Genomic DNA, 112,651 nt, shown 5'->3' on the forward strand with positions numbered 1-112,651 from the left:
TCTACGGCCACGGCCTCACGGAATCGCTGACCAAGGCGAGGCAATCGCGCCGCGGCGCCACCGTCTTCGCCTATCACGTCGCCGACCCCGAGCGTTACGGCGTCGTCGATTTCGACGCGCAGGGCCGCGCGCTATCGCTCGAGGAAAAGCCGAAAGCGCCCAAATCCAACTGGGCGGTCACGGGGCTTTATTTCTACGACGATCGCGCGCCGCAATATGCTGCGGAACTGAAGCCTTCGCCGCGCGGCGAATTGGAGATCACCGACCTCAACAACATCTATCTGCAGCGCGGCGAGCTGAATGTGGAGCGGCTGGGCCGCGGCTTCGCTTGGCTCGACACGGGCACGCCGGCCTCGCTGCTGGAGGCGGCGGAATATGTGCGCGCGATCGAGCTGCGGCAGGGCCAGCGCATCGCCTGCCTCGAGGAGATCGCCTTCCGCCAAGGCTGGATCGACGCCGAGGCGCTAAGCGCCGCCGCGCAGAAATTCGCCAAAAGCCAGTATGGCGCCTATCTGACGCAAGTGGCGCGCGAGGGCTGAGGCGCGCTCACGCCATATGGTTGCGCACGAAGGCGATGAGTCCGACGACCACGCCATAAAGGGTGAGCGAAATGGCGAGCAGCAGGCCCGTATAGAGCCAACGCCGCGGATAGCGCGCGTCCTCCGGCAGAGCGGGCGATTCGATCTGATGGAGATAGAGCAGCTTGCGGTCGCTGAACAGGCGCGCGCCGTCGAGCGAGGCCGTCGCGATCTCATAGCTCGTCTCGGCGATCTTATGCTCGAGGTCGAGATTGGCGAAGGTCGTCATCTTGCCGGAGAGCGTCTTGCTCGCCAGCGCGTCGAGCCCCTGCGCTTCCCGCGTGGTGATCTCCGCCTTCAGGCTGGCGACCTGCTTCTCCAGCGATTCGATCTGTCGCTTCAGATGACGTATTTGCGGCGCGCTCTCGTCGACGTAGCGCGACTGGGTGAGATATTCCTGCTGATATTTCAACAGCTCGATCTGGACGGCGGAAAGCACCTCGCTCTGCGATTTGCTCGTCTGGCGAACGTCGATCAGCCCTTCCGTATTGCGCGCGCGCTCCAAATTCACGCGCGCGACCTTCAGCCGCTCGGCGGCGCGCTCGACATCCTGCTCGGAGGCCCGCACAGTGTCCTGCCGCATCCGCTCATTGAGATCATTGACCAGAGTCTCGCAGTCGGCGATCACCTTGTCGGCGATCGTCTTGGCGTCGGCCGGCGAGAAGGCGCGGACCGTCAGCGTGACGATTCCCGAGGGGAAGGTGATCGTCGCTGTGGCCATCTTCTTCCAGTATTCGGTGAAATTCTCGATCGGTTTCGACTTTTTGAAGCGCGCCCACCAATCGACGCGATCCGAGCCATAGAGCTCGCGCAGATTCACCTGGCGCTCGAGCTGCTCGACCAGCGTCCGGCTCTCGATATATTCGATGATGATCATCGAATCTTGAAAGATCATCATCTGCGGCAGGCCGGTCACGGAGCCGAGCCCGTCGAGCTTGGGAATGGCCGCGCTGCTCACGGTGAATTTCGCCTCGGCGACATATTGGTCCGAGGCGAGCAGCCCGTAGTAGAGCCCGCCGACGACATTGGGGATCGCCACCATGGCGATGGCGAGGACGAGAAAGGCGATGCGCATCGCCTTTGCGCCGCGCCGCTCGGCGAAGCTGGATTTCTGATAGGCGCCGCGCGCCCGCGCCGAGAAGCGCGCGCGCCGCGCGGCTTCGGCCAGAAAGCGCTGAACGGCCTCGGCGCGCTCCAGCGCATTGACCGTGCGAAAATCGGGAGACTTCGGAGGTTCGTCCATCCTCGCCTCTATCGGTTCATTCGATTGTACATCTCGATCGCCTTGGCGACCGTGTCGAACATGAAGAGGCGGCCGTCGACGAGCACGCCGCCGCGGTCGCAATAATCAGCCACGGCCTGCATCGAATGCGAGACGAAGATGACGCTCGAATTCTTGCGCCGCTGATCGAACGCCTCCTGGCATCGCTTCTGAAAGCTCATGTCGCCGACGCCGGTGATCTCGTCGATGAGATAGACGTCGAAGTCGATGGACATGGACATGCCGAAGGCAAGACGCGCGCCCATGCCGGACGAATAGGTCTTCACCGGCGCGTCGAAATAATCGCCGAGCTCGGAGAACTCCTCGACGAACATCGCCGCCTTGCGCGGATCGGCGCCGTAGATTCGTGCCACGAAATGCACATTCTCGCGGCCGGTCATCGCCGGATGGAAGCCGCCGCCGAAGCCGAGCGGCCAGGAGACCCGCACCGTGCGCCGCACCCTGCCGGAATTCGGCAGCTCGGTGCCCGCTATGACCTTGAGGGTCGTCGTCTTTCCGGCTCCGTTGACGCCGAGCAGACCATAGGAATAGCTCGTGTCGAAAACCATCGACACATGATCCAATATGACCTTCGAGTGTCGCTCGGTCTTATAGAATTTGAAGACGTCTAAGAGTTGGATCATCTTCTCTTCGAGCAGGCTTCGCCAGGGAACCGCCATTGACGCGAACCGCGCCCTTATAGCCCAGCGCGAGCGCCGCGTCCACGCGGGCGCGATGGCCTAATTTCGCCACTTTTCCGCCACGGCCGCATCATGCGCGACAGGCGCCGAGCTATGGCCAAGGCGCCGCGGCTCGACTATATGACGCGAGCGCGGAGCCTCAGGTCCGCGACTCATATTCGGGAAAGCACGGTCTTGTTGCTGAGAATTCCTTCTGTGCGTCGATCCGGCCTTCGCCGACTCGGCTGGGAGAGCTGGCAGGCCACGGATGCGGACCCGCTCTTCGTCTTCGTCACGGGCTTTTTGCGCGCCGCCTATATCATTCTCGAGGTCGCCGACGCCGATCAGACGCTCGACCCGCGCATCTATATCGATTTCGGCAAGGGCTTCGAGCCGGATGACGAGATCGAGCTCAAGCACACGCGCGACGGCCTCTATGTGATCGCGCTGCGGAGCTTCGGCCGCGTGCATCATGTGCGTTTCGATCCCTCTTCCTACCCTTCGCGGTTTCGTTTTCGCGCCTTCATCGCCTATGACGAGAAATCCGTGCGCGCCTTCGTCGGCGGCAGGCTGCGCGCGGCGGCGCGCGGCGAGCGCGCGGCTCCGCTGTGCGAGACCATAGCACGGCCCGGCGCGCCGGAGCTTTCCGGCGTCGGCGCGCGCGTCGCCAAGGTGCGCGGCGCGACTCCGCATTTCGAGCAGGTGATCGCCATGGCCAACGCCCACTACGCCGGCGCGCCGGCCTGGACGGGCGAGCGGCCGGCGTTCTCCTTTGTAACGCCGGTCTATGACGCGCCGGCGCTCTATCTCGACCAATTGCTCGATTCCTTTCGGATACAAAGGGCCGGCGCCTATGAGCTGATCCTCTCCGACGACGGCTCGACGTCGCGCGAGACGATCGACTGGCTCGAGCGTCATCGCGACACGCCGCATGTGACGATTCTGCGCGCGGCGCAGAATGGCGGGATCGCCGTCGCCACCAATAGCGGCCTCGCCGCGGCGCGCGGCGATTGGGTCGGCTTCATCGATCACGACGACGCGCTCGCGCCTTACGCCGTCGATGCGCTGCTGGAGACGATCGAGCGCACGCCCGGCGCGCAATTCGTCTTCACCGACGAGATCGTCGCCGACGCCAAGCTGCAGCCCAAGCATTACTCGCTGAAGCCGGCCTTCGACCCCGTGCTGCTCTCCGGCGTCAATTACGTCAATCATCTCTCGCTCTATCGTCGTGAGCGGCTGCAGGCGCTGGGCGGCCTGCGCCGCGGCTACGAAGGCTCGCAGGATTATGATCTGCTGCTGCGCTACACGCGCGGCCTCGCGACGGAGGAGATCGTCCATCTCCCCTACCCCGCCTATCTCTGGCGCCGCGACGGCAAGAGCTATTCGGTGAGCTTTCTCGATCGCGCCACGACGAGCGCGCGCCGCTCGCTGGCGGAAAGCTACGCCGTCGACGGCGCGCCGGCGACAGTGGAGCCGGCGCGCAACGCCGATCTGCATCGCGTGCGCTTTTCGCCGAAGGACGACGCCTGGCCGCTCGTCTCCATCATCGTGCCGAGCCGCGATTCCTTCGCGCTCGTCTCCCGCCTCTTCGACGATCTCATTTTGCGGACCGATTATCCGCGCATGGAGATACGCGTCGTCGACAATGGCACGAAGGACGAGCGCGTTCTCGCTCTCTATGAGCAGAAGAAGGCGGCCTATCCTTTCGTCTCGATCGATATCGTCGAGGAGACATTCAACTTCTCGCGGCAGGTCAATCGCGGCCTCAGGGCGGCGCGCGGCGATTGCGCGCTGCTGCTCAACAACGACATAGAGGTCATGGACGCCGGCTGGCTGAAGGAGATGGTCTCCTGCCTCGCCTATCCCTCCACGGGAATTGTCGGCGCGCGTCTGCTCTATCCCAATGGAACATTGCAGCATGCGGGCGTCGTCATGGGCCTCGGCTCTGTGGCGGGACATTGGTTCTGCGGCATGCCCGGCGATTATCCAGGCCCCATGGGCCGGCTCGACGTCCGCCAATCCATGGCGGCGGTGACGGGAGCCTGCATGCTCATCACGCGCGCCTGCCTCGAGGCCGTCGGCGGGCTGGACGAAGAAAATTTCGCCATCGCCTACAACGACACGGATTATTGCATGCGCGCCGGCCGCGCCGGATTTCGCGTCGTATGGACGCCTTTCGCAACGCTCACTCATCATGAATCGGCGAGCCGCGGCAGCGACGAGACGGACGCCAATATCGCGCGCTTTCGCCGCGAGCAGGACACGCTGCGCAAAAAATACGACCTCGTCGGTTATGTAGATCCCGCATTCAACCCCTGGTACAGTCGCGACAATGCGGCGCCGCGATTGCGGCTGCTGAACAGCCTGCCGCCGGGCCGTCATTTCCGCGTGTAGCGCCCGCCGATTGCCAAAAGCGTCGCGACAGCGTAATCCGTCGCGCCGCGTCGCGGGCGCCCACGGGCGCGCTCGGCGCGAATGGAATTGTAGAAAAATTCAGTCGTGTTTTCGATGGGGATTCGAAAGCATTTCTGCTCGTCGCCGAGGGATGATCATATCGATGCTGAGGAAGCTGCGAGACATGCTGCCGAAACGAGGACCCTCGCGTCCTCCGGCGGAGGTTTTCGACTCCTATGTGTCGAGCGTTCCCCGCCTGCAGAACGCCGTCGATTTGATCGGCGGATGGAGCTGCGCTTTTCCGCCCGCATGCGGCGTCTCCGCCGGTCGGATCGAAGCCTTCGACGATGCGCGCATTCGGTGGGCGATCGATTGCTTCGGCTCGCTCGAGGGCCGCAATGTGCTCGAGCTTTCGCCGGGCGAGGCGGGCCACAGCTTCCTTCTCGAATCCGCAGGCGCCAATGTCGAGGCGATCGAGCCGAGCCGAGCCGCCTTCATCCGCTGCCTCGTCGCCAAGGAGGTGATGCGCCTCTCGCGAACGCGCTTGTGGCTCGGCGATATGGAGGCGTTTCTGCGCGAGACGGACAAGCGCTATGATCTCGTCGTCGCCGATGATGCGCTGAGCCGTTTCGCCGATCCGCTCGCGGCCATTGCGCTTCTCGCGCGCCGCGCCGACGCGCTGTATATTCACACCCAAGTCGCGCAGCGTGGAGCGGCGTCTTTGCTCCGCCGCGACGATCTGATCGCCGCATTGCATGAAGCCGGTTTTACGAACATACGAGAGGCGGAGAGCGGCCACTCCTCCGGGCTTTCGATTTTTGCGCGCAAGTGACACGCAGCGCTCGCGCGCGCCATAGGAGCACGGCCGATGTTCTTCTCGCGCAAGCGTCAAAGAGAATTCTCCGGCTATGTCGATCTCGCGAGCGGCGGCCGCGTCTCCGGCTGGGTCTATGACCGATTGCGGCCGCGCGATCGATTCGATGTCGAGGTCTGCTCCGCCGGCGCCGTGATCGGCGTCGCGCGCGCCGATCGGCCGCGCGAGGATTTGGCGCGCGCCGGCTTCGGCGACGGAGTCTATGGCTTCGATTTCGATCTGCCGGATGGCGATTATCCCGAGGAGACCCTGGCAGCCCGCGTGCGCGGCGAGGAGTTCTGGCTGCTGGAGAACGCCAGCCGGCGCAGCCTTTCGACGGAGCTGCTCAATTCCACGCGGCGCGGCCTGCCGCGGCTGGAGCCGACCCTGTCGCTGCGGCCGGTCGACGAGCGCGACATAGAGATCGCCGCCGAGCTGCAGAGCGCCTGGGCGCGTCATGCCGGCGGCCGCGGCGCGCGGCGCCTGGGCGGCGGCGGCGCCATGTGGACCGATATCGTCTCTCATCGCCATCAACCGCTGCTCGCGCTTCTCGACGGCGACGACCCGCGCGCGCTGGCGCAATGTCTCGTCGATGTGCAGAAATCCGCCGCCGCCACCGGGCTCGAGCAGGGCGTGCAGGCCTATCGGGATTTTCTCGCCGCCTCGCCGGAGGGCCGCCGAGCCGCGGTCGCGCCTTTTCACGATATGCTGGCCTCGCTGGCGCAATATATCGGCGTCGCGCGGGTGGAATGCGCCGAGCAGGATTATGTCGGCGAGACGCTGGTCGCCTCCTCGCGCGCGCTGGTCGCCGAGATCGAGGCGGCGCTCGGCTTTCCCATCGCGCCGCCCGCCGTCTTCGACGGGCTCTATGGACTCGCCTTGGACGGAAATGTCCTGCACGGGCGCGATATTCAGGCGCTCTATCTCGCTTTGCGCACAATAGAGGCGAGCGGCGTCGCGCGCCCACGCATTTGCGAGATCGGCGGCGGCTTCGGCAAGGCGGCGCGCTATGCGCTGCTGGCCGGCGCGCGCCATTACACCATCGTCGATCTGCCGACCGTCGCCGCCATGCAATTCTTCGCGCTGCGGCGCGGCCTGCCGGAGGCGAGCGTGCAGTTCCGCCATCCTCACGAGCCGTCCCGCGGCGAGGGCGTCGATCTCGTCCTCGCGCCGGAGATCGATGACGAAGCGCTCATCGAGAGCGACGTTATCGTCAATTGCGATTCCTTTCCCGAGATGGGCGACGCCGTCTGCCGCAGCTATTTCGCCCGCATCGGCCGCTGGGCGCCGCTGCTGCTGAGCGTCAATCAGGAGGCCAATCGCGTGGTCGGCTCCTCCGGCCGGCAATCTGTGGTGGGCGCGCTGCTGCCCGATTACGGCTTTGCCCGCCGCTATCGCTTCCGCAGCTGGATCCGGCGCGGCTATGCGGAGGAGCTGTGGGCGGCGCCGGAGCGCCGCGCCGAGGCATGACGCCGCAGGGGCGCGCCGTCTCGCCGCTCAAATGCAAAAATCATCCGTATTGTCAAAAACATAGATATTTCTGAAACCTTTCCAGGCCTAGGCTCGTCGCTGGTTCGACCGACCCGAGGCATGAGGCCCGCCGGAAACTCCGAGCGCGTCGGCGACTGTCCCCATTCTCACCGCGGAGCGAATGCGCCTGCCGGGCGACGGCGCGTATCTCGATCTCCGCCTCGAAGGACCCGTGCGCGATGCGATTCGACGATTTCAAGCTCACCACCAAAAACCTGCTGCCGCTCGCGCTGACCGGTCTGCTGTTTCTCGGCGTGACGGCGCTCGGCGTCTACCGCATCCAGGACCTCGGCCACCGTTACCAATATCTGACGGATCATTCGGACGCCGCCCTGGTGCGCCTGCTGCGGACCAATCGCACCGCGGTGGAGGTGGGCTACGCCGTTCATTCGATGATCGCCTATGAATCCGACACGGAATTGTTCAAGCTCGCCGAGAAGAATTTCGAGACCGCCAGCGAGCGCGTCAATGCGCTTCTCGATGCGGCGGCGAAGCTCGATCCGGCCCGCGCCCCGGCGATCAAGACCTTCCGTGAGCGAATCGACAAGATAATCGAGGACGCCGAGCCCGCCGTTCGCATCGCAAGGGACGTTCCGGGCCTCGAGGTCGGCTCGCGCCTGCAGCCGCGCGAGCTCGACGCGCTCGCCAAATGCCTGGCGATTCTGCGCAATGTCGACATGCAGCTGGAAAAGCTCACCGAGGATATGAAGAAATTCAACGACTCGGTGCTCGAGGACAATCAGCATGTCGGCGACGAGCTGCGCCGCCAGACCGAGCAGACGATCTGGACCATGGTCATCGTCGGCGTTCTCGCGCTGCTCGCCGGCGGCTCCGCCACTTTCTATGTCTCCAGCCGCAAGATCGGCGCGCCCATCGCGCGGCTCACCGGGCAGATGAGCGCTATCGCCGGCGGCAATCTCGACATCGTCGTGGAAGGCGTCACGCGGCGAGACGAGGTGGGCGCGATGGCGCAGGCGCTCGACACGTTCAAGCGCAACGCCCATGAGCTGCAGGCCGCGGAGGCCCGCACGGCCGAGGAGAAGCGGCGCAGCGAGCGAGCCGACGCCGAGCGCCGCGCCGAGGCGGCCATCGCCGAGAGGGAGCGCGAGGCGGCGCTGAAGGCGATCGGCAGAGGCCTCGAGAAGCTCGCCGCCAAGGATCTCGTCTATCGCCTCTCGGAGGATATGCCCGCCGCCTATCGCGGCCTGCAGAGCGATTTCAACGCGGCGATCGGCCAGCTGGAGGCGGCGCTGGGCGTGGTGGCGGGCGGCGCGGAGGCGATCGGCTCCGGCGTCGATCAGATCGCCGTCGCCGCCGACGATCTCGCCCGTCGCACCGAGCAGCAGGCCGCCAGCCTCGAGGAGACCGCCGCCGCGCTGGAGGAGATCACCACCACGGTGAAAAAGAGCGCCGAGGGAGCGGTCAGCGCGAGCGACATCGTCGGCTCCACCAAGACCGAGGCGGAGAAGAGCGGCGCGATCGTCCGCCGCGCGGTCGACGCTATGGGGCGGATCGAGAAATCCTCTCAGGAGATCGGCCAGATCATCGGCGTCATCGACGAAATCGCCTTCCAGACCAATCTTCTGGCGCTCAACGCCGGCGTCGAGGCGGCGCGCGCGGGCGAAGCCGGCAAGGGCTTCGCCGTTGTCGCTTCGGAAGTGCGCGCTCTGGCGCAGCGCTCCGCCGAGGCCGCGCGCGAGATCAAGAGCCTCATCTCCACCTCGACGGTCGAGGTGGAGCAGGGCGTCGAGCTGGTCGGCGCGACCGGCCGCGCGCTGGAGAAGATCGTCACCCAGGTGGCGGAGATCGATCGCGTCGTGGCCGACATCGCCGCCGGCGCGCGCGAGCAGGCCACCGGCCTCGCCGAGGTCAACGCCGCCGTCACCCAGATGGATCAGAACACGCAGAAGAACGCCGCGATGGTGGAGGAGACCACCGCCGCCAGCCACAGCCTGCGCAAGGAGACCGAAGGGCTCACGCGCTCGGTGGCGAGCTTCCGGCTCGGCGAGCGGCCGCAGGCGCGGCGCCCGGCGCCGAGAGCGGTCTTCGCCGGCGGCGGCGCCGCCCTCCGCAAGCCTCAGCCCGTTCCGGCGCAGGAGGATTGGACGGAATTCTGAGCGCCGCGGCGCCCGTCTCCAAAAAGGCCGCCGGAAGCTCCCGGCGGCCTTTTCCATTTTCGAGCGCCCGCGCTGCGCCAGAAGTAGCAAAGACATAGATATTTCAGAAAGCTTTTGATGCTTTAGCTCGACAGTATTCTCACGGGCCTCCGACTTGGAAAGCGCCCCATGCGTCGTCGATTACAAGGAAGCTTCTCGATGCGGTTCGACAATTTGAAGCTCACCACCAAGAGCCTTCTTCCCCTCGCTTTGACCTGCCTGCTCTTCATCGGCGCCACGGCGCTGGGGGTTCACCGCATGAGCGAGCTGGGGCGACGCTACGAAGATCTGACCGAGCATTCCTACGCCGCCGTTGTGAAGATGCTGCGCTCCAATCGCGCCATCACAGAATTCGGCCTCTCCGTCCATCAGATGATCGCCTATGACGCCGACACGCCGATCTCGCGCGCCGCCGCGCAGGAGGCCGCCTCCGTCGGCGCCCGCGTCGAAACGCTGCTCACCGAGGCGATGCGGCTCGACCCGGCCCATGCGGCGCAGATCGAGAGCTATCGGGATCGCTTCGCCAAGGTCTTCGAGCGAGCGAAGCCCGCGATCGTGATCGCTGAGCAGCTGCCGGCGCTCGAGCTCGGCGCGCGGCTGAAGCCGCAGGAGCTGGAGCAGCTCGCCAAATGCGTGTCGCTGCTGCGCGGCGCCGATGAGGAAATCCGCGCCATCGTCGATGAGATGCGCTCCATCTATAGAGCCGCTGAGGCGGAGGACAAGCGCATCGGCGAGGAGCTGCGTCGTCAGACGGAGCAGACGATCTGGACGATGATCGGCGTCGGCGCCCTCGCGGTTCTCATCGGCTGCGCGGCGACGCTCTATATTTCCGGCCGCAAGATCGGCGCGCCGATCACCCGCCTCACCGGCCAGATGGGCGATATCGCCAAGGGCGATCTCGGCGCCGTCGTGGAGGGCGTCGAGCGCGGCGACGAGGTCGGCGCCATGGCGCGGGCGCTCGACACGTTCAAGCGCAATGCGCAGGAGCTGCGCGCCGCCGAGAGCCGCGCCGCCGAGGAGCGTCGTCGCGGCGAGGAGGCCGAGGCGCGGCGCAAGGCCGAGCAGGCCGTGATCGAAAGAGAGCGCGAGGCGGCGCTGCAAGCGATCGGCGAGGGTCTCGAGAAGCTCGCCTCCAAAAATCTCGTCTATCGGCTCTCCGACTCCATGCCCGAGGCCTATCGCCGGCTGCAGAATGATTTCAACGCGGCCATGAGCCAGCTGCAGGCGGCGCTCGGCCTCGTCGCTGGCGGCGCGAAAGCCATTGACGCCGGCTCCGGCCAGATCGCCGTCGCCGCCGACGATCTCGCGCGCCGCACAGAGCAGCAGGCCGCCAGCCTGGAAGAGACCGCCGCCGCGCTGGAAGAGATCACCACCACGGTGAAGAAGAGCGCCGAAGGCGCCGTTCACGCCAGCAATATCGTCGGCGCCACCAAGATGGAGGCCGAGAAGAGCGGCGCGATCGTCCGCCGCGCGGTGGACGCCATGGGCCGCATCGAGCGCTCCTCGCAGCAGATCGGCCAGATCATCGGCGTGATCGACGAGATCGCCTTCCAGACCAATCTGCTGGCGCTCAACGCCGGCGTCGAGGCGGCGCGCGCCGGCGAGGCCGGCAAGGGCTTTGCGGTGGTGGCCTCGGAAGTGCGCGCCCTGGCGCAGCGCTCCGCCGAGGCGGCCAAGGAGATCAAGGGCCTCATCTCCACCTCCACGGTGGAGGTGGACCAGGGCGTCGAACTGGTCGGCGCGACCGGCAAGGCGCTCGACACCATCGTCTCCCAGGTGGCGGAGATCGACAAGGTGGTCGCCGATATCGCCGCCGGCGCACGCGAGCAGGCGACGGGGCTCGGCGAGATCAACACCGCCGTCAATCAGATGGACCAGAACACGCAGAAGAACGCCGCAATGGTGGAAGAGACCACCGCCGCCAGCCACAGCCTGCGCAAGGAGACGGAGGCGCTGACGCGCTCTGTCGCGAGCTTCGCGCTCGGCGACGAGCACGGCTCCCACGCTCATGCGCCGCGGGCTGCGCTGAAGACCGTCTCCGCCGGACGCGGCGGCGGCGCGGCGCGCAAGCCGCAGCCGGCTCAGGACGATTGGGAGGAGTTCTGATCGCTCGCGACGAGCGGTCCGATCTCGTCGAGGCAGGCGGTGAGCAGGCGCTGGATCATCGGCCCGCTGTCGTCATCGGCGAGCAGCGGCTCGACCCGCAGCACCTCCCGCATGATGGAGAAGCCGATGAGGCAGGAGACGAACAGCGCCGCGCGCTGCTGCGCCGCCCGCCCATCGAGCTTATCGGCGAGCGGACCGATGAAGTCCCGATAACAGCAGGCGCGAATGAGATCGCGCGCCAGCGGGCTCGTCAGCGAGCGAATGAAGATTTGCAGCCCTTCATGCTGCTGCGATTCGAGCGCGAAGCTCGCGAACACCGCACCGAGCCGGCTGCGATCCGTCGATAGGAGAGCCGCCGGGCAGGCCTCGACGACGGCGGCGGCGAAGAGCTGCTCCTTGGAGCCGAAGGAGCGATGCACCAGAGCGACGTCGACGCCGACATCCGCGGCTATGTCGCGCAGCCTCACCTCCTCGAAGGACGCGCGTGCGAAACGGGTGATCGCCGCGGCGAGAATGCGCCGCCGCGTCGCCTCCCCCGAACGCTTTTCCGATTTTTCCGGCCGCATCGAGAATCCTTCTCCCGATATGTATTCATAGTCGATCCCGCGCGACGCGCCGTCAATCGGCATTCCGGCGGCCAGCCGATTTCGTGTCAAAATTTCGCGGCATTTTACCTATTAGGGAAATGTGAACCTTTCCCAGGCCAAGGTTACGGTAGTCCTCCGCATGGCGAAGCCTCCGGCGGGGCTCGGCCGGACCAGAAATCCGACGCGCTCGACCGGGATCTCGCCGCACAAATCAACTGCGGTTGACAAATCGGGCCGACTCGACGAATTTCGGCCCATGGTCACGTTCTAGCCGAGGCGGCGGCTGGGCGTCCTTTTTTCGTGCTCTTCGGAGGTTCACATGCATATCAAAACCAGCCTTTCGGCTCTCGCGGTCGCCGCCGCTCTCTCCGTCGGCGCCGCGCACGCCGCCGACCTGCCCTATCGCAAGGACGCGCCGGCCTTCGCGCCGCCGCCGCCGGTCTTCTCCTGGACGGGCGCCTATGTCGGCCTCAATGTCGGCGGCGGCTTCAAGGCGGACAACAGCTTCGGACGCGCCGGCGACGTCAGCGGCGTCGTGGGCGGCGGCCAGATCGGCTACAACTACCAGATCTCGCCGCTCTTCGTGGTCGGCCTCGAGACCGACTTCCAGGGCACGAGCCTGCGCTCCAACGTCGGCGGCGCCAGCCTGCCGTGGTTCGGCACTGTGCGCGGCCGCGCCGGCTTCGCCCTGCTCGACTCGAAGCTCTTCGTCTATGGCACGGGCGGCTTCGCCTATGGCGAGCTGAACACGCGCTTCGGCAGCGACACCCGCACCGGCTGGACCGCCGGCGGCGGCGTGGAATACGCCTTCCTGCCGAACTGGTCGGCCAAGGTCGAGTATCTCTACACCGACCTCACCAACAATGGCGGCTTCGCCTTCGGCCCGCAGCGCGCGAAGTTCCACACGGTCCGCGCCGGCGTCAACTACCACTTCAACCTGTTCTAGTCGGAACGCCGCATGGCCTCTCCCAGGGGCCATGCGGACGTTAGACCAAGCAGGCGCAAAAACAAAAAAGGCGAAGCGACCATCGGTCCGCTTCGCCTTTTTCTTTTGGAAGATTCGGTTGCGCCGGAGACCGGCTCCCGGCCGCCGCAGCGGCCGGGGAATTCTCGAGACGCGATCAGCCCTTGGCGGCCGCCGCCACTTCCGCGGCGAAATCGCTGGTCTCTTTCTCTATGCCCTCGCCGAGCGCATAGCGGGCGAAGCCCTTGATCGTGATGGGCGCGCCGGCCTTGCCCTCATGCTCCTTGAGCGTCTGGGTGATGGTCTTGCCGCCGTGATCCGGGTGGTTCGAGACCTGATCGAGCAGCAAGACCTCCTTGTAATAGGTCTTGAGGCCCGAATCGATGATCTTCTCCAGCACATTGGCCGGCTTGCCGGCGTTCTTCTCGGCGAGCAGCGCCTTCTCGCGCTCCACCGTCGCCGGATCGAGGCCGGAGGCGTCGAGCGCCAGCGGATTGGCCGAGGCGACATGCATGGCGATCTGGCGCGCGAGAGTCGACAGGACTTCCTTGTCGCCCTTGGACTCGAGCGCCACGATCACCGCGATCTTGCCGAGGCCGTCGGCGATCTGCGTGTGGACGTAGCGATTGACCGCGCCCTCCACCTTCAGCGGCGCGACGCGGCGCAGCGTCAGATTCTCGCCGATGGTGGCGATGCCGGTGGTGATCGCCTCCGAGACGACGCCGCCGCCCGGGTAAGGCTTGCCGGCGAGCTCCTCGGCGCTGGTCGCGCCGGTCTCCAGAGCGACGCGGGCGATATTGTTGACGAGCTTCTGGAAGTCGTCATTGCGGGCGACGAAGTCGGTCTCGGAATTCACCTCGACGACGACGCCGACGCCATCCTCGACGATCGCGGCGACGAGGCCCTCGGCGGCCACACGGCCGGACTTTTTGGCGGCCTTGGAGAGGCCCTTCTTGCGCAGCCAGTCGACGGCCGCCTCGATATCGCCATTGGTCTCGTTGAGGGCGGCCTTGCAATCCATCATGCCGGCGCCCGTGCTCTCGCGCAGTTCCTTGACGAGAGCGGCGGTGATCTGGGCCATGGGGTTAGACACCTCTAGCTAGAGCTAACGCCGGCCCCTTTGGGAGCCGGCGCGATAATCTGTCGTGAATGTGACGCTAGAGCGTCATCCGATCCAATCGGGATCGGATGACGCTCTCATTTCTCTATTTGGGAGCGAATTCTGATCGATCGAACGATTCCGTTCGATCGGAAAGCGCTCTGGCGCGAAATCAGGCCGAGGCCAGCGAGCGCGCCTGATCGACCCAGCCGTCGCGGGCGATGCGGCCGTTGAGCTTGAGGTCCTGATCGAGCTTCTCGACATCCGCGGGCGTCAGCGCCGCGATCTGCCAATAATGGAAGATGCCGCCGTCATTGAGCTTCTTGACCAGCTGCGGACCGACGCCATGCAGCTTGGCGAGATCATCCGGCGCGCCGCGCGGAGCGGAGAGCAGCTCGAAGGGCTCGAGCGCGATCTCGACCTCGGCGGCCGCCGCATCGGCGACGACCTCATCGGCCGAGCGCAGATCGGCATGAACGCGGCCGAGCGCCGGCTCCGCCGTCGGCTGCTCCAAGGCGCCGACATCGAGGCCCGAGAGGCCCTGGCTGCGCGAGATCCCGTCGATGGCGGCGCGGGCGATGAGATCGCAATAGAGCGCGATGGCCCTTCCGGCGTCGTCGTTGCCCGGGATCGGGAAGGTGATGCCGTCCGGGTCGCAATTGGTGTCGAGGATCGCCACCACCGGAATCTTCAGGCGGTTGGCCTCCTTGATCGCCAGCTGCTCCTTATTGGTGTCGATCACGAAGATGAGATCGGGCGTGCCGCCCATGTCCTTGATGCCGCCCAGCGCCTTCTCGAGCTTGTCGCGCTCGCGGGTGAGCAGCAGACGCTCTTTCTTGGTGACGCCCGCGGCGCCGGCGCCCAGCTGCTCGTCGAGCTTGCGCAGGCGCTGGATGGAGCCGGAAATGGTCTTCCAATTGGTGAGCGTGCCGCCCAGCCAACGGGAGTTGATGAAATATTGCGCGCTGCGCTTGGCGGCGTCGGCGATCTGATCCTGCGCCTGACGCTTGGTGCCGACGAAGAGCACGCGGCCGCCGCGCGCCACAGTGTCGGAAACGACCTTCAGCGCCTGATGCAGCAGCGGCACCGTCTGGGCGAGGTCGATGATGTGGATGTTGTTGCGGGCGCCGAAGATATAGGGAGCCATCTTCGGGTTCCAGCGATGCGACTGGTGGCCGAAATGAGCGCCGGACTCGAGCAGGCCGCGCATGGTGAAATCAGGAATCGCCATTGTCATCTTCTCCGGTTCTAGCCTCGGCGAAAGCAGGATGAGCCGGAGAACCGGCCACCGGAACGGCGCCTTGAAGCAGGAGCCGTGAGACTTTCGCCTGTGGGATGGCGCGGCTTATAGGCGAGAACGACGGTGGGGGCAAGCGGGGTCGGGAGGCGGAAAAGCTTTCTCAACGCGCTCCGGCCCTTCACTTGAATGCAGCTCTCGCGTGCTCAAGCAGCCTCCGCAAGTGGTCAATCTGTCCCAGATCGAGAGAGTGTCCAAAGAACCGCTCAAACCACGCTGACTGAGCTTCCATAAACTGAAGCTTCGTCTCATAGTCACTTAAATTATGCATATCGAAAAACGTCATGAAGATTCCGGCCGCACCAACCAACACTTTTGCCATCTCCGAGATAGTCGCATCAATCGCGCGATCAGCAAAGTAAGGCCCGCATTGCGCGTCTCCACCGGCGTTTGGCCGCAGCAATTCGAACCCCTGGAACGAGGCGTGCGCGCCCAGGTTGCACAAAAGCTGATAATGCTCCATGCGCTTTCTCGTGGTGAATCCATCGCGGTCATCGAGCGTTGTGCGAACTTTAAAAGCACTAAATCGTTTGTTTCTTTCACTCTCGGAGCAGCTCCGCCATTCAGATATCAACGTCTTTTCTAACCGAAAATAATCGAGAAGAAATGTTATTTCTAAAATGTCACGTAATTGCATAACTGCGTTTTGATAGTATCCAGACATCGAATTTTGAACGGCGCCGGCACAACTATTAAAGAGACGAATGCCCAGAAGCTTGATGGTAAGCTGATCCTTGTCCGTGCGCGGACATGCATGCACAAAATAATGAATGAGATTCATCGAGTCTGCTACCATATTGAAGTGGCGAAGAAGCAGCTCAGATGCTTGAATGGCCGCTTTGCTCCTGGACCGGATAAACTCCTCGCCGCCGTGCAAGTAATCGATGTTTTCTGGAAACTTCATAAGCCACTCTTACATTTCGAACAAACTGTGGCATGATACTCGGAATATGGGGTGTCCCAACAGCCCTCATCCGCCCCTCGCTGACGCGAGGGCCACCTTCTCCCGCTTGCGGGAGAAGGAGTCACGCCCCGAGATTCGGCTGAATGCCGGATGGGCTTTCCACCCCCTCTATGCTCTCTGCGTCCAATTCTATCGACCTCACCGCCGCATTCTGCTAATCACCGCCCCGCCGTCGCTTCCCCCTTTTCACGAGGCCGCTTTGCCGCTCTTCGCCGCCCTCTGCCTGGACAAGCCGAACCATGTCGAGCTTCGGCTCGCCACCCGCGAGGCGCATCTCGCCTTTCTCGCCGCCCATGCCGCGCAGGTGAAGCTCGGCGGACCGTTTCTCGATGCGGCCGAGAAGCCCGTCGGCTCGCTGCTGATCGTCGAGGCGGCGGATGCGGCGGCGGCGCAGGCTCTGCTCGCCGAGGACCCTTATGCGAAGGCGGGGCTGTTCGCGAGCGTCGAGGTCAAGCCTTGGAAGCGCGTGGTGGGGGCCGAGCTCTGATGGCGCATTGGCTGTTCAAGAGCGAGCCCAAGACCTGGTCCTGGGACCAGCAGGTCGCCGCCGGCGCGAAGGGCACCTTCTGGAACGGCGTGCGCAACCATCTCGCCAAGAAGCAGCTGATGGCCATGCAGATCGGCGAGCGCGGCTTCTTCTACCATTCCAATGAGGACAAGGCCGTCGTCGGCGTGGTGGAGGTCATCAAGACCTATTATCCCGACCATACGGACGAGAGCGGCAAATTCGGCATGGTCGATATAAAGGCCGTCGCGCCTTTCGCGCGGCCGGTGACGCTCGCCGAGATCAAGGCCGATCCGCGCCTTGCCGAAATGGTGCTGGTCAATAATTCGCGGCTGTCGGTGCAGCCCGTCTCCGAGGAGGAGTGGAAGATCATTCTCTCGCTCGGCGGCGTGGACGCGCTCTAGGCCGAGCGGGCCGGCGTCGGAAGGGAGCGGGTTCGAAACAGCCTATTTCCACAGCCGCGCGGCGCAGGCGCGCGCGCTTGCTCAATTTTCGTGCGAAGCTTCGCTAGAAGCGACTCTCGCCTTTTCAGACGGGAAAAAGCGCGCTAGCAGTTTATTTCCAGGCACGCCCATAGGAGAAAAGATGGCGCGCAAGAAAATCGCCCTGATCGGCGCCGGCCATATCGGCGGGACGCTGGCCCATCTCATCGGCCTCAAGGAGCTCGGCGACGTCGTATTGTTCGACATCGCGAGCGGCGTGCCTCAGGGCAAGGCGCTCGACCTCTCCCAATCGGCGCCTGTCGAGGGATTCGACGCGCGCATCGCCGGCGCGGACGATTATTCCGCCATCGCCGGCGCGGATGTCGTCATCGTGACGGCGGGCGTGCCACGCCAGCCGGGCATGAGCCGCGACGATCTGCTCACCATCAATCTCGGCGTCGTCTCCAAGGTCGGCGCCGGCATCAAGGCTTATGCGCCGAACGCTTTCGTCATCTGCATCACTAATCCGCTCGACGTCATGGTCTGGGCGCTGCAGAAGGCGAGCGGCCTGCCGACCAATAAGGTCGTCGGCATGGCGGGCGTGCTCGATTCGGCCCGCTTCCGATTCTTTCTGGCCGAGGAGCTGAACGTCTCGGTGGAGGATGTGAGCGCCTTCGTGCTCGGCGGCCATGGCGACGACATGGTTCCCTCCGTGCGCTACTCGACCGTCGCCGGCGTTCCCCTGCCCGATCTCGTCGCCATGGGCTGGACGACTCAGGCGAAGATCGACGCCATCGTCGACCGCACGCGCAAGGGCGGCGGCGAGATCGTCGGCCTGCTGAAGACCGGCTCCGCCTATTACGCGCCGGCCTCCGCGGCCATCGCCATGGCGGAGAGCTATCTGAAGGACAAGCGCCGCGTGCTGCCCTGCGCCGCTTATCTCGACGGGCAATATGGCGTCAGCGGGCTCTATGTCGGCGTGCCGGTGGTCATCGGCGCCAATGGCGTGGAGCGCGTCGTCGAGATCGCGCTCGACGCCGCCGAGCGGCAGATGTTCGACAAATCCGTCGGCTCGGTGAAGACGCTGATCGCCGCCAGCAAGGCGCTCGACCCCGCCTTCGCCTGAGCGCGCGGAGCCCCGTTTCCGCCCCCGGCGAGGGGCGCGTTGTCGCGACGAAGGTCGCAATCAGGATCGGTGAGAAATGAACATCCACGAATATCAGGCCAAGGCCATCCTGCGTGAGTTCGGCGCCCCGGTCGCCGAAGGCGCTCCGGCGCTCGCCGCCGGCGAGGCGCGCCAGGCCGCGAGCGGCCTGCCCGGCCCCGTCTATGTCGTCAAGGCGCAGATCCACGCCGGCGGCCGCGGCAAGGGCAAGTTCAAGGAGGCTTCGGCCGGCGAGAAGGGCGGCGTGCGCCTCGCCCGCTCGCTCGACGAGGTCGAGACCTTCGCCAAGGAGATGCTCGGCTCGACGCTGGTCACGGTGCAGACGGGCGAGGCCGGCAAGCAGGTCAACCGCCTCTATATCGAGGACGGCGCCGATATCGACAAAGAATTCTATCTCTCCCTGCTGATCGACCGCGCCACCTCGCGCGTCTCCTTCGTCGTCTCCACCGAGGGCGGCACGGATATCGAGGCCGTCGCCCATGCGACGCCCGAGAAGATCGTCACCTTCTCCGTCGATCCGGCGACCGGCGTTCTGCCGCATCACGGCCGCCGCGTCGCCGACGCGCTCGACCTCACCGGCCCGCTGGTGAAGGAGGCGGTCTCGCTCACCGAGCGCCTGTTCTCGGCCTTCGTCGCCAAGGATATGGAGCTGCTCGAGATCAATCCGCTGATCGTCACCAAGGACGGGAAGCTGCGCTGCCTCGACGCGAAGATCTCCTTCGACGACAATGCTCTCTACCGTCATCCCGACGTAGTCGCGCTGCGCGACAAGACCGAGGAGGACGAGAAGGAGATCGAGGCTTCCAAATATGAGCTCGCCTATATCGCGCTCGACGGCACGATCGGCTGCATGGTGAACGGCGCCGGCCTCGCGATGGCGACGATGGACATCATCAAGCTCTATGGCGAGAACCCCGCCAACTTCCTCGACGTCGGCGGCGGCGCCACCAAGGAGAAGGTGACGGCCGCCTTCAAGATCATCACCGCCGATCCCAAGGTGAAGGGCATTCTCGTCAACATCTTCGGCGGTATCATGCGCTGCGACGTCATCGCCGAGGGCGTCATCGCCGCGGTGAAGGAAGTCGGCCTCGCCGTGCCGCTGGTGGTGCGCCTCGAGGGCACCAATGTCGATCTCGGCAAGGAAATTATTTCCAGCTCGGGCCTCGATGTGATCCCTGCCGACGATCTCGACGACGCGGCGCAGAAGATCGTCGCCGCCGTGCGCGGACGAAGCTGACGCGACGCTTTCGCGACAAAAGACGGCTGCCCCCGTTGGGATATTTCGCACTTGCGGGGGCGGCTCAAAACAGCCATCTTCCCGCATGATGGTGGCGCTCGGCGGCCTATTTCCGGGCGCGCCGGCGCCGCGCAGCTGCGGCCGATTGCGGGAAACAGCACGTGAACAGATTCTTCTCGTCCGATGCGCCGAGACGGCGCCGCGTTCGCTCTTTCTCGACCCGCGCGGCCTATGCCGCCGCGGCGTTCTGCGCTCTTTCGCTCGGGGTCGACGACTTCTCCGGCGCGGGGCTCTTCGTCGGCGAGGGCTCGGCTCACGCCCGCGAATCGACGCTCTCCATCGCCACGCCCTTCGAGGTCGGCGAGAGCGCGTCCGGCAATTATCTCGCCGCCATTGTCGCCGGGGCGGAACGCGACACGCTCGCGGCCTCGACATTTTTCCGCGAGGCGCTGCGCAGCGATCCGCGCAATCGCGAGCTGACCGAGCGCGCCTTCGTCGCCGCTCTCGCCAATGGCAATATGCAGGAGGCTTTCGCCCTCGCCGCGCATGTCGCCGCCTTCGACAAGAACAACGGCCTCGCCAATCTGACGCTGGGCGTCGAGGCGATAAAGGCCAAGAAATTCGCCAAGGCCCGCGCCGTGCTCGCCAAGGGCGGGCTCGACCGCAAGCATGACGTTACCTCGACGCTGCTCACCGCCTGGGCCTATGCCGGCGCCGGCGAGACCCGCCAAGCGCTGGCGACGGCCGACAAGCTCAAGGAAGACGCCTTCGCCGTCTTCCGCGACTATCATGCGGCGCTGATCGTCGATTCGGCCAAGAACGGCGACAAGGCCGAGGCGACAAAGCGCTTCAAGGCCGCCTATGGCTCCGAGCGCAACACGCTGCGCCTCGTCGACGCCTATGCGCGCTTTCTCGTCTCGCATGGCAGCCGCGAGGAGGCGCGCCGCGTCTATCGCGCCTTCGACGATCTCGCCCCGCGTCATCCCATCGTCACCGCGGCGATCGGCGACATCGATTCGGGCAAGCCGCTCGCCCCCTTCGTTCGCGACGCCGACGCCGGCGCGGCCGAGGTGCTCTATGGGCTCGGCGCGATCGGCGGTCGTCAGGGCGACGAGCTCGCCTCGCTGATCTATCTGCGCCTCTCGCTCTTCCTCGCGCCGGACAATGCGCTGGCGACGATCACGCTCGCCGACATTTACGAGCGCATGAAGCAGGAGGAGATCGCCATCGATCTCTATGACAGCGTGCCCAAGGACAGCCCGCTGCGCGTCAACGCCGATGTGCAGGCGGCGCTGCTGCTGGAGACGCTGGGCAAGACCAAAGAAGCCACCGACCACCTGCAGGCGGTGATCGTCGAGCATCCCAAGGATCAGGAGGCGCTGACCGCGCTCGGCAATATTCAGCGCTCGCGCAAGCTGTTCGCCGATTCGGTCACCACCTACACCAAGGTGCTGGACCTGCAGCCGCAGACCGACAAGAGCCAGTGGCTGCTCTATTATTATCGCGGCATCGCCAATGAGCGCCGCAAAAACTGGCCGATCGCCGAAGCCGATCTCAAAAAGGCGCTGGAGCTCTATCCCGACCAGCCGCTGGTCCTGAACTACCTCGGCTATTCCTGGGTGGATCAGGGCGTCAATCTCGACGAGGCGTTCAAAATGCTGCGCCGCGCCGTCGATCTGCGCGCCCGCGACGGCTATGTCGTCGACAGTCTCGGCTGGGCCTATTACCGGCTCGGCCGCTATGACGAGGCGGTGCGCGAGCTCGAGAAGGCGGTCGATCTCAAGCCCTCCGATCCGGTCATCAACGACCATCTCGGCGACGCCTATTGGCGCGTCAATCGCAAGCTCGAGGCGCGCTTCCAATGGAATCACGCGCGCGACATGAGCCCCGATCCCGATGATCTGCCGAAGATCCTCGAGAAGATCGACAAGGGCCTCTCCGACCCGTCGCCCATCGCCAGCGATCAGACCAAGAAGAAGAACGGCGGCTGAGGGGGCGGGCTCATCGCTCCCCCTGAGCGCATTTCTCTGATGACGAAGATTTCAGCGCCGCCCTTCTCGACGAAGGAGCGGCGCAGCTCTTTTTCGAGGACGCCGGGTCTATAAGCGGACGCCCCGGCTCTTCAGCTCGGCCTTGAACTCCTCATCGACCTCACGGCCGATTTTCGCACCCCATTGCTCTCCCCGCTCCCGCATTTCGCGTTTGAACTCCTCGCGGAGGGAGAAGAATTTGATTCCAGCCGGCGAGCGCGCGAAATCATCGCGCGCCGCGACGTCGCGCGGACCGGTGGCGAAGCTTCGCAGCTCGCGCAGCTCCGTCGACGACAGCTTCGGGGCCAAGGCCGTGGCCATGAGGCTCATGAATTCGTCGATCCGCGCCGACGCTTTGACTTTCAGCCGCGGCATGATCTCGGAAATCTCTTTGGCGTGCTGCGGATAATGTGCCGTGAGCCCGCGCCCCACGGCGTCGACGAGCTGCGGCAAAATCGCCGCCATCTGGTCGCTCAAATGAAGCGCGTCGATGACTTGCCGCGCGACGCGGACGTCCTCCAGCGACGCATCCGCGCGAACCGCGGTCGCGCTGCAGAGGAGATTGGCCAAAAGGGCCGCCACAGCCAGGGATTTTCGCATATGCCGCTCCGAAAAGGATATTGCGCGCTCGGCGAAGAGCGCTCGCTCAATGGCCACATCCTATTCGAGGCTCCGACCGAGCGAATGTCCATAGCCCGCTCGGCGAATCGCTCAGCCGCGGCGGACGCGGCGCCCGATCATTCCGCCACCTTCGGCAGCTCATGATAGGCGAATTGCGCCGGCGCCGTCGGCTGCGGCGTCTCGACCAGCACGTCGCCGAGCTTGCGGCGGAACCACATGGCGTAGAGCGCCGGCAGGAACAGCACGGTCAAAAATGTCGCGACGAAGAGGCCGCCCATTATGGTGAGCGCCATCGGCCCCCAGAACAGCGAGCGCGTCAGCGGAATCATGCCGAGAATGGCGGCCATCGCGGTCAGCGCCACCGGCCGCGCGCGGCGCACCGTGGCGCCGATGATGGCCTCGCGATAATTGGCGCCCTTCTCGAGGTCCTGACGCACCTGATCGACCAATATGATCGAATTGCGCATGTCCATGCCCGAGAGCGCGATGAGCCCCAGCAGCGCGACGAAGCCGAAAGGCGCGCCCGCCAGATTGAGCGCCAGCGAGGAGCCGATGAGGCCGAGCGGCGCGCTCATCATCACGAGGCCGAGCCGCGTGAAATCCTGCAGCTGGAACATCACGATCACCAGCATGACGAGAATCATGACCGGGGCGACGGCGGCGATGGAGGAATTGGCCTTGGCGGATTCCTCGATCGCGCCGCCGATCTCGAGCCGATAGCCCGGCGGCAGATGCTCGCGGATCTCGGCGAGGCGCGGCCAGATGCGATTGGTGACGTCCGGCGCCTGAACGCCGTCCTTCACATCGGCGCGCACGGTGACGAGCATATTGCGATTGCGCCGCCAGATGATCGGCTCCTCATGCTCATAGACGATCTTGGCGATCTGCGAGACCGGCACGGGCGCGCCGGCGCGCGTCAAGATCACGATATCGTCCAGCCGCCCGAGATCGCCGCGCTCGCCGGGCGTGGCGCGGGCGACGACGTCCACGCGGTCTATGCCGTCGCGCAGGCTGGTGATCGTCACGCCGGAGACCATCATCTGCAGCCGGTTCGCCACCTCTTGCGGCGTGAGGCCCATGACGCGCGCGCGGTCCTGATCGATGACGAGCCGCACCGCCGGCGTCTGCTCGTTCCATTGCAGATGCGGCTCGACGACGGCCTTGTCCTCGCGCATGACATCGCGCACGCGATAGGCGATGGCGCGCACCTCCGCCGGATCGCGGCCGATGACGCGAAACTGCACCGGAAAGCCGACCGGCGGGCCGAAGTTGAAGCGATCGACGCGGGCGCGGGCCTGCGAGACGGCGCCATCCTCCAGCGCCTTGGACAGGCGGGCCTTCAGCCGCTCGCGCGCCTCGAGATCCTTGGCGACGATGACGATCTCCGCATAGGCCTCATTGGGCAGCGCCGGGCTGAGGCCGAGCCAGAAGCGCGGCGGACCATGGCCGATATAGCTCGTGTAATGGACGGCGTCCTCGTCGCCCTTCAGCAGCTTCTCGGCCTCGTCCACCGCCGCGGCCGTCGCGAATATGGACGAGCCCTCCGGCATGCGCAGCTGGAAGAACAGCTCGGGCCGCTCGGAAATGGGGAAGAACTGCTTCTGCACATGGCCGAAGCCGAGGACGGCCGCGATGAAAATCCCGCCCGTGGCGCTAACGACGAGCAGGCGATTGTCGACCGCCCAGGTGATGAGCCGGCGCAGGCCGAGATAGAAGGGCGTCGAATAGATCGCCTCGGGATCGTGATGGGCGTGGCTCGAAAAATCGGGCAGCAGCTTCACGCCGAGATAGGGCGTGAACAGCACGGCGACGAACCAGGAGGCGACGAGCGCCACGGCCAGCACGAAGAACAGCGAGCCCGTATATTCTCCGGTCGAGGAGGCGGCGAAGCCGACCGGCATGAAGCCCGCCACCGTCACCAGAGTGCCGGTGAGCATGGGAAAGGCCGTGGACGTCCAGGCGAAGGTGGCGGCGCTGATGCGATCCTCGCCCTGCTCCATCTTCACCGTCATCATCTCGACGGCGATGATGGCGTCGTCGACCAGCAGGCCGAGCGCGATGATGAGCGCGCCGAGCGAGATGCGCTGAAGATCGACGCCGAAGGCGTTCATGAAGACGAAGACGACGGCGAGCACCAGCGGCGCCGACAGAGCGACGATGATTCCAGTCCGAAAGCCGAGCGAGACGAAGCTCACGAAAAGGACGATGACCAGCGCCTCGACGAAGGAGCGCGTGAACTCGCCGACCGCATGAGAGACGACCGTCGGCTGATCGGCGATCTGCGTGATCTCTATGCCGACCGGCGTCTCCGCGCGAACCTCGGCCATCGTGGCCTCGAGATTCTTGCCGAGGGTGAGCACATTGCCGCCCTTGGCCATCACCGCGCCGACGACGATGGTCGGCTCGCCCTTGTAGCGCGCCAGAAAGTTCGGCGGGTCCTCATACCCGGACACGACATCGGCGACGTCGCCGAGGCGAAACACATGGCCGCTCGCCTCCACCGGAGTGGCGGCGATGGCCTCGGCGCCCTTCAGCGCGCCGGTGACGCGCAAGGGCACGCGATTGGCCGGCGTCTCGAAGACGCCGGAGGCGTTCACCGCATTCTGCTTGGCGAGCGATTCGAACAGCGCTTGCGGCGTGACGCCGAGATTGGCCAGCTTGGCCTGGCTGAACTCGACGAAGATCTTGCGATCCTGCTCGCCATAGACATTCACCTTCACAATGTCCGGCGTCTCCAGCAGGCGCTGGCGGAACATCTCCACCACGCGGTCGAGCTGGTGATAATCGGCGCCCTCGCCATGCACGGCGTAGAGCACGGCGTCGACGTCGCCGAACTCGTCATTGACGTCCGGGCCGATGACGCCCTGCGGAAGCTCCGGCTGAATGTCGTGGAGCTTCTTGCGCAATTGATAGAAGAGGCTCGGCACTTGCGCGGGCGGCGTCGTGTCCTTGAACGTCACCTGCATGGCGAGGAAGCTCGGCTTCACATAGGTCTCGATCTTCTCGAGATAGGGAAGCTCCTGCAGCTTCTTCTCCAGGCGATCGGCGACCTGATCGCGCATCTCGAGCGCGGTGACGCCCGGCCAGATCGCGGTGAGATTGGCGACCTTGATGGTGAAGGACGGGTCCTCGGCGCGGCCGAGGCGAAAATAGGAGAACGCCCCGGCGATGGCCACAGCGAGGATCAGCGCGAGGGTGAGCGTCTGCCGCTTGACCGCCCAGAGCGAGAGATTGAAGCCCATCGCCCCGCGCCTCACAGAGTCTCGGCGTCGACCGGACGCACGCGCTGGCCGGGATCGAGCTTATGGGCGCCGAGCACGACCACGCGGTCGCCCTCGGCGACGCCGGCGGCGATGAGCGCCGTCTTGGCCTCGTAGCGCAGCACGGAGACGGGCGCGAGCGTGAGCTTGCCGCCCTCCTCCACCTTCCACACGCTGGGGCCGGAGCCTTGATCGAACAGAGCCGCCAGCGGCAGAGCCGCGGCGACGCCCTGATCCTTGCCGGCGAGCGTCAGCGTCGCGCTCATGCCGAGCCCCACCTTCTCATCGGCGCCGAGGATCGAATAGCGCGCCGAGAAGGTGCGGGTGGCGGCGTCGGCGGAGGCGCCGAGCTCGCGCAGGCTGGCGCGATAGATCTTGGCCGGATCGGACCAGAGAAAGAGGCTCGCCTCCCCGGCTCCGGCGAGGGAGGCGAAGGCCTCCGGCAGAGCGACGACGGCCTCGAGCGCGCCGGCGCGGGCGACGCGCACCGCCGCCTGCCCCGCCGCGACCACCTGCCCCGGCTCGATGAAGGTCGCCGTCACCGCCCCGTCCGAATCGGCGCGCAGCGAGGCGTAATCCAACGCATTCTTGGCGAGCTCCACGGCCCTCGACGCGCGCTGCTGGCGGCCGCGCGCCTCCTCGGCCTGGGCTTTCTGGCGATCGAGCGCCGCCTGCGCGGTCCAGCCGTCCTTGCGCAAGGTCTGCGCGCGGCGCTCGTCGGCGGCGGCCTGCTCCAGCGCCATGCGCGCGGCGGAGAGCTCCGCCTCGGCCTGCTCCTTCTGCAGCCGCAGATCGGCCTCGTCCAGCACGGCCAGAAGATCGCCGGCCTTGACGGATTGCCCATTCTCGACGAGGCGGCGCACCACCTTGCCGGCGACGCGGAAGGATTGGTCGGTCTCGACGCGCGGACGGATGGCGGCGACGAATTGGCGCGTCGGCGCGCGCGGCGCGTAATGAACGGGCGCGACGAGCACGACCCGCGCCGGGCCTTCGGCCTTGCGGGCGGAGTTGTCACAGGCGGAAAGCAGGAGGAGCACGGTTAACGCCGCCGCGGACCGCAACAATCGACTCTTCTGCATTGCGGCGTTTCTCCGCCAAAAACGCTATTCCTATCGGTCGAATCGCACGCTTCGTGATGAAAATCAAATATCGGCCGCGCCGCGCGCAAAGGAGCTATCCGCCTTTGGCTCCGAAGCTTTTCGAAAGCGCAAAAGAAACAAGATAGAAACATTGGAGCTAGAGCGACAGCATCTCGGCGAGCCGTGTCGCAATGCGCTCGAGCGGCCCCTCCACCTCTATGCTGAGCCCGATTTGGGACTGGATCGCGACAGCGGCGATGAAGAAGACGATGATCGCCGGCGCGCCGATCGAGACCCGCGCCGGGGCGGCGGCAAGGAACAGGCCGAATGACGCCAAGCCTATGAAAAATCCGGCGAAAGCCTCCGGCTCCGTGTGCGCGCCCTGCTCCACTCTGACGATGGCGACGAGCACGGCCGCGGTCAGGCAGAGGGCGGCGGCGAAAATTCCGGCGCGCCTCTCGCGAACGCGCATGAAAATTGCGGAGAGCGGCAGGAAGAAGGCCGCCGCCAGCGCGGCGTGGCCGCTGGGGCTGTGCAGCGCCGGCGGGCCGAAGGCCATGGAGAAGATTTTGGCGACGGTCGCCATGACGCCGCACAGCGCTATGGCGCCGAGGAAAGCGACGGCCGCGCGGCGGTCGCCAGCGGCCCAGAGCGCCGCGGCGAGCCCGCCGCTCGCCGGAAGGACGAAGCCGGCGTCGCCGAGGGTGGCGACGATTCGCAGAAGGGGTTCGATCGAGTGGGGAAGCACGCGTCGGCCTGTTGGCAATCGGAGTTCGGAAAAAGGCGCAGGCTCGTCCGCGGCCGAGCTTCGCTTCGCGAATCGCCCCGCGGAGAATAAGCGAAAGCGAGCCGGAACGGCAGAGCCGCGACGGGAGGGTGAGAAAAGGCCGGCCCCGACGGCGCTTGCCGCCATGGGAGCCTTCATTCTATATGCCCGGCGCGCTCTATATGCAGATCGCACTTGCGCCGATGCAGGCCGATTACAATCTGAAGTGACGATGAACAGCCGGTGCGCGGCGGGCTGAAAATGCGAGCCGCCGAAGGATCGGCGACATACGGGCCGCTTCGGGACCCGATTTCGAAAGAACGAAAGGAACGGCGATATGGCTAAAATCATCGGCATCGACCTCGGCACGACCAATTCCTGCGTGGCCGTCATGGAAGGGTCGAGCCCCAAGGTCATCGAGAACGCGGAAGGCGCGCGCACCACGCCGTCCATCGTCGCTTTCACCGAGGACGGAGAGCGTCTCGTCGGCCAGCCCGCCAAGCGTCAGGCGGTGACCAATCCCGAGCGCACCTTCTTCGCCATCAAGCGCCTCATCGGCCGCTCCTTCGACGATCCGATGACCAAGAAGGACATCGGCCTCGTCCCCTATAAGATCGTCAAGGCCCCCAATGGCGACGCCTGGGTGCAGTCGGACGGCAAGCAATATTCGCCCTCGCAGATTTCCGCCTTCATTCTGCAGAAGATGAAGGAGACGGCCGAGGCCTATCTCGGCCAGACCGTCACTCAGGCGGTCATCACCGTTCCCGCTTACTTCAACGACGCCCAGCGCCAGGCCACCAAGGACGCCGGCAAGATCGCCGGCCTCGAGGTGCTGCGCATCATCAACGAGCCGACGGCCGCCGCGCTCGCCTACGGCCTCGACAAGAAGGGCGCCGGCACGATCGCGGTCTATGACCTCGGCGGCGGCACCTTCGACGTGTCCATCCTCGAGATCGGCGACGGCGTGTTCGAGGTGAAGTCCACGAATGGCGACACCTTCCTGGGCGGCGAGGATTTCGACAGCCGCCTCGTCGAATATCTCGCCGGCGAGTTCAAGAAGGAGCAGGGCATCGACCTCACCAAGGACAAGCTCGCTCTGCAGCGCCTGAAGGAAGCCGCCGAGAAGGCGAAGATCGAGCTCTCCTCGGCGACGCAGACCGAGATCAACCTGCCCTACATCACCGCCGACTCCTCTGGCCCGAAGCATCTGACCCTGAAGCTGACGCGCGCGAAATTCGAGGCGCTGGTCGACGATCTCATCCAGCGCACCATCGAGCCCTGCCGCAAGGCGCTGAAGGACGCCGGCCTCTCGGCGGCCGAGATCGGCGAAGTGGTGCTCGTCGGCGGCATGACCCGCATGCCGAAGGTCCAGGAGGTGGTGAAGCAGTTCTTCGGCAAGGAGCCGCACAAGGGCGTCAACCCGGACGAGGTCGTCGCCATCGGCGCGGCGGTGCAGGCCGGCGTTCTGCAGGGCGATGTGAAGGACGTTCTGCTGCTCGACGTGACGCCTCTGTCGCTCGGCATCGAGACGCTGGGCGGCGTGTTCACGCGCCTCATCGACCGCAACACCACCATCCCGACCAAGAAGAGCCAAGTGTTCTCCACGGCCGAGGACAATCAGACCGCCGTCACCATTCGCGTCTTCCAGGGCGAGCGCGAGATGGCGCAGGACAATAAGCTGCTCGGCCAGTTCGATCTCGTCGGCATTCCGCCGGCGCCGCGCGGCATGCCGCAAATCGAGGTGACTTTCGACATCGACGCCAACGGCATCGTCAATGTGACGGCGAAGGACAAGGCCACCAATAAGGAGCAGCAGATCCGCATCCAGGCCTCCGGCGGCCTGTCGGACGCCGACATCGACAAGATGGTCAAGGACGCCGAGGCGCACGCCACCGAGGACAAGGCGCGTCGTGAGCTCGTCGACACCAAGAACCATGGCGAGGCCGCCGTGCATTCGGCCGAGAAGTCATTGGCCGAGTTCGGCGACAAGGTGTCGTCCGCCGACAAGAGCGCGATCGAGGCCGCCATTGCGGCGCTGAAAACCGCGCTCGAGGGCGAGGACGCCGAGGCGATCAAGGCCAAGAGCAATGAGCTGACCCAGGCTTCGATGAAGCTCGGCGAGGCGATGTACAAGGCCCAGCAGGCCGAAGGCGCCGCCCCGGCGGGCGAGACCCATGCGCAGGACGATGTCATCGACGCAGACTTCAAGGAAGTCGGCGGCGACGAGAAGAAGAAGTAAGGCCGCAGAAAAGGGCGCTCCCTTCTCCCGCTCGCGGGAGAAGGGGGCCCTCGCGTCGGCGAGGGTCGGATGAGGGTCCGCGTCGAGAGGCGGCTGATGGCGGGTCCGCCCTACGATAAAAGCGCCTCGTGGGACGTAGGATCATGAAACCCTCGATCGCGCTCGAGATGCATCGCGATGCGATTCGCGCGGCGGTCCTCCGCTGCCGAGCGACGAATCCGCGCGTTTTCGGCTCGGCGCTGCGCGGGGATGATCAAGAAAATAGCGATGTCGATATTCTCGTCGACGCGCTGCCTGGAGCGACCCTGTTCGATCTCGGCGGATTGCAGGTCGAGCTCGAAGAATTGCTCGGCGTCAAGGTGGACCTCGTCACGCCATCGGAGCTGCCTCGCCAATTTCGCGAGCGCGTTCTGGCCGAAGCCCGGCCCATATGAAAACCTACGGCCCCCGCGTGCTCCTCGAGCAAATGCTCGAGGCCGCAGCCGCAGCCGATCTTCCGAAGCTGATCGCCGAACTGACGGCGATCCTCGACGACCGCACAATTCCCCTCGACTGATCGCTCCCCGCGCAAGACCGACGCGAAACTTCCCTCCGCCACAATCGTAAGCGCAATTTTAAATTTTTATGGTTAAAACGGCGTCGATCCTTCGCGAAAGGTTGCGATGTCGAGCATTCTCACCAATAGCGCCGCGACGATCGCGCTGCAGGGCGCGCGCGCCACTCAAGCGGCGCTGGCGCAGACCCAGAATCGGGTTGCGACCGGGCTGAAAATCTCCACAGCGGCCGACAATTCCTCCACCTGGAGCATCGCCGAGACGATGAAATCGGACCGCGGCGTCACCAGCGCGATCACCGATTCGCTCGGCGTCGGCTCGCAAATGCTCGCCGTGGCGCTCTCGGGCGTCGAGCGCGTCATCACAGTGATGAACGACATCAAGAACCTGGTCGCCCAGGCCGCGCAGGCGGGCTCCGACACCGGCAAGATCGCCGCCTCGCTGATCGCGTCGAGCGCGCAGATGCGCTCGATCGTCGCCGCCTCCACCTTCGACGGCGTCAATCTGCTCGACGGCTCGCAGACGAATATTCGGTTCACCGCCGGCTATGTCGACGGCAAGGGCGCCGGGTCGAGCCTCACGAATGTCGACTTCACGCCCACCAAGCTCTTCGCTCTGAAGACGCTAACGACGACGAACCGGCTGGGCGCGCAATTCGTCACCACCTATGACACCGGCGTTCTCGCGGCCGACGACAGCAAGATTTTCAATAATTTCACCTGGACGAACGAGACCGACCCGACCGGCGCCGGGCTTTTCATGTCCATGCCGGACGCCGTCGGCTATTCGATCAACACAGGCGGCTCGAGCTACTCGAACTATTTCGGCTTCGCCGACATAGTGGATTCCAATAACGCGCAATATGCGCAAATGCTGGCGAGCGGCCATTATGCGAGCACGCTGACCGCCGCCGATCTCGCCATCGCCAATCTCACCGATTATGCGGCGCGGCTCGGCTCGACGAAATCCATGCTGGACACGCAGCATGATTTCATGCGCTCGCTGGGCGAGGCTCTGGACCAGGGCGTGGGCTCGCTGGTGGACGCCGACGCCAATGAGGAGTCGACGCGGCTGCAGGCCTTGCAGACGCGCCAGCAGCTCGCCGCGAAATCCATGTCCATCGCCAATCAGAACAGCCAGATCATTCTGAAGCTGTTCCAGGCGGCCTGACCGGCCGCGCCGCCGGCGCGCCCCTGCGCGAAAGAGCGGAGCCGGTTCGGAAACACGACTTTGGCGCGTCCGCCAAACCGTGGTAACAAATTTTCCGAGTTCCTATATCGGCTGCGATCCTCGGCTCTCCGCCGGCAGGACGCCTTCCCCAACTCCTATCGACCGACCCCATGTCCAAACGCGACTTCTACGAAATTCTCGGCGTCGCCAAGACCTCGACCGACGTCGAGCTCAAGATCGCCTTTCGCAAGGCCGCGATGCAATATCATCCCGACCGCAATCCCGGCGACGCCGAGGCCGAGGCGCGCTTCAAGGAGGTCAACGAGGCCTATCAATGCCTCTCCGACACGCAGAAGCGCGCCGCCTATGACCGTTTCGGCCATGCCGCCTTCGAGCAAGGCGGCGGCGGCTTCGGCGGCGGCGACGGCTTCGCCGCCTCGATGGCCGATATTTTCGACGATCTCTTCGGCGAGGTGATGGGGCGGCGCGGCGGCGGCCGCGGCTCCGCCCGTGAGCGCGGCTCGGACCTGCGCTACAATATGGAGATCACGCTGGAGGAGGCCTTCCACGGCAAGGCGGCGACGCTGAAGCTGCCGACCTCCGTCTCCTGCGAGGCCTGCGACGGCGCAGGCGCCAAGAAGGGCTCCAAGCCCAAGACCTGCCCCACCTGCGCCGGCCATGGCCGGGTTCGCGCCCAGCAGGGCTTCTTCGCCATAGAGCGCACCTGCCCCACCTGCCAGGGCCGCGGCGAGGTGATCGACAATCCCTGCTCCGCCTGCTCGGGAACCGGCCGCGCCACCATAGAGCGCACGCTCTCCGTCAATGTGCCGCCCGGCGTCGAGGACGGCACGCGCATCCGCCTCGCGGGCGAGGGCGAGGCCGGCCTGCGCGGCGGGCCGTCCGGCGATCTCTATATTTTCCTGTCGGTGAAGCCGCACAGCTTCTTCCAGCGCGACGGCGCCGATCTCTATTGCCGCGTGCCGATCTCCATGGTGCGCGCGGCGCTCGGCGGCAAGATCACCGTCCATACGATCGACGGCGGCGAGACCGAGATCAAAATTCCCGAGGGCGCGCAAACCGGCAAGCAGATCAAGGTGAAAGCCAAGGGCATGCCTTTGCTGCGCGGACGCGAATCGGGCGATCTCTATGTGCAGATCAGCGTCGAGACGCCGCAAAATCTCACCAAGCGCCAACGCGAGCTGCTGACCGAGTTCGAGGAAGAATCGTCCCACCAGACGCATCCCGAGGCCACCGGCTTCTTCGCGAAGATGAAGGAGCTGTTCGGCAAATGAGGCGGGCGCCATTGACCGGGCGTGCGACCTCATACATGGTCGCGCGCGTCTGGAACGATCGAGGGGCTGTCTCAGCGTGTCACTGAATATCGAGCCACTGAAATCCGCTCTCGCCGATAATGCGCGCTTTCTGCGGTCCTGGATGGAAAATCCTCGCGGCGTCGGCGCTGTCTCGCCCTCGGGCCCCATGCTCGCCCGCGCCATGGCGAGCTATGTCGATCTTTCCCGCGAGGGGCCGATCGTCGAGCTCGGACCGGGCACCGGCCCGGTCACGCAGGCGCTGCTGGAGCATGGCGTTCCCGCCTCGCGCCTGCTGCTGGTGGAATATGAGACGGCGTTCTGCGATCTCCTGCGCCAGCGCTTTCCCGGCGTCGAGGTGGTGCAGGGCGACGCCTATTCGCTGAAGCAGACGCTGGCCGGCAAGCTCGCCGGGCCGATCTCCACCATCGTCTCCAGCCTGCCGCTGCTCAACCAGCCCGAATCGGACCGGCTTCGCCTGCTCGACCAGGGCTTCGAGATGATGGCGCCCGGCGGCATCATCATTCAGTTCACCTATGGCCTGTTCTCGCCTATGCCGCTGAAGCGCCATCCCAACGGCTCCGCCTTCACGGCCGCGGGCTCGCAGGTGTGGGCGAATATTCCGCCGGCGCGCGTGTGGCGCTACAGCCGCAAGGCCGGCTGACGCGCGCGGCGGCGACGCGAGGAGCCCATGAGTCTGGCGATTCGCAGCGCCGCTCGCGAGGACGAGGCCGCCATTGTCGCGCTGTGGCGCGCTTGCGGCCTCGTGGTCAGCTATAATGATCCGGCCGCGGATTTCCGCTTCGCCAAGGCCGGCCCGAGCTCGGATGTGCTCATCGGCGTGGATGGCGCCGGCCGCGTCATCGGCTCCGTCATGGTCGGCCACGACGGCCATCGCGGCTGGCTCTATTATCTCGCGTCGGATCCAGATTCGCGCGGCGTCGGGGTCGGCCGCGAGATGGTGAAAGCCGCCGAGGACTGGCTACGCCAGCGCGGCGTCGTCAAAGCGCAGCTGCTCGTGCGGGAGACCAATACCGGCGTCGTCTCCTTCTATGAGCGCCTCGGCTATGAGGTCGCGCCGCGCGTGCTGATGAGCAAATGGCTGACGCCGCCGAGCTGACTTGGACGGACGCGACTTGGACGGCCTCGACTTGGAGAGGAGCGCGAGCATGGGCTCGGACGCAGACATTGCGCGCAATCGGCTGATCGTCGCGCTGGACGTCGATGGCGTGGAAGCGGCGCGGACGCTGGTCGCGCGGCTCGGCGATTCGGTCTCCTTCTACAAGATCGGCATGGAGCTGGCCTATAGCGGCGGTCTGCCGCTGGTCGAGGAGCTGAAGGCGAAGGGCAAAAACGTCTTCGTCGATCTGAAGCTCCACGACATCGGTCAGACGGTGGAGCGCGCGACGCGGCAGATCGCGCGGCTCGGCGCGGATTTTCTCACCATTCACGGCTTTCCGCAGACGATGCGCGCCGCCCGCCAGGGCGCGGGCGATGGCGGCCTGCGACTGCTCGCCGTCACGGTGATGACCTCTTATGACGACGCCGATCTCGCCGAGGCCGGCTATTCCATCGGCGTCGCCGAGATGGTGTCGCGCCGGGCGACTCAGGCCAAGGATGCGGGAATCGACGGGCTGATCCTGTCGCCGCAGGAGGTGGCGCCGATTCGCGCGCTCGTCGGGCCTAAAATGGCGCTGGTGACGCCCGGCGTGCGCCCCGCCGGCGCCGCGCTCGGCGATCAAAAGAGGGTGATGACGCCGGGCGAGGCCATCGCCGCCGGGGCGGACCATCTCGTCGTCGGCCGGCCGGTGACGCAGGCGCCCGCCCCACGCGCCGCCGCCGAGCAAATCGTCGCGGAAATCTCGGCCGCGCTCGGCGGCTGAGCGCGCCGCTCACAGCAGCGCCAGCTCCGACAGCTCCCGCTCGACCTGCTCCGGGCTCTCGAAGCGCGTCGCGTGCATTCCGACAGCGCGCGCGCCTTCCACATTGGCCGCCGAATCATCGATGAAAATGCAGGCGGCCGGATCGAGCCCATAGCTCTCGAGCAGCAGCCGATAGATGGCGGCGTCGGGCTTCAGCAGCCCCACCCGACCGGAAACGACGACGCCCGCGAAGCGCTGGAAAAAATCGAAGCGCGGGACCGTCTCCACATATTTCTCATCCGAGAAATTGGTGAGCGCATAGAGCGGCGTCCCACGCGCGGCGAGCCGCTCCAGCAGCGCCACCGTCCCCGCGATCGGCCCGGCGATCATCTCGCTCCAGCGCGCATCATAGGCGCGAATGAGATCGGCGAGATCGGGATAGAGCGCGACGCGCTCGGCCACCGCCTCGGCGAAAGGCCGCCCACGATCCAATTCCAGATTCCAATCCGAGGTGCAGACCTCGCCGAGAAAGCGCTCCATCGCCTGCGAATCGTCGAAGAGCTTGCGATAGAGATAGCGGGGATTCCAATCGACCAGCACATTGCCGACATCGAAGACGACGGTGGTGACGTGGGATTTCACGAACATTCGGGGGCTCCGGGCTCGAGGCGAGCATATAGCCCCGACCTGTGACGACAATTGGAGCGGAACATTTCATTCCGGCGGCGCGCGCGCTATGACGAGGTCCGGTCCATGACCGGGAGCCCGCCTTGCGCATCGCCACTTGGAACGTCAATTCCGTCCGCCAGCGGCTGGAGCCGCTCACCGCCTATCTGCGCGATGTCGCGCCGGACGTGCTGTGCCTGCAAGAGATCAAATGCGAGGACAAGGCCTTCCCGCGCGCCGAGATCGAGGACCTCGGCTATAATGTCGAGACGCATGGGCAGAAGACATTCAACGGCGTCGCCATTCTCTCCAAGACGCCGATAGAGGTGGTGCGCGGCCTGCCGAAATTCGAGCATGATCCGCAGGCGCGCTACATAGAGGCCGTGGTCTCCACCGATCATGGCGCCCTGCGCGTCGCCAGCATCTATCTGCCCAATGGCAATCCGCCGGACACGGAGAAATATGCCTATAAGCTCGCCTTCATGGACTGCCTCATCGCCCATGCGGCGAGCCTTCTGGCGCTGGAGGAGCCGGTGGTTCTGGCCGGCGACTACAATGTCATTCCGGCGGCGGGCGACGTCCACGACCCCAAGGCCTGGGCCGGCGACGCGCTGTTCCTGCCGCAGACGCGCGCCAAATTCCAGGAGCTGCTGAACCTCGGCTATACGGAGGCGCTGCGCGCCTCCACCGACGCCGCCGGGCTCTACACATTCTGGGATTATCAGGCCGGCGCCTGGCAGAAGAACAATGGCATTCGCATCGACCATCTTCTGCTCTCGCCGCAGGCCGCCGATCGCTTGCAGAGCGTGACCATCGACAAGGAATTGCGCGCCGGCGCCAAGCCCTCCGACCATGTGCCGATAAGATGCGAGCTGGAATGACGCCCATCATCACGCGCAACGCATGGAAGCTCACGCCATGACGGACGTCTGGTTCTACCATCTCCAGCGCCTCCCGTTGGAGAGCGCTCTGCCCAAGCTGCTCGAGCTGTCGCTGGCGCGCGACTGGCGCGTCGTGGTGCAGGCGACCAGCGCGCGGCGGCTGGAGGCGCTCGACGATCTGCTCTGGTCCTATGCGGGGGAGAGCTTTCTGCCGCATGGCTCGGCCAAGGACGACGATCCCGAGACGCAGCCGATCTTCCTGACCATCGGCCGCGACAATCCCAATCACGCCCATGTCCGCTTCTTCGTGGAAAATGCGGAGCTTTCCCCCGTGCTCGCCGACCCTGCGAGCGCGCCGGAAGAGCGCGCCATACTCATGTTCGACGGCAATGACGAGGCGGCGGTGCAGGCCGCGCGCGCGCAATGGCGGCAGCTGAAGACGGAAGGCCACACGCTCTCCTACTGGCGCCAGAGCGAGGAAGGCAAATGGGAGAAACAGGCGTGACGGAGGAGTTTTTCGCGCGCCGCGCCGCTGCGCGAGCCCGTCTCGACGAGATCGACCCACACAAGACGGCTGGCGGCGTCGCGGCCGATCCACAGCGCAAGGATTGGTTCGAGGCCGTTTATCGTCTCGCGGAAGGCGACGCCGCCGGCGTGCCCTGGGCGCATCTCGCGCCGCATCCGCTGCTCGCCGACTGGCTCGCGACCCGGCGCCTCGACGGGTTGCGCGCGCTCGATATCGGCTGCGGTCTCGGCGACAACGCCGAGGCGCTCGCCGCCGCCGGCGCGCGCGTGACCGCTTTCGATATCGTGGAGGAGGCCGTCGCCTGGGCGAAGCGCCGCTTTCCGCAGAGCGCCGTCGATTATCGCGCCGCCGATCTCTTCGCCGCGCCGGAGGCATGGCGCGGCGGCTTCGATCTCGTCCATGAATGCTACACGCTGCAAGCCCTGCCCGACACGCTGCTGGATGCGGCGGCGCAGGCGCTCGCCAGCCTGGTCGCGCCGGGCGGAACGCTGCTCGTCATCGCCCGCGCCCGCGACGAGGGCCAGGAGGTGGGCGGCCCGCCCTGGCCGCTGCCGCCGAGCCGCATGGAGGCGCTCGCCGTCGGCGGCTTGCGTTGCGAGACGCTCGAGGATATTCCCGCGACGAACGCCATGGTCCGCCATTGGCGCGCGGCCTTCCGCCGGGACGGCTGACGGGATCGGCGAGCCTGAAGGCTCGCGGTCCAAGAGCGCGCGCCCGGACCGCGAGCCTTCAGGCTCGCTACACGGCGATCGCAGGACGGGAGCAAAATGACCGACGCGCCGCTACTCTCGATCAAAGGCGCGTCCAAGCGCTTCGGCGCGATCGCGGCGCTCGAGGATGTGTCGCTCGAGGTCGGCGCCGGCGAATTCTTCGCTCTGCTCGGCCCCTCCGGCTGCGGCAAGACCACGCTGATGCGCCTCGTCGCCGGCTTCGAGACATTGGACGCCGGCCGCATCGAGATCGGCGGCGCCGATGTGAGCGGCGCGCCGCCGCATCGGCGCCCGGTCAATCTCATGTTCCAATCTTACGCGCTGTTTCCGCATCTCTCGGTGTTCGAGAACATCGCCTTCGGCCTGCGCCGCCAGGGCAAGGGCAAAGCGGAGATCGCCGCCCGCGTCGCCGAGCTCTTGCAGATCGTACGGCTCGAGGGCGTCGAGACGCGCCGACCTGACCTTCTCTCCGGCGGCCAGCGCCAGCGCGTCGCGCTCGCGAGAGCCCTCGCGCCCGGTCCGCGGCTGCTGCTGCTCGACGAGCCTTTGGGCGCGCTCGATCGGCAATTGCGCGAGGAAACGCAATTTCAGATCAAGGAAATCCAACGCAGGCTGAAGACGAGCTTCGTCGTCGTCACACACGATCAGGACGAGGCGCTCGTGATGGCCGATCGCATCGCCGTGATGCGCGCCGGCCGCATAGAGCAGATCGGCGCGCCGACAGAGGTCTATGAGCGCCCCGCGACGCGCTTCGTCGCCGGCTTCATCGGCCAGATGAATTTCCTCGAGGGGCGCATCGAGAATGGCGCCTTCGTCGGCCCCTGCGGCCGCCTGCCGGCGGAAGGCCGCGGCCTCTCGCAAGGCGCGAAAGCCGTGCTCGCCGTGCGGCCGGAGCGTATCGCCATCGCGCAGGCGACAGAGGCGAGCACAGGCTTGGACGGCGAGATCTTGGACGGCGTGGTGGAGGACGTCGCCTTTCGCGGCGAGACGACGCATTTTCGTCTGCGCCTCCCAGGCGGCGAGGCCTTGCGCGTCTCGCGCGGCGCGAACAGCGGCGCGCCATTCAGCGTCGGCGATGCGGCGCGCATCTCCATCGCGCCCGAAGCCGGGCGCATTTTCGCGAGCGAATGATGCCGGAGGGCGGCAAAAGACGCAGGCTCACGCGCGGCGAGATGCTCGTCATCGCCGCGCCCTACGCCTGGATCGCGCTGTTCTTCCTCGCGCCTTTCGCGCTGATCGTCAAAATCTCGCTGTCGCATCCGGCGCAGACGCGACCGCCCTATGAGCCCGTCTTCGACGGCGCGAGCGTCGCCGGCTTTTTCGAGAAGCTCTCGCAGCTCGGCCTCGACGCCTATCGCGGCCTCGCAGAGGATTCGCTCTATCTCGACTCCTATCTCTCCTCGCTGACCATAGCCGGCGCCGCGACGCTGATCTGCCTAGTTATCGCCTATCCTTTCGCGCTCGCCATAGCGCGCGCGCCGCGCGGCTGGCGCACCATTCTCATCGGCTTCGCCGTCGCGCCTTTCTGGACGAGCTTTCTGATCCGCGTCTACGCCTGGATCACGCTGCTGAAAGACGAAGGGATCATCAATCATGCATTGATGGCGCTCGGCCTCATCGACGCGCCGGTCCCGATGTTCGCGACCAGCGGCGCAGTGGTCGTCGGCATCGTCTATTCTTATCTGCCCTTCATGCTGCTGCCGCTCTATGCGGCGATCGAGGGGCAAGACGCGTCGCTGCGCGAAGCCGCCGCCGATCTCGGCGCGACGCCTTTGCAAGTCTTTCTGCATGTCACCCTGCCGCTGTCGCGCCGCGGGATCGTCGCCGGCGCGCTGCTCGTCTTCATTCCCTCGGTCGGCGAATTCGTCATTCCCGATCTGCTCGGCGGCTCCGACACTCTGATGATCGGCCGCACGCTCTGGAATGATTTCTTCGCCAATCGCGATTGGCCGGCGGCCTCCGCCGCGGCGGTGGCGCTGCTGGCTCTGCTGCTCGTTCCCATACTTCTCTATGAGCGCGCGCAATTGCGCGAGGGCGAGCGATGAGCGGCGCGCGTCTTCTGCGCCTCGCCGCGCTCCTTCTCGGCTTCGGCTTTCTCTATGGGCCGATCGCCATATTGGCGACGATGAGCTTCAACGCCTCGCGGCTGGTGACGGTGTGGGGCGGCTTCTCGACCAAATGGTACGCCGCCCTGCTCCATGACGAGCAGATGCTTCGCGCAGCTGAGATCAGCCTCGCCGCCGCGGCGCTCTCGGCGCTGATCGCGACGCTCAACGGATTGCTGGCCGCGCTGGCGCTGGCGCGCTTCGGCGGCTTCCGCTCGCGCACGCTCTTCGCGGGCTCCATCTATGCGCCTCTGGTGATGCCGGAAGTGGTGCTCGGCCTCGGCCTGCTGCTGGTCTTCGTCGCCTTCGGCGTCGAGCGCGGATTCTTCACGCTGGTGCTGGCGCATGCGTCGTTTACGATGTGCTTCGCGACAGTGATGATCCACGCCGCGCTGAAAGGCTGCGACCGCACGCTGGAGGAGGCGGCGATGGATCTCGGCGCGACGCCGGTTCGCGCTTTCGCGCTCGTCACTCTGCCGCTGATCGCGCCCTCTGTCGTCAGCGCCTATCTTCTCGCCTTCATCATCTCGCTCGACGATCTCGTCATCGCGAGCTTCACCACCGGCCCCGGCGCCACCACCTTGCCGATGCGCATCTATTCGCAAGTGCGGCTCGGCGTCTCGCCGGAGGTCAACGCCATTTCGACGCTGCTGCTCGGCTTCGTCGCCATCGCGCTCGGCCTATCCGCGCTGCTCACGCGCGGACGCGCGAAGGGCGGCGGGGCTGGATGAGGCCCCTCACCGCTCCTTCGTCGCGCCCGCCTCCGGCTCCACGCGCGGCAGCAGCGGCGCGGCGGCGCCGGAGCGCTTGATCAGCGCGGCGGCGTCCGGCGCGAAGACGGGATCGTCCCAGGGGCCGGAGAGATCGAAGCCGATCTGCACGCCCTTCTCGCGCGGCTTGCCGGCGGCGTCGGCCTCATTGGCCTGCGCCTTCATCGCGAGGCTGCGCTCGGGGATGCGCGTTAGGCCGGCGAAGGCCAGCGCGAAGCCCGGCCCATGCGCCTGCCCGTCCTCGATATTGGCCGTTCCCTTGACGATCTTGATGGTGGCGCTGGCGCGATCCACCAGCGAATGGCCGGAGCGAATGTCCATCGCGCTCGACAAGGGCCGCTTGTCGATGCGGCGCAGCGCGCGCTCGAGATCTATGCCGCCGACCTCGCCCTCGCTCAGCGTGAGGGTGGCGCGGCCGTCGAGATCGCGCATGATCTGCGCGACGCTGTCGCCGGTGGCGTCGAGCGCGAAATTGGCGTCCAGCGCGCCGCCGAGATCGGGCCGCGCGGCGAGGTCCCAGGCGAGCGCGCCGGCGTCGACGCCGGTCAGCTGCGCATTGCCGTGGAATTCCAGCGCGCCTGCCGCATTGGCGGCGAAAGTGGCGCGGCCCTTCACCGTCCCCTTATAGGCCTGCGCCTCCGCGAGCGCGACCTCGAGCCGGCCCCCGCGCAGCAGCAGCGACAGAGCGGCGTCCTCGAGGTTCAGCCGCAGGATGCGGGCGCGCGTCGCCGAAAGGCGCAGATCGACATCGGCGTCCTGAATATCCGGCAAGGCGAAAGCGTCGCGGCTCCATTGGCCGTCGGCGCCGGAGAGCGCCGGCAGATCGGCGATCATCGGCTTCAGCGACACGAAATTGCTGGCGAGCGTCGCATGGACGATGGGCTTGTCGCCCTCGTGGCGCAGCGCGAATGTGCCCTCGAACTCATTGTCGTCGGCCGAGAGCTTCACATCGGAGAGCTGGAAATCGCGCAGGCCGACGCTGGCCTTGGCGGAGAGCTGCACATTCTCGAACGGGCCGGGCAGCGGCGCGCTCACCTTGGCGAGGCCGAGCGCATGGCGCAGCGAGGGCGAGGAGGCGGTGATCCGCCCCATATAGCGCGGTTTGGCGCCGAGCTGGCCGAAGCCCTCCGCCTCCAGCCGCACGCTGTCCGAATCGAGCCGCACCGTAACCGGCGTCTGCTCGCCGCGCAGCAGCGCGCCGGGCTTCAGCACCCAGAGCATGGCGCGCGGCCGCTCGCCGCCCCAGGAGAAAGCGGCGTCGAGCGTCGCCGGCGAGCCGACGGTGCGCCAGTCGAGCGTCGCGTCGATGTCCTGCAGCGTCTCCTCGCCGCCCGAATATTTGAGCCTCGCCACGCCGGAGACGATGGAGACGCCGCCGAGCCGGGCGCGATCGGCCTTCTCGGCCGCTGGCGTCGAGGGCCGCGCCGCCGCGGCGCGCACGGCGGCGCCGGCCGTGCTCATCGGCTTGCGATCGAGATCGACCTCTATCGACGGGCGGATGAGCTCGATATCGGCGATTTCCAAACGGCCGGCGAGCAGCGGCAGCAGCAGCACATTGCCGTGCAGCCTGTCCGCCTCGATGGTCAGCGCCGCGGTGGGATCGGCGAAGGCGATGCTGTCTATGGTGATGTGCGGGCGCGGCAGCAGCGAGAAGGTCGAGCGGCCCTTGGCGGCGATGAACAGGCCAGAGGAGGCGTTGAGCTGGCCGGAAATCTCCTCGAGCAGCGCATTGGTCGAGAAGGTCCAGGGCGCGAGGGCCGCGCCGAGCGCCACTGCGGCGACGGCGCAAAGAGCGATCAGCCAGCGGCGCGGCAGGCGCGGGAGAGACAGGCGGCGGCTTTGGCCCAAGGGCTTCGATCCTTCGATTTCGCGCATCGGGCCAGTCGAGTGCGACATTCCATCGTCCATGAAAAAAAGCGGGGCGGCCGCGGGCCGCTGGCGACGCAGCGCGCGCCCTCGGCGAAGGCGCGACACGAAACAACATGCCTTAATCGCTCGGCCGCTACGCGAAAAGGCCCGCGCGCCAAAAGCGCGCGAGGCCGGACCATGGCGGCAAAGGGCGGCGAGATCGTGGCGGCGCGCGGCTCTCAGTATTTGCGCAGAAGGCTGACCAGACGCCCCTGGATGCGGACGCGATCCGGCCCGAAAATGCGCGTCTCATAGGCCGGATTGGCGGCCTCCAGCGCTATGGAGGCGCCGCGCTTGCGCAGGCGCTTCAATGTCGCCTCCTCCTCGTCGATGAGGGCGACGACGATATCGCCGGTGTCGGCGCTGTCCTGCTTCTTCACCACGACGACGTCGCCGTCGAGAATGCCGGCCTCGATCATCGAATCGCCGCGCACCTCGAGCGCGAAATGCTCGCCGCCGCCGAGCATATCCGGCGACAGGCTGATGGTGTGGCTGCGATTCTGCAGAGCGGAAATGGGCGTGCCGGCGGCGATGCGGCCCATGACCGGAATCGCCACCTGCTGATCGGACTCAGGCTCGCCGGCGGGGACGGGCCGCACGCGGCCGAGCGCGCCCTCTATGACCGAGGGCGAGAATTTGCCGCCGCGCGCGGCGACGCGGGGCGTCGCCGATTCGGGGAGGCGCAGCACCTCGAGCGCGCGGGCGCGATTGGGCAGGCGGCGAATGAATCCGCGCTCCTCGAGCGCGAGAATGAGCCTGTGAATGCCGGATTTGGAGCGCAGATCGAGCGCGTCCTTCATCTCGTCGAAGGAGGGCGGCACGCCGGTCTCCTTCAGGCGCTCATGGATGAAGCGCAGCAGATCGCTCTGTTTCTTGGTCAGCATGGAAGCCCCCCGGCGCCGCCTGCCCGCGTCGCGCCACGTCCGAACCCGAGCATGATGCCGCGGGTTCATAAACAAATCATGAACGGGAGGATAGGCGTTCTCGGTGCGTTCCGCAAGGGAGCGCTTGAACGGCGAATGTAGCCACGATACCCTGAGGGCGCTTTCGTGCAAAAGGAGTTGTTGCCTTGATTCGTATTTCTGCGCCGTGGATAGTCGAGTCTGTGAAAACAATCGACAATCTTGATAGCCTCCAAGGAATAGAGAACCATTCAAATACCTTACTTGTGCTATTCGCCGCGCAGACAAAGATAATTCAATTGTACAGCCAAAGTTTTTACATGCATCATTTTAAGTCGTCATCGTCTCTTGCGAATCAACTACTTGAATGCATCGAAGAAGTAATCAAGAAAATAATTGATAAAAATGAACTTCCAGACGAATACGCCTCCAATCAAATAATAAATAAGAAAAAAGACTTCATTACCGCATTTATGGCCGACCTCGGTGTTTTGCCAATATACATAGCCACGCCAAAAGAAGGCTACGATATTGATAAACTAATATTCAATGGGAAATGCATTTTTCCAATTTCGATATCACAAAAAGCGCCAGACGCGGAAAAAGATTTAATGGAAGCTGGAAAATCTCTTGCTTTTGAATTGCCTACTGCTTGCGGATTTCACATTTTTCGTGCAACTGAATGCGTTGTGCGCAGATATTGGGATGCAGTATCTAAAGATGAGCCGAGACCATCATTACAAACATTGGGTAATTTTGCAGCAGAGCTAGAGAAACGACAGCTCGGTGACGCAAAAGTGGTAGAAGCACTAAAACAGATGACCAAACTCCATAGAAACCCGCTGATCCACCCGGAGGTAATTTTATCCGTTGAGGAAGCCATCAGCATTATAGGCATCGCAAGGAGCGTCGTGGGCGCCATGCTATCAGCATTACCCGACGTACTCGAAACTACGGGCTCGCCTCCTGGTCTTTCCACTCCGTAATCAGCAGATCGTAAAACATCGAGCGCAAAGCTGGTTCGTCGATCGCCACCTCTACTGCGCCGCCGCCGCCTCCACCCCCAGAATCGGCCGCACATGGCGCGCGAAATCCTCTAGCGAGCGCAAATTCTTCTCCGGGTCGCGGGAGATCGGCTTCAGCAATATCGCCCGCGCGTCGGTCTCCTCGCGATAGGCGGCGATCTTCTCCGCCACCTCGTCGAAATCGCCGATCAGCGAGCGTTGCAGCAGCCCCTCCTCCGTCAGCGAGGCCGGCGCGGCGCCGTCCTGGCGGGCGAAATTGCCGCGCATGCGCTCGGCGAAGCGGGAGAGGAAGGGAACGGCCTCGGCCAGCGCCTGCTCGCGGCGGGGAGCGGCGAAATAGAAGCGCGCCATGGTGAAGCGCGGATCGCCCTCCGGTCCCGCAGCCTCGCGATAGATGCGCAAGGTCTCTTTTATCTGCTCTATGGGGAAAGGCGGGCCGGCCATCACGCCATGGCCATTGCGCGCGGCGTAGCGAATCGCCCCCGGCGTCGTGGTGGCGAGATAGGTGGGGATGGGCTTTTGCAGCGGGCGCGGCGTGAGGCTGAGGCCATTGGCCTCGTAATGCGCGCCGGTGAAAGTCACTTTGTCTTCATAGAGCAGGCGGTTGACGAGGCCGAGCGCCTCCAGAGTCATCTCCCGCGTCGAATCCTTGCCGGCGCCGAAATGGCGATTCTGCAATTCGAACGGCCCGCCGCGCGCCACGCCGAAATCGAACCGCCCCTTGGAGAGAAGGTCGATGGTGGCGACATCCTCCGCCACCTGAATGGGATTGCGGAAGGCGAGCAGCACCGCCGCCGAGCCGAGGCGTATCGTGCTCGTCACGCCGGCGAGATAGGAGAGAAGCGTGAGAATGGAGGGGCAGGCGGCGTCCGGCTCGAAATGATGCTCGGCGACCCAGGCCTCCTCGAAGCCGAGCGCCTCGGCATGGCGCACGAGGCGCGTCTGCGTCTCGAAGCAACGCGCGAAATCCTGCTGCGGGTTTTCGTAAGTGGAGAAGACGCCGAACCGCATGGCGAAGGCCTCGGAATGCGCGCCGCCGTCCTTGCGCGCCTTGGCTATATACGGCAGTTACATATCGTAATACAGGATATGGACGCGCAAGCCCGCCCGCAAGCGCAAAAACATTGGCGTCGCGCGGGAATTTCGGTCGGCCCCTAGAAAGCTCTCGTCCAATCCGGCGGATGGGCGTCATAATAGAGAAATCAAATAAAGCGACGAGAAAAACATATTGATCGATCGTCGGCGCTGTGGCGATTTTCCGATAGAAACAGTTGAAAAAGCCGCAATGCTCGGCATTGTCGAACGTCAGCGGGCGCCGCGAAGGCGGCGTTCGGGGAACCGCTCACGACGCCGCGGAGCGAGCGCAGCTCGATTTTTGGAGGATTTGATGTCGGTAGCAGCCGCAACGCCGTCCCGGCAATTTTTCAGCCGGGAGCGCTCCATCGCAGCGCACGGCTTCAATCGCTGGCTGGTGCCGCCGGCGGCGCTCGCCGTGCATTTGTGCATCGGCATGGCCTATGGATTCAGCGTGTTCTGGCTGCCGCTGTCGCGCGCCATCGGCGGCGCCGAGCCCAAGGCCTGCCCGGCCGACATGGGCTTTTTCGCGAGCATCGTGACGACGAGCTGCGATTGGAAGATCAGCATGCTCGGCTGGACCTTCACTCTGTTCTTCGTCTTCCTCGGCTCCTCGGCGGCCGTCTTCGGCCATTGGCTGGAGACCGCCGGTCCGCGCAAGGCGGGCCTCGCCGCGGCGGTGTGCTGGTGCGGCGGCCTGCTGATCTCGGCGGCCGGCGTCTATCTGCATCAGATTTGGATGCTGTGGCTCGGCTCCGGCGTCATCGGCGGCATCGGCCTCGGGCTCGGCTATATTTCGCCGGTCTCGACGCTCATCAAATGGTTCCCGGACCGGCGCGGCATGGCGACCGGCATGGCGATCATGGGCTTCGGCGGCGGCGCAATGATCGGCGCGCCGCTCGCCGACAGGCTGATGTCCTATTATGCGGCGCCCGGCTCGGTGGGCGTGTGGCAGACCTTCGTCACCATGGCGGCGATCTATTTCGTCTTCATGGTGGGCGGCTCGCTCGGCTATCGCGTGCCGCGCGACGGCTGGAAGCCGGAGGGCTGGGAGCCTTCCGCCACGGCCGGCAACAAAATGGTCACCAATCGCCACGTCCATTTGAACGTCGCCTGGAAGACCCCGCAATTCTGGCTGCTGTGGGCGGTGCTGACGCTCAATGTCAGCGCCGGCATCGGCGTGCTGGGCATGGCCTCGCCCATGCTGCAGGAAGTGTTCGGCGGCAAGCTCATCGGCCTCGACATCGGCTTCTCCAGCCTCGACGCCTCGCAAAAAGCGAAGATCGCGGCCATCGCCGCCGGCTTCACGGGCCTGCTCAGCCTCTGCAACATCGGCGGGCGCCTCGCCTGGGCCACATGGTCCGACAAGCTCGGCCGCAAGACGACCTACGCCATCTTCTTCATCCTCGGCATTATTCTCTATTCGGCCGCGCCTTTCGCCGCGCAGCAGGGCAATGTCGTGCTGTTCGTGGCGTTCTTCTGCGTGATCCTCTCCATGTATGGCGGCGGCTTCGCCACCATTCCCGCCTATCTCGCGGATATTTTCGGCACACATTATGTGGGCGCGATTCACGGCCGCCTGCTCACCGCATGGTCGACGGCCGGCGTGCTCGGCCCGGTGCTCGTCAATTATCTACGCGACTATCAGCTCGACCACGGCGTCGCGCGCGACGCGGTCTATAATCAGACCATGTATATTCTCGCCGGCCTGCTGGTTCTCGGCCTCGTCTGCGATCTCGCCGTGCGGCCCGTCGCCGAGAAGCTGTTCATGACCGACGAGGAGGTCGCCGCGGAGAAGAAGACCAGCGTCGCCGCCGTCGTGCAGGAGGAGAAAGAGCCGCACGCCGATTTCGAGGATTATATCGAGGATGGACAGGCGGCCGAGGCCGCCGCCGCCGAGGCGCGCCGCGCCGCCGCCGCGCAGAATGGCGGCTCGCGCATTCTGCTCTTCGCCGCCTGGGCCGCCGTCGGCATACCGCTCGCCTGGGGCGTGTCGATCACGCTGCAGAAGACCTTCGTCCTCTTCCACTGACGGAGGCCTCATGCGCGCGCGAAATCTCCTCGGCCTCGCGCTGGCGCTTTTCGCCGGCGCGGCGCGGGCCGACGGCCCGCCGCCGGCCGTGCTGCAGAGCGACTTGAAATATGCGCCCGTGCCGATCTTTTCGGGCGTCTCCGCCGCGCCGGTCAGCGGCACGGCGACGCAGCCGGGGGCGCTCTATGCGCTCTCGGTGAAATATGCGGCCGGCGCGAGATCGCTGCCGCATACGCATCCCGACGCGCGCCTGGTGACGGTGATCTCCGGGCGCTTCTACGCGGGCGTCGGCGGGGAATTCGACGAGAAGTCGCTGCGCCTCCTCGGCCCCGGCGATTCCATCGTCGTGCCGGCGGAGACGGTTCATTTCGGCTGGGCGAAGGACGGCGAGGTGCTCTTGCTCGAGACCGGCGTCGGCCCCTCCGGCGCCAGCCTGTGGCCGAAGCCCGCGCCGCAGCGCTGAGCGCGTCTCCACGGTCGATCGCGCCCACATCCTATCCCTCGCCGTTGACCATCGGAGAGCGAGCGATCCACTGAATTGACCCGCCCCGAGACGGCCGTGTCAAAGGTTTTTTCTGCCGCCCCACGGCTTCTCTGGATTGCTTCGCTTCGCTCGCAATGACGGCCTCACAGCGCGTTGCGATAGGCCTTGCGCGAGAAGATCGTCATGAAGATGATCCACACGTCGAGCGGCAGCGACCAATGGTCGATGTAATAGAGATCATGCTCGACGCGCATGCGGATTTTCTCCGGCGAGTCGATCTCGCCGCGCAAGCCGTTCACTTGCGCCCAGCCGGTGATGCCGGGCTTCACATTATGGCGGCGCGCATAGAGGGCGATCTTGCGCTCGAAGATCTGGTCATGCGCCAGCGCATGCGGGCGCGGGCCGACCAGCGACATCTCGCCGCGCAGCACATTGATGAGCTGCGGCAGCTCGTCGATATTGTAGCGGCGAAGGAAGCGGCCGACGCGCGTCACGCGCTTGTCGCCGGCCGTCGCCTGGGTGATGTCGCGGCCGTCCTCCATCGTCGTCATGGAGCGGAATTTGGCGATGCGGAAGGGCTCGCGATTGAAGCCGTGGCGACGCTGGAAGAACAGCGCCGGGCCTTTGCTGTCGAGCTTGATCGCCGCCGCGACCACGAGCAGCAGCGGCGACAGCGCGACGAGGCCGGCGGCCGAGAAGACGATATCGAAGAGCCGCTTGGCGATGATCTCGAGCGAATCGTGCCGGCGGCCGCTCAGATTGAGGCTGGCGATGGAGCCGATCTTGTTGATATGCGCATCGGCGAAACGGTCGAGCACGCGCTCCGGCCCGAGATGAAGCGAGGCCGGCACGCGCAGGAAGGCGGCCACGCAATCGTCGATGACGTCGGTGCGGCTCCAGGGCGCGAGGATGAACACATCGTCCGGCAGCAGCATGCGGGCGGAGGCCTGCGCCAGAGCGAGATCATCCTGCATGGCGTCGGCGCGGTCGCGCAGCGCCACGGCGGCGACGACATTCATGCCGCTCTCCCAGGGCTGATAGCGGCGCATGAACTCGTCTATGTCGCTCTCGAAGCCGACGAGAAACACGCGACGCGCCGAGGCGCCGCCGCGCTCGGCGCTGCGCCGAACCACGCCGACCAGCGCCGCGCGCGCCGAATAGACGGAGAGAAAGCCCGCCGCATAGAAGAGCACGAAGGCGCCGCGCGAGGATTCCTCCGTGGCCTTGGCGAGAAAGCCGAAGGTCAAGGCGCAGACGAAAGCGACGCTCCACAGCACCGCGCCGCGCCAGCCATGGCCTTCCAGAGTCAGATAATTCTTGATCGCATATTCGTGCCGCATGACGTTCGAGAGCACGAAGAGGATCGCCGCGAACATGCACAGCCGCAGATTGGGCAGCGTCGAGCCGTCATAGCCATAGGCGAAATAATGATACAGCGTCTCGCAGGCGATGGCCGTGGCGAGAATGACCGCCACATCGATCAGCGCCGCGATCACCGAGAAGGAGGCGCGCATCAGCGCGGCGTTGGGGCTCGGCATGGCGCGCGACCAGCCGCTGCGCAATGCGGCGCTGTCGGTTCCAGCTTTGACGCGAGCGTCGTCCTTGCGGAGCGACGAAAAGGGAAGATCGGCGATACTCGACACGGCCTCGTCTCCAACCCGATACTGCCGCCGTGCCGTAATGGAGCAATTCCCCCGTTTTGGCCGGCTTTCGAGGCGGAAGCTGCAATCCGCCTGCCCGCAGAGCGGCGAAAAAGCGGAGAATCGGAGGGAGCGACGGGGAGGCGAAAGCGAAGCCCGCACTCAAGTCATTGATAAATAAAATATTTACCATATTCGAGGGCGAAATCGTGCGGCTGCGGCGCCGCGGCGCCGAGAGAAGCCTTCACAATGGCGTCATCCTGCCTATAGACTATGGCCGCGGCTCGGGGGCTGGAGGGCGTCCGAACGATTCGCGGAAAGAGGGCCGAGGTGACCGTTCACTTTCGCCAGTCCAATGTTTCGCCGCAGGCCTGTCCTGCATTGGTTCTCAACGCCGACTATCGGCCGCTGAGCTACTATCCTCTGTCCCTATGGGGGTGGCAGGACGCGATAAAGGCGGTCTTCCTCGACAGGGTCAACATCGTCTCGGAATATGACAAGACGGTCAAAAGTCCGAGTTTCGAAATAAGATTGCCCTCTGTCGTTTCGCTCAAAGCCTATGTAAAGCCGGCCCGCCATCCCGCCTTCACCCGTTTCAACGTCTTTCTTCGCGACCGCTTCACCTGCCAATATTGCGGACAGCAGGACGATCTCACCTTCGATCACGTGATCCCCCGCTCCAAGGGCGGCGCCACCACCTGGGAAAATGTCGTCGCCGCCTGCTCGGCCTGCAATCTGCGCAAGGCCGACCGGCTGCCGCATGAGGCGCATATGCTGCCGGCCCAGCCGCCCTTTCAGCCGAGCGTCGCCGATCTGCATCGCAATGGGCGGCTGTTCCCGCCCAATTATCTCCACGAGAGCTGGCTCGATTATCTCTATTGGGATTCGGTGCTGGAGCCCTGATCGCAATCGAGCCACATGCTGCGTCGCCTTCTCGTCGTCTCTTTCGCCTTCGTGCTCGCCGCCGGCGCGGGCATGATCTTCCTGCCCATCGCCACGCTCAGCGACCCCGCGACGCGCGAGGCCGGCTCGTCCCTGGCCATTGCGGCGCTGTTCTCGGCCGAGCCCGATGATGTCGCGGCGGCCTTCGGCTATCTGCTCTGGGCCATGGGGATCGCGGCCTGCGCGGCGCCGCTCGCCATTGTGGCGCTCGTCGGCGAGATCGCCGGAGCGCGCGCCTACACCTGGTACGCCGGGGCGACGGCCCTGCTCGCCGCCGCCGCGCCGACGATACTCCGCGCCGCGCGCGGGAGCGGCCGCATCGTCGAGGCGAGCCCGGCCGAGGGGCGCTTCACGCTGCTGTTCTTTCTCGCCGGGGCTTTGACGGGGACGATCTATTGGCTGATCGCCATGCGCGGGCGGGACGCGCGCGAGCGAGAAATGCGTGGCCGCGAGCTGCGCGGCCGATAGCCGACCATCGGACGGACCAGTCTTCATGGCGACGATCGATCTGAACGACGCGAAGGCGAGCCTCTCCGATCTTGTCGATCGCGCCATGCGCGGGGAAATCGTGACGATCACGCTCCACGGCGAGGCGGTCGCCGCTCTCGTCTCTATCGAGACGGCCGGGCTTGCCCACGCAGCGATAGAACGCGAACGGCCGAGCCTCGTCGCCTATTTGAAAACCTTCCCGGGTGGCGAATTGGAACGCAACGCGCGGCCGTCGCGAGACGTCGAGCTTTGACGATACATATCCGCCGCCGTCACTCCCCGACGCCTTCCCTCGATCGAGAGCGGGAACATCGCGCGCTCAGCGCGATATCCCGCCCAGCACGCCGCGCAGCACTTCCTTCGCGATCTGCGTGCCGATGGAGCGCGCCGCCGATTGCACGGCCGAGCGCACGGCGAGCTCGCCCGTGGACATGCGCTTGGGATTCTCGCGCTTGAACAATCCCCCGACCACGCCGCCGAGCGTGCCGATGAGGCCGCCGCCGGCGCTGGCCTGCGTCGTCTGCTCCTCCGGCCGAGCGGGGCCGGCGCCGGCGCCGCTCAAATGGCCCTCGGCGCGTTTCTGCAATATTTCGAAGGCGGATTCGCGATCGATCGGCGTGTCGTATTTGCCGCGCAGCGCGCTCTCCGCCAGCACGGCGGCGCGCTCCTCGGCGGTGATCGGCCCGACGCGCGAGGCGGGCGGCGCGATCAGCACGCGATCGACGATCTCCGGCTTGCCCTTGGCGTCGAGCATGGAGACGAGCGCCTCGCCGACGGAGAGCTGCATGATCGCCTCCGCCGTGTCGAAGGCGGGATTTTGGCGGAAGGTCTCCGCCGCCGCGCGCACGGCTTTCTGGTCGCGCGGGGTAAAGGCGCGCAGCGCATGCTGCACGCGATTGCCGAGCTGGCCGAGCACGCTGTCCGGCACATCCAGCGGATTTTGCGTGACGAAATAAACGCCGACGCCCTTGGAGCGGATGAGCCGCACCACTTGCTCGATCGCCGTCAGCAGCGCCTTGGGCGCATCGTCGAAGAGGAGATGCGCCTCGTCGAAGAAGAAGACGAGCTTGGGCTGCGCGAGATCGCCGACCTCCGGCAGCTGCTCGAACAGCTCCGACAAGAGCCACAGCAGGAATGTGGCGTAGAGCCGCGGCGAGCGCATCAGCTTGTCGGCGGAGAGAATATTGATGACGCCGCGGCCGTCGCGATCGACGCGCAGAAAATCGGAAATGTCGAGCGCCGGCTCGCCGAAGAATTTCTCGGCCCCTTGAGTCTCCAGCACCAGCAGCTGGCGCTGAATGGCGCCGACGGTCGCGGGCGCGACATTGCCGTATTTCGTCTTCAAAGAGCCCGCATTGTCGGCGACATAGGTGAGCGCGGCGCGCAGATCCTTGAGGTCCAGCAGCAAGAGTCCCTGCTCGTCGGCGACGCGGAACGTCACATTGAGCACGCCCTCTTGAACATCATTGAGCTCGAGCAGACGTGCGAGCAGCAGCGGCCCCATTTCGGAAATGGTGGCGCGCACCGGATGCCCCTGCTCGCCGAACACGTCCCAGAAGACGACGGGGAAACGGTCCACGGCGTAGGCGAGGCCGATCTCCAGCGAACGATCGACGAAGGCTTGGCGCATCTCGCCCGCCTGCGACAGGCCGGCGAGATCGCCTTTCACATCGGCGAGAAAGACGGCGGTCCCCGCATTGGAGAAGCCCTCGGCGAGCTTTTGCAGCGTCACCGTCTTGCCGCCGCCGGTCGCGCCGGCGATGAGGCCGTGGCGATTGCCGACGGAAAGGGTCAGGTAACTATAAACGCCATCGGCGCTCGCGCCGACGAGGATTTTTCCGGGGCTGGCGTTCGGATCGTCGCTCATGTTCTCGCGCCTGCGCTCATTGGGAGAATCGTTGGGCCGCCATTATATATCCGGCCGTCGTCGGTGCGGGCGTTTTCCTGTCGCGTGCTGCGACGCGGCGCCGCGGCGACGGCCTCGCTCCGCTGCGACGCCTTGCCGTGACGCTCTGCTGTGACGCTCTCCTGTGACGCTTGGCGAACGTCCCTCCGCAGGCTAAGTTCCGCGCATAGAGAGGAGCGTCGAGCCGCCACACATTCGAGATCGCCGCCGCCCGGCGGGGCCGCTCTTTCGAGCCGCCGATGATCGACGCCGCGATCGCCTCGGCCGCGGCGTGAACGAGCAAACGACGCCATATCTTCAGGAAGAAACGCATGTCCAAGAGCTACGCCAAGAGTTCGCAAAAGGGTCGCGCCAAGGGCCGCGACCTTCCCAAGCTGCCTCTCTTCGCCATCGGCGGCGTCTTTCTCGCCGCCTTCGCCGCATTGGTGGCGTTCACCAGCCTCAAGCCGCCGCCGCCGCCCGCCTCCGCCATCGGCGGGCCGTTCCAGCTCGTCGCGCACAATGGCCAGACTGTCACCGAGAAAGACTTTCTCGGCCGGCCCTTCCTGGTCTTCTTCGGCTACACGCATTGCCCGGACATCTGCCACACGACGCTGTTCGAGATTTCCGAAGTGCTGCGCGCGCTGGGGCCGAAGGCCAACGCCGGCGCTCTGTTCGTGACCGTCGATCCCGAGCGCGACACGCCCGCCGTGCTCAAGGACTATCTCTCCAATTTCGATCCGCGAATCGTGGGCGTCTCCGGCGAGCGCGCGCAGCTCGATCCGATGCTGAAGGAATATCGCATCTATTCGAAGAAGGCGGCGGAGAGCGGCGAGGACTATGCGGTCGACCATACGACCGTCGTCTATCTTATGGATAAGAACGGCCGCTTCGTCAGCTCCTTCAATGTGGGACGCAAGCCCGCCGACGCCGCGCGCGATCTCGAGCGCTATATGTGACGGGCGACGCCGAGACGCGAAGACACAGAGACGCAAAAACGACACAGCCGAGATTTTTTTGCGTAGGTCGCGAACTTCCCTGTCGCGACTCGGCGCGAGTTTGCGTTAGCATCGAATCATGCTTCGTCTCCGACGCGACGGCCTCGCGAAAACCGCGGGCTCCACCGCCCTGACACTCACACATGCGGGCGAGACGCTCACCGTCTCGCTGCGCCGCCTGCGCAGCGCGCGACGCTTCACGTTGCGCGTGCGCTTCGCGGCGCGCGACGCCGTTCTCACAATGCCCGCGCGCGCCTCCTTGCGTGAGGCGCGCGAGTTCACCGAGCGTCACGCCGCCTGGATCGCCGCGCGGCTCAATCGTCTGCCGGACACGATTCCCTTTCGCGACGGCGCCGTCGTGCCGCTACGCGGCGTCGACCACCGCATCGCGCATCGCCCCGCCGCGCGCGGAACCGTATGGACGGAGACGCGCTTTGCTCTCGACACGGCGCTCTGCGACGGCTTCGATCTCTGCGTCGCCGGCCGCGAGGAGCATGTGCATCGCCGCATCGTCGATTTTCTGAAACGCGAGGCGCGCCACGATCTCGAGGCGGCGGTGGAGCGCCACACACGCGCGCTCGGCCTGCCGGCGCGCAGCGTCGGATTGCGCGACACGGTGAGCCGCTGGGGCTCCTGCTCGGCGTCGGGCTCGCTGAACTTCTCCTGGCGGCTGATCTTGGCGCCCGCTTTCGTGCTCGACTATCTCGCTGCGCATGAGGTCGCGCATCTCGAATATCTCGATCATTCGGATCGCTTCTGGGCGCTGACCCGGCGCCTCTGCGCGGAGACGGACCGCGCCGAGGGTTGGCTCTCCACGCATGGCGCGCATTTGCATAAATTCGGCGCGACCGAATAGACGCGGCCTTCTCACTTTCCTTTCTATCAAAAGACGCGCGCCCTCCCCGGCGCGCCTATGAAACGACGCGCCGTCATCGGCGCGTCACGCCCGCTTGGTTTGTGAATCGTTAAAATTCTGCTCCCGCCGAATCAGAAGCGTTCCGCAGCGCACAAAAATGCGCTATAAAAGAGACAAAGCTCCTTCTTCGGTAATCGCTCTTCGAGGTGGCGCATGGCCGACGTTATCTTCTACGAGAAACCCGGCTGCGCCGGAAACGCGCGTCAAAAGGCTCTGCTGCTCTCCTCCGGCCATGCGCTGCAGGTGCGCAATCTGCTCGCCGAGCCTTGGAGCGTCTCCAGCCTGCGGCCTTATTTCGGCGAGACGCCGGTGCGCGAGTGGTTCAATCTCGCGGCGCCGCGGGTCAAATCCGGCGAGATCGACATAGAGACCATCACGCCGCAAGCGGCGCTGGTCATGATGATCATCGACCCGATATTGATCCGCAGGCCGCTCATCAAGGTCGGCGGCCGCTGCGAGGCGGGCTTCGATCCCGAGCGGATCGGCGCCTGGATCGGCCTGCAGCCGACCGAGAAGCGGGTGAGCGACACCTGCGTTCGAGCGGAGACGGCGGCGCTGCGCGCCGAGAGCGAGGCCGGAGCCGCGCCCGCCGACTGATCGCGGGAGCGGGGAAGGTCGCAAGGAGGTCCGATGCTTTTCCGGCGCGATGTCGCGGCCTCCGGCTCGCCTTGCGGCGTGTATTTCGAGACTTTGCTCGAGCGCTGCCGCGCGATGCGGCCCATTCGCGTCGGCGTGGTGCATCCTTGCGACGCGGTTTCCGTGCAAGGCGCGCTCGCCGCGCGCGACCAGGGCCTCATCACGCCCGTTCTGGTCGGGCCGCGCGCCAAGATCGCGGCCGCGGCCGCCGCGGCCAATCTCTCGCTCGAGGGCGTCGAGATCGTCGACGCGCCCCATAGCCACGCCGCCGCCGACGCCGCCGTCGAGCTGGTGCGGCGCGGCGAGCTCGAGGCGCTGATGAAAGGCTCGCTCCACACCGACGAGCTGATGGGGGCCGTGGTGCGCGAGGGAACGGGGCTGCGCACAGAGCGTCGCGTCAGCCATGTCTTCGTTCTCGACGTGCCCAATTACTGCAAGCCGCTGCTCGTCACCGACGCCGCGATCAACATCGCCCCCACGCTCGCAGAGAAGCGCGACATCGCCCAAAACGCCATCGATCTCGCGCATGCGCTCGGCATAGAGCGGCCCAAGCTCGCCGTCCTGTCCGCCGTGGAGACGGTGGACGCCAAAATTCCCTCGACGATAGAGGCGGCGGCGCTGTGCAAAATGGCCGATCGCGGCCAGATCAGAGGCGCCGACGTCGATGGGCCGCTCGCCTTCGACAACGCCATCTCGCCGGAGGCGGCGAAGGCGAAAGGCATTGTCTCCAATGTCGCCGGCTATGCCGACATTCTCCTCGTTCCCGATCTCGAGGCCGGCAATATTCTCGCCAAGCAGCTCGTCTATCTCGCCGACGCCGAGGACGCCGGCATCGTGCTCGGCGCGCGCGCGCCGATCGTGCTGACGAGCCGCGCCGATGGCGTGCGCGCCCGCATCGTCTCCTGCGCGCTGGCGCAGCTCTTCGCCCATCGCGTGGTGGAGGCTGCGTGAGCGGCGCTTCTGCGGTCCTATTGGCGCTCAACGCCGGCTCGTCGAGCCTCAAATTCGCGCTCTATGACGCGGCGACGCTCGCGCCTCTTTGCCGCGGCGGCGTCACCGCCATAAAGGAGCAAGACCAGCCCGCCCGCTTTTCCGTCAAAGGCGAGGTCGCGGCGGCGCTCTCCGCAGGCCCCGGCCCCGCGCCGGACATAGATCATGAAGGCGCGGCGCGCTGGCTCATCTCGGCGATCGGCGAGCGGCTGGCGGAGCTTCCCCTCGCCGCCGTGGGGCATAGGGTCGTCCATGGCGGCGCGGAATTCGACCGCCCCGTCCTGGTGACGCCGGACATTTTGCGGCAGCTGGAGGCGCTCTCGCCGCTCGCGCCGAGCCATCAGCCGCATAATCTCGCGCCGATCCGCAGCCTGCTCGACAGCGCGCCGAGCCTGCCGCAGATCGCCTGTTTCGACACGGCCTTTCACCGCACGCAGCCGCGTCTCGCGCAGCTGTTTCCGCTGCCGCGCGAATTCGCCGAGCGCGGCGTGCTGCGCTACGGCTTTCACGGCCTCTCCTATCAGTTCATCGCGGAAGAGCTGCGCCGCCTCGAACGCGCCGAGGGGCGCACGATCGTCGCGCATCTCGGCCATGGCGCCAGCCTCTGCGCCATGCGCGATCTCGAGAGCGTCGCCACCACAATGGGCTTCACGGCGCTCGACGGGCTGATGATGGGCACGCGCAGCGGCGCCATCGACCCCGGCCTGCTGCTGCATCTCGTGATGCAGGAGGGCTTTTCGCCCAAGCAAGTCCATACGCTGCTCTATGAGCGATCCGGCCTGCTCGGCGTCTCCGCGATCAGCGACGATCTGCGCGCGCTCGAGGCGAGCGGCTCGCCCGCGGCGGAAGAGGCGATGGCGCTCTTCGCCTATCGCGCGGCGCGCGAGATCGGCTCGCTGGCCAGCGCGCTGAATGGGCTCGACCGCCTCGTCTTCACGGCCGGCGTCGGCGAGAATTCGCCGTCCATGCGCGCGCGCATCTGCGCCTATCTCGGCTTTCTCGGCCTCGCTCTGGACGATGAAGCGAATGCGGCGAATGCGCAAATCATCAGCGCGCCGTCGAGCCGCATCGAGACGCTCGTGCTTCCCACCAATGAGGAGGCGGTGATCGCCGAGGCCGCGCGCGCGCTGCTCCTCGGTTGAGCGCTGGCGCCGAAACGTCGATAAACGCACAGCAATTCGGCGCCCGCCGCATAATTTGCAGGCGCGTTTTCCGCTCCGCCGATAGGCCGCTTCTCATAAATCGCTGAATTGTCGAGACGTGGCTGGCGGCGCTGGTCTGGCGCCCGGATTGCGTATAATCTCGCGCCGTGGCGTGAGCCTCGGCGCGGCCCAAAGAGGGGCCAAAATCAGCAACGCCGCTGTTCCGATCGAGTCGCGCCCGAAGCGCGATCGTTGGACGGCGGCTTTTTTGTCCGTCGCGCCCCGACGGAGCGCGGCGCCGACGAGGGGCAGACATAAAGATGATGAGAATGAAACGAAGCGCTCCGCCGCGCCCGATCTTCGTGAGCGCGAAGACTTTGGCCATCGCCGCCGCTCTGCTCGGCGTCCGCGTCGGCGAGGCCGCTGGCGCGGACGCGCCCGCAAAGCTCGTCGCCACGCCAGCGCCCGATGTCGCCGCCCCTGCGCCCCTGCCGCCGGCGCCGCTCGGCGTTTTCGGCGCCGATATGCCGGCCGCCGGCAAGCTCGTCGTCTCCATCATTCCGCAATTCGCCAATCTCTCGCATACGCTGAAGGGAACGCGGCAGGTTTCTTCGGAGGAGGTCGTCGCGACGACGCCCTGGTTCGGCCATCCGACATTGAAGCTCCGGCTGGTGCCGCAGAATGTCTCCGTCGCCTCGCAAACGCTGGCGCTCGCCTATGGAATCACCAATTATTTGTCGGTGGTCGTCACCGGCGGCATGATCGAGCGCAATCTCGATATGCTCGCGTTCAAAGGACCGACGAGCCTCGAGCGTCTCGGGATCAGCCATACGGGAACCGACGGCCTCACCGATTTCACCGCCTCGACGATCTATCGCGTCTATGAAGACCCGATTCATCGCATTCAGCTCAATCTCGGCATGAGCTTCCCGACAGGAAGCGATCACAACACATTCCGCCTGCTGCTGCCGGACGGCAGCTACGCCACCAGCCGCGCCTTCTATGCGCTGCAGCCGGGGACCGGCACTTTCGACGTGCTGCCCGGAATCGTCTACGCCGGCCATATCGACAAATGGTCCTGGGGCCTCTCCTATCGCGGCCGCTTTCCGCTGGCCGCCAACCCGGAAGGCTATCTCTATGGCGATCTGCACGAATTCAACGGCTGGGCCGGCTATAGCTGGATAAAGGGCCTCACCACCACCTTCCGCGTCAACGCCACGACGCAGGGCGAGATTCGCGGCCTCGATCCGATGATCCGCGGCAAGGCGCAGGCGGCCAATCCCAATTTCTACGGCGGCCAGCGCGTGGAGCTGTGGGGCGGCGCGACGATCGCCGGCGCCCTCATCGGCCAGGAGGCGCTCACCATCGCGCTGGAGGGCGGCATCCCCGTCTATCAGAGCCTCAACGGCCCGCAGCTCTCCAAGAACTGGCAGGCCGGCATGGCGCTGCGCTGGAAAATCTAGAGCCTGTTCCCGAAAAGCGCGAAGCGGCTTTCGGAAAAGAACTTGCGAACTCAACGCCGAGGAATAGACCGGGCGGGGCGCGGCGCCCCGCCCGCGTTCTCGACATCGCCTGCCGAGCGTGGCACAAACCGCCCCGGAATCTCAAAAAAGCCGTGGCGGGACGATGACGAACATAGCGGAACTGGAGACCGAGACTCTGGCGGCGATCGCGGCAGCGGCCGATGAGGCCGCGCTCGAGGCCGTGCGCGTCGGCGCTCTCGGAAAAAAGGGAAGCATTTCGGCGCTGCTGGCGACGCTCGGCAAAATGTCGCCGGACGACCGCAAGACCGAAGGCGCCAAGATCAATGCGCTGAAGGACAAGGCCCAGGAGGCCATCGCCGCGCGTCGCGACATTCTGCAGCGGCAAGCGCTGGAGAAGCGCCTCTCCGCCGAGACAGTGGATGTGACGCTGCCGGTGCAGGAGAGCGGCCAGGAACTGGGGCGCATTCATCCGATCTCGCAGGTGATGGACGAGCTGACGGCGATCTTCGCCGATATGGGCTTCTCCGTCGCCGAAGGGCCGGACATAGAGAGCGACGATTATAATTTCACCAAGCTGAACTTCCCCGAGGGCCATCCCGCGCGGGAAATGCACGACACTTTCTTCTTTCCGCCGGGCGCCGACGGCAAGCGCAAGCTGCTGCGCACGCATACGAGCCCGGTGCAGGTGCGCACCATGCTCACCAAGGCGCCGCCGATCCGCGTGATCTGCCCCGGCCGCACCTATCGCTGCGACAGCGACCAGACGCATACGCCCATGTTCCATCAGGTCGAGGGGCTCGTCATCGACGAGACGACCCATATGGGCCATTTGAAATGGGTGCTGGAGGAGTTTCTGAAGGCCTTCTTCGAGGTGAAATCCGTGAAGATGCGCTTTCGCCCCTCCTTCTTCCCCTTCACCGAGCCTTCCGCGGAAGTGGATGTGCAATGCCGCCGCAAGGACGGCGACATTCGCTTCGGCGAAGGCGAGGATTGGATGGAGATATTGGGCTGCGGCATGGTGCATCCCAATGTGCTGCGCAATTGCGGGCTGGACCCCGACAAATATCAGGGCTTCGCCTTCGGCGTCGGCATAGATCGTCTCGCCATGCTGAAATACGGCATGTCGGATCTCCGCGCCTTCTTCGAGGCCGATGCGCGCTGGCTGACGCATTATGGCTTCAGGCCGCTGGATTTCCCGACGCTGGCGGGCGGGTTGAGCGGGTGAGGCTTCGAAGCGGAAGCGGTATGGAGAGATGAAGATGATGACCGAGGCCATGCGATATGCGATCGATGATGCGCTGCGTCGCACGCTCGGTCCTGCGCGATTCGATCATGTCGACGTCCGAGAGGATTTCAACCATGCCGATGAGCCGGCGCTGTTCCTCGATATAGTGACGAAGACCGGGCCAGACGATCTGAGCGCCCGGGAGTCGATAGAAACACAAGTGGCGGTCAGCAACGCTCTTCTGGCGCTGGGCGATACGCGCTTCCCCTATCTGAGCTTCAAATTCCCGGGCGACGAATATGCTGTCGACGATATTCGCGCGCGCGATGCGAAATCTTCGGCTTCGCATTGATGATCGATGATCTGCTCGATATCGCGTATGATCTCGCCCAACGCGAGAAGGGTAAGCCGAGACAAGCGTCATTGCGGCGCGCCGCTTCGACTGCCTATTACGCCGTTTTTCACGCGCTCGCCGACCTATGCGCCGACGAGCTCGTCGGATGGAAAAAGCCGTGGAGCATTTTCAGTCCAGTCTATCGGTCGCTGGATCACAACGAAGCCCGCCGCTTGTTCGAGCGAGCGCGGACCTCGAAATCCTATGGCGCCGAAGTCGAAAAAATCGGCTCGTCCTTTTTACGCCTCCAGCAGGCGCGCGAAGAGGCGGACTATGATCCAGAACCTTTCCGTTACGGACGTGACGATACGCTCAAATTGGTCGAGGAAGCGCGGGAGACCGTCGCGGCCATAAAATCTCTCGAGGCGGAAACGAGATTATTGCTCGCCGCCCATCTCGTGACAAAGCGGCGTCGAAACGCCATCGCCGACGCCGGCAGGAACTGACCTCGAATGAAACTCACACTCTCCTGGCTCAAAGACCATCTCGAGACGAGCGCCTCGCTCGAGGAGGTCGTCGAAACTCTGACGCGCATCGGCCTCGAGGTCGAGCATTTGCACGATCCCGCCGCGCAGCTGAAGGACTTCCGCATCGCGCATGTGATCGAGGCGAAGCCGCATCCCAACGCCGATCGCCTGCGCGTCTGCATGGTCGATACGGGCGAAGGCGCGCCGGTGCAGGTGGTCTGCGGCGCGCCCAACGCGCGCACGGGATTGAAGACCGTCTTCTCCGCGCCGGGAACCTATATTCCGGCCAAGAAGATCACGCTCGGCAAGGGCGTCATTCGCGGCGTCGAATCGCTCGGAATGTTGTGCTCGGCCGCCGAGCTGGAGCTCTCCGACGAGCATGACGGCATCATCGAGCTGCCGGAGGATGCGCCCATCGGCGCGGTCTACGCCAAATGGGCCGGGCTCGACGATCCGGTCATAGAGATCAATCTGACGCCCAACCGCTCCGACGCCGCCGGCATTTACGGCATTGCGCGCGATCTCGCCGCTGCTGGGCTCGGAACGCTGAAGACGCCTTCTGTCGAGACTGTCAAAGGCGGTTTCGCCATGCCGCAGCGCGTCGCGCTCGATTTCAACGAGGACGACAAGCATCTCGCGCCGCTCTTCGCGCTGCGTCTCGTGCGCGGCGTCAAGAATGGCCCGAGCCCGGCCTGGCTGCAGGATCGCCTGCGCGCGATCGGCCTGCGTCCGATCAATGCGCTCGTCGACATCACTAATTATCTGACCTTCGACCGCGCGCGTCCGCTGCATGTCTTCGACGCGAAGAAGGTCGTCGGCGATCTCGTGGTGCGCCGCGCCCGCGTCGGCGAGGAGCTGCTCGCGCTCGACGGCAAGACCTATAAGCTCGACGCCGACATGGTCGTCATCGCCGATGACAAAGGCCCCGAATCTCTCGCCGGCGTCATGGGCGGCGAGCATTCCGGCTGCTCCGACGACACGACGGACGTGCTGATCGAGACCGCGCTGTGGGATCCGGCCAATATCGCCCACACCGGCCGCAAGCTCGGCATTTCCACCGACGCGCGCTATCGTTTCGAGCGCGGCGTCGATCCGGCCTTCGCTCTGCCCGGCCTCGAGCTGGCGACGAAGCTGGTGCTGGAATTCTGCGGCGGCGAGGCTTCGGAGGTCGCCATCTGCGGCTCGGCGGAAGCGCCGGCGCGCAAGCTGCGCTTTCCCTGGAGCGAGACGAAGCGGCTCACCGGCCTCGACGTCTCGAAAGAGGAATCGACTGCAATACTCACGCGCCTCGGCTTCACGGTCGAAGCGGCGGGCGAGGAGGCGCTGGTGGGCGTCCCCAGCTGGCGCCCGGACATCGAAGGCAAGGCCGATCTCGTCGAGGAGATCGCCCGCATCGCCGGCTTCGACACCATCGCCGCCGCGCCGCTGCCGCGCAACGCCGGCGTAACCGAGCCGGTTCTCACTCTGCTGCAAAAGCGCCAGCGCGCGGCGCGGCGCGCTCTGGCGGCGCGCGGGCTGGTGGAGGCCGTCACCTGGTCCTTCGTCTCCAAGGAGCAGGCGCAGGCTTTCGGCGGCGGCGGCGACAATCGCCTCGCCCTCGCCAATCCCATCGCCGCCGAGCTTTCCGACATGCGTCCGAGCCTGCTGCCCGGCCTCGTGACCGCCGCCGGCCGCAACGCCGCGCGCGGCTTTCCCGATGTCGCGCTGTTCGAGGTCGGGCAAATCTTCCTCGGCGAGGATGAAAAGGGCCAGAAGATCGCCGCCACGGGCCTGCGCCGCGGCTTCGCTCTGCCCTCCGGCGCCGGCCGCCATTGGTCGGGCAAGGAGCGCGCGGTCGGCGTCTTCGATGTGAAAGCGGACGCGCTCGCGCTGCTGCAAACGCTCGGCGTCGCCACCGGCGGCTTGCAGATCGTCGCCGGCGGCCCCGACTGGCTCCATCCGGGTCGCTCGGGCACGCTGCAATTCGGCCCCAAGGCGGTCATCGGCCATTTCGGCGAATTGCATCCGCGCGTGCTGCAGGCGCTCGACATCGAGGGGCCGATCGCCGCATTCGAGATTATTCTCGACGCGCTTCCGGCGCCCAAGGCGAAGCCCACCAAGGCCAAGCCGAAATTGGAGCTCTCCGACCTCCAGCCCGTCTCGCGCGACTTCGCCTTTCTGCTGGACCGCGCCCAGCCGGCCGGCGATCTCATCCGCGCCGTGCAGGGCGCCGATCGCACGCTCATCGTCGATGTCGCGATTTTCGACATTTACGAAGGGCAAGGCGTGCCGGAGGGCAAGAAATCGGTCGGCGTCGCCGTGCGGCTGCAGCCCCGCGACAAAACGCTCACCGACGCCGATCTCGAGGCGCTCGCCCACAAAATTGTCACAGAGGCGGGCAAGAAAACGGGCGCCCAACTCAGAGGTTGACGATGCTTCGCATGATTCGCTTCGTCTTCATTGCTTGCCTCGCCGGTTCTTGCGTCGCCGCCGGCGCGGCGGCGGCCGAACCGCGCAATATAGGCGATTGCGAGCAGATACAGGCGGCGGACGCCTATAATCGATGCCTCGCCTCCTTCGGCCCGGCGGCCCATGCGCGCAACGCCCATTCCGCGCTCTCCTTCGCCCCGGAGGAGCAGGTCCCGCATAGCGCCAAGCGCTCCGGCGCTTGGAGCGAGCGGGGCCATCGCGGGCGCTTGCGCATGATGTTCACGCCCGGCGGCCGCTGACGCCGCCGCCGGCGCGGGAGGAGCGAGACCAATGGCTCGAGCGCCCTTCCCCGACGGCATAGCGCGACGCGATTTTCTCAATGGTCTGCTGATCGCCGCGGGCGGCGCGCTCTCGCATAGCGCTCCGGCGCTGGCGCTGGCGGGCGACGCCTGCGCGGGGGCGCTCGACATCGATCCGCGCGTGCAGCGCGGCGGCAATCTGCCGGCGACCTTCACCGTCTCCCATTGGCTGCGCGACGGTCGGCTGACATTCGAGAAAGATTTCGTCTCGCTCGCGCCCGGCTGCGACGATCTCTCCGGCGAAATCCCGCTCGTGGACGCGGGCGGAAGCTTCGACGCCATCGTCATCGGCGGCGGCGTTTCTGGCCTTTCCGCGGCGCATCATCTGCTGCGCGAACGCCCGCGGGCGCGCCTGCTGATCCTCGAGGCGGCGCCTGTCCTCGGCGGCAACGCCGGCCGCGACGACGCCCCGCCTCTCCCCGGCCCCGCCTCCACCGCCGGCGCCTATGGAACCGCGCCTTCCGCCGATTGGCTCGCGCAATTCTATCGCGCGATCGACGTCGATTGGCTGGCGCAGAGCGTCCCCGGCCCGGAGAGCAGCTTTTATTTCGACGAATTCGCGCCCGGCCTCGGCGCCGGCGCGCGCGGCTGGAACCTGGACACATTCGAGCGCGGCGCCGCGCATCTCCCCTATGACGCGCGCCTTCGCGAAGACTTCGCCCGCGCTTTCGCGGCGATCCGCGCGCTCGGCGAAAAAGGCCTCGCCGATCCGGCCGATGAGAGCGATCCCGCGCTCGACGATCTGTCGAGCGTCAGCCTCGCGCAGCATCTCGAGGCGACGCTCGGCTGCGACGCGATCGTCTCGCGCTTCTTCACCGCCTACACGCTGAGCGCTTTCGGCGGAACGGCCGAGCAGGTGAACGCTCACAGCGCCATCGCTTTCCTATCGAGCGAGCTGACCCGCGGCTCGGTCTTCACCTATCCGGGCGGAACGTCGGAAATCGCGCGCCGCACGCTGCGCCGGCTGACGCAGAGCGAGACGCCGCCGCGTTTCGAAACCAACGCCACGGCGTTGCGGATCGAGACGACCGCGCGGGGCGCGAACGTCGTCTATTTCCAAAATGACCGCTTTCATCGCATCTTCAGCGAGCGGATCATCCTCGCCGCTCCGGCGCAGAGCGCGCGCCATCTCGTCGCGCATCTTTCCGACGCCGCGCGCAAAGCGGCCTGGGCGCAATTCCATGCGGCGCCGCTCGTCACCGCCAATGTCGCGTTGCGCCGCGCCGCGCCCTTGGCGCAGCTCGGGCTCGGTTACAGTCAGAGCTGGTGGGGCGGCCGGCATTTCGTCAATTACATCGTCGCCGATTGGATGAACGACAAGCGCGGCGATCCCGAGCGGCAAACGATTCTCACCTTCTATGGCGGCTGCGACGCGCCGCTCGACGGCCTCGCCGAAGCGCGCATGAGGCTGATGCACACGCCCTTCTCCGACTACGAGGAGTCGATCCGCAGCGATCTGTCACGGCTGATGCGCGGCGCGGATTTCGATTTCGATCGCGATGTGAGCGCGCTGTTTCTCTATCGCTGGGGGCACAGCATGCTGCGGCCGCCGCCGGGCTTTCTCTTCGGCGCGACGCGCGACGCGAGCGGCAGGCTCGACCGCGCGCAGGCGCCGCGCCGCATCGCCTGCGCGCCGCTGGGGCCGATCGTTTTCGCGGGCCAGCATGTCGACGGCGCCCCCTCTATCGAGAGCGCGATCGGCTCCGGCCGCCGCGCCGCGTTGCAGGCGCTGGAGGATCGCCGATGAAGAGGCTCGCGACAGGCGCGCTCGCCATTGTCTTCACTCTCGCCTATCTCGGGCTCACGGCGCTGGGCGCGGGCGGCGTATCGGCCTTTCTCGAAAAGCCGCCGCTCACGGCGCTGGCGCTCGTCACTCTGGCGCTCGCCGTCGCCGCCGCGTTTTCGCAAGGCCATCTCGGCGCCGGCGTGCGCGAGGATCGCGGCAATCGCTGGGTCATCGCCGCCTTCGGCGTTATCGGCGTGCTCGACGCTTTTCTGCCCGCCTATGCGGATCGCCGCGATATTCTGACGATCGGCGGCGAGACGTTGCGCTGGATCGGCGTCATCCTCTACGCCATCGGCGGCTTATTGCGTCTGTGGCCGGTCTTCGTGCTCGGACGACGCTTCAGCGGCCTCGTCGCCATTCAGCCGGGCCATGAGCTGGTGACGACCGGGCTCTACGCCCATATCCGCAATCCGAGCTACCTCGGCCTTCTCATCGGCCTCGTCGGCTGGGCGCTGGCCTTTCGCTCGCTCATCGGCCTCGCGCTGGCGGCGGCGACGATTCCGCCGCTGGTCGCCCGCATGAAATCTGAGGAGGCGCTGCTCGCCTCGCATTTCGGCGCCGTCTATGACGCCTATCGCGCACGCACGGCGCGGCTCATCCCCAGACTCTACTGAAAACGCCTCACCAGCGCAGCACGGCGCCGCCCCAGGTCATTCCGGCGCCGATCGCCATCATGGCGATCACATCGCCCTTCTTCAGCCGGCCGGCGCGATTGGCCTCGTCCAGCGTGATCGGCATCGACGCGCTCGATGTGTTGCCGAAGCGGGAAATATTCATCCAGCATTTCTCGAGCGGCACGCCGAGCTGCGCCAGCGACGCCTCTATGATGCGGGCGTTGGCCTGATGCGCGATCACATGATCGACGTCCTTGGCCTCGAGGCCGGCCATGGCCAGCGCCTCGGTGACGATCTCCGGCAATAGGCGCAGCGCGACCTTATAGACCTCGCGGCCGCGCATCTTGATCTTATGCGCCTCGCCGGGCGTCGGCCCGTCCTGGCGCGGATCATAGGCGCGCGGAATGCCGAGAATGCTGGTCAATGTTCCATCGGTGCGCAGGCTGGTGGAGAGCAGGCCGCGCCCCTCCTCCTCGCCCGGGCCGAGCACCATGGCCCCGGCGGCGTCGCCGAACAGCACGCAGGTCTCGCGATTGGTCCAATCGACGACGCGGCTCAAAGTCTCCGCCCCGACGACCAGCGCGCGGCGGACCTTGCCGGTCTTGATGAACTGATCGGCGATGGAGAGGGCGTAGAGCGAGCCGGCGCAGGCGGCCGAGACATCGAAGGCGAAAGCGTTCTCCGCGCCGATCTTGGCCTGAAGAAAGGCGGCGCAGGCGGGCGTCTGGGCGTCGCCGGTCACGGTGGCGACGATGATGAGGTCCAGCTCGCGCGGATCGACGCCGGCCAGCTCCAGCGCGTTTTTCGCCGCGGCGGCGGCCATGTCGGAGGTGGATTCGCCCGGCGCGGCGATGCGGCGCTCCTCGATCCCGGTGCGGCTGACGATCCAGGCGCCATTGGTCGCGACCATTTTCTCGAGGTCGGCGTTGGTCAGAACCTTCGCGGGGGCGTAGGATCCGGTTCCGAGAATGACGGTTCTGAGCAACGGCGTGCAGCCTCTTCCTTCTTGCCCGGCGGACGTGCGCCGCCGCGGAAACCTCATGCCTAGCAGGGATCGGCGAGACGCGAACCTTAAAATTCGTTAATCCCCAGGACCAGCTCGAGTTTCGACCAGCTCTAGTTTGGACCAGCTCGAGTTGGCCGAGCTCTCCTTTGCGAGCTCACCTTTCGATCCGCGCCGGGGGCGATTGCCACGGCGCGCGCGTCATGGCAAGCCTTCCGCCCATGCAGAACGTCCCCGCCGACCCGCCCGCGCCCGCCAATGAGGCGCCGCGCGTCTCCTTCGTCTCCCTCGGCTGCCCCAAGGCGCTCGTCGACAGCGAGCGCATCCTCACCCGCCTGCGCGCCGAAGGCTATGAGCTTTCGCGCACCCACGCCGGGGCGGATGTCGTGGTGGTGAACACCTGCGGCTTTCTGGACAGCGCCAAGGCCGAGTCGCTGGAGGCGATCGGCGCGGCGCTGAAGGAGAACGGCAAGGTGGTCGTCACCGGCTGCATGGGGGCCGAGCCGCAGGCGATCGCCGAGCGCTTCCCCGACGTCCTCGCCATCACCGGCCCGCAGGCCTATGAGAGCGTGGTCGAGGCCGTCCACGCCGCCGCCGCGCCGAGCCATGATCCTTTTCTCGATCTCGTGCCCGAGCAGGGCGTCAAGCTCACGCCGCGCCATTACGCCTATCTCAAAATCTCGGAAGGCTGCGACAATAGCTGCTCCTTCTGCATCATTCCGCATTTGCGCGGCTCGCTGGCCTCGCGGCCCGCGGGCGAGGTGCTGCGCGAGGCCGAGCGGCTGGTGAAAGCGGGCGTCAAGGAGCTGCTCGTCATCTCGCAGGACACCAGCGCCTATGGCCGCGACCTGCGCTATTCCGAGAGCCAATGGGGCGACCGCAGCGTGCGCGCGCGCTTCCTCGATCTCGCAAAGGAGCTGGGCTCGCTCGGGGCCTGGGTGCGGCTGCATTATGTCTATCCCTATCCGCATGTGGACGAGGTCGTCGAGCTGATGGCGGAGGGCAAGATTCTGCCCTATCTCGACATTCCCTTTCAGCACGCCGCCCCTTCCGTGCTGAAGGCGATGAAGCGCCCCGCCAATGAGGAGAAGACGCTGGAGCGCATAAAGGCGTGGCGGCGCATCTGCCCCGATCTCGCGCTGCGCTCCACCTTCATCGTCGGCTTCCCCGGCGAGAGCGAGGAGGATTTCGCCTATCTGCTCGATTGGCTGGAGGAGGCGGAGATCGACCGCGCCGGCGCCTTCCGCTACGAGCCCGTGGCCGGCGCGCCCGCCAATGATCTGCCGCTCGACGCCATCGCGCCCGAGGTGAAGGACCAGCGCTGGAAGCGCTTCATGGAGCGCCAGCAGAAGGTCAGCGCCCGCCTGCTGAAGCGCAAGATCGGCAAACGCCTGCAAGTTCTGGTGGACGAGCCCGGCGGCGGCGCCACAGGCCTCGCGCGCGGGCGCAGCAAGGCGGATGCGCCGCAGATCGACGGAACGGTGCACATCTCCTCGCGCCGCCCGCTGCGCGCCGGCGACATTGTGACGGTGAAGATCGACCGCGCCGACGCCTATGATCTTTATGGCGCGGCGGTGTGATAATGTGAGGCGAAGGTAGAAAAATAACGATAGAGGAGCGCCGCCTATGACCGAAGAGCCCCCGAAGGACCGCATTCCGCGTCTGCTGGCCAGCCGTCAGCTGATGTTCTTCACGGCGGTCATCCTCGCTTTGTGGGTGTTCGTCACCTTCTTCTTCCGCAATCCGTATCAGCAGGCGGTCGAGTTCGGCTATTACGACAGTCACCCTTATGACGAAGGCACGATCTGGACCTATGTGCTGATCGTCGTGCCGATGATCGGCCTAGGGGCCGCCCTGCTCTGGTGGCAGCGCCGCAGCGCCGGCAAATAATCTCGCGCTGCGCAGCGCGGTGGAAGACTGCGCGACGCGCGGCGCGTGGAGATAGACGAAAGCCGGCGGCGGCATGTCGGCCAGCAGCGCCGCCGCGCTCTCCGGCAGCCGCGCGCGCGCAAAGCGTTGCGCCGCTTTGGCCGACGCGGCGCGAAAGGTCGCGCCCGGCCGATCGACGATGGCGATCGGCGTCGTCTGCGCGATTTCCTGCCAATCGCGCCAGCGGTGGAACTGCAGCAGATTATCGGCGCCCATGATCCAGACGAAGCGCACGCCCGGACAGCGCCGATGCAAAAAGCGCAGCGTGTCCGCCGTATAGCGCGCGCCGATCTCTTCCTCGAGCCCCGTGACCACTATGCGCGGATCGCGGGCGATTTTCTGCGCCGCGGCGATGCGCTGCGCCAGAGACGGCAGGCCGGCGGTCTCCTTCAGCGGATTGCCGGGCGTCACCAGCCACCAGAGACGATCGAGCGCCAGCCTCTGCAACGCCACTTGCGAGACATGGGCGTGGCCTTCATGCGGCGGATCGAAAGAGCCGCCGAACAGGCCGATGCGCATCCCCGGCGCATGTGGCGGCAGACGGATCATCGCGAAATCTTCGAAAGCTCGCGCTCCTTCTCCCACTCGTGGGAGAAGGTGGCCTCGCGAAGCGAGGTCGGATGAGGGCCCTCGTGGCGTTCTGCATCCCAGCCGGACACGCCCTCACGACTTCGACAATCGCCGGGACCCTCATCCGACCCGGCTTCGCCGGGCCACCTTCTCCCACGAGTGGGAGAAGGAATCGCGCACGAAGATCGCGCGATCATCCCCGCACCTGCCCGGCGCCATGGACGCGATATTTGAACGAGGTGAGCTGCTCGACGCCAACCGGCCCGCGCGCATGCATGCGGCCCGTCGCTATGCCGATCTCGGCGCCGAAACCGAACTCGCCGCCATCGGCGAATTGCGTCGAGGCGTTGTGCAGCACGATCGCCGAATCCACCTCCGCCATGAAGCGCCGGGCGACATCCTCATTCTGCGTGATGATGCAATCCGTGTGATGCGAGCCGTAGGTCTCTATATGCGCGATCGCCGCCTCCAGCCCATCGACGACGCGAACGGCGATGATGGCGTCGAGATATTCGGCGCGCCAATCCTCCTCGCTCGCCGGCAGCACGCGCGCGTCGACATCCTGCGTCGCCGCGTCGCCGCGCACCTCGCAGCCGGCGTCGAGCAGCATTTTTACGAGCGGAGCCAGATGCGCGGCCGCGCAGGCGCGATCGACCAGCAGCGTCTCGGCGGCGCCGCAAATGCCGGTGCGGCGCAGCTTGGCGTTGAGCAATATATGCTTCGCCATGTCGAGATCGGCTTGCGCGTGGACGAAGACATGAACAATGCCCTCGAGATGCGCGAAGACCGGCACGCGCGCCTCATGCTGCACCCGCGCGACGAGGCTTTTTCCGCCACGCGGCACGATGACGTCGATATTGCCGTCCAGCCCGGCGAGCATGGCGCCGACGGCGGCGCGATCGGCGACGGGGACCAGCGAGATCGCCGCCTCCGGCAGGCCGGCGGCGACGAGGCCGGCGACGAGACAGGCGTGGATCGCGCGCGATGAGCGCAGGCTCTCCGAGCCGCCGCGCAAAATGGCGGCGTTGCCGGCCTTGAGGCAGAGGCCGCCGGCGTCGGCGGTGACATTGGGCCGGCTCTCATAAATGACGCCGATGACGCCGAGCGGCGTCGCCACGCGCTCGATGAGCAGGCCATTGGGGCGCTCGAAGGAGGCCAGCAGCCGGCCGACCGGATCGGCGAGCTCGGCGATCTCCTCGAGGCCGCGCGCCATCGCCTCGACGCGCGCGGGATCGAGAGTCAGGCGATCGAGGAAAGAGGCTACGGTTCCGCGCGATTTCGCCTCCGCGACATCCAGCGCATTGGCGGCGAGCAGCTCCGGCGTGCGGCGGCGCAGCTCCGCCGCGGCGGCGCGCAAAGCCGCGTTCTTGGTCTCGGCCGGCGCCAGAGCGACCGCCCGCGACGCCCGTCTCGCGCCGGCGCCGAGCTCGGCCATCAGCGCGCTCAACTCTCGCTCTTCCCTCGCCAATGCTTCCGCCTGCGCCATTTTATCGCCTCTTTCGCCGCTCGCAGCGCTATCACGAATCGGCGCGTCCCCGAAAGGGAGCGCGCGCCGCCATTGGCCGCGAGGCTTGCCTTCGGGCTGGGCCTTTTGTAAGACGCGGGCGCTCGTCGCCACGGCTCGCCTCCTCGAGCCGAATCGCCGGCGCCCGCCCGACGCCGCGTCCAAAACGCAGGCGATGCGACGTTCCCGGGCGCGCGGAGCCGGCCGCTATGAGGTTCTTCGCATGACGAAACGCGCGCTGCTGACGGGCATTACCGGACAGGATGGGGCCTATCTCGCACAGCTTCTGCTCAGCAAGGGGTATGAAGTCTCTGGCGTGATCCGCCGCTCCTCGCACCGCGGCGTCGAGGACCATCGCCTGCGCTGGCTCGGCGTCGCCAATGACGTGCAGCTGCTCGACGGCGATCTCGGCGATCTCTCCAGCCTGCTGCGCATCGTGCAGGAGGTGAAGCCGGACGAGGTCTACAATCTCGCCGCGCAATCCTTCGTCGCCTCCTCCTGGCGCCAGCCCATTCTCACCGCCAACATCACCGCCGTCGCCGTCGCCAATATGCTCGAGGCGCTGCGGCTCGGCGCCCCCGGCGCGCGCTTCTATCAGGCCTCCTCCTCCGAAATGTATGGCCTCATTCAGGAGCCGATGCAGAGCGAGAAGACGCCCTTCTATCCGCGCTCGCCTTACGCCGTCGCCAAGCTCTACGGCCATTGGATCACGGTCAATTACCGCGAGAGCTTCGGCATGCACGCCTCCTCGGGCATTCTCTTCAATCATGAGAGCCCGCTGCGCGGCATAGAATTCGTCACCCGCAAGGTGACGGATAGCGTGGCGCGCATAAAGCTCGGCCTCGCCAAGGAGCTTCGCCTCGGCAATATAGACGCCAAGCGCGACTGGGGCCATGCGCGCGATTATGTGCGGGCCATGTGGCTGATGCTGCAGCAGGAGACGCCGGACGATTATGTGGTGGCGACGGGCGTCACCACCACTGTGCGCGACATGTGCCGCATCGCTTTCGCCCATGCCGGCCTCGACATGGATGCGCATGTGGTGATCGATCCGAAATTCTACCGCCCGGCGGAGGTGGACGTTCTGCTCGGCGATTCCAGCAAGGCGCGCAAGGCGCTGGGCTGGGCGCCCGAGACATCGCTCGATGCGCTCATTCGCGAGATGGTCGACGCCGATCTCGAGCGGCTGAGCCGGGAATCGGCGACTCGATGAGCGTGGAACCCACGTCCACATTCACGGCCCGCTACGAACGCATATTGGTGACCGGCGGCTCCGGCTTCGTCGGGCGCCATTTGCTGGAGGCGCTGGCGGGCGCCTATCCTGAAGCGCAGCGCCTGTCGCTGGCGCGGCCGGGCGAGCCGGCGCCGGACCGGCGCTGGACGCCGATCGCCTTCGATCTGCTCGACCCCAAATCGGTCGACGCCGCCATCGCGCAGGCGCAGCCCGATCTCGTCATTCATCTCGCCGCGCAAGCCTCGGCGGCGCAGTCCTTCCTGGCGGCGGAAGAGACCTGGCGCGTCAATTTCGACGGCGCGTTCAATCTCGCCTCGGCGCTCGCGCGCCACGCGCCTGCGGCCGTCCTGCTCTTCGCCTCCACCGCGGACGTCTATGGCGCGAGCCTCGTAGACGGCCCGGCGCATGAGGACATGGTCCCGCGTCCGCTCAGCGTCTACGCCCGCTCCAAGCTGGCGGCCGAGTCGATGCTGGCGGATGTTCTGCCGAAGACGGCGCGGCTCATTGTGGCGCGCCCCTTCAGCCATATCGGCCCGGGCCAGGACAAGCGCTTCGCCGTCTCCTCCTTCGCCGCGCAGATCGTCGAGATCGAGAGCGGACGCGCCGAGCCGCGCCTGTCGGTCGGCGATCTCTCCGTGCAGCGCGATTTTCTCGACGTGCGCGACGTCATCGACGCCTATCTGCGGCTCATCGCCGTCGCGCCCGGTCTTCCCGACCGCAATGTCTTCGACATCGCCTCCGGCGAGACGCGCCCGCTCGCATCCCTGGTCGAGAAAATGCGCGCGCTGGCGCGACGCGATTTCGAGATCGTCGTCGATCCCGCGAGGCTGCGGCCGGCCGACATACCGATCGCCCGCTGTGACGCCGCCAAGCTGCGCGCGGCGACCGGCTGGAGCCCGCGCCGAGCGATCGACGAGACGCTCGTCGATCTGCTCGATTATTGCCGCGCGGCCGCAGAAGCCACGAAATGACCAGCGAGCGCGAGCGACGTCTCGAGGAGCGCAATCGCCTGCTCGAGCATCAGCTCGATTTTCTGCGCGCCGAGCTTCTGCATCTCGTCCATGAGCGCGAGAAGAACGTCTATTCCGCCGCCTGGCTGATCTTCCGGCCGCTGCGCCGTTTCGAGGCGGCGCTCGTCGACGCGGCGACGCCGCTGCTGCGACTCTTTTCTCGCAAGGCCCCGGCGCCCGCCATCGAGTCCGCCGTCTCGGAGCCCGCCGCTCGGGGCGCAACGCAAAAGCCGCGACGGCTGCTCGTCGATGTGACGGCGACGGCGCGACGCGACGCCGGCACGGGAATCCAACGCGTCGTCAAGAAGATCACGCAGGCGCTCTATCGCGATCCGGCGCTTCCCATTCCCGTGATCGCCGTGCGCTGCGAGGGTGGCCGGCTCTTCACCTGCGAGGCTTTCGTCGCCGCGCTCACCGGCGGAGCCCCCGGCGCGGATCGCGAAATAGAGATAGAGCCCGGCGACCGCTTCTTCATGCTCTCCGACAGCTGGAACGCTTTCGAGGAGTTTCGGCCGGTCTTCTCGCGCATTCGCGCCGGCGGCGGCGAGATCGTCACCTGCATTTTCGATCTCATCCCCGTCCTCTATCCGCACGCCTGCCATGAGGTAACGCCGCCGCGCTACGAGGCCTGGCTGCGCCGCGCGCTGCTCGAGAGCGACGCCTTTCTCGCCATCTCGCGCACGGTCGCCGAGGAGCTGGCGGATTATGTGGCGGAGGCTGGACTGCCGCATCGACCCGGCCTTTCGATCGGCTGGTTCCATTGCGGCTCGGACATCGCCGAGGGCGCGCCCGCCGCGCCGCGGCCGCAGATCGCCGCCGCAGCCGCGGGCGGCGCCATGTTTCTGAGCGTCGGCACGGTGGAGCCGCGCAAGGGCCATCGCGTCGCGCTGAAAGCTTTCGAGACGCTGTGGCGCGAGGGCCGCGATGTACGGCTGGTCTTCGTCGGGCGGCGCGGCTGGTTCGAGGAGGCGATCGCCGCCGAGATCCGCGGCCACGCCGAATTCGGGCGGCGCCTGTTCTGGCTCGACGATATCGGCGACGCGGAGCTCGCCTTTCTCTACGACAAGAGCGCGGCGGCGCTCGTTCCTTCCTATGCTGAGGGCTTCGGCCTGCCGATCGCCGAGGCCGCGCGTCGCGGCCGGCCGGTGATCTGCAGCGACATTCCCGTGTTCCGGGAGGTCGGCGCCGCCGGCGCCCTCTATTTCCGCGTCAATGATCCGGCCGCTCTCGCCGAGCGCATTCGGGAGCTGCTCGACGGAAGCGCGACGGCCGATCCCTCCGCCGTCAGCCGCGTCTCCTGGGCGGAGGCGGCGCATCGCGTCGCGCAGGTGATCGCGACCGAGGACTGGACGCGCTCCCTGCCCTGAGCCCCGCCCGTACGGCCATTGTTCCGCCGCGCTGAAAAGCATGTTAGAGACGGCTGCGGCGGCGGCGCCTGCGGCTCACTCGAACCGCAGGCTTCGCCGCTTTTGCGCAAAGCGGGGGCGCAGGTCGCGACCTTCCGCCGCCGAGGCTCCAACCCGATAGGCCGTCATATGTCGATCTCGCCGTCCATCAGCCTGCCGCCGACGCCCAAGGCGCTCCTCGACCTCATCAAGCTCGAGGCCGGGCCGGCCTCTATGCCCGACAGCCGGCCGGCGCTGTGGATCAGCCTCGCCGCCTATATTCTCACCGAGACGGGCGGCCAATTGGTGAGCGCCGACATCCCCCCCTCGATCGCTTACGGACTGGTGAGCGCCGCTCTGCTCGCCGCGCTGACCTTCGGCGCGCTGCTGCTGACCGGAACGCGCGAGCGCTTTCAGCACACGCTGATCGCCCTCACCGCCACGGGCGCGGTCATCGGCCTCGTATCCTTCTTGCTGACGCTCGCGGTGGCGCAGATATTTCCGCCGCCGATGCCGGCCCTGAAGCTCGTCGGCTTCGTGCTGTTTCCGCTGGTGCTGTGGAAATTCACCGTGTTCCTGTGGATCTATCGCCACGCCGGGATGCGCTTCATTCCAGCCTTCGCGCTGGGCGCGATCTATCTCGGCTTCATTCTGCTGATCCTGTCGCCGCTGCTGACGCGCGCCTTCAATCTCATTTGACGGGACTCGGATTCGTTTGACGGGACAGAGAGCGCCGCCGCGGCGAAAGGCCAGCGGCGGCGCTCATTAAGTAACAATTAAGCATAATCACTTACTCATCGTTCATCACCCGCGTCGCGGCCCGATTCAGGCCGCCCGGCGCGTAGCGAGGATGAACCAATGAGATTTTCCGGTTCCTGCGCCGGGGCTGGGCTGCTGGCGGCGACCCTGGGCCTTTTGTCCGCCGGCTCCGCCGCCGCCGCGGATATGCCTTTTTTCTCTCCGCCCGAGCAGCAGGATTACCAGCCCGTCGAGCTGGGAACCGGCTGGTATTTGCGCGGCGACATCGCCGCGGCGCGCACGCCCGTGCTGAACATCGACGGCGCTGTGACGGCGAATAATTTCGTCAACAACTGGTCGGCCGGCATCGGCTTCGGCTATCGCTACAACAGCTGGCTGCGCACCGACGTCACCGCCGATTATCAACCGCTCTACAGCCGATCGGGCGCCTCCTATGTCAAGACGCCCTGTCAGACCGGAGCGGTCGGCACGCCGGCGGGCGGACCCTACACCGACTCGGTCGGCATCTACACCAATTGCTTCCCCTATTCGCAGAGCCGCGGGACCGCCTCGGTCTTCCTCGGCAATGTCTATATCGACCTCGGCACATGGGGCGGACTCACGCCCTATATCGGCGCCGGCGCCGGCGTCGACGTGCTGTTCCAGAAGGCCCAGGTGCAATGGTACATGGGCAATCTCGTTCCCTATGCCGGGACGACTTGGACCGACCCCTACACGCTCGGCACCTATATGGCCAATTGGGACCGCAGCTACTCCAACACCTATCTGAAATTCGCCTATGCCTTCATGGGCGGCTTCGCCTATGACATCACCGATCATTGGGCGGTGGACATCGGCTATCGCTATCTCAATCTGGGCTCGATCTCGGGCAAGGACGCGCTCGGCGTCAGCCATACCCGCAAGCTCGACATTCAGCAGGTGCGGCTCGGCTTCCGCTATCTGATCGACTGAGGACCGCGCCGCCGCTTCTGGCTCGATGACCGGCCTGCCGGCGGCGGCCCTCCCTTCGCGAAAAGCTCCCCGCCGCCGCGCGGCTGGCCATGAGCGCCCCGCCACAGCTCGCGCCCGACTTGACGCGAAGACGTGTTGCGCGTAGCGCAGGCTCCGAAAATCCATGCCCCGGGGAGGCAGCACAAAAATGCCCATCCAAAAGCCCGGCGTGAAGCCGGCCGATCCGCGTTTCTCTTCAGGTCCTTGCTCCAAGCGTCCCGGCTGGACGCTGGACGCGCTCGCCGGGGCGGTGCTCGGCCGCTCGCATCGCTCCCCGGCCGGCAAGGCGAAGCTGAAAGAGGCCATCGATCTGACGCGCGAGGTCCTTCGCGTGCCGGCGAGCCATCGCATCGCCATCGTCCCCGCCTCCGACACCGGCGCCGTCGAGATGGCGCTGTGGTCGATGATCGGCGCGCGCGGCGTCGATGTCGCGGCTTGGGAGAGCTTCAGCGCGGATTGGGTCACGGACATCATCGAGCAGCTGAAGCCGGGCGCCGCCCGCAGCTTCGTCGCCCCCTTCGGCGAATTGCCCGATCTGTCGAAGATAAACTTCGACAATGATTTCGTCTTCGCCTGGAACGGCACCACCGCCGGCGTGCGCGTGCTGAACGCCGATTTCATCCCCGCCGACCGCAAGGGGCTGACGATCTGCGACGCCACCTCGGCCGCCTTCGCGCAGCCGCTCGATTTCGACAAGCTCGATGTCGTCACCTACTCCTGGCAGAAGGTGATGGGCGGCGAGGCGGCGCATGGCATGCTGATTCTCTCGCCGCGCGCCGTGGAGCGCCTCGAGAGCTACACGCCCGCATGGCCGCTGCCGAAGATTTTCCGCCTCACCAAGAACGGCAAGCTCGTGGAGAGCATTTTCGAGGGCGACACGATCAACACGCCCTCCATGCTCTGCGTCGAGGATTATATCGACACGCTGAAATGGGCCAAGTCGATCGGCGGGCTCGACGCGCTGTTCGCGCGGGCGAACGCCAACGCCAAAGTGGTGCATGACTGGGTCGAGAAGACGCCCTGGTTCACCCATCTCGCCAAGGACCCGGCGACGCGCTCCAACACCGGCGTCTGCCTCGTCTTCGCCGATCCCGCCGTCGCCAGCCTGCCGCGCGCCGAGCAATCCGCGCTCGCCGCGCGCCTCGTCGGCCTCGTCGAGAAAGAAGGCGCGGGCTTCGACTTCGGCGCCTATCGCGACGCCCCGCCCGGCCTGCGCATCTGGTGCGGCGCCACGGTGGAGGCCAGCGATGTGATCGCGCTGACGCAATGGATCGACTGGGCCTATGCCGAGGCGGTCTCGCAGGCCGCCAAAGCGGCTTGAGACGCAGGCCGCTCGTCACGATCTAGGGAAAGGGACGGCCGCCCCGCCAGCGCGGCGCCGAAGGGGGGCGAAATCTCGGGCGCGGCCCGAGGGAGGCCCTATGCCCAAACGCGTGCTCGTTTCCGACGCGCTCTCGCCAGCGGCGCTCGATCTGTTCCGCTCCCGCGAGATAGAAGCGGATTATCGGCCGGAGCTCGGCAAGGAGCCGAGCGCGCTCGCCGCCGCCATCGGCGCCTATGACGGCCTCGCCATTCGCTCGACCACGCAAGTCGACAAGGCGCTGCTCGCGCGGGCCGAGCGGCTGAAGGTCGTCGGCCGCGCCGGCGTCGGCGTCGACAATGTCGATGTGGCCGCGGCGACGGCGCGCGGCGTGATCGTGATGAACACGCCCTTCGGCAATTCCATCACCACCGCCGAGCATACGATGGCGCTGATGCTGGCGCTGGCGCGGCAAATTCCCGCCGCCGACGCCTCCACCCGCGCCGGCAAATGGGAAAAGAGCAAGTTCATGGGCGTCGAGCTCGCCGGCAAGACGCTCGGCGTCATCGGCTGCGGCAATGTCGGCGCCAATGTCGCGACGCGCGCGCTCGGCTTTTCCATGCGCGTCATCGCCTATGATCCCTTCCTCACCGAGGAGCGCGCCAAACGGCTCGGCGTCGAGCCGGTCGATCTCGAACAGCTGCTGGCCCGCGCCGATTTCATCACGCTGCACACGCCGCTCACCGCCAAGACGCGCGATCTGCTGAACGCGCAATCTCTGAAGAAAACCAAGCGCGGCGTGCGCATCGTCAATTGCGCGCGCGGCGGGCTCGTCGACGAGGCGGCGCTGGTCGCGGCGCTGGAGGAGGGCCATGTCGCCGGCGCCGCGCTCGATGTGTTCGAGACCGAGCCGGCGCGCGAAAATCCGCTGTTCTCGCGTCCGAATGTGGTCTGCACGCCGCATCTCGGCGCCTCGACCATAGAGGCGCAAGAGAAGGTCGCCGTGCAGATCGCCGAGCAAATGTCGGATTTTTTGACGCGCGGCGCGATCATCAATGCGGTCAACTTTCCCTCGATCGGCGCTGAAGAGGCGCCGCGGCTCGCGCCTTTCGTCGATCTTTCCGAAAAGCTCGGCTCCTTCCTCGGCCAGGCGACGGATTCGCCGATCGAGCGTATCTCGGTCGCCTATGAGGGCGCGGCGGCGCAGCGCAATATTGCGGCGATGACGGCGGCCGCGGTCGCCGGCGTGCTGCGGCCGGCGCTGGCCGAGGTCAATCTCGTCTCGGCGCTCGCCATCGCCAAGGAGCGCGCGATCACGATCGACGAGGCGACGCGCACCGGCGAAGGCGATTATGATTCGCTGATCGCGATTTCGGTGAAGACGCGAGACGGAGAGAGGACGCTCGCCGGCTCGCTGTTCCACGACGGACGACCGCGAATCGTCGCCGCCGACGGCGTGCGCGTCGAATCGGAGTTTTCCGAGCGGATGATCTTCGTCTCCAACGCCGACAGGCCCGGCTTCATCGGACGCTTCGCCGGCCTGCTCGGCGCCGCCGGCGTGAACATAGCCACTTGCGCGCTGGGGCGGGACCGGCCCGGCGGCTGCGCCGTCGCCATTGTCGCGACCGACGAGCCAACGCCGCGCGAGACGCTGCGCGACATCGCAGCGCTTCCGGGCGTGCGCTTCGCGGCCACGCTGCAATTTTGATTTGCGATTTCGGCTTGGGAGATCGGCGAGGCCGCAGGCGGCGCGCTCGCGAGGCGGGGAGGTCTCCTCCCCGGCGCCTCCTCGTCCCCCTCACTCCGCCCTCTTGTCGCGACAAGGGGGCGGAGGAGGCGGATCGAGTGGCGACTTTTCAAAAGTCGGCGATCAACGCCATGCCGTGGGCTTCACGAGAAGGGTCGGCGAAGCCGCAGACGAAAGGCGAAGGATCGTCGTGATTACTGAATCATCTTCACGGTGCGGCCGACGCCCGGGTCGCTGCCGTTGCCCGTGCCGTTGGTGCCGGCGGGGGAAATCCAGTCCGGGACCTTCGTCAGCGCGATGATGACGAAAGCGACAATGCCGACCAGCCACAGGACGGTCTTGCCGATCTCAGCGCTGCTGTGTCCGATTGTTGACATGTGACGATCCTCCGAATGTTAGTGCTTTATTTTGCTTTTTTTGCACGAGATGCGCGCGGCAAAGCGTCGCATCGGCGTCAGCCTACACCAACTCTTTTCGAGACACAATGCGGCATGTGCGCGCGCGACAAAATTAGTCAGGCAGGGGAAAAGGGAGCGGGAGCGCGACGCAAAAAGGCGATCCCGGGGCCCGACGGCTCCAGGATCGCCTCGCTTTTCTCGGCTGGAGATAAGGGCTCTAGTCCCGGCGCGTCAGATAATATTCGAGCATGGCCACGGCCGCCTTGCGGTCCGACTCGCTCGCCCGCGCCAGCGCGCGGGAGTGCAGCTCGACGATCCATTGATCGGTCGGCCGATCGCCGGCGGCCTCGCGCGCCAGAGTGAGATACATGAGGCCGCGGGCGCGCTGCGGCGGACCGCCGGCCTCGCCATTGAACATCAGATGGCCGAGCAGCGCCTGCGACGGCGCATGGCCCTTGCGCGCGGCGAGATCGAGCCAATTGGCGGCCTGACGGGCGTCCTTGGAGACGCCATTGCCGTCCAGATACATGCGCGCGAGATTATATTGAGCGTCGGCGTTGCCGAAATAGGTCGCAGCGTAGCGGAAGAGATCGAAAGCGCGACCGGCGTCCGGCGCGATCTTCGCCGCGGCGATCCCCTCGAGATAATAGACGCCGACGGCCACGAAGGCGCCGGCCGCCATCAGCCGCTCGCGCGGGCTCGGCTCGTCATCGGCGAAATGCTCGACCAGCTTGGCGAAATAGGAATAGGCCTTGGCGTCGTCGCGGGCGACGCCGTCGCCATCGGCGTACATGCGGCCGAGCTTCCATTGCGCCAGCGACTCGCCGCCGTCCGCCGCATAGCGCAGCGCCTCCACCGACTTTTTGGTGTTGCCGGCGTGGTAGCTCTCGAGGCCGGCGCGCAGAGCGGCCTGCGGATCCTTGAAGATGGTCAGCGGCTGGGTGGCGGCGGCGATGGAGCGCGGCTCCGACGCGTCGAAGGCGGCGGCGGGGCCTGCCGCGAGAGAGCCGACCGTCGCGGCGCCGAGCGCGAGACGCAGCGCCCTATGACGCCCGCGCGGCCCCATCGTCGACGCAATCGCCTGGAGAAACACGATCATCGATGATCTGACTTTCTCAACGCAGCCGACGTCTCGAAAACGCCGCGCACGAACACCGCCATCGTCACCGCCGAAATCGACGACAGGCTTCGAGAACATAAAGACCCTGCTCCCGCGACGAGCCAGCGCGGAAGGCGTCTCTTCTGTCCTCAGATGACCTTGTGACGGGCCGAGATTAGCGCAGCGTTTATGGCTGAAAAGGGGCATGTGGCCCTTTGCCCGGCTCGCGGAAAACTATCTCGCCGACTGTTGCAACAAGGTCACAAATTTTAGCGTTTCGCCGCAGGCTCGGCGCCGGCTCGACGCATCCGGCTACGCATTGCGACATAGAAACGTCCGAGTCCGCCGCGGCGCCTCGAGGGCGGGACGGCGCGCATGCGAAAAGCCGACCTCGAGCCTGCTGGCGCTCGCAGCGGGAGGAGCCTATATCGTCCCGAGTGGCCCGCCTCCGGGCGGGCGCAGCAGAGGTCGACTCATGCACGCCGTCTCGCCCGAAATTTCCGCCACGCTCGGCGCGACGCGCGGCGACATGCGCGGCTCGGTGCGCGTGCCGCGCGAGACCGTCGGCTTTCGGCGCCTCTTCATCTTCCTCGGGCCGGGCTATCTCGTCGCCACCGGCTATATGGACCCCGGCAATTGGGCGACCGCCCTGGCCGGCGGCTCCAAATTCGGCACGGCCCTGCTCTTCGTCGCCGTTCTGTCCAGCATCATGGCCATTGTGCTGCAATCGCTGACGGCGCGGCTCGGCCTCGCCACCGGCCTCGATCTCGCCAGCGCCTGTCGTCGCCAATTTCCGCGCGCCGCCTCGGTCGGGCTCTGGCTGCTGGCCGAGGCGGGCATATTGGCGACCGATCTCGCCGAGGTGATCGGCACGGCGATCGGCCTGCAATTGCTGTTCGGCCTGCCGCTCGCCGCCGGCGTCGTCGTCACCCTGCTGGACACTTTCCTGGTGCTCGCCTTCGAGCGCCTCGGCTTCCGCAAGATCGAGCTCTTCGTCGTCGCCATGCTGGGGATCATCGCGCTCGCCTTCGGCGGGCAGCTGCTGCTGGCGCGGCCCGATCTCCATGAGGTGGCCGCCGGCCTCGTCCCCAGCCGCGCGCTGATCGAAAATCCCGAGATGCTCTATATCGGCCTCGGCATTCTCGGCGCGACGGTGATGCCGCACAATCTTTTCCTGCACTCTTATATCGTGCAGACGCGCGCCGTCGGCGCCAGCTCGGCCGAGCGGCGAGAGGCGATCGACTTCGCCATTTTCGACAGCTCGCTGGCGCTGCTCTTCGCGCTCGTCATCAATGGCTCGATTCTCGTGCTGGCGGCCTCTGTCTTCCACGCCTCCGGCCATACCGAGGTCGCCGAGCTCGGCCAGGCCTACACGCTGATCGCCCCGCTGCTCGGCGCGCCGATCGCCGCCAAGCTCTTCGCCATCGCCCTCATCGCCTGCGGGCTCAACTCCACCGTCACGGCGACGCTGGCCGGGCAGATCGTGATGGAAGGCTTTGTCGAGCTGCGCATGAAGCCCGCGCTTCGCCGTCTCGTGACGCGGCTCATCGCCATCGTCCCGGCCGTCGGCGTCACGCTGATCTCGGGCGAGGAGGCCACCGGCCGGCTGCTGGTGCTGAGCCAGGTGGTGCTGAGCTTCACTCTGCCCTTCGCCGTCGTTCCGCTGGTCTGGTTCACCGCCTCACGCCGGCTGATGGGCGAGCTCGCGGCGCCGAGACGGTCCACCATCGTCGCCGCCGTCATCGCCGTCGCCATTATCGCGCTCAACGGCAAGCTGATCTTCGACGCGATCGCCGGCTGATCTTTTAACTTCCCATTCACCATGCCGGGCCGCGCGCCCGAGACGCCCCGAGCGCGCGGGAACAATCGCCGCTCAACCGACGTTCCTCCCCGGCCGAGGCGGCGCTGGGGGCCGCCTCGCCAGAAGGGAAGAGAACGGCATGTTTCGACCTATGGTTTATGCGGCGGCCCTCATCGGCGCGCTGATGCTGCCCGGCGTGGCCTCCGCCCGCGGCCACCATCGGCATCATCACCACCACCATCACCACTGGCGCCATCATCACCACCATCATTGGCGCCATCATCATCATTGGCGCTGGGGCCTCGAGCAGAGCTGGCGCACGGCCGGCTGGACCGCTCCCCAGCAGACGATCTGACGCAGAGCGCCCCGTCGCCCGAGCCACGCCTCGGGGCGACGGGGCGAGCGCCGCCGACGCCGGCCATTGGCGGGGCCATTGGCGGCGCTTCGAGAATAGGCGCATAAGGAAGGCTCCAGCCGCGGCCGCGCCGCGCCGATCCGCTCGAAAGACATGGGGTCCGTTGCCTTCCTTCGCCGCCACGCCGCTCATCATCGCGACAGCGCTGTTCATGGAGAATCTCGACGGCACCGTGCTGGCCACCGCCCTGCCCGCAATGGCCGCCGATCTGCACGAAGACCCCATCGCTCTGAAGCTCGCGCTGACCTCCTATCTCCTCTCGCTCGCAGTCTTCATTCCGCTCTCCGGCTGGGTCGCCGATCGCTTTGGCGCGCGGCGGGTGTTTCGCGCGGCGATCCTCGTCTTCACCCTCGGCTCCATTCTCTGCGGCTTCTCCGCCTCGCTCGCCGGCGTGGTGGCGGCGCGCGTGGTCCAAGGGCTCGGCGGAGCCATGATGGTTCCGGTCGGACGGCTGGTGCTGCTGCGCGTGGCGCCGCGTCACGATCTGGTGCGCGCGCTCGCCTATCTCACCATTCCGGCGCTGATCGGCCCTGTGGTGGGGCCTCCGCTCGGCGGCTTCATCGCCACCTATTTCCATTGGCGCTATATTTTCTGGATCAATGTGCCGATCGGCCTGCTCGGCGTCGCGCTCGTCACGCGATACATTCCCGATCTGCGCGAGGAGAGCGTCCCGCCGCTCGACATTCGCGGCTTTCTGCTCTCGGGATTCGGCCTGTCGAGCCTCGTCTTCGGACTCGGCGCGCTCGGCCAGCGCATCGTTCCGGCGCCGGCCGCGGCGGGTCTGGTCGCCGCCGGGGCGCTCGCGCTGCTCCTCTATGTGCGCCATGCGCGACGCGCGCCGCATCCGATCATCGATCTCGATCTGTTGCGCGTGCCGACCTTCCGCGCCTCCATCATCGGAGGCTTTCTGTTTCGCACGGGGCTCGGCGCCTCGCCATTCCTGCTGCCGCTGATGTTGCAGACGAGCTTCGGCCTCACGGCGTTTCAATCGGGCTCGCTGACCTTCATCGCCGCCATCGGCGCCATGGTGATGAAGACGACGGCGCAGCCCATTCTGAGCCGCTTCGGCTTTCGCCGCGTGCTAATCGTCAATGCGCTGATCTCGGCGGGCTTCTTCTTCCTCAACGCGCTGTTCACGCCGGAAACGCCGCATTGGATCATCATGAGCCTGCTGCTCGTCGGCGGCTTCTTCCGCTCGCTGCAATTCACCGCGCTGAGTGCGATCGGCTACGCCGATATCGCGTCTCAGGCGATGAGCCGGGCGACGAGCTTCGCTTCGGCCGGCCAGCAATTGGCCCTGTCCGCCGGCGTCTCGCTCGGCGCCGCGACGCTCGAGACGGCGCGCGCGCTGCATGGCGGCGGCGCGCTGCGGCTCACGGATTTCGACGCGGCTTTTCTCGCGGTGACGGCGGTCTCGGCCTCCTCCGTCCTCATCTTCCGCAGGCTCGCGCCGACCGCGGGAGAGGGGCTGACCGGCGAGCAGCCGATCGGGGCAGACGGAACGGCGGCCTAGAAGCGCGCGATTTCAGCCGCCGCGAAATCCGGTGGCGAGAACATAGAGCTCGGCGGAATCGGCGCGGCTCGCCGCCGGCTTCACATGGCGCACTTGCGCGAAATCGCGCTTCAGCGACGCCAGCAATTGGCCCTCCGTGCCGCCCTGCAGCACTTTGGCGACGAAGAATCCGCCGGGCGCCAGCACATCTCGCGCGAAATCCGCCGCCAGCTCGGCGAGCGCGACGATCTTCAAATGATCGGTCTGCTTATGGCCGGTGGCGTTGGCGGCCATGTCCGACATGACGCCATCGGCGCCGCCGCCGAGCATGGCCTTGATCCGCTCCGGCGCGGTCTCCTCGTTGAAGTCCATCACGGTGAATTCGACGCCGGCGATGGGCTCCATGTCGAGAAGATCGATGCCGACGACCTTGCCTTTGCCCTCGGCCGACTTCACCCGCGTCGCGGCGATCTGCGACCAGCCGCCGGGCGCGGCGCCGAGATCGACGATGCGCTTGCCGGGGGCGAAGAGCTTGTAGCGCTCGTCCATCTCCAGCAGCTTATAGGCCGCGCGCGAGCGATAGCCGTCGCGCTTGGCCTGCGCCACATAGGGATCGTTGAGCTGGCGCTCGAGCCAGAGCGTCGAGGACAGCGAGCGTTTTCTCGCCGTCTTCACGCGCTCCTTCAGCGAGCGCCCGCCTTCGCGTCCCCCTGCCCCCGATTTCGTCATGCGAGCACCGCTTCGCGCGGCGCGAAGGTTCCGTCCGCCTCTTGCTCCATCGCGATATGGCGCTGGTGGAAGGCGAGCAGGCTCGAGCGATGACCGATGGAGACGATCGTCGTATTGGGCAGGCGCTCGCGCAGCATGGCGTAGATCTCTCCCTCGAGCTTCTCGTCGAGCGCGGAGGTCGCCTCGTCGAGGAACAGCCAATCGGGCTCGGCGAGCAAGGCGCGCGCGACGGCGACGCGCTGCTGCTCGCCGCCGGAGAGGCGCTGGCCCCAATTGCTCTCCTCCTCGAGATGGGCGACGAAGCCGGGCAGACGCGCAGCCTCCAGCGCCTCGGCGATCTCATGGCGCGAATAGGTCTCCGGCTCGGCCGGATAGGCGACGGCGCGAGCGAGCGAGCCGATGGGCACATAGGGCCGCTGCGGCAGCAGCATCACTTTCGCGCCTTCTGGAATCTCGATACGGCCCTCGCTATAGGGCCATATTCCGGCGACTGCGCGGAACAAAGTCGATTTGCCCGAACCCGAGGGGCCGGTGAGCAGCACCGATTCGCCCGGAGCGAGCTCGAGACTCGTCGCCTCGACGATGCGGCGGCCGTCCGGCAGAGCGAGCTTCACATCGAAAGCGATGTCGCGGCGCTCTGCGCGCGTCGCCGGCTGCGCCGCGTTGAGATCATCGGCGCGATTGGCGGCGGCGTCGAAGGAGGCGAGGCGATCGAGCACCGATCTGAAGTCGGAGAGGAAGACGTAATAGTCGACGAAGAAGGTCAGCGCGGTCTCGACGTTGTCGAAAGCGTCGGCCGTCTGTCGCATCACGCCGAACTTGATCTTGCCAGCGAAATAGAAGGGCGCCGTCAGCACGAAAGGAATGATGATCGACAATTGGTTGAAGGTGGCGGTGAAAGAGACCAGCTTCTTGCGCAGGTCGATTATGGCGAAATAATTGGCGACGATCGCGCCGAACCGGCGCACGAGCGAGGCGCCCTCGGCGCCTTCGCCGCGGAGCAGAGCGATCTGCTCGCCATATTCGCGCAGCCGCGCGAGCGAGAAGCGGAAATCCGCCTCACGCCTCTGTTTCTCGAAGAGAAGCGACGTCAGCGGACGGCCGATCAGATGGGTCGTCACAGTGCCGATCGCGGCATAGACGAGCGCCGCCCAGAACAACAGGCCCGGAATGGCGATATTCGCTTCGAAGAAGGTGAAAGCGCTCGAAATATCCCACAGCACGATCGAGTAGGAGACGAGCGAGCTCAACTTCGAGATGAGCAGGATCGAATAAGAATAGATGCCATAGCCGGAATCGCCGCCGTCGATGAAGCGGTTCACGTCTTCGGCGATGCGCTGATCTGGATTGTCGGTCACGCCACCGACGAGCGCCATGGCGTAATGGCGGCGTCCGCCGAGCCAGCGCGTGACATAGTGCTGCGTGAGCCACTGCCGCCAGCGGATGATGAGCGTCGATTGCAGCACGTAATCGATGACCGCCACGACGACATGGACGAAGGCCCAGGGCGTGAAGCCGAAGAGGAACAGCCGCCAGAACTCGCCCGCGTTCATCTCCTGCAGCGCGGTGTAATAATCGCGGCGGATGAAGGAGAGCCGCACCGATACTCCAACCAGTCCCTGGCTGATGAGCACGAGCGTGACGATCATCGCCACCGCGATGAGCGGCTCGCGCACGCGGAAGGTGGGAAGTCCCCAAATATGCAGCTCGCCGCGATCCTGCGTGTCGAAATAGAGATCGGCGATGCGCGTCATCTCGCGCACGACGGGAACATGCGAGAGGCCGAAGACGATGATGGAGAAGACCGCGACGGTGAGCGACATGCTCTCCGGCAGAGCGTAATCGGCGAGGGAGGCGGGCCACAGCCCCTCGACCTCGAGCAGCCGCACCGCGCCGAAGACGATCGTCTCCACCGAGAAGATGGAGACGAATATCTTCAGAAAGCTCGATATGGCGCCGCTGCGCCAGGTGGTGAAGGCGCAGAGCCCGGCGGCCGCGGCGAGGAGGAAGAGATTGGCGTCGCCGAGGTGAACGCCCGCTGCGAGCGTTAGCGCCGCGAAGACGGCGACGGCCGCTCCGAGTCTCTGCATGTCCTGTCCTCTCGTTGGTCGCGCCGCATTCGCGCGTCGCGTCGCTTTCGGGCGCAGTAATCTCGAGATTGCGCCAATGGCGTGGCGCAGAGCGCGGCGCGCCGCTTTCGCCCTGCGATAGCGCGCTTTCGGGCGAAAGGGCAAATCGTCGCGCCGCGCCGCGCGCCTGCGCCGTGAAAGGATTTTGCTCGAGCTGCGCCGGCGCGAGGCGGCGACCGCCACTCTCCCTCCCCGGCGGAGAAGATATCGCCGGCTTTCGGGCGGCGAGGAAAAAATTCGGCGTTTTCGCCTTCGGCGGGCAAGGATAAGCGGCGCGTTCTTGACTTCCAGCGCCGTTACGGCCAGTTTCCGCGCCGCTTCGCTAGGCTTTCCAGCCGCAATCCCGTGTCGTTCGCCTCATGCGCTCCTATCTCGACTTCGAAAAGCCCGTCGCCGAATTGGAGACCAAGGTGGAAGAGCTGCGCGCGCTGTCCAAAGGCGACGGCGTGTCCATCGCCGACGAGCTCGCCAAGCTGGAGGCCAAGGCGCACAAGGCGCTGGCCGATCTCTACGCCAGCCTCACGCCGACGCAGAAAATCCAGGTAGCGCGCCATGCGCAGCGCCCGCATTTCTCCGATTACGTGCGGCTTTTGTTCAGCGAGTTCACCCCGCTGGCCGGCGACCGCCTGTTCGGCGAGGACTCCGCCATCGTCGGCGGCTTCGCGCGTTTTCGCGGCGAGCCGGTCTGCCTCATCGGCCAGGAGAAGGGCTCCGACACGGAGAGCCGGCTCCAGCATAATTTCGGCATGGCGCGGCCGGAGGGCTATCGCAAGGCGGCCCGTCTCATGGAGCTGGCCGACCGATTCGGCCTGCCGGTCATCTCGCTGGTGGACACTTTCGGCGCTTTTCCCGGCATAGACGCGGAGCAGCGCGGACAGGCGGAGGCGATCGCCCGCTCCATCGACGTGTCGCTGTCGCTGGGCGTGCCAAATGTCGCCGTGGTGGTGGGGGAAGGCGGCTCCGGCGGCGCCATCGCCATCGCCAGCTGCAACAAGGTGCTGATGCTGGAGCATTCCGTCTATACGGTCGCCTCGCCGGAGGCCTCCGCCTCCATTCTGTGGCGCGACTCCTCCAAGGCGCAGGACGCCGCCACCAGCATGAAGATCACGGCGCAAGATCTGCTGAAGTTCGGCATTATCGACGTCATCGTCGCCGAGCCGCCGGGCGGCGCCCATCGCGATCCCGAGACGGCCGTCGCCGCCGTGGGCGAGGGCATAGACGATGCGCTGGCCGGCCTCGCCAATCTCTCCCGCGCGCAAATCGTCGAGGCGCGCGCGGAGCGCTTTCTCTCGGTCGGCCGCAAGGTCTGAGCAGACGAGAATTGGGAGCGTCCAGCATTCGCCGGGCTCGAATCCGGGCGCTGCTCTGGTCTCCCGGCGTCAACCAATCGTTAACCTCATAGACGATCGCCGCCCTCTTGCCGGCGTGGACAGCCACGCTCTGGCCTTATTCTTCCTCTTGCGTTAGAAGGACGTTGGTAATTCGACGTCTATTGTCATGGTAGGGTCTCCGAGGCGTGATTCGCGCCTTTGGGCGCGGACCTCGGGAAGCGGGGCGAGAATGAATCTCTTCCGAAACATCGGGCGGCTCGCCCCCTGGAGTCTCGTCGGCGCGTCGCTCGCGCTCTCCGCCTGCAATGATCTCGGCTCCGGCTCGCAGCGCGCGCTGACGCCCATTCCGCCCGAGACCTTGGCGCTGATGGAGCAGGCCGGCGTCACCAAGGAATCGCCGACGCTCATCCGCTCCTATAAGAAAGAGGCGGAGTTCCAAATCTGGAAGCAGCGGCCGGACGGGCGCTACGCCTATCTCAAGACCTTCCCCATGTGCCGCTGGTCCGGCCAGCTCGGGCCGAAGGTTCGCGAGGGCGACCGGCAGGCGCCGGAGGGGTTCTATTCCATCACCCCTGGCCAGATGAATCCGAACTCGGCCTATTATCTCTCCTTCAACGTCGGCTATCCCAACGCCTATGACCGCGCCTATGGCCATAGCGGCGGCTCCATCATGGTCCATGGCGCCTGCTCCTCGGCCGGCTGCTTCTCCATGACCGATCGGCAGATCGCCGAGATCTATGCGATCCTGCGCACCTCCTTCAACAATGGCCAGCGCTCGATCCAGATGCAGTCCTATCCGTTCAAGATGACAGCGGAGAATCTGGCCAAGCACAGGCTCGATCCCAATATCGGCTTTTGGAAGCAGCTGAAGGAAGGCTCCGACCATTTCGAGGTCGCCGGCAAGGAGCCGAGCGTCGGCGTCTGCAATCGCCGTTATGTCTTCGACGCGACCTCCGCCAATGGCCAGCCGCTCGACGCCAGCGCCGCCTGCCCGCCGCTGCGCCGCAATGCGGAGATAGAGGCGCAGGTCGCGCAGAAAGCCGCTGCGGACGACGCCAAGGTGGCCGAGCTGGCGGCGAGCGGCGTGCGCCCTGTGCGCCTCGTCTATCAGGACGGGGGCCAGCACCCGGATTTCTACGCTCGCATCGCCGAGGTGAGCCGGCCGGAGACGCTGGTGGCGCCGATCGAGATCGCCCTCGACGAGAAGATCGGCAAATCGCGCTCGCCGGTCGTGGCCATGAGCGCGGCCAAGCTCGCCGCCAAGGCCAAGAAAGAGAGCGAGATCAAGGTCGCGGCCGCGGCTGTGGAGCAGGCCGCTGTGCCGAAGGCGACGGAAGCCGCCGCCCCGGTCGAGCCGGTCAGGCTCGGCGGCCTCGCCGGCGCGACGGATTCGATCGGCGGATTGCTCGGCTTCCGCAGGGAGCCGGCGGCGAGCGAGCCCGCCGTCGCCAAATCGGAGCCCGCCAAAGCCGAGCCCGCCAAGGCGGAAAGCGCCAAGGGCGAGAAGCAGGAGGTCGCCAAGACCGCCGCCAAGCCGACGACGCTCAAGCCTGGCGCGGCCAAGCCCGCAGCGACCGACAAGCCCGCCATGGCCAAGACCGTGGCAGGCCAAGCCGCCGCGGCTCAGGGGCCGTCGCATCGCGCCGATCCGGCCAAGAAGCCGCAGGCCTCGCTCGATGGCGAGCGCCACGCCAAGATCGCGGCTGCCTCCAGCGGCGTTCCGGCGCTGCGGGACGCGCTGGCGCCGGTCTCAGCTCGCCCCTGAAATAACAGCAGCTCACAGTTTTTTCGTGTCGACGATCCGCCGAAGGGCGGATCGTCGCAATTTTGCCTGCATTGGTCGGAAAAAGGTGCCGCGAGCGCTGCTGTGCGCTGCGGCCCCGCGCCGGAACTGTCGCCAAAGGCTCTGTCGCGCTGCGACATTGTGGCGGGCTTCCAAAAAGGCGCTTGACACTTGTGCGCCGCAGCAATACAACAGTGCGACGCAGCGAGAACTTCTCTCGCTCCGTAGCCCTCCTTGGGCGTTTCCTCCCTTGACTTGGGCCGCTGGCGTTACCGGCGGCCCTTTTTTTTCGTCATTGCGTGGAAGAAGCTTCCCGTCACCCGCCCCGCCCGCAGCCCCGCCGGCCGCTGCTCCTGCGAATAGGCGTCTGTAACCATCGCAAAGGGCTCGCCATTCTCGCTTACGATGGTCGCATAGTGGAATTCATGCCCGGCGAGCTCGTCGCCCGCGGCGCCCAGCGCGCCATCGGCGAGAAGCCTTGCGCGCCTATAGCCCAAATGAAGTTTGCGCTGCGCAAAACTCGTCGCCAGATCGAGCAGGCCGGCCATCTCATGCGCCTCTCCGGCCGCGTCGGTCAGCGTCCGCCCGAGCGTCATATAGCCGCCGCACTCGCCATGGATCGCGCGCGTCGCGGCGAAGCGGCGAAGCCCGCCGAGAAAATTCTGCGCCGCCGCCAGCCGGCCCGCATGGAGCTCTGGATAGCCTCCGGGAAGCCAGCAGGCGTCGCAATCCTCCGGCGGGACTTCATCGGCGAGCGGCGAGAAGAAAACGATCTCCGCGCCCGCCTCGCGCCAAGCGCGGGCGAGATGCGGATAGAAGAAAGAGAAAGCCTCGTCCTGCGCGACGGCGATGCGGCCGCCCGGCGGATACGGGACGTCGAGCGGACCGGACGCGAGATCGACGAGCCCGCCTCCCGCGGCGGCGAGCAAGGCGTCGAGATCGACATGAGCCTCCATGCGCTCGGCCAGCCGATCGAGCAGAGCCTCCAGCCCTCGCGTCTCGCCGGCCTGCACCAGACCCAAATGCCGCTCGGGCAGCGCGACGCCGGAATCACGCGGCAGCGCGCCGAGCACTTTTATGCCGACCGCCTCGATCGCCTCCTGCGCGAGCTTGCGATGGCGCTCCGAGCCGGTGCGATTGAGCAGCACGCCGGCGAGCCTTACCCGCGCGTCGTGCAGCGCGACGCCGCGCGCTATGGCCGCTGCGCTCTGCGCCTGCCCCGAGACATCCATCACCAGCAGCACGGGCCAGCCGATATGAGCGGCTATGTCCGCCGAGGCGCCCGTCTGCGCCAGCGCGCCGGGCGCGCCGTCGAAAAGCCCCATCGCCCCTTCCGCGACGACGAGATCGGCGTCCTCGCCCGCGCGCAGCGCCAGCTGCGCGAGCAGCTCGGCCTCCATCGTCCAGGAGTCGAGATTGAAGCTCGCGCGTCCGGTCGCAACGGCGTGAAAGGCGGGGTCTATATAATCCGGCCCGCATTTGACGCCCGAGACCCGCAGGCCGCGCCGCGCCAGCGCGCGCATCAGACCCAGAGTCACAGTGGTCTTGCCCGCGCCGGAGCGGACGGCGGCGATGAGAATTCCGGGCGCGGTCAGCGTCCCGCTCCCGTGGGCCGAAAGCGGCGATCATAGCCCGCGTCATAGAGCGCGCTCTCGCGGAAATCCTCCGCCGCCAGCGCCTCGCCGACGAGTATGAGCGCGGTGCGCTCCATCGGCGCTTCGCCCGCCAGCGCTTCAATGGTCGCGAGCGTGCCTCTCACAACGCGCTCGTCGGGCCAGGAGGCGCGATAGACCAGCGCTATGGGGCAGTCCGCGCCATAAAAGGGCGTCAGCTCGGCGACGACGCGCTGCAGCGCATGGATGGAGAGATGAATGGCCATTGTCGCCCGCGCGGCGGCGAAGGCGGCCAGCGTCTCCGTCTCCGGCATGGCCGAGGCGCGGCCCGAAGTGCGCGTCAGCACCACCGATTGCGCCACTTCCGGCAAGGTCAGCTCGCGCCTCAGCGTGGCGCTGGCGGCGGCGAAGGCCGGCACGCCCGGCGTGATCGTGTAAGCGATCCCGAGCGCGTCGAGCCGCCGCGTCTGCTCGCCCACGGCGCTCCAAATGGAGAGATCGCCCGAATGCAGCCGCGCGACATCTTGCCCGGCCGCCGTCGCCTTCTGCATCTCCGCGATGATCGCGTCGAGCGACAGCGGCGCCGTGTCGACGATACGCGCGTCCGGCGGGCAATGGGCCAGGATTTCCGGCGCGACCAGCGAGCCGGCATAGAGGCAGACCGGGCAGCGCGCGAGAATGTCGCGGCCGCGCAGAGTCAGCAGATCGGCGGCGCCCGGACCGGCGCCGATGAAATATATGGTCATGGCGCTTCCTCTAGCGCATTTCGCGCGATCGCGCAGGTGAGGCCGGCGCTGGCGAGGCGCGGCCCGAGCAGACCGCTTCCCGCCCCGGCCCCGACCAGCGCCGCGGCCTCCGCCACGCTGCCGACGCCGGTGAGCGCCTCCACGCGCGGCGAGCGGGTGAGAAGCTCATTCTTGCGAGCGAGGAGCGTATCGAGCGGAAGAAAGACGAGCGGCAAATTCAGCAATCGCGCCGCGTCATGAAGCCCGTTCTCGCCCCGCTTCGACTCGATGGTAAAAAGCGAAATCTCGCCGCTCCACTCCTTCTCCCACTCGTGGGAGAAGGCAGCCTCGCGAAGCGAGGTCGGATGAGGGTCCGCGCCGCCCTCATCCTCGATACCACGACGCCACGGCGAGCCCTCATCCGACCCGGCTATGCCGGGCCACCTTCTCCCGCGAGCAGGAGAAGGATCGCGCACATAGGCTTCGCGAGCTTTCTCGATCAGCGCGACCGCCTCTCGCGCATCCACGCCGCTGCGCGCGCCTATGCCGATCGCGTAGCGCGCGCTCAACTCTTCACCGCGCGCCATTGCAACGCCGGCAGCGCCGGCTCCAGCGCGTGATAGGAGCCGATCGGACGCGCTTTCGAAATCGCAATGCTCACCAGCTCGCCGCCCATGCGCCCAAAAGCGTCGATCAGCAGCGCCTGTGTCTCTATCGTCACCGCATTGGCGACGATGCGTCCGCGCAAGGACAGAGCATTCCACGCCGCCTCTATGATCTCCGCTTCCCCGCCTCCGCCGATGAAGATCGCATCCGGCGTCGGCAATCCCGCGAGCGCTCGCGGCGCCGTGCCTTCGACGATCGCGAGATCGGGAACGCCGAGCGCCACCGCATTGCGCGCGATACGCGCCGCGCGCGTCGCATTCTGCTCGATCGCAATGGCGCGATTGGCGGGATCGGCGAGCATCCATTCGATGGCGATGGAGCCGGAACCCGCGCCTATGTCCCACAAGCATTCGCCGCGGCGCGGCGCGAGCGCGGCGAGAGTCACGGCGCGAATGTCGCGCTTGGTGATCTGCCCGTCATGCTCGAACCAATCATCCGGCAGGCCCGGCGTCAGCGGCAGAATGCGCGCGCCGGGACCCGCGATCGCCTCGACGCCGATCGTGTTGAGCGGCGCAATGTCGGTGAGCGAAAACGCCTCCGCTCGCGCGCTCCGAATGCGCTCCTTGGCGCCGCCCATATGCTCGAGCACATGGATGCGCGACTCGCCCATGCCGAGCGCGGTCAGATGCGCCGCGAGGCGCGCGGGCGTCGTCTCGTCCCATGACAGAATGAGCAATCGGCGCGAAGGCTGCAGATGCGGCGTCACGCGCTCGAAAGCGCGGCCATGCAGCGACAGCAATGCGCAATCCTGCTGGCTCCAATTCAGCCGCGCGGCGGCGAGAGAAAAGGAAGACGGCGCCGGAAGGCAGAGAATCTCCTCCGCCGCCACATTGCGCGCGATCATATCGCCGACGCCGAAGAAGAAAGGATCGCCGCTCGCCAGCACCACGGTCGGCGCGCCGCGATGCGCGAGGATCGTCTCCATCGCCGCGGAGAGCGGCGAAGGCCAGAGGAGCGTCTCCGCTTTCTGCGGGCCGATCAGCTCGAGATGCCGCGCGCCGCCGATGATGAGCGAGGCGTCGGCGATGAGCGCGCGCGCGGCCGACGTCAGCGCCGCGAGGCTATCCTCGCCTATGCCGATGAGCGAAAGCCAGCGCGCCGCGCTCATATCGCCTTCCGCGACGTATAGACGAAAGGCGGCGCATTCTCGCGCGAGACGAGCTTGGTGCCGCTCGCGCCGATGAGCACCAAGGTCGACATGTCGACGACGCTCGGATCGGCGTCGCCCAACGTGGCGATCGCGATATTCTCCTCCGCGCGGCCGACCGATTTCGCGAAGACCACGATGCGATCTGCCGGCAAGACGCGGCGCAGCAGCGCGAATGTATCGTGAATGCGCTGCGGCCGCGCGCGCGAGGCGGGATTGTAGAAAGCCATGACGAAATCGGCGCGCGCCGCCAGCTCGAGACGATTTGCGATCACCTCCCACGGCTTGAGATTGTCGGAGAGCGAGATCACGCAGAAATCATGGCCGAGCGGCGCGCCGAGCCGCGCCGCCGCCGCCTGCATGGCGGAGATTCCGGGGAGAATTTCTATGTCGAGATCGCGCCACGCCGGATCGCCATTGTCGATCGCCTCCAACACTGCGGCCGCCATTGCGAAAATGCCCGGATCGCCGCCCGACACGACAGCCACGTCGCTTCCGCTCGCGGAGAGACGCAGCGCTTCTTCGGCGCGCGCGATCTCGACGCGATTGTCGCTCGCAAGGCGCGTCTGGCCGGGCGTGACAGGAACGCGCGCGACATAGGGCGCATAGCCGATGACATATTGCGCAGCGCTCAACGCCTGCTGCGCTTCCGCGGTGAGAAAGCGCGCATCGCCCGGACCGAGGCCGATGACGAAGAGCCTGCCGCAGCGCTTCGCCGCCGTCACGGCCGACGTCCGGCGCCGGGCACGAGCACCAGCGCGAAATAAGGCGCATCATCGTCGCGCTTCTCGGCCAAGCGCATGATCTTCTCCTCCGCCATTGTGCCACGCTCGACATAGATGGCGCGCTCGATGAGCTCGGCGTCCTCGAGGGCGCGGCGCAGCTTGCCGAGATTGCCGCCGAGCTTCATCACCACGGCGGCGTCGGTCGCGGCGAGGCGCTGCGCGAGAATTTCGCGCGGCAGAGTCGCGGGAATGACGGTCAGCACATCGTCGCCCCATGTCATCGGCTGGCGCGCCGAGGCGAAGCAGCCCGACATGCCGGAGACGCCCGCGCAAACCTCCACGCGAAATCGCGACGACAAGCGCGTCTGCAAATGCATGAAGGAGCCGTAGAGCATCGGATCGCCCTCGCAGAGCAGCGCGACGTCGCGGCCGAGCGAAAGATGCAAGGCGAGACGCTCCGCGCTCTCCTCATAGAAGGCGGCGAGCGCCGCCACATAGTCGGGGTGATCGAAAGGAATCTCTGTCGTCAGCGGATAGGCGAGCGCGATCTCCTCGCAATCCTTCGCGATGAAGCGCGCGGCGATGGCGCGCGCATGGCTCGGCTTTCCGCGCTTGGAAAAATAGGCGACGACTTTTGCCTCGCTCACCAGACGCGCGGCTTTCAGCGTCATCAGCTCGGGATCGCCGGGGCCGAGGCCGACCCCGAGCAGCGCGCCCAGCGTGACGCGCGCGCCATCGTCGGCGCGCAGATTCGGATCGACGATATTCATTCTTTCTCGCTCGCCAGCGCATTGATCGCCGCGGCGGCCATGGCGCTGCCGCCCTTGCGTCCGCGCACGATCGCCGTCGGAACGCGTCCGTCGGCGAGCGCCGCCTCTTTGGATTCCGCCGCGCCGACGAAGCCGACCGGCATTGCGACGATCGCAGCGGGCGGGGCTGCGCCTTCGTCGAGCATCTCCAGCAGTCGGAACAGCGAGGTCGGCGCATTGCCGATGGCGACGACGGCGCCGCCGAGCTTCTCGCGCCACAGCTCCATCGCCGCGGCGCTGCGCGTCGTCTTCATTTCCTCGGCGAGCGCGCGCGTGCGTGGATCGGCGAGCGTGCAGATCACCTCATTATTCGCAGGCAGGCGCGCGCGGGTGACGCCGTGAGCGACCATATTCGCGTCACAGAGAATGGGCGCGCCATTGCGCAGCGCCGCGCTCGCCGCCTCGGCGAAGCCGGGCGAGAAGACGATATCGTCGGCGATCTCCACCATTCCGCAGGCATGGATGATGCGCACGGCGACGCGCTCCTCCTCACGCGAGAAGCGCTCGAGCCGCGCCTCTGCGCGAATGATGGCGAAGGAGCGGTCATAGATCGCGGCGCCGTCGCGTATGTAGGTCAATGCGCCGGACATTGCGGCTCCTTACTCGTAGCGAGCGCGATGCGCGCTCTCATTGCGTCTTCTATCTCATTCACGCCGAGGTCTCGCAACGTCGGCGCATCATTGGCGCGTCCATTGTCGATGAGATCGAATCCTCGCGGCGTCGCCACCAGCGCGACCTTCGCCGCAGCGGGAGAGGCGCAGCCCTTGGCGCAGCCCGATATGTGCAGCCTCGCGCCGTCCGACGCAAGCCGCGCCGCGAGAGGAGCGAGAATTTCGGCGAGATCGCGCGTCGGCGCATGCGCCTGCGGACATTCCGGCGCGCCGGGACAGGCAATGACGGAAAGGCGCGGATCGTCCGCCGCAACGACGAGGCCGCGCCCGCCCGCGACCTCGACGATTTTTTGCGCGGCGTCGAGATCCGCGCAGGGCAGCAGCAGCGCGCGCCAGGGTGTGAGGCGCAATTCGTTCAAGCCATGGACTTCGGCCAGCGCTGCGAGCGCGTGAAGATCATCCGCGCGCAATCGCCCAGAGGGCGCGCCTACGCCGACGAAACACTTCACGCCGTTTTCGCCGCCTTCGTGAGACAGCCGCGCTCCGAAAATCTCTACGGCGGAAGCGGCGCAACAGAGCGATGTGTACGGCGTCGGCGTGTGAGCCGCCGCTTCCCCCAGCGCCGAGAGGCCGAAGGCGGCGACGACATTCCGCATGCGACGCAATTCGAATTCACGGCCTTTCCGCAAGGCGAGAAAAGCGCGCGCGAGCGCTAAGGCCACATCGCTCGCCGTTTCCGGCGTTGCGAGAAAAGCATGTTCGCGCGCGCCATCGGCGATGACGGCGATATTTTCTCCATGCGCCTCGAGGCGAATATCCATGGTCGAAGCGGAGAGGCCGAGCGCGCCGCCATCATCGACGAGAAAGCCGAATTTTCCAGGCAAGTCGCGAAGAGGCGCGTCATCGACGAGCGATTGCGCGAGACGCGCGACGAGAGCGCTCGCCTGCGCATCGACAAAAGGCGAGACGAGGAAATTGAGCAGGCTCTCCGTCGCCGCATCTTCGGCGAGCAGGCCCAGCGCGGCGAGGCGGCTCTGCGCCTGCTCGAGCTCCGCTTCGCTCACGCCGCGCAATTGCAATTGCGCGCGCTGCGAGAGATCGACGAGGCCATTGCCGCAATCCTGCGCGATCGAAGCGATTTCGCGCGCCTGCCGCGCCGAAAGACGCGGATGCGTCGTCTTCGCACGCAAGAGAAGGCCGTCGCCGCTCTGCATCGGCCGCAGCGCGCCGGGGCACCAGCCTTGGATTTTTGGCGCGGCGGTCATAACGCGGGCCCCTCGAGCGCCGCAGCGACGCTGTTGCGCCGCGTGCGCCAGAAGCCGCGCGCTATGGCGCGCTGAAACATGTCGCGAATGGCCTCTGCCGCGCGCGGATTGACGGCGAGCAGAAAGTCGCGAACATTCGGCGCGCCGAGCGTCGAATCGAAGACGAGATCCCATTGCGCGTCGCGCACATGCGGCGTCGTCGCGGCGAAAGCGAAGAGATTGTCGAGCGTCTCGGCGATTTCCGCCGCGCCGCGATGGCCATGGCGCATCTGCCCCGCGAGCCAGCGCGGATTGGCGGCGCGGCCGCGAATGACGCGCGCGATCTCTTGCTCGAGCGAGCGCAGCTTCAATGCGGCGGGGCGCGTCGCGTCGATATGGGTGATCTGCGCGGAGCCTCCCAGCGCGGCGTTGGCGGCGGAAAATCCGCCTTCGAATTCCGCGAAGGCGGCGCCGGTGAGCACATCCGTCTCCGCCATATCCTGCACATGCAGCAGAGCGTCGGCGGAGCCGACGCGCTCGCCGAAAGCCTCGCGCGCCGGCGCGCTCTCGCCATTGCGCGAGACCGCATGGCCGCCCGCTGCGAGAAAGGCCTGGCCCAATGCATCGCGCGTATCGCCGCGAGCAATGGCTTCCGACAGGCCGAGGCCATAGCTTCCTTGCGCGGCGCCGAAGACGCGCTCGAGCGCGCGGCCGGCGCGGCGAGCGGCCGCGAGCGGATTGGACGCGTCCTCCTCGTCGAGCGCAGCGACGGCTGCGACGGCGTCGTGGAAAAGCGCGATGAGGCCGGGGAACATGTCGCGAAACAGCCCCGATATATGCAGCGTGACGTCGACGCGTGGAAAATCGCGACGCGCGAGCGGCCGAATCTCGAAGCCGCTGACGCGCGCGCTGGCGTTGTCCCAGAGCGGCGCGACGCCCATCAGCGCCAGCGCTTGCGCGAAATCCTCGCCTCCGGTGCGGATGGTGGCGCTGCCCCAGAGATCGAGCACGATATTGCGCGGCCATTCGCCCTGCTCTTGCGCATGACGCATCATCACCTCGCGCGCCGCGCGGGCGCCGATATCATGCGCAATGCGCGTCGGAACATGGCGCGGATCGATGCAGAAGAGATTGCGGCCTGTCGGCGCAACGTCGGCGCGTCCGCGCGAGGGCGCGCCGGCCGGGCCGGGCTCGACGAAACGGCCCGCGAGCGCGCGCAGCAAGCCGCTCGCCTCGGCCGCGCCGCAAGGGCCATCGCCGAATATGTGCAGCCCATCGCCGATGCGCATTTCCTTCACATCGCAGAGCCAGGCGTCGAGCCGCGCCAATGCTTCCGCGCGATCGGTTTCGCGCGTGACGTCGCATTCCTGCGCGAGGCCGCTGCGTTCGGCGACATCGAGAATCGTTTCCGCCACCAGCTTGGCGCGGCGCGGATCGAGCGTCGCGGCGCTCGCATATTCGTCGAGCAGGCTTTCTATCTCTTCCGCCTCGGCGGCGAGTCCCGCTTCGACGAGCGGCGGAGTCATATGGCCGATCGTCACCGCGCCGGCGCGGCGCTTGGCTTGCGCAGCCTCGCCCGGATCATTGACGATGAAGGGATAGACGAGCGGCGTGGCGCCGAGCAAAACTTGCGGCGCGCAAGACGGTCCGAGCATCGCCGATTTGCCGGGCAGCCATTCCAGCGTGCCATGCGTGCCGAGATGAATCATCGCATCTATGCTTCGACTATGGCGCAACCACAGATAGAAAGCGATATAGGCGTGGCGCGGAGCGAGCTCGGCGTCGTGATAGGTCTCGCGACGTTCGGCTCTGCTTCCGCGATCCGGCTGCAATGCGATGACGAGCTTGCCGGTCTCTATGCAGGAAAAGCGAAAGGCGCCGCTCGCGAGCGCCGGATCTTCTTGCGGCGCGCCCCAGGCGGCGAGGACTTGTTCGGTGAAATCGTCCGGCAGATCGGCGAAAAGGCGCTGATATTCGACGAGCGGCAGCTCCGCGCAATGCGCGGCGTCCTCGAGCGCGCGCATGACGAGATCGGGCGCTGCGGTCTCATGATCGAGAGAGCCGATGTCGTAACCCGCGTCACGCAGCAGATCGCATATTGCGAGCACGCTTTTCGGCGTGTCGAGGCCGATCGCATAGCCGCCGCGCCCGCGTCGCGCCGGATAATCGGAGAGCACGAGCGCGAGGCCCTTCTCGCTATGCCCGAGCCGGCGCAAGCGCGCCCAATTTTGCGCGAGCGCCGCGACATGATCTATGCGCGACGGCTCGGGCGAATGGCGGATTTCTGCGAATTCGCTCATCGCGCGTTCGCGCGTTTGCGCCTTGAAGGAGACGACGCCGGCGAAGATGCGGCCGTCGACTTCCGGCAGCACGACATTCATCGCGAGATCGGCGCCATTGGCGCCGCGCTTGGAATTTTCCCAGGCTTCGCGCGTCGAAGTGGCGAGCGCGATTTGGAGAACCGGCGCGTCGGCGCGATCGAGCACCGAGCCGCCTTCCGTGCGCGCGGAGAAGGCGGTGGCGTTGAGAATCACATCGGGACGGAAATCTGCGATCGTCTGCGCGAGCAGCGTCTCGCAAGCGGCGTCCTTGAGGCTGGCGACGAAATAGGCTTCGACGCAGAAGCCGCGCGCATGCAGCGCATCGGCGAGCGCGACGATCGGCGCGAAATCGCCGGCGAGCCAGGCGGAGCGGTAGAAGGTGACGAGCGCACGTGGAGCCGATGCAACGCAGCCGGAGGCTCCCTCATCCTGAGGAGCCGCCGAAGGCGGCGTCTCGAAGGACGAGGGAGCCGTTACGCGCGGCCCTCTGGAGTTCCCCCTCGTGCTTCGAGACGGTCGCTTCGCGACCTCCTCAGCATGAGGGGGAGCGTGATTGTTTCGGCAGGCTTGCTCGCAGCGGCCGGCGAGCGGGGCGGACGCGCTCTCGCGCCAAGGCGTGGGCGTTCCGGCGAGAGTCGCCGCGTAGCCGAGGAAGGAGCGCAGATTGTCCGGCCCGCCGTCGCGGAAGAAGGACCAGATGCGCGCGAGCGCGTCGGAAGAAATCGTGGAGGCTCGCTCCAGCCGTTCGTCGCCATGCATGTCGCCGGGAACGACCGCCAGCGCGAAGCCGCGCATGCGCGCCGCGGTCGCGAGCTCATCGACGCCATAGGCCCAGTAATCCTTGCCGCCGAGCAGGCGCACGACCACGAGCCGCGCATGGCGCGCGACCTTGTCGATGTAGAGATCGACCGAATAGGGGTGCTTCAGCTTAGCGAGCGAGGCGCAGCGCAAGGAGGGAAGCGCGGCGTTCTGCTCATGCAGCTCGGCGAGGAGGCAAAGCTCGGCGTCGGAGAAAGAGAGGAAGACGATTTGCGCCGGCGTCTGCCCGAGATCGACCGCCGCCTCATTATCGTCGAGGCCATGGAGATCGCGCGCGAGCAGATGCATGGCGCGTCCTCAGCTCGTCAGCATGGCCGTCACGCCCGCGCGATCGAGACCCTTCTCGCCGATGACGACGAGGCGGCTCGCGCGCGTTTCATCGGCGCGCCAGGGGCGGTCGAACTGATGACGGAAACGCGCGCCGACGCCCTGCACCAAGAGGCGCATCGGCTTGCCGGCGATTTCGACGAAGCCTTTCATGCGAAGAACGTCATGCGCCTCGGCGACGCGGGCCAGGCGCTCGATCAGCTCGGCCGGATCGCGCGCGGCGGCGATCTCGACGACGAAGCTCTCGAAATCATCGTGATCGTGGCCCTCTTCCGTATCATGGTGAGAGGGGCGATTGGCGAGATCGTCCTCCGCCGCCGCGCCGAGGCCAAGGAGTATCGCGGGATCGAGCCTGCCCTCGCTGGCGCGCAGCAGCTTTATCGCACGGGGCGCGGTGGCGCGGATTTGCTCTGCGACTTGCGCTTCGTCTTCCGCGCTCAGCAGATCGGTCTTGTTGAGCACGATGAGATCGGCGCAGAGAAGCTGATCCTCGAACACTTCTTCCAGCGGATTGTCGTGGTCGATCGCGAGGGTTTCGGCGCGCTCCTTGGCGATGGCGTCGAGATCATCGGCGAAACGGCCCGCCGCCACCGCGGGGCCGTCCACCACGGCGATGACGCCATCGACAGTGAGATGCGGGCGGATCGTCGGCCATTCGAAGGCTTTGACCAGAGGCTTGGGCAGAGCGAGGCCGGAGGTCTCGATGATGATGTGCTCGGGCCGGTTCGGATGCGCGAGCAGCGCCTCGATCGCCGGCGCGAAATCATCGGCCACGGTGCAGCAGAGGCACCCATTGGCCAGCTCGACGATGTTTTCCTCGGGGCAATTCTCCACGCCGCAGGCGCGAAGAATATCGCCGTCCACGCCGACATCGCCGAACTCGTTGATGATGAGCGCGAGGCGGCGGCCGCGCGCCGTCTCGAGGATATGGCGAATCAGCGTCGTCTTGCCGGCGCCGAGAAAGCCGGTGACGATGGTGGCGGGGATTTTGGCGAGAGCGCTCACGCCGCGGCCTCCGCGCCGGTCTTTGTCGGCAGACGGCGCCAGACGAAGCCGACCGCCGCGCCGACCAGAATCCAGGTGATCGCGTGAATGGCGAGCGAAGCGGCGGCGAAACGCGCGGCCAGCTCGGCCGGCGCGGTGCTCTCCGGCGCGGGCGGCTGCGGCGCGCCGATGAGATGCGGCGCGATAATGAGCGCGACGCCGAGCGCTTTGACGAGCGGACGCTCGACGCGCAGCAGCGCAAAAAGGCCGGCGCCGGTCGCGGCCGCCGTGCCGATCCACCAGAGCTGGCGCGCGGCGAGATCGCCGGCGGCGCTGCCCGGCAGCTCCGGCGCGAGGCCGAGGCTGGTGGCGAGGCCGGTGGAGGCGAAAGCGCAGGCGCCCCAGAGCGCGGCGCGCTTGGGCTCGATCGTTTCGCCGGAGAGCAGCATCAGAGCCAGCAGCACGAAAGCGTAGCCGATGGAGGTGACGCTGGTGGCGAGGCTGGTCGCGGCGGTGCGCTGGAGGCCCGGCGCGGGCTCCCAAGCGGGCTCGACGGCGTGCGCGTGCTGATGCGCCTCGACTCCGGCATGAGCCTGCTCGGCCGCGGTCTCATAGACCTCGGCGGCGAGGATCAGCGGAGTCGTGGTGACATTCTGCAGGGCCGCGACCGCTAGCCCCGCGAGAAGGCCGGCCAAAAGGCCGACCGCGAGGAGTCGCTGGATCACCGCTGCGTCAATGGCAGGGGAAGCCGAGCGAATGGCGCGAATCATGCGCGGCGTTATGCGCGACGCTCGCATAGGAGAAGCCGGCCAGATAGACGAGGCCGGCGCCGAGCGTGAACACGACCAGCGCGGCGCGCAGGATCTCGAGGCGGCTGGCGGAGACGATCGCGGCGGCGGAAAGGGTCTTCGTGGTCATGTTCTGCTCCTCGCCGCCCCACCGGCGGCCTCAATGGTTTCGGGCGACGGCAGGTCTCCTGGCTCACGGGTCGCTGCGCGCGCCGCCTTCCCGGGTTTTGACCCAGTGGCATCACGGGCGCGCGCTCGCCGCTCACAGTTGCGGGGGCAGCCGCGGATCAGGGGCGAGCCCCATACCGCATTCCCTCTTCGCCTCCTTGCGGAGGACCGTCGCAACCAGTCATAATCTGGCGCTCGGGCGCCGTCAAACGGCGCGGCTACGAGGAGTTGACGAATGTCTGCCCTGGTCTTCCCCGACCCGGACGCGTTGGCCGCCGTCTGCCGTCGGCATCACATCCGCAGGCTCTCCTTGTTCGGCTCCGAGCTCTCGGGCTCTGCGCGGCCGGACAGCGATATCGATCTCCTGGTCGAGTTCGAGCCGGATCGCGAGCCGGGGCTGCTCGGAATGGCCCGCATCGAGACGGAACTGTCCGAGCTGCTCGGCGGACGGACCATCGACCTGCGCACGGCCGGGGATCTCAGCCGATATTTTCGTGAGGACGTCGTACGCAAGGCCGAGATTCAGTATGCCGCCTGACGATGCGATACGAATTCGCCATATGATCGAGGCGGCGGAAGACGCCGGCCGTTTCATCGCGGGCCGTGTGCGCAGCGATCTCGACAGGAATCGAATGCTCACCTTCGCGCTGGCTCGCGCAATCGAAATCATGGGCGAGGCGGCGTCCAAAGTAAGTCTCGAGACTCGCGCCGCCGCGCCCTCTGTGCCCTGGCGCGAGATCACATCGATGCGCAATCGCTTGATTCACGCCTATTATGACATCGACTGCAATATTTTATGGAAGACCGCGACGGAAGAAATCCCAGCGCTTCGGTCGTTGCTGACGGCAATCTCGACAGATGGCTAGCCCTGCGCTTTATTAAAATCATGACCGACGCCAGCAAGCCGCTCGAAGAAGACGCCGCCCGCCGCCATCGTGAGAAGATGGAGAAGCGCAAAGCCGTGCAGGACGCCGAGGTCGCCGGCAAGAGCATCGCCGAAAAAGGCCTGCTGATGGTCCATACCGGCCCCGGCAAGGGCAAATCGACCGCGGCCTTCGGCCTCGCTCTGCGGGCGATGGGGCATGGGCTCGCGGTGGGCGTCGTGCAATTCGGCAAGGGCGCCTGGGACACGGGCGAGCGGCGCATTCTCGAGAGGCTCGGCGGCGAGGACGGGCTGCTCGCCTGGCACACGCTCGGCGAAGGCTTCACCTGGGAGACGCAGGACCGCGCCCGCGACGAGGCGGCGGCGCGGCGCGCCTGGGAGAAGGCGAAGGAGTTGATGGCCTCGAAGTCGATTCGGCTGCTCGTGCTCGACGAATTGTCGATCGCGCTCCGTTACGAGCATCTGCCGCTCGATGAGGTGATCGCGGCGCTGACGGCGCGGCGCGTCGACCTCCACATCGTCGTCACCGGCCGCAACGCCAAGCCGGAGCTGATCGCGGCGGCCGATCTCGTCACCGAGATGACAATGGTCAAGCACCACTTCCGGGCCGGGGTGAAGGCCCAGGCCGGAATCGAGTTTTGAGGCGGCTCCTCAAATGAATTTCAGCCCTTTCAGGCTCGAATGCCCATTCCGCCCGACGATCAGATGGTCGTGCACGGCGATGCCGAAAGGCTGCGCTATGGCGATGATGTCCAGCGTCATGCGAATGTCGGCGGTGGAGGGCGTCGGATCGCCGGACGGGTGATTATGCGCCAATATCAGCGCGGAAGAGCCCAGCTCCAGCGCCCGCCGCACCACCTCGCGCGGATAGACGGGCGTGTGATCCACCGTGCCGACGCCCTGAACCTCGTCGGCGATCAAGGCGTTGCGCTTATCGAGGAAGAGAATGCGGAACTCCTCGCGCTCGGCATAGGCCATGGCCGTGCGGCAATAGTCGATCACATCGATGAAGGAGCCGAGCACGGTCCGCTTCTGCAGATTGCTGCGCGCGAGGCGCCGCGCCGAGGCCTCCATCAGCTTGATCTCGCAGATCGCCGCCTCGCCGAGCCCGTCGATCTCGCGCAGCCGCTCCGGCCGCGCCGCCGCCACCTCGGAAAATGAGCCGAATCTCGCGATCAGCGCCTTGGCCAGAGGCTTGACGTCGCGCCGCGGAATGGCGCGGTAGAGCACCAGCTCCAAAAGCTCGTAATCGGCGAGCGCAGCCTCGCCCGCCTCCAGGAAACGGTCGCGCAGCCTCTGCCTATGGCCATGAAAATGCGGCGCCTCCTCGCGCAGACCGTCGGCGGGCTTGTCGCCGGCCGGTCGGCGCCGAGGGACGCGCGTCTCGCTCATTCGGCGCTGGCCGCGTCCGGCGAGGCGCCATTGGGATTGTCGAGCCCGGCGGGCGAGGCGGTGAAGATTTCCACCCCAGTCTCGGTCACGCCGAGCGAATGCTCGAACTGGGCCGAGAGCGAGCGGTCGCGGGTGACGGCCGTCCAGCCGTCGCCGAGAATCTTCACCTGCGGCCGGCCGAGATTGATCATCGGCTCGATGGTGAAGAACATTCCGGGCCGAAGCTCCACGCCCTGCCCGGCGACGCCGTAATGCAGAATATTCGGCTCGTCGTGGAACAGGCGGCCGAGCCCATGGCCGCAGAAATCGCGCACCACGGAGCAGCGCTCGGCCTCGGCGAAACGCTGGATCGCCGCGCCTATGTCGCCGGTGGTGGCGCCCGGCTTCACCGCCGCTATGCCGCGCATCAGGCTCTCATAGGTCACGTCGATGAGGCGCTGGGCGCGGCGCGGAACCTCGCCCACGGCGAACATGCGGCTGGCGTCGCCATGCCAGCCGTCGATGATGAAGGTCACGTCGACATTGACGATATCGCCGTCGCGCAGAGGCTTGTCGTCTGGAATGCCGTGGCAGACCACATGGTTGATCGAGGTGCAGATGGATTTGCGATAGCCGCGATAGTCGAGCGGGGCCGGATAGGCGCCATTGGCTATGGCGAAGTCGAAGACGAGATCGTCCAGCTCCTTGGTGGTGACGCCGGGCTTCACATGCGGGACGAGCATGTCCAGCGCCTCGGCCGTCACCCGGCCGGCGAGACGCATGCCCTCGAAATCCTCGGGGCCGTGAAGCTTGATCTGGCCGCTCTTGCGGCCCGAGCCCGCGAGATGGGACTCGACGAATGTCATGCTGCGCTCTCTGTTGGTCCTCGCCGGCTTCAGCTTATAAATTAAGAAATTGACGCCGCAAAGCAAGATGCGCATCGACGCAGCGGGGCGGCCCCGAGGCTGGCCTCGGCCGCGGCGGTGGCATAGAGTTCGGGCGAGACTGACCTCGAGGAGCGGCCCGATGGAACGCGAAGAGATCGTTACGGCCGCCGTGCTCGTGATCGGAGACGAAATCCTCTCCGGCCGCACGCAGGACCTCAACACCAATTATATCGCCAAATATCTCGGCGAATTGGGGGTGGACCTGCGCGAGGTGCGCGTCGTGCCGGATGTGGAGGAGGAGATCGTCGCCGCGCTGAACGCGCTTCGCTCCCGCTATGGCTATGTCTTCACCACGGGCGGCATCGGCCCCACCCATGACGACATCACGGCCGACGCGGTCGCCAAGGCTTTCGGCGTGCCGATCGGCGAGGATGAGCGCGCCATCGCCATGCTGCTGGAGCGCATCGCCCCGCAGGACCTCAATCCCGCCCGCCGGCGCATGGCTCGCATTCCTCGAGGCGCCGATCTCATCGAGAACGCCATTTCCAAGGCGCCGGGCTTCATGATCGGCAATGTCATCGTCATGGCCGGCGTGCCGATCATCATGCAGGCCATGCTGGACGCCGCGGCGGGGCGCATCGTCAAAGGCGTGAAGGTGCAGGTCGCGACCGTCGACGCTCATAATATTCCAGAGGGACGCTACGCGGCCGATCTCGAGCGCATCGCGAAGGAGCATGAGCGGGTCACGGTCGGCTCCTATCCCTCCTTTTCCAGCGCCGGCGTGCGCAACCAAATCGTGCTGCGGAGCCGCGACGGCGCCGAGCTGGAGGCGGCGACGCAGAAGGTGCGCAAGCTGATCGTCGAGCTCACCGCCAATGGAACGCCGCTCTGAGGCGAGGGGGAGATCACGACAATGGAAGACAAGGCCTTTCCGGTTTCCTGGGACGCTTTCCACCGCGACGCGCGGGCGCTCGCCTGGCGGCTTTCGGCGGTGGGCGGCTTCTCCGCCATCGTCGCGGTGACGCGCGGCGGACTGGTGCCGGCCGGCGTCGTCGCGCGCGAGCTCGGCATTCGGGTCATCGATACGATCGGCGTCGCCAGCTATCAGGAGGAGACCCAGCGCGGCGAGGTCCGCGTGCTGAAGCCGCTCTCCGAAGCGATTCTCACCCTGCCGAGCGAGGAGGTGCTGATCGTCGACGATCTCGTCGACACGGGCGCGACGGCGAAAGTGGTGCGCGCCCTGCTGCCCAAGGCGCATTTCGCCACCGTCTACGCCAAGCCGCAAGGCCGGCCGCTGGTCGACACTTTCGTCACCGAGGTCTCGCAGGACACTTGGATTTTTTTTCCCTGGGACACGGGCCTCAGCTTCCAGGCGCCGATCGCGCGCGGATCGTCCTGACGGGCGCCTATCGCCGATAGGCCGCGCAATCGAAGATGGCGTAATGCTCGATCGGGACCCATTCCGGCGCCTCCCCGAACACATGCGGCGAATAGCGGAGTGGACCGCGCCAGAAATGTGCGTCGAGGCCTGGAGCCTCCGGCGCTTTGGTCGCGCCGATGACCCAGGCCGGAGCGTCCGAACGCCCGCACAGCCGCTCCAGCGCGCCGCGCGTGAACGGTGGAAAATCGATCACATCGCCGGTTCGCGGCTTCAACGCGCTGTCCGCGACCCAGCCGAGATCGCGCAACAGACCCGTCCGTTCCCGCCAGACGAGCGCCAGCTCCCGCGCGAAGACAATGCCGGAACCTTGCACCGGCGACGCCCAATTGGCGCGTCCGAGCCAGACCCACGGCGCGAGCTTCTCATTGACCCAGAGCGCCTCGCCGGGATGCTCCGCCATGAGCGCCTCGAGCTCGGCCTGACGAACGAGCGGCCGCCCGAGCGGAGACGGATCGAAGCTCCAGCAGAAGGCGGCGAGGGGCGCGGCGACGGTTGCGACGATCAGAGCATGGCGTAGACGCGGCCGCCATATGTCGACCGCGATGGCGAGGCCAACGACGAGCGCAGGAACATACAATGGCTCGCCCGTGCGCAGAACAGCGGACAAAACTGCATCCTCGCTCGGCGCGACGCGGGCATATTCCCGCGCGAACCAAAGCGCCGCGCCGAACACGACGACCGCGCAGAGGCCGCAGAGCGCGAAAAGCGCACGCTCCAGCGAGGCGAACGGAATATGGCGCCAGCGCGCGCGGCCCCACCAGGCGAGCGCCGCGACGAGCGCGAGAAAGGCGCTCTCCGGCGCCGCGCGCAAAATCCAGCTCGTCACGAGAAGCGTGAGCGCGATGCGGCCCTGTAAGCCGTCCCGCCACAGCGCCGGCGCGGCGAGGCCGAGCGCCAGCGGCGCGAAAGCGGCGGCGAGCCAGAGCGCCCGCCAGGCCTGCGCCTGCGCCGCCAGCTCGCGCATCAGCACATCGCCGAGCAGAAAGCTCGCCGAAAGTCCGAGCCCGACTGCGCCGATCACGCAGAACAGCAGACGCCGCGCGGGAGGCGGCGAAAGGCTCGCGGCGAGCAGCAGCGTGCTCGCCTGCCGCAGCATTGCGATCCATGTGCTCGCCGGCCAGTCGGCAAGGAAAATATAATCGCTGCGGAGGGAGATGATCGCCGCCCATTGCGGATCGATGCGCGTCGTCAGCCGCTCGAGCAGCGGCGCCCCGGCGAGCGCCGCGACCAGCGCCCCCGCCCCGGCGACGAGCGCGGCGACGAGAATGCGCCGATCTCTCAATCCTTCATAGAGCAGCGCGACAAGAAAGCCCGGCGCGGCGATGATCGGGTGAAAGGCCGCCGCCGCCAGCAGAAAGCCGATCGCGATCCATCGCCGCTCGGCGAGCAGCGCCGCGAGAGCGCCGAGAACGAAAGCCTCTGCGAAAGGCCGCGGCGTCGCGAAAGGCTCGGCGAAATGAAAGACGCCGAACCCGCCATAGGAGCTGTCGAATGCGGCCGCGAGTAGCAGCAGCGCGAAGAGAGCCGCCCCTCGCGCGAGGCGCGAGGCGAGCGCCGCCAGCGCCGCGAACCAGAGCGCGCAGCCCGTCAAAGCGAGCGCCTTGGCCGCCGTGGCGAGGCCGAGAGCGGGAATGAGCAGATCGACCAGCCGCGAGAAGACGCTGAATTTCGATTGGCCGTCGTAGCGGAACATGATGTCGCGGCCGACGCCCTGCGGATCGAGATCGGCGAGGCCGCGGCCCATATAGATCACCGCATCATGCTCGAGACCGTAATAGGGACGCAGCAGAAGGAAGATCGCCGCGCAGGCGGCGAGCGGCGCGATCGCGCCGAGAGCGATTCGGGACGGCCGCGCGATGTCGCGGCGGAAAGCTTGATCGGTCGAGCTGAGCAATCGACTCTCCGGCGCTTCGCGGCCCGGCCGCGCGTGGCGGCTTCCGGGCGAACCGCAAAGGCTTATCGTCTTCATGGTTAACCCGAGGTTGAGGTCTCCGTTTGCCGCGGCCTGCGCGCTGCGCTATCACTGCGCGAATCGCGGACGTGGCGGAACCGGTAGACGCAAGGGACTTAAAATCCCTCGGGCCATGCCCATGCGGGTTCGATCCCCGCCGTCCGCACCAGGCGCCGCCGCTATCTATCCCCCGAGGAGGCTGTTCCTCATGTCCGCGCTCGATGCGAGCTTTCCAAGCGATCCTGCGCTCGAGCCGCTGCTCGCCGAGCTCGCCGCAACGGCGGCGCGGCGAGACGCGGAAGGCGGCACGGCGAAACACGAGCGCGATCTCATTCGCGCGAGCGGCCTGCTCGGCCTCGCCATTCCGCGCGCGCTCGGCGGCGCGGGCGCCGATTGGATCGAGATCGCCCAGGCCGTGCGGCGAATGGCGGCGGTCGACAGCGCTCTCGCCCATCTCTTCGCCTTTCACCATCTGATGGTGGTCACGCCGCAAATCTTCGGCGCGCCTACGCAAGCGCGCACGCTGATGGAAAAGACGCTGCGCGAGCGCTGCTTCTGGGGCAACGCGGTCAATCCCAAGGACCCGCGCCTGCGCCTTTCCCGCGACGGCGCGATTTTGCGGCTCGACGGCGTCAAGACCTTCTGCTCCGGCGCGAGCGATTCCGACATGCTGATCGTCTCCGCCCTCGACGAGCAGGACAGGCTGAAGATCGCCGCCATTCCGACGAAGCGCGAAGGCGTCCGAATTCACGATGATTGGGACAATATGGGCCAGCGCCAGACCGACAGCGGCGCGGTCTCCTTCGAGCGCGTAGAAATTTCGGAGGACGAGCTGCTGGTTTCGCCCGGCCCTATGGGCTCCCCTTTCGCGGCGCTGCGGCCCTGTCTCGTGCAGCTTTTGCTCAGCGCAATTTTCGCAGGCCTCGCGCGCGGCGCGCTGGACGAGGCCAAGGCCTATGTGCGCGGACTGCCGAGCGAGGGCGCCGGGCGCATCGGCGCCGATCCGTTCATTCTCCACACGACCGGCGAATTATGGACGCAGGCCGCCGCCGCCGAGGCCTTGCTCGATCGCGCCGCGCGCGCTTTTCAGAGCGGCTGGGAGAAGGGCAACGGCATCACGCCGCAGCAGCGCGGCGCCATAGCGATAGAGATCGCCACGGCCAAAACCGTGAGCGTGCGCGCCGCGCTCGACACAGGCTCCCGCATTTTCGAGATCATGGGGGCGCGCGCCACTCATGCGCGCTTGCGGCTCGATCGCTTCTGGCGCAACGCCCGCACGCATGCTCTGCACGACCCCATCGACCACAAGCTGAAAGAGATCGGCGATTTCGTGCTGAACGACGCCTATCCGACGCCGTCCTTCTATTCCTGAGCGCTCAGCTCGTCACGCGCCAGCCGCCGTCCGGCTTCTTGCAGGCCTGGCCCTTGGCCTGTTGCGGCCGGCCGTCGATGAAAATCTTATGCGTATAATCCCGACAGCCGCCCAGGGCCGCCTCGGGCGCCGGCTCGATAAAGCCATAAGCGCCATGGGTTCCGCGCCAGCTCTTGCGCTGGCCGGAGGCGACCGCCTCCTGCTGCGCCGCCACGGCGGTCACGCGATCGGCGGCGTCCAGCTCGCGACCGATGGCGGCGCCGATGACGCCCGGCGCCGGAGGCTCCGGCGCGACGACGACGGCCGCGGCCGGCGCGGACGATTCGGTCGAATTGCAGCCCGAGACCGCGAGCGCGACGCAGGACAGGCCCGCAGCCGCCGCAAATCTGACGATCGCCGAATTCGCCCGTCTCGACATGATTTCTCTCCGCTGGCGCAATCGCTTCTCCTTTGCCGCAAGGCCCTCACTCTGTCAAAGGCCCGGCAATCGCGCCTGCGCTCTGAGCCCGCCGAGCGGATTGTCGTCGAGCGAGAGCGCGCCGCCGTAATCGGCGGTGAGATGCGCGACGATGGAAAGGCCGAGCCCCGTCCCCGGCCGCGTCTCGTCCAGCCGCTGGCCGCGCCGCGTCGCCTGCGCGCGAAGCTCCGCCGCGAGGCCCGGACCATCATCGTCAATGGTGAAAACGAGCCGGCTTCGCCCGGCCTCGGCGTTCTCCAGCGCCACCGACAGCCGCACCTCGCTCGCCGCCCATTTGCCGGCGTTGTCGAGCAGATTGCCGACGATCTCCTCGAGGTCCTGCCGCTCGCCGAGAAAGCGCAGCTCCGCGGCCGCCTCGCCGGAAAAGGCGACGCCGCGCTCGCCGTAGATTTTGCCGAAAGTGCGCAGCAGCGCCGCCACCACGGGCGCGACCTCCGTCGTCGCGCCTATGGCGCCGGCGCGCGCCGCCGCCCGCGCGCGCTCGAGATAGAAGGAGATCTGATCGCGCATCAGCGTCGCCTGCTCGCTCACCTTGGCGGCGAGCGGCGAGGGCGCGGCGTCCGCC

The 112,651-nt window shown here is 66.5% G+C and carries 105 protein-coding genes, 1 tRNA gene and 1 riboswitch (1 of these 107 cut by a window edge); of the genes, 66 read left to right on the forward strand and 40 right to left on the reverse strand.

The window, feature by feature from the left end:
* Positions 1 to 539 (forward strand): sugar nucleotidyltransferase (locus tag ACT53T_RS10700; protein WP_476161172.1); only part of this gene is annotated, 539 nt, incomplete at its 5' end.
* Positions 540 to 546: 7 nt separating this feature from the next.
* Here ACT53T_RS10700 and ACT53T_RS10705 read toward each other — a convergent pair.
* Together ACT53T_RS10705 and ACT53T_RS10710 are read right to left on the reverse strand one after the other, a co-directional pair.
* The gene (locus ACT53T_RS10705) at positions 547 to 1,821 is read right to left on the reverse strand and encodes a KpsE/RkpR family capsule polysaccharide export protein (RefSeq protein ID WP_476161173.1); all 1,275 of its coding nucleotides are present in this window, start codon (positions 1,819 to 1,821) and stop codon (positions 547 to 549) included.
* 8 nt (positions 1,822 to 1,829) lie between these two features.
* On the reverse strand, positions 1,830 to 2,483 hold the full coding sequence (locus ACT53T_RS10710; RefSeq protein ID WP_400766426.1) for an ABC transporter ATP-binding protein: 654 nt from the start codon (positions 2,481 to 2,483) through the stop codon (positions 1,830 to 1,832).
* Positions 2,484 to 2,735: 252 nt separating this feature from the next.
* Between ACT53T_RS10710 and ACT53T_RS10715 the strand changes: the two genes are divergently transcribed.
* The 5 genes from ACT53T_RS10715 to ACT53T_RS10735 all read left to right on the forward strand — a co-directional run bounded on the left by ACT53T_RS10715 (position 2,736) and on the right by ACT53T_RS10735 (position 11,558).
* A complete protein-coding gene (locus ACT53T_RS10715; RefSeq protein WP_476161174.1) occupies positions 2,736 to 4,913 on the forward strand; it encodes a glycosyltransferase family 2 protein in 2,178 nt (725 codons plus the stop codon).
* 184 nt (positions 4,914 to 5,097) lie between these two features.
* A complete protein-coding gene (locus ACT53T_RS10720; RefSeq protein WP_476161175.1) occupies positions 5,098 to 5,745 on the forward strand; it encodes a class I SAM-dependent methyltransferase in 648 nt (215 codons plus the stop codon).
* A 36-nt stretch (positions 5,746 to 5,781) separates the two neighbouring features.
* Positions 5,782 to 7,236, forward strand: coding sequence for a class I SAM-dependent methyltransferase (locus ACT53T_RS10725; protein WP_476161176.1), 1,455 nt, complete (start codon positions 5,782 to 5,784; stop codon positions 7,234 to 7,236).
* Positions 7,237 to 7,475: 239 nt separating this feature from the next.
* Positions 7,476 to 9,413 (forward strand): methyl-accepting chemotaxis protein, encoded by a 1,938-nt coding sequence (locus ACT53T_RS10730; protein ID WP_476161177.1) that lies wholly within the window; start codon positions 7,476 to 7,478, stop codon positions 9,411 to 9,413.
* Positions 9,414 to 9,611: 198 nt separating this feature from the next.
* Entirely contained in the window at positions 9,612 to 11,558 is a 1,947-nt protein-coding gene (locus tag ACT53T_RS10735) for a methyl-accepting chemotaxis protein (RefSeq protein ID WP_476161178.1), read from the forward strand.
* On the opposite strand, the gene ACT53T_RS10740 is transcribed toward ACT53T_RS10735, so the two are convergent.
* Positions 11,534 to 12,124 carry a TetR/AcrR family transcriptional regulator gene (locus ACT53T_RS10740; protein ID WP_476161179.1) on the reverse strand — a complete coding sequence of 197 codons (591 nt, stop codon included), beginning with the start codon at positions 12,122 to 12,124 and terminating at the stop codon, positions 11,534 to 11,536. The genes ACT53T_RS10735 and ACT53T_RS10740 overlap by 25 nt on opposite strands.
* A gap of 340 nt (positions 12,125 to 12,464) precedes the next feature.
* Here ACT53T_RS10740 and ACT53T_RS10745 point away from each other — a divergent pair, with 340 nt between their 5' ends.
* On the forward strand, positions 12,465 to 13,091 hold the full coding sequence (locus ACT53T_RS10745; RefSeq protein WP_476161180.1) for an outer membrane protein: 627 nt from the start codon (positions 12,465 to 12,467) through the stop codon (positions 13,089 to 13,091).
* A gap of 175 nt (positions 13,092 to 13,266) precedes the next feature.
* Here ACT53T_RS10745 and tsf read toward each other — a convergent pair whose 3' ends face one another.
* The 3 genes from tsf to ACT53T_RS10760 all read right to left on the reverse strand — a co-directional run bounded on the left by tsf (position 13,267) and on the right by ACT53T_RS10760 (position 16,409).
* Positions 13,267 to 14,190 (reverse strand): translation elongation factor Ts, encoded by a 924-nt coding sequence (tsf, locus tag ACT53T_RS10750; protein ID WP_018264412.1) that lies wholly within the window; start codon positions 14,188 to 14,190, stop codon positions 13,267 to 13,269.
* A 190-nt stretch (positions 14,191 to 14,380) separates the two neighbouring features.
* Complete coding sequence (locus ACT53T_RS10755) at positions 14,381 to 15,439, reverse strand: 30S ribosomal protein S2 (protein WP_476161181.1); 1,059 nt, start codon at positions 15,437 to 15,439, stop codon at positions 14,381 to 14,383.
* A 187-nt stretch (positions 15,440 to 15,626) separates the two neighbouring features.
* A complete protein-coding gene (locus ACT53T_RS10760; protein WP_476161182.1) occupies positions 15,627 to 16,409 on the reverse strand; it encodes a hypothetical protein in 783 nt (260 codons plus the stop codon).
* A 259-nt stretch (positions 16,410 to 16,668) separates the two neighbouring features.
* On the opposite strand from ACT53T_RS10760, the gene ACT53T_RS10765 reads away from it, so the two are divergent.
* From ACT53T_RS10765 to ACT53T_RS10785, 5 genes are all read left to right on the forward strand, one after another.
* On the forward strand, positions 16,669 to 16,956 hold the full coding sequence (locus tag ACT53T_RS10765) for a YciI family protein (RefSeq protein ID WP_036289225.1): 288 nt from the start codon (positions 16,669 to 16,671) through the stop codon (positions 16,954 to 16,956).
* Entirely contained in the window at positions 16,956 to 17,378 is a 423-nt protein-coding gene (locus ACT53T_RS10770) for an EVE domain-containing protein (protein WP_476161183.1), read from the forward strand. Before ACT53T_RS10765 ends, ACT53T_RS10770 begins: the two co-directional genes overlap by 1 nt.
* Positions 17,379 to 17,559: 181 nt before the next feature.
* Complete coding sequence (mdh, locus tag ACT53T_RS10775; RefSeq protein ID WP_018264407.1) at positions 17,560 to 18,522, forward strand: malate dehydrogenase; 963 nt, start codon at positions 17,560 to 17,562, stop codon at positions 18,520 to 18,522.
* Between the two features lie 76 nt (positions 18,523 to 18,598).
* Positions 18,599 to 19,798: an ADP-forming succinate--CoA ligase subunit beta gene (gene sucC, locus ACT53T_RS10780; protein ID WP_476161184.1), complete on the forward strand. Its 1,200-nt coding sequence runs from the start codon at positions 18,599 to 18,601 to the stop codon at positions 19,796 to 19,798.
* Between the two features lie 161 nt (positions 19,799 to 19,959).
* Positions 19,960 to 21,789: a tetratricopeptide repeat protein gene (locus ACT53T_RS10785; protein WP_400766402.1), complete on the forward strand. Its 1,830-nt coding sequence runs from the start codon at positions 19,960 to 19,962 to the stop codon at positions 21,787 to 21,789.
* 108 nt (positions 21,790 to 21,897) lie between these two features.
* On the opposite strand, the gene ACT53T_RS10790 is transcribed toward ACT53T_RS10785, so the two are convergent.
* From ACT53T_RS10790 to ACT53T_RS10805, 4 genes are all read right to left on the reverse strand, one after another.
* Entirely contained in the window at positions 21,898 to 22,428 is a 531-nt protein-coding gene (locus ACT53T_RS10790; RefSeq protein ID WP_476161185.1) for a DUF2059 domain-containing protein, read from the reverse strand.
* A 137-nt stretch (positions 22,429 to 22,565) separates the two neighbouring features.
* A complete protein-coding gene (locus tag ACT53T_RS10795) occupies positions 22,566 to 25,691 on the reverse strand; it encodes an efflux RND transporter permease subunit (protein ID WP_476161186.1) in 3,126 nt (1,041 codons plus the stop codon).
* An 11-nt stretch (positions 25,692 to 25,702) separates the two neighbouring features.
* A complete protein-coding gene (locus ACT53T_RS10800) occupies positions 25,703 to 26,746 on the reverse strand; it encodes an efflux RND transporter periplasmic adaptor subunit (RefSeq protein ID WP_476161187.1) in 1,044 nt (347 codons plus the stop codon).
* Between the two features lie 199 nt (positions 26,747 to 26,945).
* Positions 26,946 to 27,536 carry a phosphatase PAP2 family protein gene (locus ACT53T_RS10805; protein ID WP_476161188.1) on the reverse strand — a complete coding sequence of 197 codons (591 nt, stop codon included), beginning with the start codon at positions 27,534 to 27,536 and terminating at the stop codon, positions 26,946 to 26,948.
* A 355-nt stretch (positions 27,537 to 27,891) separates the two neighbouring features.
* On the opposite strand from ACT53T_RS10805, the gene dnaK reads away from it, so the two are divergent.
* From dnaK to pyrF, 8 genes are all read left to right on the forward strand, one after another.
* Entirely contained in the window at positions 27,892 to 29,793 is a 1,902-nt protein-coding gene (dnaK, locus tag ACT53T_RS10810) for a molecular chaperone DnaK (protein ID WP_476161189.1), read from the forward strand.
* Between the two features lie 143 nt (positions 29,794 to 29,936).
* Entirely contained in the window at positions 29,937 to 30,227 is a 291-nt protein-coding gene (locus ACT53T_RS10815; protein WP_476161190.1) for a nucleotidyltransferase family protein, read from the forward strand.
* Positions 30,224 to 30,349: a hypothetical protein gene (locus tag ACT53T_RS10820; RefSeq protein ID WP_400766394.1), complete on the forward strand. Its 126-nt coding sequence runs from the start codon at positions 30,224 to 30,226 to the stop codon at positions 30,347 to 30,349. Before ACT53T_RS10815 ends, ACT53T_RS10820 begins: the two co-directional genes overlap by 4 nt.
* Before the next feature lie 106 nt (positions 30,350 to 30,455).
* Positions 30,456 to 31,517 carry a flagellin N-terminal helical domain-containing protein gene (locus tag ACT53T_RS10825; protein ID WP_476161191.1) on the forward strand — a complete coding sequence of 354 codons (1,062 nt, stop codon included), beginning with the start codon at positions 30,456 to 30,458 and terminating at the stop codon, positions 31,515 to 31,517.
* A 170-nt stretch (positions 31,518 to 31,687) separates the two neighbouring features.
* Complete coding sequence (gene dnaJ / locus ACT53T_RS10830; RefSeq protein WP_476161192.1) at positions 31,688 to 32,809, forward strand: molecular chaperone DnaJ; 1,122 nt, start codon at positions 31,688 to 31,690, stop codon at positions 32,807 to 32,809.
* Positions 32,810 to 32,885: 76 nt separating this feature from the next.
* On the forward strand, positions 32,886 to 33,491 hold the full coding sequence (locus ACT53T_RS10835) for a class I SAM-dependent methyltransferase (RefSeq protein WP_476161193.1): 606 nt from the start codon (positions 32,886 to 32,888) through the stop codon (positions 33,489 to 33,491).
* A gap of 27 nt (positions 33,492 to 33,518) precedes the next feature.
* Positions 33,519 to 33,947 (forward strand): GNAT family acetyltransferase, encoded by a 429-nt coding sequence (locus tag ACT53T_RS10840; RefSeq protein ID WP_476161194.1) that lies wholly within the window; start codon positions 33,519 to 33,521, stop codon positions 33,945 to 33,947.
* A gap of 49 nt (positions 33,948 to 33,996) precedes the next feature.
* Positions 33,997 to 34,710, forward strand: a complete 714-nt coding sequence (gene pyrF, locus ACT53T_RS10845) for an orotidine-5'-phosphate decarboxylase (protein WP_476161195.1) — start codon at positions 33,997 to 33,999, stop codon at positions 34,708 to 34,710.
* 9 nt (positions 34,711 to 34,719) lie between these two features.
* Here the strand turns inward: pyrF and ACT53T_RS10850 are convergent, their stop codons facing one another.
* On the reverse strand, positions 34,720 to 35,337 hold the full coding sequence (locus tag ACT53T_RS10850) for an HAD family hydrolase (protein ID WP_476161196.1): 618 nt from the start codon (positions 35,335 to 35,337) through the stop codon (positions 34,720 to 34,722).
* A gap of 122 nt (positions 35,338 to 35,459) precedes the next feature.
* Here ACT53T_RS10850 and xth point away from each other — a divergent pair, with 122 nt between their 5' ends.
* From xth to ACT53T_RS10880, 6 genes are all read left to right on the forward strand, one after another.
* A complete protein-coding gene (gene xth / locus ACT53T_RS10855; RefSeq protein WP_476161197.1) occupies positions 35,460 to 36,236 on the forward strand; it encodes an exodeoxyribonuclease III in 777 nt (258 codons plus the stop codon).
* 37 nt (positions 36,237 to 36,273) lie between these two features.
* Complete coding sequence (locus tag ACT53T_RS10860) at positions 36,274 to 36,741, forward strand: DNA polymerase III subunit chi (RefSeq protein WP_476161198.1); 468 nt, start codon at positions 36,274 to 36,276, stop codon at positions 36,739 to 36,741.
* Positions 36,723 to 37,433, forward strand: a complete 711-nt coding sequence (locus ACT53T_RS10865; RefSeq protein ID WP_476161199.1) for a class I SAM-dependent methyltransferase — start codon at positions 36,723 to 36,725, stop codon at positions 37,431 to 37,433. The genes ACT53T_RS10860 and ACT53T_RS10865 overlap by 19 nt, the downstream gene beginning before the upstream one ends.
* A 96-nt stretch (positions 37,434 to 37,529) precedes the next feature.
* On the forward strand, positions 37,530 to 38,603 hold the full coding sequence (locus ACT53T_RS10870) for an ABC transporter ATP-binding protein (protein ID WP_476161200.1): 1,074 nt from the start codon (positions 37,530 to 37,532) through the stop codon (positions 38,601 to 38,603).
* Entirely contained in the window at positions 38,600 to 39,517 is a 918-nt protein-coding gene (locus ACT53T_RS10875) for an ABC transporter permease (protein ID WP_476161201.1), read from the forward strand. The genes ACT53T_RS10870 and ACT53T_RS10875 overlap by 4 nt, the downstream gene beginning before the upstream one ends.
* On the forward strand, positions 39,514 to 40,308 hold the full coding sequence (locus ACT53T_RS10880) for an ABC transporter permease subunit (RefSeq protein WP_476161202.1): 795 nt from the start codon (positions 39,514 to 39,516) through the stop codon (positions 40,306 to 40,308). Before ACT53T_RS10875 ends, ACT53T_RS10880 begins: the two co-directional genes overlap by 4 nt.
* 6 nt (positions 40,309 to 40,314) lie before the next feature.
* Here ACT53T_RS10880 and ACT53T_RS10885 read toward each other — a convergent pair whose 3' ends face one another.
* Positions 40,315 to 42,195, reverse strand: coding sequence for an AsmA family protein (locus ACT53T_RS10885; protein ID WP_476161203.1), 1,881 nt, complete (start codon positions 42,193 to 42,195; stop codon positions 40,315 to 40,317).
* Positions 42,196 to 42,434: 239 nt separating this feature from the next.
* On the reverse strand, positions 42,435 to 43,139 hold the full coding sequence (gene lexA / locus ACT53T_RS10890; protein ID WP_476161204.1) for a transcriptional repressor LexA: 705 nt from the start codon (positions 43,137 to 43,139) through the stop codon (positions 42,435 to 42,437).
* 185 nt (positions 43,140 to 43,324) lie between these two features.
* Between lexA and ACT53T_RS10895 the strand changes: the two genes are divergently transcribed.
* Complete coding sequence (locus ACT53T_RS10895; RefSeq protein WP_476161205.1) at positions 43,325 to 44,143, forward strand: hypothetical protein; 819 nt, start codon at positions 43,325 to 43,327, stop codon at positions 44,141 to 44,143.
* Between the two features lie 51 nt (positions 44,144 to 44,194).
* On the opposite strand, the gene ACT53T_RS10900 is transcribed toward ACT53T_RS10895, so the two are convergent.
* Entirely contained in the window at positions 44,195 to 45,193 is a 999-nt protein-coding gene (locus tag ACT53T_RS10900; RefSeq protein WP_476161206.1) for an LLM class flavin-dependent oxidoreductase, read from the reverse strand.
* 376 nt (positions 45,194 to 45,569) lie between these two features.
* Between ACT53T_RS10900 and ACT53T_RS10905 the strand changes: the two genes are divergently transcribed.
* Complete coding sequence (locus tag ACT53T_RS10905; protein ID WP_476161207.1) at positions 45,570 to 47,288, forward strand: OFA family MFS transporter; 1,719 nt, start codon at positions 45,570 to 45,572, stop codon at positions 47,286 to 47,288.
* A gap of 10 nt (positions 47,289 to 47,298) precedes the next feature.
* On the forward strand, positions 47,299 to 47,751 hold the full coding sequence (locus ACT53T_RS10910; protein ID WP_476161208.1) for a cupin domain-containing protein: 453 nt from the start codon (positions 47,299 to 47,301) through the stop codon (positions 47,749 to 47,751).
* A 164-nt stretch (positions 47,752 to 47,915) separates the two neighbouring features.
* On the opposite strand, the gene ACT53T_RS10915 is transcribed toward ACT53T_RS10910, so the two are convergent.
* Positions 47,916 to 49,415 (reverse strand): exopolysaccharide biosynthesis polyprenyl glycosylphosphotransferase, encoded by a 1,500-nt coding sequence (locus ACT53T_RS10915; RefSeq protein ID WP_476161209.1) that lies wholly within the window; start codon positions 49,413 to 49,415, stop codon positions 47,916 to 47,918.
* Positions 49,416 to 49,742: 327 nt separating this feature from the next.
* Between ACT53T_RS10915 and ACT53T_RS10920 the strand changes: the two genes are divergently transcribed.
* The 3 genes from ACT53T_RS10920 to ACT53T_RS10930 are packed head-to-tail and all read left to right on the forward strand — an operon-like array spanning position 49,743 to position 51,096.
* On the forward strand, positions 49,743 to 50,315 hold the full coding sequence (locus ACT53T_RS10920; RefSeq protein WP_026191154.1) for an HNH endonuclease: 573 nt from the start codon (positions 49,743 to 49,745) through the stop codon (positions 50,313 to 50,315).
* Positions 50,316 to 50,330: 15 nt separating this feature from the next.
* A complete protein-coding gene (locus ACT53T_RS10925) occupies positions 50,331 to 50,822 on the forward strand; it encodes a hypothetical protein (protein ID WP_476161210.1) in 492 nt (163 codons plus the stop codon).
* Positions 50,823 to 50,847: 25 nt separating this feature from the next.
* The gene (locus ACT53T_RS10930; protein WP_476161211.1) at positions 50,848 to 51,096 is read left to right on the forward strand and encodes a type II toxin-antitoxin system Phd/YefM family antitoxin; all 249 of its coding nucleotides are present in this window, start codon (positions 50,848 to 50,850) and stop codon (positions 51,094 to 51,096) included.
* A 66-nt stretch (positions 51,097 to 51,162) separates the two neighbouring features.
* Here ACT53T_RS10930 and ACT53T_RS10935 read toward each other — a convergent pair whose 3' ends face one another.
* Complete coding sequence (locus ACT53T_RS10935; protein ID WP_476161212.1) at positions 51,163 to 52,710, reverse strand: helicase HerA-like domain-containing protein; 1,548 nt, start codon at positions 52,708 to 52,710, stop codon at positions 51,163 to 51,165.
* A gap of 350 nt (positions 52,711 to 53,060) precedes the next feature.
* On the opposite strand from ACT53T_RS10935, the gene ACT53T_RS10940 reads away from it, so the two are divergent.
* The 13 genes from ACT53T_RS10940 (at position 53,061) to ACT53T_RS11000 (ending at position 66,148) form a co-directional block, all read left to right on the forward strand.
* On the forward strand, positions 53,061 to 53,687 hold the full coding sequence (locus ACT53T_RS10940) for an SCO family protein (protein WP_026191153.1): 627 nt from the start codon (positions 53,061 to 53,063) through the stop codon (positions 53,685 to 53,687).
* 118 nt (positions 53,688 to 53,805) lie between these two features.
* Positions 53,806 to 54,582 (forward strand): M48 family metallopeptidase, encoded by a 777-nt coding sequence (locus ACT53T_RS10945; protein ID WP_476161213.1) that lies wholly within the window; start codon positions 53,806 to 53,808, stop codon positions 54,580 to 54,582.
* A gap of 213 nt (positions 54,583 to 54,795) precedes the next feature.
* Entirely contained in the window at positions 54,796 to 55,239 is a 444-nt protein-coding gene (locus ACT53T_RS10950; RefSeq protein ID WP_018264372.1) for an ArsC/Spx/MgsR family protein, read from the forward strand.
* 33 nt (positions 55,240 to 55,272) lie between these two features.
* Complete coding sequence (locus ACT53T_RS10955; RefSeq protein ID WP_476161214.1) at positions 55,273 to 56,229, forward strand: bifunctional enoyl-CoA hydratase/phosphate acetyltransferase; 957 nt, start codon at positions 55,273 to 55,275, stop codon at positions 56,227 to 56,229.
* Positions 56,226 to 57,410: an acetate/propionate family kinase gene (locus ACT53T_RS10960; protein ID WP_476161215.1), complete on the forward strand. Its 1,185-nt coding sequence runs from the start codon at positions 56,226 to 56,228 to the stop codon at positions 57,408 to 57,410. Before ACT53T_RS10955 ends, ACT53T_RS10960 begins: the two co-directional genes overlap by 4 nt.
* A 329-nt stretch (positions 57,411 to 57,739) precedes the next feature.
* Positions 57,740 to 58,873 carry an alpha-amylase gene (locus ACT53T_RS10965; protein ID WP_476161216.1) on the forward strand — a complete coding sequence of 378 codons (1,134 nt, stop codon included), beginning with the start codon at positions 57,740 to 57,742 and terminating at the stop codon, positions 58,871 to 58,873.
* Positions 58,874 to 59,036: 163 nt separating this feature from the next.
* Positions 59,037 to 60,119 carry a phenylalanine--tRNA ligase subunit alpha gene (gene pheS, locus ACT53T_RS10970; RefSeq protein WP_400766339.1) on the forward strand — a complete coding sequence of 361 codons (1,083 nt, stop codon included), beginning with the start codon at positions 59,037 to 59,039 and terminating at the stop codon, positions 60,117 to 60,119.
* A 28-nt stretch (positions 60,120 to 60,147) separates the two neighbouring features.
* Positions 60,148 to 60,471, forward strand: coding sequence for a hypothetical protein (locus ACT53T_RS10975; RefSeq protein WP_476161217.1), 324 nt, complete (start codon positions 60,148 to 60,150; stop codon positions 60,469 to 60,471).
* The gene (locus ACT53T_RS10980) at positions 60,471 to 60,959 is read left to right on the forward strand and encodes a hypothetical protein (protein WP_476161218.1); all 489 of its coding nucleotides are present in this window, start codon (positions 60,471 to 60,473) and stop codon (positions 60,957 to 60,959) included. The genes ACT53T_RS10975 and ACT53T_RS10980 overlap by 1 nt, the downstream gene beginning before the upstream one ends.
* Before the next feature lie 6 nt (positions 60,960 to 60,965).
* Positions 60,966 to 63,389, forward strand: coding sequence for a phenylalanine--tRNA ligase subunit beta (pheT, locus tag ACT53T_RS10985; protein WP_476161219.1), 2,424 nt, complete (start codon positions 60,966 to 60,968; stop codon positions 63,387 to 63,389).
* Between the two features lie 2 nt (positions 63,390 to 63,391).
* Positions 63,392 to 63,688, forward strand: a complete 297-nt coding sequence (locus tag ACT53T_RS10990; protein ID WP_476161220.1) for a hypothetical protein — start codon at positions 63,392 to 63,394, stop codon at positions 63,686 to 63,688.
* 31 nt (positions 63,689 to 63,719) lie between these two features.
* Positions 63,720 to 65,495: an FAD-dependent oxidoreductase gene (locus ACT53T_RS10995; RefSeq protein WP_476161221.1), complete on the forward strand. Its 1,776-nt coding sequence runs from the start codon at positions 63,720 to 63,722 to the stop codon at positions 65,493 to 65,495.
* Positions 65,492 to 66,148 (forward strand): methyltransferase family protein, encoded by a 657-nt coding sequence (locus ACT53T_RS11000; protein ID WP_476161222.1) that lies wholly within the window; start codon positions 65,492 to 65,494, stop codon positions 66,146 to 66,148. The genes ACT53T_RS10995 and ACT53T_RS11000 overlap by 4 nt, the downstream gene beginning before the upstream one ends.
* A 7-nt stretch (positions 66,149 to 66,155) precedes the next feature.
* Here ACT53T_RS11000 and ACT53T_RS11005 read toward each other — a convergent pair whose 3' ends face one another.
* Complete coding sequence (locus ACT53T_RS11005; RefSeq protein ID WP_142862665.1) at positions 66,156 to 67,133, reverse strand: beta-ketoacyl-ACP synthase III; 978 nt, start codon at positions 67,131 to 67,133, stop codon at positions 66,156 to 66,158.
* A gap of 221 nt (positions 67,134 to 67,354) precedes the next feature.
* Here ACT53T_RS11005 and rimO point away from each other — a divergent pair, with 221 nt between their 5' ends.
* A complete protein-coding gene (gene rimO, locus ACT53T_RS11010) occupies positions 67,355 to 68,731 on the forward strand; it encodes a 30S ribosomal protein S12 methylthiotransferase RimO (RefSeq protein ID WP_476161223.1) in 1,377 nt (458 codons plus the stop codon).
* A 46-nt stretch (positions 68,732 to 68,777) separates the two neighbouring features.
* Positions 68,778 to 69,041, forward strand: coding sequence for a hypothetical protein (locus tag ACT53T_RS11015; RefSeq protein WP_400766328.1), 264 nt, complete (start codon positions 68,778 to 68,780; stop codon positions 69,039 to 69,041).
* Here the strand turns inward: ACT53T_RS11015 and ACT53T_RS11020 are convergent.
* Positions 68,994 to 69,629 (reverse strand): nicotinate-nucleotide adenylyltransferase, encoded by a 636-nt coding sequence (locus tag ACT53T_RS11020; RefSeq protein WP_400766327.1) that lies wholly within the window; start codon positions 69,627 to 69,629, stop codon positions 68,994 to 68,996. The genes ACT53T_RS11015 and ACT53T_RS11020 overlap by 48 nt on opposite strands.
* A gap of 214 nt (positions 69,630 to 69,843) precedes the next feature.
* Complete coding sequence (locus tag ACT53T_RS11025; protein ID WP_476161224.1) at positions 69,844 to 71,136, reverse strand: glutamate-5-semialdehyde dehydrogenase; 1,293 nt, start codon at positions 71,134 to 71,136, stop codon at positions 69,844 to 69,846.
* A gap of 241 nt (positions 71,137 to 71,377) precedes the next feature.
* Here ACT53T_RS11025 and gmd point away from each other — a divergent pair, with 241 nt between their 5' ends.
* The 7 genes from gmd to serA all read left to right on the forward strand — a co-directional run bounded on the left by gmd (position 71,378) and on the right by serA (position 79,540).
* Positions 71,378 to 72,367 carry a GDP-mannose 4,6-dehydratase gene (gmd, locus tag ACT53T_RS11030; RefSeq protein ID WP_476161225.1) on the forward strand — a complete coding sequence of 330 codons (990 nt, stop codon included), beginning with the start codon at positions 71,378 to 71,380 and terminating at the stop codon, positions 72,365 to 72,367.
* Positions 72,364 to 73,359: an NAD-dependent epimerase/dehydratase family protein gene (locus ACT53T_RS11035; RefSeq protein ID WP_476161226.1), complete on the forward strand. Its 996-nt coding sequence runs from the start codon at positions 72,364 to 72,366 to the stop codon at positions 73,357 to 73,359. Before gmd ends, ACT53T_RS11035 begins: the two co-directional genes overlap by 4 nt.
* The gene (locus ACT53T_RS11040; RefSeq protein WP_476161227.1) at positions 73,356 to 74,765 is read left to right on the forward strand and encodes a glycosyltransferase family 4 protein; all 1,410 of its coding nucleotides are present in this window, start codon (positions 73,356 to 73,358) and stop codon (positions 74,763 to 74,765) included. Before ACT53T_RS11035 ends, ACT53T_RS11040 begins: the two co-directional genes overlap by 4 nt.
* A gap of 168 nt (positions 74,766 to 74,933) precedes the next feature.
* A complete protein-coding gene (locus tag ACT53T_RS11045) occupies positions 74,934 to 75,482 on the forward strand; it encodes a hypothetical protein (RefSeq protein WP_156967746.1) in 549 nt (182 codons plus the stop codon).
* Between the two features lie 159 nt (positions 75,483 to 75,641).
* On the forward strand, positions 75,642 to 76,493 hold the full coding sequence (locus ACT53T_RS11050) for an outer membrane protein (RefSeq protein WP_476161228.1): 852 nt from the start codon (positions 75,642 to 75,644) through the stop codon (positions 76,491 to 76,493).
* 187 nt (positions 76,494 to 76,680) lie between these two features.
* The gene (locus tag ACT53T_RS11055; RefSeq protein ID WP_476161229.1) at positions 76,681 to 77,853 is read left to right on the forward strand and encodes a phosphoserine transaminase; all 1,173 of its coding nucleotides are present in this window, start codon (positions 76,681 to 76,683) and stop codon (positions 77,851 to 77,853) included.
* Between the two features lie 100 nt (positions 77,854 to 77,953).
* A complete protein-coding gene (serA, locus tag ACT53T_RS11060) occupies positions 77,954 to 79,540 on the forward strand; it encodes a phosphoglycerate dehydrogenase (RefSeq protein ID WP_476161230.1) in 1,587 nt (528 codons plus the stop codon).
* A gap of 233 nt (positions 79,541 to 79,773) precedes the next feature.
* Here the strand turns inward: serA and ACT53T_RS11065 are convergent, their stop codons facing one another.
* A complete protein-coding gene (locus ACT53T_RS11065) occupies positions 79,774 to 79,956 on the reverse strand; it encodes a hypothetical protein (RefSeq protein WP_018264348.1) in 183 nt (60 codons plus the stop codon).
* A gap of 238 nt (positions 79,957 to 80,194) precedes the next feature.
* Positions 80,195 to 81,076, reverse strand: coding sequence for a tetratricopeptide repeat protein (locus ACT53T_RS11070; RefSeq protein ID WP_476161231.1), 882 nt, complete (start codon positions 81,074 to 81,076; stop codon positions 80,195 to 80,197).
* Between the two features lie 475 nt (positions 81,077 to 81,551).
* Between ACT53T_RS11070 and ACT53T_RS11075 the strand changes: the two genes are divergently transcribed.
* From ACT53T_RS11075 to ACT53T_RS11085, 3 genes are all read left to right on the forward strand, one after another.
* On the forward strand, positions 81,552 to 82,877 hold the full coding sequence (locus ACT53T_RS11075) for an Nramp family divalent metal transporter (RefSeq protein WP_476161232.1): 1,326 nt from the start codon (positions 81,552 to 81,554) through the stop codon (positions 82,875 to 82,877).
* A 139-nt stretch (positions 82,878 to 83,016) separates the two neighbouring features.
* Complete coding sequence (locus ACT53T_RS11080; protein WP_157234740.1) at positions 83,017 to 83,232, forward strand: hypothetical protein; 216 nt, start codon at positions 83,017 to 83,019, stop codon at positions 83,230 to 83,232.
* Between the two features lie 163 nt (positions 83,233 to 83,395).
* A complete protein-coding gene (locus ACT53T_RS11085; RefSeq protein ID WP_476161233.1) occupies positions 83,396 to 84,805 on the forward strand; it encodes an MDR family MFS transporter in 1,410 nt (469 codons plus the stop codon).
* Positions 84,806 to 84,817: 12 nt separating this feature from the next.
* On the opposite strand, the gene ACT53T_RS11090 is transcribed toward ACT53T_RS11085, so the two are convergent.
* Both ACT53T_RS11090 and ACT53T_RS11095 read right to left on the reverse strand, forming a co-directional pair.
* Positions 84,818 to 85,513: an RlmE family RNA methyltransferase gene (locus ACT53T_RS11090; RefSeq protein ID WP_476161234.1), complete on the reverse strand. Its 696-nt coding sequence runs from the start codon at positions 85,511 to 85,513 to the stop codon at positions 84,818 to 84,820.
* Entirely contained in the window at positions 85,510 to 87,603 is a 2,094-nt protein-coding gene (locus ACT53T_RS11095; protein WP_476161235.1) for an ABC transporter ATP-binding protein/permease, read from the reverse strand. Before ACT53T_RS11095 ends, ACT53T_RS11090 begins: the two co-directional genes overlap by 4 nt.
* Positions 87,604 to 88,001: 398 nt before the next feature.
* Here ACT53T_RS11095 and ACT53T_RS11100 point away from each other — a divergent pair, with 398 nt between their 5' ends.
* Positions 88,002 to 88,952 (forward strand): acetyl-CoA carboxylase carboxyltransferase subunit alpha, encoded by a 951-nt coding sequence (locus ACT53T_RS11100; RefSeq protein WP_018264338.1) that lies wholly within the window; start codon positions 88,002 to 88,004, stop codon positions 88,950 to 88,952.
* A 250-nt stretch (positions 88,953 to 89,202) separates the two neighbouring features.
* On the forward strand, positions 89,203 to 90,738 hold the full coding sequence (locus ACT53T_RS11105; RefSeq protein WP_476161236.1) for a L,D-transpeptidase family protein: 1,536 nt from the start codon (positions 89,203 to 89,205) through the stop codon (positions 90,736 to 90,738).
* Positions 90,739 to 91,025: 287 nt separating this feature from the next.
* Here ACT53T_RS11105 and ACT53T_RS11110 read toward each other — a convergent pair whose 3' ends face one another.
* Genes ACT53T_RS11110 through ACT53T_RS11165 form a run of 12 tightly spaced genes read right to left on the reverse strand, consistent with a single transcriptional unit; the run spans position 91,026 to position 103,665 of the window.
* On the reverse strand, positions 91,026 to 92,351 hold the full coding sequence (locus tag ACT53T_RS11110) for a cobyrinate a,c-diamide synthase (protein ID WP_476161347.1): 1,326 nt from the start codon (positions 92,349 to 92,351) through the stop codon (positions 91,026 to 91,028).
* Positions 92,348 to 93,115 (reverse strand): precorrin-4 C(11)-methyltransferase, encoded by a 768-nt coding sequence (gene cobM / locus ACT53T_RS11115; protein ID WP_476161237.1) that lies wholly within the window; start codon positions 93,113 to 93,115, stop codon positions 92,348 to 92,350. The genes ACT53T_RS11110 and cobM overlap by 4 nt, the downstream gene beginning before the upstream one ends.
* A complete protein-coding gene (locus ACT53T_RS11120) occupies positions 93,112 to 93,663 on the reverse strand; it encodes a cobalamin biosynthesis protein (RefSeq protein WP_476161238.1) in 552 nt (183 codons plus the stop codon). Before ACT53T_RS11120 ends, cobM begins: the two co-directional genes overlap by 4 nt.
* Positions 93,660 to 94,868, reverse strand: coding sequence for a precorrin-6y C5,15-methyltransferase (decarboxylating) subunit CbiE (gene cbiE / locus ACT53T_RS11125; protein WP_476161239.1), 1,209 nt, complete (start codon positions 94,866 to 94,868; stop codon positions 93,660 to 93,662). The genes ACT53T_RS11120 and cbiE overlap by 4 nt, the downstream gene beginning before the upstream one ends.
* Positions 94,865 to 95,632, reverse strand: coding sequence for a precorrin-3B C(17)-methyltransferase (cobJ, locus tag ACT53T_RS11130; RefSeq protein WP_400766304.1), 768 nt, complete (start codon positions 95,630 to 95,632; stop codon positions 94,865 to 94,867). The genes cbiE and cobJ overlap by 4 nt, the downstream gene beginning before the upstream one ends.
* Positions 95,629 to 96,402, reverse strand: coding sequence for a precorrin-2 C(20)-methyltransferase (locus ACT53T_RS11135; protein WP_400766301.1), 774 nt, complete (start codon positions 96,400 to 96,402; stop codon positions 95,629 to 95,631). The genes cobJ and ACT53T_RS11135 overlap by 4 nt, the downstream gene beginning before the upstream one ends.
* Positions 96,399 to 97,031 (reverse strand): precorrin-8X methylmutase, encoded by a 633-nt coding sequence (locus ACT53T_RS11140; protein WP_476161240.1) that lies wholly within the window; start codon positions 97,029 to 97,031, stop codon positions 96,399 to 96,401. The genes ACT53T_RS11135 and ACT53T_RS11140 overlap by 4 nt, the downstream gene beginning before the upstream one ends.
* Positions 97,016 to 98,317: a precorrin-3B synthase gene (gene cobG, locus ACT53T_RS11145; RefSeq protein WP_476161241.1), complete on the reverse strand. Its 1,302-nt coding sequence runs from the start codon at positions 98,315 to 98,317 to the stop codon at positions 97,016 to 97,018. Before cobG ends, ACT53T_RS11140 begins: the two co-directional genes overlap by 16 nt.
* Positions 98,314 to 101,724, reverse strand: coding sequence for a cobaltochelatase subunit CobN (gene cobN / locus ACT53T_RS11150; protein ID WP_476161242.1), 3,411 nt, complete (start codon positions 101,722 to 101,724; stop codon positions 98,314 to 98,316). Before cobN ends, cobG begins: the two co-directional genes overlap by 4 nt.
* A gap of 9 nt (positions 101,725 to 101,733) precedes the next feature.
* A complete protein-coding gene (gene cobW / locus ACT53T_RS11155) occupies positions 101,734 to 102,768 on the reverse strand; it encodes a cobalamin biosynthesis protein CobW (RefSeq protein ID WP_476161243.1) in 1,035 nt (344 codons plus the stop codon).
* Entirely contained in the window at positions 102,765 to 103,472 is a 708-nt protein-coding gene (locus ACT53T_RS11160) for a CbtA family protein (protein WP_476161244.1), read from the reverse strand. The genes cobW and ACT53T_RS11160 overlap by 4 nt, the downstream gene beginning before the upstream one ends.
* A 7-nt stretch (positions 103,473 to 103,479) precedes the next feature.
* Positions 103,480 to 103,665: a CbtB domain-containing protein gene (locus ACT53T_RS11165; RefSeq protein WP_036288956.1), complete on the reverse strand. Its 186-nt coding sequence runs from the start codon at positions 103,663 to 103,665 to the stop codon at positions 103,480 to 103,482.
* A 31-nt stretch (positions 103,666 to 103,696) separates the two neighbouring features.
* Positions 103,697 to 103,891: riboswitch (cobalamin riboswitch) on the reverse strand.
* A 47-nt stretch (positions 103,892 to 103,938) separates the two neighbouring features.
* Between ACT53T_RS11165 and ACT53T_RS11170 the strand changes: the two genes are divergently transcribed.
* From ACT53T_RS11170 to cobO, 3 genes are read left to right on the forward strand one after another with little or no spacing between them, the layout of a single operon-like run.
* Entirely contained in the window at positions 103,939 to 104,241 is a 303-nt protein-coding gene (locus tag ACT53T_RS11170; protein ID WP_476161245.1) for a nucleotidyltransferase family protein, read from the forward strand.
* Positions 104,231 to 104,569: a HepT-like ribonuclease domain-containing protein gene (locus ACT53T_RS11175; protein ID WP_476161246.1), complete on the forward strand. Its 339-nt coding sequence runs from the start codon at positions 104,231 to 104,233 to the stop codon at positions 104,567 to 104,569. The genes ACT53T_RS11170 and ACT53T_RS11175 overlap by 11 nt, the downstream gene beginning before the upstream one ends.
* 20 nt (positions 104,570 to 104,589) lie before the next feature.
* Positions 104,590 to 105,228 carry a cob(I)yrinic acid a,c-diamide adenosyltransferase gene (cobO, locus tag ACT53T_RS11180; RefSeq protein WP_476161247.1) on the forward strand — a complete coding sequence of 213 codons (639 nt, stop codon included), beginning with the start codon at positions 104,590 to 104,592 and terminating at the stop codon, positions 105,226 to 105,228.
* A gap of 9 nt (positions 105,229 to 105,237) precedes the next feature.
* Here cobO and radC read toward each other — a convergent pair whose 3' ends face one another.
* Entirely contained in the window at positions 105,238 to 105,978 is a 741-nt protein-coding gene (radC, locus tag ACT53T_RS11185; RefSeq protein ID WP_476161248.1) for a RadC family protein, read from the reverse strand.
* On the reverse strand, positions 105,975 to 106,823 hold the full coding sequence (map, locus tag ACT53T_RS11190) for a type I methionyl aminopeptidase (RefSeq protein ID WP_026191148.1): 849 nt from the start codon (positions 106,821 to 106,823) through the stop codon (positions 105,975 to 105,977). The genes radC and map overlap by 4 nt, the downstream gene beginning before the upstream one ends.
* A 160-nt stretch (positions 106,824 to 106,983) precedes the next feature.
* Here map and ACT53T_RS11195 point away from each other — a divergent pair, with 160 nt between their 5' ends.
* Positions 106,984 to 107,736 carry a competence/damage-inducible protein A gene (locus ACT53T_RS11195; RefSeq protein WP_476161249.1) on the forward strand — a complete coding sequence of 251 codons (753 nt, stop codon included), beginning with the start codon at positions 106,984 to 106,986 and terminating at the stop codon, positions 107,734 to 107,736.
* A gap of 21 nt (positions 107,737 to 107,757) precedes the next feature.
* A complete protein-coding gene (gene gpt, locus ACT53T_RS11200) occupies positions 107,758 to 108,243 on the forward strand; it encodes a xanthine phosphoribosyltransferase (RefSeq protein WP_476161250.1) in 486 nt (161 codons plus the stop codon).
* A 7-nt stretch (positions 108,244 to 108,250) separates the two neighbouring features.
* Here the strand turns inward: gpt and ACT53T_RS11205 are convergent, their stop codons facing one another.
* A complete protein-coding gene (locus tag ACT53T_RS11205; protein ID WP_476161251.1) occupies positions 108,251 to 110,179 on the reverse strand; it encodes a hypothetical protein in 1,929 nt (642 codons plus the stop codon).
* 140 nt (positions 110,180 to 110,319) lie between these two features.
* Between ACT53T_RS11205 and ACT53T_RS11210 the strand changes: the two genes are divergently transcribed.
* Together ACT53T_RS11210 and ACT53T_RS11215 are read left to right on the forward strand one after the other, a co-directional pair.
* Positions 110,320 to 110,405 (forward strand) — tRNA-Leu (locus ACT53T_RS11210).
* A 39-nt stretch (positions 110,406 to 110,444) separates the two neighbouring features.
* Positions 110,445 to 111,608, forward strand: a complete 1,164-nt coding sequence (locus ACT53T_RS11215; protein WP_476161252.1) for an acyl-CoA dehydrogenase family protein — start codon at positions 110,445 to 110,447, stop codon at positions 111,606 to 111,608.
* Positions 111,609 to 111,612: 4 nt separating this feature from the next.
* Here ACT53T_RS11215 and ACT53T_RS11220 read toward each other — a convergent pair whose 3' ends face one another.
* A complete protein-coding gene (locus ACT53T_RS11220) occupies positions 111,613 to 112,026 on the reverse strand; it encodes a hypothetical protein (protein WP_476161253.1) in 414 nt (137 codons plus the stop codon).
* A gap of 54 nt (positions 112,027 to 112,080) precedes the next feature.
* A protein-coding gene (locus ACT53T_RS11225) for a sensor histidine kinase (protein ID WP_476161254.1) crosses the window boundary here: on the reverse strand, positions 112,081 to 112,651 show its final stretch. It continues 812 nt past the right edge of the window; 571 of the gene's 1,383 nt are visible here — the last part of the coding sequence; the start codon falls outside the window, past its right edge — the gene reads right to left on this strand; it ends in the stop codon at positions 112,081 to 112,083.

This window comes from Methylosinus sp. DMC45, from assembly GCF_056313885.1.

Excerpts from the sequence above, each read along its gene's own strand:
- ACT53T_RS10705 (WP_476161173.1), bottom strand. The coding sequence starts at position 1,821 with ATGGACGAACCTCCGAAGTCTCCCGATTTTCGCACGGTCAATGCGCTG.
- ACT53T_RS10710 (WP_400766426.1), bottom strand. The coding sequence starts at position 2,483 with ATGATCCAACTCTTAGACGTCTTCAAATTCTATAAGACCGAGCGACAC.
- ACT53T_RS10720 (WP_476161175.1), top strand. The coding sequence starts at position 5,098 with ATGCTGCCGAAACGAGGACCCTCGCGTCCTCCGGCGGAGGTTTTCGAC.
- ACT53T_RS10725 (WP_476161176.1), top strand. The coding sequence starts at position 5,782 with ATGTTCTTCTCGCGCAAGCGTCAAAGAGAATTCTCCGGCTATGTCGAT.
- ACT53T_RS10730 (WP_476161177.1), top strand. The coding sequence starts at position 7,476 with ATGCGATTCGACGATTTCAAGCTCACCACCAAAAACCTGCTGCCGCTC.
- ACT53T_RS10735 (WP_476161178.1), top strand. The coding sequence starts at position 9,612 with ATGCGGTTCGACAATTTGAAGCTCACCACCAAGAGCCTTCTTCCCCTC.
- ACT53T_RS10740 (WP_476161179.1), bottom strand. The coding sequence starts at position 12,124 with ATGCGGCCGGAAAAATCGGAAAAGCGTTCGGGGGAGGCGACGCGGCGG.
- ACT53T_RS10745 (WP_476161180.1), top strand. The coding sequence starts at position 12,465 with ATGCATATCAAAACCAGCCTTTCGGCTCTCGCGGTCGCCGCCGCTCTC.
- tsf (WP_018264412.1), bottom strand. The coding sequence starts at position 14,190 with ATGGCCCAGATCACCGCCGCTCTCGTCAAGGAACTGCGCGAGAGCACG.
- ACT53T_RS10755 (WP_476161181.1), bottom strand. The coding sequence starts at position 15,439 with ATGGCGATTCCTGATTTCACCATGCGCGGCCTGCTCGAGTCCGGCGCT.
- ACT53T_RS10760 (WP_476161182.1), bottom strand. The coding sequence starts at position 16,409 with ATGAAGTTTCCAGAAAACATCGATTACTTGCACGGCGGCGAGGAGTTT.
- ACT53T_RS10770 (WP_476161183.1), top strand. The coding sequence starts at position 16,956 with ATGGCGCATTGGCTGTTCAAGAGCGAGCCCAAGACCTGGTCCTGGGAC.
- mdh (WP_018264407.1), top strand. The coding sequence starts at position 17,560 with ATGGCGCGCAAGAAAATCGCCCTGATCGGCGCCGGCCATATCGGCGGG.
- sucC (WP_476161184.1), top strand. The coding sequence starts at position 18,599 with ATGAACATCCACGAATATCAGGCCAAGGCCATCCTGCGTGAGTTCGGC.
- ACT53T_RS10790 (WP_476161185.1), bottom strand. The coding sequence starts at position 22,428 with ATGCGAAAATCCCTGGCTGTGGCGGCCCTTTTGGCCAATCTCCTCTGC.
- ACT53T_RS10795 (WP_476161186.1), bottom strand. The coding sequence starts at position 25,691 with ATGGGCTTCAATCTCTCGCTCTGGGCGGTCAAGCGGCAGACGCTCACC.
- dnaK (WP_476161189.1), top strand. The coding sequence starts at position 27,892 with ATGGCTAAAATCATCGGCATCGACCTCGGCACGACCAATTCCTGCGTG.
- ACT53T_RS10815 (WP_476161190.1), top strand. The coding sequence starts at position 29,937 with ATGAAACCCTCGATCGCGCTCGAGATGCATCGCGATGCGATTCGCGCG.
- ACT53T_RS10820 (WP_400766394.1), top strand. The coding sequence starts at position 30,224 with ATGAAAACCTACGGCCCCCGCGTGCTCCTCGAGCAAATGCTCGAGGCC.
- ACT53T_RS10825 (WP_476161191.1), top strand. The coding sequence starts at position 30,456 with ATGTCGAGCATTCTCACCAATAGCGCCGCGACGATCGCGCTGCAGGGC.
- dnaJ (WP_476161192.1), top strand. The coding sequence starts at position 31,688 with ATGTCCAAACGCGACTTCTACGAAATTCTCGGCGTCGCCAAGACCTCG.
- ACT53T_RS10840 (WP_476161194.1), top strand. The coding sequence starts at position 33,519 with ATGAGTCTGGCGATTCGCAGCGCCGCTCGCGAGGACGAGGCCGCCATT.
- pyrF (WP_476161195.1), top strand. The coding sequence starts at position 33,997 with ATGGGCTCGGACGCAGACATTGCGCGCAATCGGCTGATCGTCGCGCTG.
- ACT53T_RS10850 (WP_476161196.1), bottom strand. The coding sequence starts at position 35,337 with ATGTTCGTGAAATCCCACGTCACCACCGTCGTCTTCGATGTCGGCAAT.
- ACT53T_RS10860 (WP_476161198.1), top strand. The coding sequence starts at position 36,274 with ATGACGGACGTCTGGTTCTACCATCTCCAGCGCCTCCCGTTGGAGAGC.
- ACT53T_RS10865 (WP_476161199.1), top strand. The coding sequence starts at position 36,723 with ATGGGAGAAACAGGCGTGACGGAGGAGTTTTTCGCGCGCCGCGCCGCT.
- ACT53T_RS10870 (WP_476161200.1), top strand. The coding sequence starts at position 37,530 with ATGACCGACGCGCCGCTACTCTCGATCAAAGGCGCGTCCAAGCGCTTC.
- ACT53T_RS10875 (WP_476161201.1), top strand. The coding sequence starts at position 38,600 with ATGATGCCGGAGGGCGGCAAAAGACGCAGGCTCACGCGCGGCGAGATG.
- ACT53T_RS10880 (WP_476161202.1), top strand. The coding sequence starts at position 39,514 with ATGAGCGGCGCGCGTCTTCTGCGCCTCGCCGCGCTCCTTCTCGGCTTC.
- lexA (WP_476161204.1), bottom strand. The coding sequence starts at position 43,139 with ATGCTGACCAAGAAACAGAGCGATCTGCTGCGCTTCATCCATGAGCGC.
- ACT53T_RS10900 (WP_476161206.1), bottom strand. The coding sequence starts at position 45,193 with ATGCGGTTCGGCGTCTTCTCCACTTACGAAAACCCGCAGCAGGATTTC.
- ACT53T_RS10905 (WP_476161207.1), top strand. The coding sequence starts at position 45,570 with ATGTCGGTAGCAGCCGCAACGCCGTCCCGGCAATTTTTCAGCCGGGAG.
- ACT53T_RS10910 (WP_476161208.1), top strand. The coding sequence starts at position 47,299 with ATGCGCGCGCGAAATCTCCTCGGCCTCGCGCTGGCGCTTTTCGCCGGC.
- ACT53T_RS10925 (WP_476161210.1), top strand. The coding sequence starts at position 50,331 with ATGCTGCGTCGCCTTCTCGTCGTCTCTTTCGCCTTCGTGCTCGCCGCC.
- ACT53T_RS10930 (WP_476161211.1), top strand. The coding sequence starts at position 50,848 with ATGGCGACGATCGATCTGAACGACGCGAAGGCGAGCCTCTCCGATCTT.
- ACT53T_RS10935 (WP_476161212.1), bottom strand. The coding sequence starts at position 52,710 with ATGAGCGACGATCCGAACGCCAGCCCCGGAAAAATCCTCGTCGGCGCG.
- ACT53T_RS10940 (WP_026191153.1), top strand. The coding sequence starts at position 53,061 with ATGTCCAAGAGCTACGCCAAGAGTTCGCAAAAGGGTCGCGCCAAGGGC.
- ACT53T_RS10945 (WP_476161213.1), top strand. The coding sequence starts at position 53,806 with ATGCTTCGTCTCCGACGCGACGGCCTCGCGAAAACCGCGGGCTCCACC.
- ACT53T_RS10950 (WP_018264372.1), top strand. The coding sequence starts at position 54,796 with ATGGCCGACGTTATCTTCTACGAGAAACCCGGCTGCGCCGGAAACGCG.
- ACT53T_RS10955 (WP_476161214.1), top strand. The coding sequence starts at position 55,273 with ATGCTTTTCCGGCGCGATGTCGCGGCCTCCGGCTCGCCTTGCGGCGTG.
- ACT53T_RS10965 (WP_476161216.1), top strand. The coding sequence starts at position 57,740 with ATGAAACGAAGCGCTCCGCCGCGCCCGATCTTCGTGAGCGCGAAGACT.
- pheS (WP_400766339.1), top strand. The coding sequence starts at position 59,037 with ATGACGAACATAGCGGAACTGGAGACCGAGACTCTGGCGGCGATCGCG.
- ACT53T_RS10975 (WP_476161217.1), top strand. The coding sequence starts at position 60,148 with ATGAAGATGATGACCGAGGCCATGCGATATGCGATCGATGATGCGCTG.
- ACT53T_RS10980 (WP_476161218.1), top strand. The coding sequence starts at position 60,471 with ATGATCGATGATCTGCTCGATATCGCGTATGATCTCGCCCAACGCGAG.
- pheT (WP_476161219.1), top strand. The coding sequence starts at position 60,966 with ATGAAACTCACACTCTCCTGGCTCAAAGACCATCTCGAGACGAGCGCC.
- ACT53T_RS10990 (WP_476161220.1), top strand. The coding sequence starts at position 63,392 with ATGCTTCGCATGATTCGCTTCGTCTTCATTGCTTGCCTCGCCGGTTCT.
- ACT53T_RS10995 (WP_476161221.1), top strand. The coding sequence starts at position 63,720 with ATGGCTCGAGCGCCCTTCCCCGACGGCATAGCGCGACGCGATTTTCTC.
- ACT53T_RS11000 (WP_476161222.1), top strand. The coding sequence starts at position 65,492 with ATGAAGAGGCTCGCGACAGGCGCGCTCGCCATTGTCTTCACTCTCGCC.
- rimO (WP_476161223.1), top strand. The coding sequence starts at position 67,355 with ATGGCAAGCCTTCCGCCCATGCAGAACGTCCCCGCCGACCCGCCCGCG.
- ACT53T_RS11015 (WP_400766328.1), top strand. The coding sequence starts at position 68,778 with ATGACCGAAGAGCCCCCGAAGGACCGCATTCCGCGTCTGCTGGCCAGC.
- ACT53T_RS11020 (WP_400766327.1), bottom strand. The coding sequence starts at position 69,629 with ATGATCCGTCTGCCGCCACATGCGCCGGGGATGCGCATCGGCCTGTTC.
- ACT53T_RS11025 (WP_476161224.1), bottom strand. The coding sequence starts at position 71,136 with ATGGCGCAGGCGGAAGCATTGGCGAGGGAAGAGCGAGAGTTGAGCGCG.
- gmd (WP_476161225.1), top strand. The coding sequence starts at position 71,378 with ATGACGAAACGCGCGCTGCTGACGGGCATTACCGGACAGGATGGGGCC.
- ACT53T_RS11035 (WP_476161226.1), top strand. The coding sequence starts at position 72,364 with ATGAGCGTGGAACCCACGTCCACATTCACGGCCCGCTACGAACGCATA.
- ACT53T_RS11040 (WP_476161227.1), top strand. The coding sequence starts at position 73,356 with ATGACCAGCGAGCGCGAGCGACGTCTCGAGGAGCGCAATCGCCTGCTC.
- ACT53T_RS11045 (WP_156967746.1), top strand. The coding sequence starts at position 74,934 with ATGTCGATCTCGCCGTCCATCAGCCTGCCGCCGACGCCCAAGGCGCTC.
- ACT53T_RS11050 (WP_476161228.1), top strand. The coding sequence starts at position 75,642 with ATGAGATTTTCCGGTTCCTGCGCCGGGGCTGGGCTGCTGGCGGCGACC.
- ACT53T_RS11055 (WP_476161229.1), top strand. The coding sequence starts at position 76,681 with ATGCCCATCCAAAAGCCCGGCGTGAAGCCGGCCGATCCGCGTTTCTCT.
- serA (WP_476161230.1), top strand. The coding sequence starts at position 77,954 with ATGCCCAAACGCGTGCTCGTTTCCGACGCGCTCTCGCCAGCGGCGCTC.
- ACT53T_RS11065 (WP_018264348.1), bottom strand. The coding sequence starts at position 79,956 with ATGTCAACAATCGGACACAGCAGCGCTGAGATCGGCAAGACCGTCCTG.
- ACT53T_RS11070 (WP_476161231.1), bottom strand. The coding sequence starts at position 81,076 with ATGATCGTGTTTCTCCAGGCGATTGCGTCGACGATGGGGCCGCGCGGG.
- ACT53T_RS11075 (WP_476161232.1), top strand. The coding sequence starts at position 81,552 with ATGCACGCCGTCTCGCCCGAAATTTCCGCCACGCTCGGCGCGACGCGC.
- ACT53T_RS11080 (WP_157234740.1), top strand. The coding sequence starts at position 83,017 with ATGTTTCGACCTATGGTTTATGCGGCGGCCCTCATCGGCGCGCTGATG.
- ACT53T_RS11090 (WP_476161234.1), bottom strand. The coding sequence starts at position 85,513 with ATGACGAAATCGGGGGCAGGGGGACGCGAAGGCGGGCGCTCGCTGAAG.
- ACT53T_RS11095 (WP_476161235.1), bottom strand. The coding sequence starts at position 87,603 with ATGCAGAGACTCGGAGCGGCCGTCGCCGTCTTCGCGGCGCTAACGCTC.
- ACT53T_RS11100 (WP_018264338.1), top strand. The coding sequence starts at position 88,002 with ATGCGCTCCTATCTCGACTTCGAAAAGCCCGTCGCCGAATTGGAGACC.
- ACT53T_RS11105 (WP_476161236.1), top strand. The coding sequence starts at position 89,203 with ATGAATCTCTTCCGAAACATCGGGCGGCTCGCCCCCTGGAGTCTCGTC.
- cobM (WP_476161237.1), bottom strand. The coding sequence starts at position 93,115 with ATGACCATATATTTCATCGGCGCCGGTCCGGGCGCCGCCGATCTGCTG.
- cbiE (WP_476161239.1), bottom strand. The coding sequence starts at position 94,868 with ATGAGCGCGGCGCGCTGGCTTTCGCTCATCGGCATAGGCGAGGATAGC.
- ACT53T_RS11135 (WP_400766301.1), bottom strand. The coding sequence starts at position 96,402 with ATGAATATCGTCGATCCGAATCTGCGCGCCGACGATGGCGCGCGCGTC.
- ACT53T_RS11140 (WP_476161240.1), bottom strand. The coding sequence starts at position 97,031 with ATGTCCGGCGCATTGACCTACATACGCGACGGCGCCGCGATCTATGAC.
- cobG (WP_476161241.1), bottom strand. The coding sequence starts at position 98,317 with ATGACCGCCGCGCCAAAAATCCAAGGCTGGTGCCCCGGCGCGCTGCGG.
- cobN (WP_476161242.1), bottom strand. The coding sequence starts at position 101,724 with ATGCATCTGCTCGCGCGCGATCTCCATGGCCTCGACGATAATGAGGCG.
- ACT53T_RS11165 (WP_036288956.1), bottom strand. The coding sequence starts at position 103,665 with ATGACCACGAAGACCCTTTCCGCCGCCGCGATCGTCTCCGCCAGCCGC.
- ACT53T_RS11170 (WP_476161245.1), top strand. The coding sequence starts at position 103,939 with ATGTCTGCCCTGGTCTTCCCCGACCCGGACGCGTTGGCCGCCGTCTGC.
- ACT53T_RS11175 (WP_476161246.1), top strand. The coding sequence starts at position 104,231 with ATGCCGCCTGACGATGCGATACGAATTCGCCATATGATCGAGGCGGCG.
- cobO (WP_476161247.1), top strand. The coding sequence starts at position 104,590 with ATGACCGACGCCAGCAAGCCGCTCGAAGAAGACGCCGCCCGCCGCCAT.
- radC (WP_476161248.1), bottom strand. The coding sequence starts at position 105,978 with ATGAGCGAGACGCGCGTCCCTCGGCGCCGACCGGCCGGCGACAAGCCC.
- map (WP_026191148.1), bottom strand. The coding sequence starts at position 106,823 with ATGACATTCGTCGAGTCCCATCTCGCGGGCTCGGGCCGCAAGAGCGGC.
- ACT53T_RS11195 (WP_476161249.1), top strand. The coding sequence starts at position 106,984 with ATGGAACGCGAAGAGATCGTTACGGCCGCCGTGCTCGTGATCGGAGAC.
- gpt (WP_476161250.1), top strand. The coding sequence starts at position 107,758 with ATGGAAGACAAGGCCTTTCCGGTTTCCTGGGACGCTTTCCACCGCGAC.
- ACT53T_RS11215 (WP_476161252.1), top strand. The coding sequence starts at position 110,445 with ATGTCCGCGCTCGATGCGAGCTTTCCAAGCGATCCTGCGCTCGAGCCG.
- ACT53T_RS11220 (WP_476161253.1), bottom strand. The coding sequence starts at position 112,026 with ATGTCGAGACGGGCGAATTCGGCGATCGTCAGATTTGCGGCGGCTGCG.